Annotated in this window: 104 protein-coding genes, 1 other RNA gene and 1 other annotated feature (1 of these 106 only partly in view); of the genes, 15 read left to right on the top strand and 90 right to left on the bottom strand. The window is 46.3% G+C overall.

Features of this window, described 5'->3' with window-relative positions; all coding sequences use genetic code 11:
* Positions 1-34 precede the first annotated feature (34 nt).
* The 4 genes from AC58UW_RS04160 to AC58UW_RS04145 all read right to left on the bottom strand — a co-directional run bounded on the left by AC58UW_RS04160 (position 35) and on the right by AC58UW_RS04145 (position 4367).
* A complete protein-coding gene (locus AC58UW_RS04160) occupies positions 35-1633 on the bottom strand; it encodes an extracellular solute-binding protein (RefSeq protein WP_497419985.1) in 1599 nt (532 codons plus the stop codon).
* A gap of 62 nt (positions 1634-1695) precedes the next feature.
* Positions 1696-2592, bottom strand: a complete 897-nt coding sequence (locus AC58UW_RS04155; protein ID WP_497419452.1) for a carbohydrate ABC transporter permease — start codon at positions 2590-2592, stop codon at positions 1696-1698.
* Positions 2593-2595: 3 nt separating this feature from the next.
* Positions 2596-3573: an ABC transporter permease gene (locus AC58UW_RS04150; RefSeq protein WP_497419451.1), complete on the bottom strand. Its 978-nt coding sequence runs from the start codon at positions 3571-3573 to the stop codon at positions 2596-2598.
* Positions 3574-3821: 248 nt separating this feature from the next.
* A complete protein-coding gene (locus tag AC58UW_RS04145; protein WP_497419450.1) occupies positions 3822-4367 on the bottom strand; it encodes a GNAT family N-acetyltransferase in 546 nt (181 codons plus the stop codon).
* Between the two features lie 189 nt (positions 4368-4556).
* Between AC58UW_RS04145 and AC58UW_RS04140 the strand changes: the two genes are divergently transcribed.
* Both AC58UW_RS04140 and AC58UW_RS04135 read left to right on the top strand, forming a co-directional pair.
* Positions 4557-5939: a dipeptidase gene (locus tag AC58UW_RS04140; protein ID WP_497419449.1), complete on the top strand. Its 1383-nt coding sequence runs from the start codon at positions 4557-4559 to the stop codon at positions 5937-5939.
* 18 nt (positions 5940-5957) lie between these two features.
* Positions 5958-6464, top strand: coding sequence for a GNAT family N-acetyltransferase (locus tag AC58UW_RS04135; RefSeq protein ID WP_497419448.1), 507 nt, complete (start codon positions 5958-5960; stop codon positions 6462-6464).
* A gap of 105 nt (positions 6465-6569) precedes the next feature.
* Here the strand turns inward: AC58UW_RS04135 and AC58UW_RS04130 are convergent, their stop codons facing one another.
* Positions 6570-6959 (bottom strand): RidA family protein, encoded by a 390-nt coding sequence (locus tag AC58UW_RS04130; protein ID WP_497419447.1) that lies wholly within the window; start codon positions 6957-6959, stop codon positions 6570-6572.
* Between the two features lie 19 nt (positions 6960-6978).
* The gene (dapA, locus tag AC58UW_RS04125; RefSeq protein WP_497419446.1) at positions 6979-7854 is read right to left on the bottom strand and encodes a 4-hydroxy-tetrahydrodipicolinate synthase; all 876 of its coding nucleotides are present in this window, start codon (positions 7852-7854) and stop codon (positions 6979-6981) included.
* 122 nt (positions 7855-7976) lie between these two features.
* Here dapA and AC58UW_RS04120 point away from each other — a divergent pair, with 122 nt between their 5' ends.
* Positions 7977-8855, top strand: a complete 879-nt coding sequence (locus AC58UW_RS04120; protein WP_497419445.1) for a LysR family transcriptional regulator — start codon at positions 7977-7979, stop codon at positions 8853-8855.
* Positions 8856-8964: 109 nt separating this feature from the next.
* Here the strand turns inward: AC58UW_RS04120 and pyrE are convergent, their stop codons facing one another.
* The 7 genes from pyrE to pyrR form a co-directional block, all read right to left on the bottom strand.
* Entirely contained in the window at positions 8965-9606 is a 642-nt protein-coding gene (pyrE, locus tag AC58UW_RS04115; protein WP_497419444.1) for an orotate phosphoribosyltransferase, read from the bottom strand.
* A gap of 32 nt (positions 9607-9638) precedes the next feature.
* Positions 9639-10391 (bottom strand): orotidine-5'-phosphate decarboxylase, encoded by a 753-nt coding sequence (gene pyrF, locus AC58UW_RS04110; protein ID WP_497419443.1) that lies wholly within the window; start codon positions 10389-10391, stop codon positions 9639-9641.
* The gene (gene carB, locus AC58UW_RS04105; protein ID WP_497419442.1) at positions 10384-13593 is read right to left on the bottom strand and encodes a carbamoyl-phosphate synthase large subunit; all 3210 of its coding nucleotides are present in this window, start codon (positions 13591-13593) and stop codon (positions 10384-10386) included. The genes pyrF and carB overlap by 8 nt, the downstream gene beginning before the upstream one ends.
* Before the next feature lie 14 nt (positions 13594-13607).
* Positions 13608-14792 carry a carbamoyl phosphate synthase small subunit gene (locus AC58UW_RS04100; protein WP_161406025.1) on the bottom strand — a complete coding sequence of 395 codons (1185 nt, stop codon included), beginning with the start codon at positions 14790-14792 and terminating at the stop codon, positions 13608-13610.
* Between the two features lie 158 nt (positions 14793-14950).
* Complete coding sequence (pyrC, locus tag AC58UW_RS04095; protein WP_497419441.1) at positions 14951-16237, bottom strand: dihydroorotase; 1287 nt, start codon at positions 16235-16237, stop codon at positions 14951-14953.
* Between the two features lie 20 nt (positions 16238-16257).
* Positions 16258-17163: an aspartate carbamoyltransferase catalytic subunit gene (locus tag AC58UW_RS04090; protein WP_497419440.1), complete on the bottom strand. Its 906-nt coding sequence runs from the start codon at positions 17161-17163 to the stop codon at positions 16258-16260.
* Positions 17160-17678: a bifunctional pyr operon transcriptional regulator/uracil phosphoribosyltransferase PyrR gene (gene pyrR, locus AC58UW_RS04085; RefSeq protein WP_497419984.1), complete on the bottom strand. Its 519-nt coding sequence runs from the start codon at positions 17676-17678 to the stop codon at positions 17160-17162. Before pyrR ends, AC58UW_RS04090 begins: the two co-directional genes overlap by 4 nt.
* Positions 17679-18162: 484 nt before the next feature.
* Here pyrR and AC58UW_RS04080 point away from each other — a divergent pair, with 484 nt between their 5' ends.
* From AC58UW_RS04080 to AC58UW_RS04065, 4 genes are all read left to right on the top strand, one after another.
* Positions 18163-19887 (top strand): ABC transporter ATP-binding protein, encoded by a 1725-nt coding sequence (locus tag AC58UW_RS04080; protein ID WP_497419439.1) that lies wholly within the window; start codon positions 18163-18165, stop codon positions 19885-19887.
* Entirely contained in the window at positions 19884-21770 is a 1887-nt protein-coding gene (locus tag AC58UW_RS04075; RefSeq protein WP_497419438.1) for an ABC transporter ATP-binding protein, read from the top strand. Before AC58UW_RS04080 ends, AC58UW_RS04075 begins: the two co-directional genes overlap by 4 nt.
* Positions 21771-21877: 107 nt before the next feature.
* Complete coding sequence (gene dapD / locus AC58UW_RS04070) at positions 21878-22588, top strand: 2,3,4,5-tetrahydropyridine-2,6-dicarboxylate N-acetyltransferase (protein WP_161406031.1); 711 nt, start codon at positions 21878-21880, stop codon at positions 22586-22588.
* 20 nt (positions 22589-22608) lie between these two features.
* A complete protein-coding gene (locus AC58UW_RS04065; RefSeq protein ID WP_497419437.1) occupies positions 22609-23730 on the top strand; it encodes an N-acetyldiaminopimelate deacetylase in 1122 nt (373 codons plus the stop codon).
* Positions 23731-23784: 54 nt separating this feature from the next.
* Here AC58UW_RS04065 and AC58UW_RS04060 read toward each other — a convergent pair whose 3' ends face one another.
* Genes AC58UW_RS04060 through lspA form a run of 3 tightly spaced genes read right to left on the bottom strand, consistent with a single transcriptional unit; the run spans position 23785 to position 26414 of the window.
* Positions 23785-24939, bottom strand: a complete 1155-nt coding sequence (locus tag AC58UW_RS04060) for an aminotransferase A (RefSeq protein WP_497419436.1) — start codon at positions 24937-24939, stop codon at positions 23785-23787.
* Positions 24940-24970: 31 nt separating this feature from the next.
* Complete coding sequence (locus tag AC58UW_RS04055; RefSeq protein WP_497419435.1) at positions 24971-25921, bottom strand: RluA family pseudouridine synthase; 951 nt, start codon at positions 25919-25921, stop codon at positions 24971-24973.
* The gene (lspA, locus tag AC58UW_RS04050; protein ID WP_497419434.1) at positions 25896-26414 is read right to left on the bottom strand and encodes a signal peptidase II; all 519 of its coding nucleotides are present in this window, start codon (positions 26412-26414) and stop codon (positions 25896-25898) included. The genes AC58UW_RS04055 and lspA overlap by 26 nt, the downstream gene beginning before the upstream one ends.
* 171 nt (positions 26415-26585) lie before the next feature.
* On the opposite strand from lspA, the gene AC58UW_RS04045 reads away from it, so the two are divergent.
* The gene (locus AC58UW_RS04045) at positions 26586-27326 is read left to right on the top strand and encodes a TraR/DksA C4-type zinc finger protein (RefSeq protein WP_497419433.1); all 741 of its coding nucleotides are present in this window, start codon (positions 26586-26588) and stop codon (positions 27324-27326) included.
* Between the two features lie 56 nt (positions 27327-27382).
* Here AC58UW_RS04045 and ileS read toward each other — a convergent pair whose 3' ends face one another.
* The 38 genes from ileS to AC58UW_RS03855 form a co-directional block, all read right to left on the bottom strand.
* The gene (gene ileS / locus AC58UW_RS04040; RefSeq protein WP_497419983.1) at positions 27383-30151 is read right to left on the bottom strand and encodes an isoleucine--tRNA ligase; all 2769 of its coding nucleotides are present in this window, start codon (positions 30149-30151) and stop codon (positions 27383-27385) included.
* A 67-nt stretch (positions 30152-30218) separates the two neighbouring features.
* Positions 30219-30464 (bottom strand) — a binding site (T-box leader).
* Positions 30465-30537: 73 nt separating this feature from the next.
* On the bottom strand, positions 30538-31017 hold the full coding sequence (locus AC58UW_RS04035; protein WP_145656906.1) for a DivIVA domain-containing protein: 480 nt from the start codon (positions 31015-31017) through the stop codon (positions 30538-30540).
* 106 nt (positions 31018-31123) lie between these two features.
* Positions 31124-31906 (bottom strand): YlmH family RNA-binding protein, encoded by a 783-nt coding sequence (locus AC58UW_RS04030; protein ID WP_497419432.1) that lies wholly within the window; start codon positions 31904-31906, stop codon positions 31124-31126.
* Between the two features lie 2 nt (positions 31907-31908).
* Complete coding sequence (locus tag AC58UW_RS04025; protein ID WP_497419431.1) at positions 31909-32181, bottom strand: YggT family protein; 273 nt, start codon at positions 32179-32181, stop codon at positions 31909-31911.
* Positions 32182-32213: 32 nt separating this feature from the next.
* Positions 32214-32636, bottom strand: coding sequence for a cell division protein SepF (locus tag AC58UW_RS04020; RefSeq protein ID WP_315951381.1), 423 nt, complete (start codon positions 32634-32636; stop codon positions 32214-32216).
* A gap of 41 nt (positions 32637-32677) precedes the next feature.
* The gene (locus AC58UW_RS04015; RefSeq protein WP_497419430.1) at positions 32678-33364 is read right to left on the bottom strand and encodes a YggS family pyridoxal phosphate-dependent enzyme; all 687 of its coding nucleotides are present in this window, start codon (positions 33362-33364) and stop codon (positions 32678-32680) included.
* 44 nt (positions 33365-33408) lie between these two features.
* Positions 33409-34254 (bottom strand): peptidoglycan editing factor PgeF, encoded by an 846-nt coding sequence (gene pgeF, locus AC58UW_RS04010; RefSeq protein WP_497419429.1) that lies wholly within the window; start codon positions 34252-34254, stop codon positions 33409-33411.
* A 113-nt stretch (positions 34255-34367) separates the two neighbouring features.
* Positions 34368-34667 (bottom strand): YlmC/YmxH family sporulation protein, encoded by a 300-nt coding sequence (locus tag AC58UW_RS04005; RefSeq protein WP_497419428.1) that lies wholly within the window; start codon positions 34665-34667, stop codon positions 34368-34370.
* A gap of 135 nt (positions 34668-34802) precedes the next feature.
* Positions 34803-35585: an RNA polymerase sporulation sigma factor SigG gene (sigG, locus tag AC58UW_RS04000; protein WP_127451991.1), complete on the bottom strand. Its 783-nt coding sequence runs from the start codon at positions 35583-35585 to the stop codon at positions 34803-34805.
* Between the two features lie 215 nt (positions 35586-35800).
* Positions 35801-36523 carry an RNA polymerase sporulation sigma factor SigE gene (gene sigE, locus AC58UW_RS03995; RefSeq protein ID WP_090816111.1) on the bottom strand — a complete coding sequence of 241 codons (723 nt, stop codon included), beginning with the start codon at positions 36521-36523 and terminating at the stop codon, positions 35801-35803.
* A gap of 139 nt (positions 36524-36662) precedes the next feature.
* Positions 36663-37586: a sigma-E processing peptidase SpoIIGA gene (spoIIGA, locus tag AC58UW_RS03990; RefSeq protein WP_497419427.1), complete on the bottom strand. Its 924-nt coding sequence runs from the start codon at positions 37584-37586 to the stop codon at positions 36663-36665.
* A 234-nt stretch (positions 37587-37820) separates the two neighbouring features.
* Positions 37821-38957 (bottom strand): cell division protein FtsZ, encoded by a 1137-nt coding sequence (ftsZ, locus tag AC58UW_RS03985; RefSeq protein ID WP_497419426.1) that lies wholly within the window; start codon positions 38955-38957, stop codon positions 37821-37823.
* Positions 38958-38987: 30 nt separating this feature from the next.
* On the bottom strand, positions 38988-40235 hold the full coding sequence (ftsA, locus tag AC58UW_RS03980) for a cell division protein FtsA (RefSeq protein WP_497419425.1): 1248 nt from the start codon (positions 40233-40235) through the stop codon (positions 38988-38990).
* Between the two features lie 302 nt (positions 40236-40537).
* The gene (locus tag AC58UW_RS03975) at positions 40538-41428 is read right to left on the bottom strand and encodes a cell division protein FtsQ/DivIB (RefSeq protein ID WP_497419424.1); all 891 of its coding nucleotides are present in this window, start codon (positions 41426-41428) and stop codon (positions 40538-40540) included.
* A gap of 128 nt (positions 41429-41556) precedes the next feature.
* Positions 41557-42825: a UDP-N-acetylglucosamine 1-carboxyvinyltransferase gene (gene murA / locus AC58UW_RS03970; RefSeq protein ID WP_477503091.1), complete on the bottom strand. Its 1269-nt coding sequence runs from the start codon at positions 42823-42825 to the stop codon at positions 41557-41559.
* A 15-nt stretch (positions 42826-42840) separates the two neighbouring features.
* Positions 42841-43746 (bottom strand): UDP-N-acetylmuramate dehydrogenase, encoded by a 906-nt coding sequence (gene murB / locus AC58UW_RS03965; protein ID WP_497419423.1) that lies wholly within the window; start codon positions 43744-43746, stop codon positions 42841-42843.
* A gap of 200 nt (positions 43747-43946) precedes the next feature.
* Positions 43947-45017 (bottom strand): undecaprenyldiphospho-muramoylpentapeptide beta-N-acetylglucosaminyltransferase, encoded by a 1071-nt coding sequence (gene murG / locus AC58UW_RS03960; RefSeq protein WP_497419422.1) that lies wholly within the window; start codon positions 45015-45017, stop codon positions 43947-43949.
* A gap of 7 nt (positions 45018-45024) precedes the next feature.
* Positions 45025-46122, bottom strand: coding sequence for a stage V sporulation protein E (gene spoVE / locus AC58UW_RS03955; protein WP_497419421.1), 1098 nt, complete (start codon positions 46120-46122; stop codon positions 45025-45027).
* Between the two features lie 101 nt (positions 46123-46223).
* On the bottom strand, positions 46224-47618 hold the full coding sequence (gene murD / locus AC58UW_RS03950; protein ID WP_497419420.1) for a UDP-N-acetylmuramoyl-L-alanine--D-glutamate ligase: 1395 nt from the start codon (positions 47616-47618) through the stop codon (positions 46224-46226).
* Positions 47619-47621: 3 nt separating this feature from the next.
* Complete coding sequence (mraY, locus tag AC58UW_RS03945; protein ID WP_497419982.1) at positions 47622-48557, bottom strand: phospho-N-acetylmuramoyl-pentapeptide-transferase; 936 nt, start codon at positions 48555-48557, stop codon at positions 47622-47624.
* Between the two features lie 71 nt (positions 48558-48628).
* A complete protein-coding gene (locus AC58UW_RS03940; RefSeq protein ID WP_497419419.1) occupies positions 48629-50011 on the bottom strand; it encodes a UDP-N-acetylmuramoyl-tripeptide--D-alanyl-D-alanine ligase in 1383 nt (460 codons plus the stop codon).
* Positions 50008-51495 carry a UDP-N-acetylmuramoyl-L-alanyl-D-glutamate--2,6-diaminopimelate ligase gene (locus AC58UW_RS03935; RefSeq protein WP_497419418.1) on the bottom strand — a complete coding sequence of 496 codons (1488 nt, stop codon included), beginning with the start codon at positions 51493-51495 and terminating at the stop codon, positions 50008-50010. The genes AC58UW_RS03940 and AC58UW_RS03935 overlap by 4 nt, the downstream gene beginning before the upstream one ends.
* Before the next feature lie 110 nt (positions 51496-51605).
* Positions 51606-53534 carry a stage V sporulation protein D gene (locus AC58UW_RS03930; RefSeq protein WP_497419417.1) on the bottom strand — a complete coding sequence of 643 codons (1929 nt, stop codon included), beginning with the start codon at positions 53532-53534 and terminating at the stop codon, positions 51606-51608.
* Between the two features lie 88 nt (positions 53535-53622).
* Positions 53623-55836: a penicillin-binding transpeptidase domain-containing protein gene (locus AC58UW_RS03925; RefSeq protein WP_497419416.1), complete on the bottom strand. Its 2214-nt coding sequence runs from the start codon at positions 55834-55836 to the stop codon at positions 53623-53625.
* 15 nt (positions 55837-55851) lie between these two features.
* Positions 55852-56286 carry a cell division protein FtsL gene (gene ftsL / locus AC58UW_RS03920; protein WP_497419415.1) on the bottom strand — a complete coding sequence of 145 codons (435 nt, stop codon included), beginning with the start codon at positions 56284-56286 and terminating at the stop codon, positions 55852-55854.
* A gap of 20 nt (positions 56287-56306) precedes the next feature.
* Complete coding sequence (gene rsmH / locus AC58UW_RS03915; protein WP_497419414.1) at positions 56307-57257, bottom strand: 16S rRNA (cytosine(1402)-N(4))-methyltransferase RsmH; 951 nt, start codon at positions 57255-57257, stop codon at positions 56307-56309.
* 105 nt (positions 57258-57362) lie between these two features.
* Positions 57363-57800 carry a division/cell wall cluster transcriptional repressor MraZ gene (mraZ, locus tag AC58UW_RS03910; RefSeq protein WP_145656939.1) on the bottom strand — a complete coding sequence of 146 codons (438 nt, stop codon included), beginning with the start codon at positions 57798-57800 and terminating at the stop codon, positions 57363-57365.
* A 124-nt stretch (positions 57801-57924) separates the two neighbouring features.
* Positions 57925-59016, bottom strand: a complete 1092-nt coding sequence (locus AC58UW_RS03905) for a DUF4349 domain-containing protein (RefSeq protein ID WP_497419413.1) — start codon at positions 59014-59016, stop codon at positions 57925-57927.
* Between the two features lie 135 nt (positions 59017-59151).
* Positions 59152-60414, bottom strand: coding sequence for an adenosylhomocysteinase (locus AC58UW_RS03900; RefSeq protein WP_497419412.1), 1263 nt, complete (start codon positions 60412-60414; stop codon positions 59152-59154).
* Between the two features lie 12 nt (positions 60415-60426).
* Positions 60427-62055: a bacillithiol biosynthesis cysteine-adding enzyme BshC gene (gene bshC, locus AC58UW_RS03895; RefSeq protein ID WP_497419411.1), complete on the bottom strand. Its 1629-nt coding sequence runs from the start codon at positions 62053-62055 to the stop codon at positions 60427-60429.
* A 158-nt stretch (positions 62056-62213) separates the two neighbouring features.
* Complete coding sequence (locus AC58UW_RS03890) at positions 62214-63176, bottom strand: ABC transporter ATP-binding protein (protein ID WP_157321594.1); 963 nt, start codon at positions 63174-63176, stop codon at positions 62214-62216.
* Complete coding sequence (locus AC58UW_RS03885) at positions 63169-64203, bottom strand: ABC transporter ATP-binding protein (protein WP_497368734.1); 1035 nt, start codon at positions 64201-64203, stop codon at positions 63169-63171. Before AC58UW_RS03885 ends, AC58UW_RS03890 begins: the two co-directional genes overlap by 8 nt.
* 16 nt (positions 64204-64219) lie before the next feature.
* Positions 64220-65152 (bottom strand): ABC transporter permease, encoded by a 933-nt coding sequence (locus AC58UW_RS03880; RefSeq protein ID WP_497419410.1) that lies wholly within the window; start codon positions 65150-65152, stop codon positions 64220-64222.
* A gap of 3 nt (positions 65153-65155) precedes the next feature.
* Positions 65156-66088: an ABC transporter permease gene (locus AC58UW_RS03875; protein WP_497419409.1), complete on the bottom strand. Its 933-nt coding sequence runs from the start codon at positions 66086-66088 to the stop codon at positions 65156-65158.
* A gap of 106 nt (positions 66089-66194) precedes the next feature.
* The gene (locus AC58UW_RS03870) at positions 66195-67877 is read right to left on the bottom strand and encodes a peptide ABC transporter substrate-binding protein (protein WP_497419408.1); all 1683 of its coding nucleotides are present in this window, start codon (positions 67875-67877) and stop codon (positions 66195-66197) included.
* Between the two features lie 402 nt (positions 67878-68279).
* Positions 68280-68678, bottom strand: coding sequence for a DUF3397 domain-containing protein (locus tag AC58UW_RS03865; protein WP_497419407.1), 399 nt, complete (start codon positions 68676-68678; stop codon positions 68280-68282).
* Positions 68679-68695: 17 nt separating this feature from the next.
* On the bottom strand, positions 68696-69655 hold the full coding sequence (locus AC58UW_RS03860) for a ketopantoate reductase family protein (protein WP_497419406.1): 960 nt from the start codon (positions 69653-69655) through the stop codon (positions 68696-68698).
* 108 nt (positions 69656-69763) lie between these two features.
* The gene (locus AC58UW_RS03855) at positions 69764-70417 is read right to left on the bottom strand and encodes an RsfA family transcriptional regulator (RefSeq protein ID WP_497419405.1); all 654 of its coding nucleotides are present in this window, start codon (positions 70415-70417) and stop codon (positions 69764-69766) included.
* Between the two features lie 367 nt (positions 70418-70784).
* On the opposite strand from AC58UW_RS03855, the gene AC58UW_RS03850 reads away from it, so the two are divergent.
* Positions 70785-71015 (top strand): DUF2626 domain-containing protein, encoded by a 231-nt coding sequence (locus AC58UW_RS03850; RefSeq protein ID WP_029196536.1) that lies wholly within the window; start codon positions 70785-70787, stop codon positions 71013-71015.
* A 59-nt stretch (positions 71016-71074) separates the two neighbouring features.
* On the opposite strand, the gene AC58UW_RS03845 is transcribed toward AC58UW_RS03850, so the two are convergent.
* Complete coding sequence (locus AC58UW_RS03845) at positions 71075-72196, bottom strand: class I SAM-dependent methyltransferase (RefSeq protein WP_497419404.1); 1122 nt, start codon at positions 72194-72196, stop codon at positions 71075-71077.
* A gap of 89 nt (positions 72197-72285) precedes the next feature.
* Between AC58UW_RS03845 and AC58UW_RS03840 the strand changes: the two genes are divergently transcribed.
* From AC58UW_RS03840 to AC58UW_RS03830, 3 genes are all read left to right on the top strand, one after another.
* Positions 72286-73251, top strand: a complete 966-nt coding sequence (locus tag AC58UW_RS03840) for a hypothetical protein (protein WP_497419403.1) — start codon at positions 72286-72288, stop codon at positions 73249-73251.
* A gap of 123 nt (positions 73252-73374) precedes the next feature.
* Positions 73375-74448, top strand: a complete 1074-nt coding sequence (locus tag AC58UW_RS03835) for a coiled-coil domain-containing protein (protein WP_497419402.1) — start codon at positions 73375-73377, stop codon at positions 74446-74448.
* A gap of 37 nt (positions 74449-74485) precedes the next feature.
* Positions 74486-74974, top strand: a complete 489-nt coding sequence (locus AC58UW_RS03830; protein WP_497419401.1) for a hypothetical protein — start codon at positions 74486-74488, stop codon at positions 74972-74974.
* A 54-nt stretch (positions 74975-75028) separates the two neighbouring features.
* Here the strand turns inward: AC58UW_RS03830 and AC58UW_RS03825 are convergent, their stop codons facing one another.
* Positions 75029-76360 (bottom strand): PhoH family protein, encoded by a 1332-nt coding sequence (locus AC58UW_RS03825; RefSeq protein WP_497419400.1) that lies wholly within the window; start codon positions 76358-76360, stop codon positions 75029-75031.
* A 110-nt stretch (positions 76361-76470) separates the two neighbouring features.
* Here AC58UW_RS03825 and AC58UW_RS03820 point away from each other — a divergent pair, with 110 nt between their 5' ends.
* Positions 76471-77016 carry a YhcN/YlaJ family sporulation lipoprotein gene (locus AC58UW_RS03820; protein WP_497419399.1) on the top strand — a complete coding sequence of 182 codons (546 nt, stop codon included), beginning with the start codon at positions 76471-76473 and terminating at the stop codon, positions 77014-77016.
* Between the two features lie 42 nt (positions 77017-77058).
* Here the strand turns inward: AC58UW_RS03820 and AC58UW_RS03815 are convergent, their stop codons facing one another.
* The 8 genes from AC58UW_RS03815 to AC58UW_RS03780 all read right to left on the bottom strand — a co-directional run bounded on the left by AC58UW_RS03815 (position 77059) and on the right by AC58UW_RS03780 (position 85857).
* Positions 77059-77202, bottom strand: a complete 144-nt coding sequence (locus AC58UW_RS03815; RefSeq protein WP_497419398.1) for a hypothetical protein — start codon at positions 77200-77202, stop codon at positions 77059-77061.
* 178 nt (positions 77203-77380) lie between these two features.
* Positions 77381-77662 carry a hypothetical protein gene (locus AC58UW_RS03810; RefSeq protein WP_497419397.1) on the bottom strand — a complete coding sequence of 94 codons (282 nt, stop codon included), beginning with the start codon at positions 77660-77662 and terminating at the stop codon, positions 77381-77383.
* A gap of 1 nt (position 77663) precedes the next feature.
* Entirely contained in the window at positions 77664-78095 is a 432-nt protein-coding gene (locus AC58UW_RS03805; RefSeq protein ID WP_497419396.1) for a hypothetical protein, read from the bottom strand.
* The gene (locus AC58UW_RS03800; protein WP_497419981.1) at positions 78092-78370 is read right to left on the bottom strand and encodes a YlaH-like family protein; all 279 of its coding nucleotides are present in this window, start codon (positions 78368-78370) and stop codon (positions 78092-78094) included. The genes AC58UW_RS03805 and AC58UW_RS03800 overlap by 4 nt, the downstream gene beginning before the upstream one ends.
* A 135-nt stretch (positions 78371-78505) precedes the next feature.
* Positions 78506-80347 carry a translational GTPase TypA gene (gene typA / locus AC58UW_RS03795; RefSeq protein ID WP_497419395.1) on the bottom strand — a complete coding sequence of 614 codons (1842 nt, stop codon included), beginning with the start codon at positions 80345-80347 and terminating at the stop codon, positions 78506-78508.
* A 164-nt stretch (positions 80348-80511) separates the two neighbouring features.
* Positions 80512-80994, bottom strand: a complete 483-nt coding sequence (locus AC58UW_RS03790; RefSeq protein ID WP_497419394.1) for a LiaF transmembrane domain-containing protein — start codon at positions 80992-80994, stop codon at positions 80512-80514.
* A gap of 98 nt (positions 80995-81092) precedes the next feature.
* A complete protein-coding gene (locus AC58UW_RS03785; protein ID WP_497419393.1) occupies positions 81093-83942 on the bottom strand; it encodes a VWA domain-containing protein in 2850 nt (949 codons plus the stop codon).
* A complete protein-coding gene (locus AC58UW_RS03780) occupies positions 83926-85857 on the bottom strand; it encodes a vWA domain-containing protein (RefSeq protein WP_497419980.1) in 1932 nt (643 codons plus the stop codon). The genes AC58UW_RS03785 and AC58UW_RS03780 overlap by 17 nt, the downstream gene beginning before the upstream one ends.
* Before the next feature lie 170 nt (positions 85858-86027).
* Between AC58UW_RS03780 and AC58UW_RS03775 the strand changes: the two genes are divergently transcribed.
* Positions 86028-87236, top strand: a complete 1209-nt coding sequence (locus AC58UW_RS03775) for an MFS transporter (protein ID WP_497419392.1) — start codon at positions 86028-86030, stop codon at positions 87234-87236.
* 5 nt (positions 87237-87241) lie between these two features.
* Here the strand turns inward: AC58UW_RS03775 and AC58UW_RS03770 are convergent, their stop codons facing one another.
* The 15 genes from AC58UW_RS03770 to AC58UW_RS03700 all read right to left on the bottom strand — a co-directional run bounded on the left by AC58UW_RS03770 (position 87242) and on the right by AC58UW_RS03700 (position 103611).
* Complete coding sequence (locus AC58UW_RS03770; RefSeq protein WP_497419391.1) at positions 87242-88153, bottom strand: DUF58 domain-containing protein; 912 nt, start codon at positions 88151-88153, stop codon at positions 87242-87244.
* On the bottom strand, positions 88150-89139 hold the full coding sequence (locus AC58UW_RS03765; RefSeq protein ID WP_497419390.1) for an AAA family ATPase: 990 nt from the start codon (positions 89137-89139) through the stop codon (positions 88150-88152). Before AC58UW_RS03765 ends, AC58UW_RS03770 begins: the two co-directional genes overlap by 4 nt.
* A 34-nt stretch (positions 89140-89173) precedes the next feature.
* On the bottom strand, positions 89174-90856 hold the full coding sequence (locus AC58UW_RS03760) for a DUF8809 domain-containing protein (protein ID WP_497419389.1): 1683 nt from the start codon (positions 90854-90856) through the stop codon (positions 89174-89176).
* A gap of 27 nt (positions 90857-90883) precedes the next feature.
* Positions 90884-91717, bottom strand: a complete 834-nt coding sequence (locus tag AC58UW_RS03755; protein WP_497419388.1) for an ABC transporter permease — start codon at positions 91715-91717, stop codon at positions 90884-90886.
* Complete coding sequence (locus AC58UW_RS03750; protein ID WP_497419387.1) at positions 91692-92645, bottom strand: ABC transporter ATP-binding protein; 954 nt, start codon at positions 92643-92645, stop codon at positions 91692-91694. Before AC58UW_RS03750 ends, AC58UW_RS03755 begins: the two co-directional genes overlap by 26 nt.
* Positions 92642-95020 (bottom strand): DUF8725 domain-containing protein, encoded by a 2379-nt coding sequence (locus AC58UW_RS03745; protein WP_497419386.1) that lies wholly within the window; start codon positions 95018-95020, stop codon positions 92642-92644. The genes AC58UW_RS03750 and AC58UW_RS03745 overlap by 4 nt, the downstream gene beginning before the upstream one ends.
* Positions 95021-95195: 175 nt before the next feature.
* The gene (locus AC58UW_RS03740; protein WP_497419385.1) at positions 95196-95876 is read right to left on the bottom strand and encodes a TerC family protein; all 681 of its coding nucleotides are present in this window, start codon (positions 95874-95876) and stop codon (positions 95196-95198) included.
* Positions 95877-95958: 82 nt separating this feature from the next.
* Entirely contained in the window at positions 95959-97167 is a 1209-nt protein-coding gene (gene thiI, locus AC58UW_RS03735) for a tRNA uracil 4-sulfurtransferase ThiI (RefSeq protein WP_497419384.1), read from the bottom strand.
* A complete protein-coding gene (locus AC58UW_RS03730; protein WP_497419383.1) occupies positions 97164-98342 on the bottom strand; it encodes a cysteine desulfurase family protein in 1179 nt (392 codons plus the stop codon). Before AC58UW_RS03730 ends, thiI begins: the two co-directional genes overlap by 4 nt.
* 163 nt (positions 98343-98505) lie before the next feature.
* Complete coding sequence (locus AC58UW_RS03725; RefSeq protein WP_497419382.1) at positions 98506-99204, bottom strand: lytic transglycosylase domain-containing protein; 699 nt, start codon at positions 99202-99204, stop codon at positions 98506-98508.
* Positions 99205-99327: 123 nt separating this feature from the next.
* Entirely contained in the window at positions 99328-100620 is a 1293-nt protein-coding gene (locus AC58UW_RS03720; protein ID WP_477501548.1) for a hemolysin family protein, read from the bottom strand.
* 626 nt (positions 100621-101246) lie between these two features.
* A complete protein-coding gene (locus tag AC58UW_RS03715) occupies positions 101247-101672 on the bottom strand; it encodes a hypothetical protein (RefSeq protein WP_497419381.1) in 426 nt (141 codons plus the stop codon).
* Positions 101673-101674: 2 nt separating this feature from the next.
* A complete protein-coding gene (locus AC58UW_RS03710) occupies positions 101675-101890 on the bottom strand; it encodes a DUF1540 domain-containing protein (protein WP_497419380.1) in 216 nt (71 codons plus the stop codon).
* A gap of 47 nt (positions 101891-101937) precedes the next feature.
* Positions 101938-103032 carry a glycoside hydrolase family 15 protein gene (locus AC58UW_RS03705; protein ID WP_497419379.1) on the bottom strand — a complete coding sequence of 365 codons (1095 nt, stop codon included), beginning with the start codon at positions 103030-103032 and terminating at the stop codon, positions 101938-101940.
* Positions 103033-103110: 78 nt separating this feature from the next.
* A complete protein-coding gene (locus tag AC58UW_RS03700; protein ID WP_145656973.1) occupies positions 103111-103611 on the bottom strand; it encodes a YpuI family protein in 501 nt (166 codons plus the stop codon).
* Between the two features lie 173 nt (positions 103612-103784).
* On the opposite strand from AC58UW_RS03700, the gene AC58UW_RS03695 reads away from it, so the two are divergent.
* Positions 103785-105725, top strand: a complete 1941-nt coding sequence (locus AC58UW_RS03695) for a S8 family peptidase (RefSeq protein ID WP_497419378.1) — start codon at positions 103785-103787, stop codon at positions 105723-105725.
* A gap of 104 nt (positions 105726-105829) precedes the next feature.
* Here AC58UW_RS03695 and rnpB read toward each other — a convergent pair.
* From rnpB to era, 11 genes are all read right to left on the bottom strand, one after another.
* An RNA gene (rnpB, locus tag AC58UW_RS03690) (RNase P RNA component class A) lies at positions 105830-106247 on the bottom strand.
* Between the two features lie 78 nt (positions 106248-106325).
* Positions 106326-107435, bottom strand: coding sequence for a Nif3-like dinuclear metal center hexameric protein (locus AC58UW_RS03685; RefSeq protein ID WP_497419377.1), 1110 nt, complete (start codon positions 107433-107435; stop codon positions 106326-106328).
* Positions 107411-108178: a tRNA (adenine(22)-N(1))-methyltransferase gene (locus AC58UW_RS03680; RefSeq protein WP_497419376.1), complete on the bottom strand. Its 768-nt coding sequence runs from the start codon at positions 108176-108178 to the stop codon at positions 107411-107413. The genes AC58UW_RS03685 and AC58UW_RS03680 overlap by 25 nt, the downstream gene beginning before the upstream one ends.
* 3 nt (positions 108179-108181) lie before the next feature.
* Positions 108182-109012, bottom strand: coding sequence for a hypothetical protein (locus AC58UW_RS03675; protein WP_497419375.1), 831 nt, complete (start codon positions 109010-109012; stop codon positions 108182-108184).
* Positions 109013-109122: 110 nt separating this feature from the next.
* Positions 109123-110238, bottom strand: a complete 1116-nt coding sequence (gene rpoD, locus AC58UW_RS03670) for an RNA polymerase sigma factor RpoD (protein ID WP_028558036.1) — start codon at positions 110236-110238, stop codon at positions 109123-109125.
* 37 nt (positions 110239-110275) lie between these two features.
* Entirely contained in the window at positions 110276-112123 is a 1848-nt protein-coding gene (gene dnaG, locus AC58UW_RS03665) for a DNA primase (RefSeq protein ID WP_497419374.1), read from the bottom strand.
* 49 nt (positions 112124-112172) lie between these two features.
* Positions 112173-112637 carry a YaiI/YqxD family protein gene (locus AC58UW_RS03660; RefSeq protein ID WP_497419373.1) on the bottom strand — a complete coding sequence of 155 codons (465 nt, stop codon included), beginning with the start codon at positions 112635-112637 and terminating at the stop codon, positions 112173-112175.
* A 93-nt stretch (positions 112638-112730) separates the two neighbouring features.
* On the bottom strand, positions 112731-113546 hold the full coding sequence (locus AC58UW_RS03655; RefSeq protein ID WP_497419372.1) for a pyruvate, water dikinase regulatory protein: 816 nt from the start codon (positions 113544-113546) through the stop codon (positions 112731-112733).
* A 183-nt stretch (positions 113547-113729) separates the two neighbouring features.
* Positions 113730-114479 carry a DNA repair protein RecO gene (recO, locus tag AC58UW_RS03650; protein ID WP_497419371.1) on the bottom strand — a complete coding sequence of 250 codons (750 nt, stop codon included), beginning with the start codon at positions 114477-114479 and terminating at the stop codon, positions 113730-113732.
* A gap of 45 nt (positions 114480-114524) precedes the next feature.
* Complete coding sequence (locus tag AC58UW_RS03645; protein ID WP_127451872.1) at positions 114525-114677, bottom strand: YqzL family protein; 153 nt, start codon at positions 114675-114677, stop codon at positions 114525-114527.
* Between the two features lie 96 nt (positions 114678-114773).
* A protein-coding gene (era, locus tag AC58UW_RS03640) for a GTPase Era (protein WP_497419370.1) crosses the window boundary here: on the bottom strand, positions 114774-115343 show its 3' portion. 330 nt of this gene lie beyond the right edge of the window; only the last 570 of its 900 coding nucleotides appear in the window; the start codon falls outside the window, past its right edge; it ends in the stop codon at positions 114774-114776.

The raw sequence follows: 115343 nt of genomic DNA, 5'->3' as shown, positions 1-115343 counted from the left end.
CAGCCTTCCCTCCATTTCTTTTTTTACCCAACGATCATTTCAAAAATTCTTTATTCTTCTCATACCATTCTTGTGCCAGTTTCTCCACATTCTCCCCGCCTAATCGCTTCCACTCCTTCCGCACCTCGTCAATGGCAGATTCAGGTGTCGATGCGTTGCCGCCAGTTACTGCTTTCACCTCAATTTGTGTAGCAATGGGATGGAAGGTAGCAATTAATTGACTTACTTCTGGAATGTCCGGGCTAAAAGCGATATCTCTGCGGTATTTATTTTTAAGCGCGACATTAAGCGACTGCGTCTTTAGTTTGGCATATTCTTGGGAGACGGTGTCTTGAGCCGCCATGATCGGAAACCAATCTGCCGCTAAGCTAAAATCAGACACGATTGCGTACTCATAGGCATAGGATACTTCCTTCCGAGACTTATCCGCATTGATAACTTGAGGAATCTTCCCATCCTGCAGTTTGTAATGCACATTTTCCTCCCCATACTTGAGTGTCATATCCCCTTTTTCCATCGTCCAATCGAGGAACTTGATAGCTGCTTCAATTTTGTCTTCCTTCATCTTACTGTTAAAAGCAACTAGAATATTGGCCGGCAGCTCCTGATATAATCCATTTTTCCCGTATTTACTGGCTACCGGCTCTAACGGTACCATCTTGGCATCGGGTATATTCTTCTTCAGATCCATAAATTCATTTTGTATATTCCAAGAGCTCATATAAATTCCTGCTTTGCCGGTCGTCCACATTTGACGAGCACGCTGGAAGTTGCTATCCGTAATATACTCTTTATCGAGCAAGCCTTGATCAAATAACGACTTCTGATAAGCAATGGAATCCTTATAACGATCAAGCGTTCTTCCAAATTTCATTTTGCCGTCTTCCAAATACCATTGATTCTCATTCACAGAGAAGAAAGCTCTGAGAATTTGCACAGCATTACCATTGAACACAATAGGCACTGTATCTGCTTTTCCATTACCGTCGGGGTCCGCATCTTTAAACTTCTTAGCTACCTCAATAAGCTCATCTGTCGTGGTGGGCGTCTTCAAGCCCAGCTTATCCAACCAATCTTGGCGTATCCACATGGCATGGTTAGCAAGCCCTTCAATGCTGCGACTGCTGGTAATCGCATACATTTTGCCATTAATCGTCATAGCTGATTTAAGCTCCGGGTGCTCTTGCAAATATTTTTTTAACGTTGTGCTGTATTTCTCTATATAACCATCGATCGGTTGGATAGCGCCTTGATTAGCTAATTGCGCAATATAGTTCCGGTCATACTCCCAAATCAGATCTGGCGCGCTTCCGGATGCTACTAGAGTACTTAATTTCTGCTGAGCCTGCCCGCGTGGTATGGGCACCCAAGTTACTTTCGCTGGAGATTGTTCATTGATCCATTTTGTCCATCGGTTATTCTCATAACTGCCCTCTTCTGCAGCAATCGTTCCACGATCAAAGACAGAGATGCTGATTTCTTTCTTCGGTCCTGCCGATGTGGCCGATCCAGCAGCGCTGCCTTGCGGTGTTTCTGAACTGCTGCCTGTGTTCGTAGGATTAGAACTGCAAGCGGCCAGTACCGCTAAAGATAAGCTTGCTGTAAGAACTGGTTTCCAAGCACGTTTGATCATTTTCAATGGTTTCATCCCCCTATAGTTTGGTATCTATACCAAGGGCTATTTGCCCCATGATATCAGCCTTTAATCGATCCGATCAAGACACCTTTGACGAAATGCTTCTGAAGGAACGGATACACAATCAAGATCGGCATAACTGCAATGACAATGGCTGCCGCTTTAATCCCTTCGGGTGTTAGGACAACCTGTGCCACTCCTTCACTTCCTGAAGCATTGTCAAGAAGGCTTTGATCCACTTGCAAAATCATTTGATAGAGTTTGAGCGTCAGCGTTTGCATCGTCGTTTTGGTAACATAAAGCAAAACGTTGAAATAAGAATTCCACCACCCTACCGCATAAAAGAGAGATAGTGCCGCTAGTATTGGCTTGCATAGAGGAATAATAATCTGTACCAGAATACGCCAATCACCTGCACCATCGATAGCAGCAGACTCTTCAACTTCCTCCGGTAAACCTTCCATGAACGTTTTCATCACAAACATGTTATATGTACTAATTAATGAGGGCAGCCATAGTGCCCAATAGGTATCCATAAGCCCTAAAGATTTAACTAGAATAAAATTTGGGATTACGCCCGCAACAAACAACATGGTAAATGTGATAAACATGAGCAGTTCCTTGCGCCCCATCAATCTTCTTCTGGACAGCGGATACGCCGCCAATATCGTAAGGGCCATATTAAGTGCTGTTCCGACAATCGTTACAAGCACTGTATTTCGCAAGGCGATAAAAAGCTGCCCATCCTGAAGTAGCCGTTGATAGGCTTCTGTGTTGAATTCAACCGGCCAAAGCGAGACTTCCCCGGCTGTAATTGCTCTACTGCTGCTGAAAGAGGCTGCAACTTCATACCAAAACGGATATAAAGCAATAAGGGAGCAAATAGCTAGGATGCTGTAATTCACAGCAACTCCCATTCGAGCAAAGATAACATGATGTTTCGTATAAGTATTCATTGATTACCAAAGCCCCCGTTCTCCGAAAACTCGGGTTAACTTATTCACGCCAATCACTAGAATCAGTCCCACGGCAGATTGGAACAAGCCAAGTGCTGTGGTATAACTATAGTTCATGTTTTGCAAGCCTACACGATACACATAGGTGCTGATGACATCGGATACATCTAATACGGACATGTTTTGTAGTACCAACGTCTGCTCGAGACCCACATCCATCATATGCCCCATGCGCAGAACGAGCAGAATGGCAATCGTACTGCGGATACCAGGCAATGTAATATGCCAGATCTGGCGCAACTTGGTCGCACCATCCATCTTCGCTGCTTCATACAGTTGAGGATCGATCGATGCCATAGCGGCCAAGTATAAAATAGTTCCCCAACCAGCCTCTCGCCATATCCCGGATAACGTGTAAGCAACGGGCCACCATCCAGAGCTTGCCATGAAGTAGATAGGCTCAATGCCGAATAATTTCGTAAGCACTAAATTGACAACACCTGTACTCGGAGAAAGCATCGCTATAAAAATCCCGCCGAGAACAACCCAGGAAATAAAATGTGGCAGATAGAGCAGATTTTGGACCGTCCGTTTATACCACTCCTTCCGCACCTCATTCAAGAGAAGAGCAAGACATATCGGTACCGGAAATCCAAAGACAAGACTGTACACATTAAGAAGCAGTGTATTTCTGAGCACTTTCCAAAAATCTATACTTTGAAATAAGCTTGAGAAGTGCTTAAATCCAACCCAATTACTGCCGAATATACCATCAGCAAAGCGATAATCCTTAAAGGCAATGACCTCACCTGCCATCGGGGCGTATTTAAATAATAGATAAAACCCGATCACTGGCAATAACATCAAATATAAATGTCGATCCCGTATCCATCTGCTTCTGAATGTGGCATACTTCGGTTTGGTCCAAACTACCTTTTGCCGTCTCGTATCTGCTTGGATACCAGTCGCTCTTTCCTCCATGTCGTGTTCACCCTTTCGATATTGAGCCTGCTGTTACGCTGGCAGTTCGATCGTAACCTGCAGACATTCATTTGAAAATAGACATGATTTGCCGAGTTGACCTTTCTTGTAAAAACGAAGGTCACCATTCTTGCACAAGGTTCATTTTGTTAAGGTGGCTGTGTATATCCTCTCGATCTGCGCCATTTTCGTATTAAAAAGAAAACAGCCTCCCCAATAAAGGAGAGACTGTTATTGACTTTCAACTTCTATTCCATAGCCGTATTTCGCAGCACCATATGAATATGGTCTTCCCAAACACCATGGATTTTCAAATACTTGAGCGCTAAGCCCTCTTCATAAAAACCTAGCTTCTCCACAACCTTCAAAGAGGCGGTGTTGCGAGGCATGATGTTGGCTTCAATTCGGTGCAGCCCCATGACCTCAAAAGCGTAGTCAATCATCGCTTGTACACCCTCAGTCATAAATCCGCGATTGACGAGACTACCGTCCATTCGGTAGCCCAGATGACAGGATTGAAAGGCCCCTCTGACAATATTGCTTAGGGAAATTGATCCAATCACTCTGTCTTCATACAGCATCCATGCTTTCTGCAATAGACCTTCCTCGATCAACTTAGCTTCTTTCTCAAGTAAATCTGCTTGATACGGCTTCGTATAATACAGCTCATTGCGCTCGGGTTCCCATTCCGACAAAAAAGCACGATTGTGATTCACATAATCAAGCACTAGTTCAGCGGAAGTTGGATCTAAGCGAACCAAGGACATTCGTTCTGTTTTGCAAATCAACTGCATGTTTGCTCCTCCTTAACCGTTGCGGTTCCGTTTATTTGGCTTTTACAATAATACCCGCTTCTCTAAGCTGCATGCAACTCCCCTACAAAATGTGAATCCGCAGCATTTATTTGCAGGATTTTACCTCCCTTTGGGGAAGTTAAAGAAGACACTTATTTAGAATTGCTTACAAAGAAGGAGAATACCGACATGATTGAAACAATCAAAACCTACTTGGAAGAGCAAAGGGATCAACACATAGAGGAATTGATGCAGTTTCTGCGGATTCCAAGTATTAGTGCTGTTGCCGAACACCAACCTGATATGAAGCGCTGTGCAGAATGGGCGGCTGACTCCCTGAGAAAAGCTGGCCTGGAAAATATTGAAATTATGCCAACAGGCGGCCATCCTGTCGTTTATGCAGACTGGCTGCATGCGGAAGGTAAGCCTACGGTGCTTATCTATGGACACTATGACGTTCAACCCGCTGACCCTCTTGAACTATGGGATACCCCGCCTTTCGAGCCCGTCATCCGCGATGGGAAGCTTTTTGCACGAGGCAGTACAGACGATAAAGGCCAACTCCTGCTTTATGTGAAAGTGGTTGAAGCTTTCCTGCGCACACAGGGCAGTCTTCCCGTGAATGTGAAATTCTGCATTGAAGGCGAAGAAGAGATTGCAAGTAAAAACCTTCCTCCATTTGTAGAAAAGTACAAAGATAAATTACAGGCCGACGCGATTACTCTCTCGGATACTCAGATGCACGGACCTGGCAAACCTGCACTCATGTATGGCTTGCGTGGTCTTGCCGGTTTCGAGATAACGATCGATGGAGCGAGTAGTGACCTGCACTCCGGATTGTTTGGCGGGGCTGTGCAAAATCCGATTCACGCTTTAACGCAGCTGCTAAGCTCTTTTCATGATGCCGATGGCAAAGTAGCTGTCAAAGGCTTTTATGATCGCGTGATTGAGCTTTCAGATAAGGAACGTGAGGCATTTAAACAAGTTGAGCCTGATGAAAATAAGGTCCGTACAGATCTTAAAGTAGACAAGCTATATGGGGAAAAAGGTTTCTCGTTTTATGAACAAACAACGTCGAGACCCACTTTGGAAATCACTTCCGTGAGCGGCGGTTTTCAAGGAGAAGGCATCAAACCGATTATCCCTAACCGTGCTTCGGCCAAAATTGCCTGCCGTTTAGTGGCCGCGCAAGTGCCGGATGAAATTATGGAGGCCGTTGAAGCCCATATTCATGCCCAAGATTTGCCTGGCGTTAAAGTGACCCTCGACCGTCAATTGCGCGGCAATCCGTTCATTACGCCAATCGATGAGCCTGTGATGGTTGCAGCCGCTGAAGCCTATGAAGATACTTATGGCGCTTGGCCCGTGTACACACGAAGCGGCGGCTCCATTCCAATCGTGGAAGTATTAGGCCGCGTGCTTGATGCCCCTGTTGTTCTGCTGGGCTTTGGCTTGCCAGGTGAGAACCTTCATGCACCCAATGAGCATTTCCATCTGATCAATTGGGATAAAGGAACTGAGACCATCAGCCGTTTCTGGATGAAGCTTGCCGCACGAAATGAGAAAGCATGAGAGGAATGAAGAATCACCATGAGCACAACAAATCTATCTCTTCGCGATGCCAACTTGGAAGATCTCGCGGACATTGTACGCATATATAATTCAACTGTCGCAGGGCGAATGGTTACCGCAGATACGGAACCCGTTACGACTGCCAGTCGTGAAGGCTGGTTTCACGAACACTCCGCCGATTTCCGGCCCTTATGGGTGCTGGAGAATGGCAGCGGAATATGCGGTTGGCTTAGTTTTCAATCCTTTTATGGCCGGCCAGCCTATCATGCAACGGCAGAAGTCAGTATATACATAGACGAAGCATGCCGCGGTCAAGGAATCGGCCGATACCTCATGGAGCAGGCTTTAGAGGCTTGCCCAAAGCTAGGGCTTAAAACTTTGCTGGGCTTTATTTTTGGACATAATGAACCTAGTTTGCAGCTTTTCCGTAAGTTTGGTTTTGAAAATTGGGCGCATCTGCCTGGTATTGCCGAGCTGGATGGAATCGAACGAGACCTGATTATTCTTGGTAAACGGGTAGGTTAACAGTTAACTGTTTGCAATGCGAATAGCGCTTCTTCCTCTTGTCAGCGACATGATATCGACAACAAGATGGAAGAGCGCTATTTTTATCAAAGCCAGAATGCCCCGTTAACCTTCGGTCTTCAGCGCCTCGACTTCAATCTCAATCATTAACCTAGGATCAATTAATGCTTTCACCTCGACCATTGTTGCCACAGGCTGAACTTCTCGGAAATATTCCCCATGTGCACGGCCGAATTCTTCCCATAAGGAAATATCCGTCACAAACATGCGGGTACGTATAACATCAGACATAGCAGCTCCAAGCTCCAAGAGTGATTTCTCTATGGTCTCCAGCACATAACGCGCTTGTTCATAAGCATTGCCTTCCCCAACAACTTCCCCATCCTTCATCGCAGTTGTTCCAGCTACCTCGATGCGATTTCCTACTCTTATTGCCCGGCAATAGCCTACCGTTGGCTCCCAAGGTGAACCTGTAAATACTCTTGTTCGAGTCATAGCTCAATCAACGCTCCCTTTACAAATAAGTTGCAAGCTTCGTGCGCAGACCTTCCGTTACTGGCAAAAGTGGCAGCCGCAGCGTTCCGCTCTCAATAACAGCTTGCTGTTCAAGCAGCCATTTGAGGGGAGCTGGATTCGGCTCCTGGAAAAGAAGACGAATTAGCGGGAGCAATTCTTCAAAAAGCTCCTTGCTTTTCTCCTGCCGACCTGCCAGAAAATGACGGTAAAACGCTACGAACCGCTCTGTCTCCACATTCGCAGATGCGCTCATTACCCCTTTTGCTCCAGATTGAAGAGCGTCAAAAAGCAGCGTATCTTCTCCGCACAAAATCGGCTTTGAGCCTAGTCTAGTAAGCTCCGAAACTGCCTGCGTGTTAGGCGTACTGTCTTTCATCCCAATCACACCATCGAGTTCGAGAATGGCCCTAACTGTATCCAGCTCTAATGTCACCCCTGTACGGTGTGGAACTTCATATAAAATCACGGGCACACCAACACTAGCAACTCGGCGAAAATGCTCAATAATCCCTTGTTGGCTAGGTTTATTATAATATGGTACTACAACTAAAGCTCCGTCAGCACCAAGTTTCCCAGCTTCTTCTGTTTTACGCACCGTGGAACGCGTATCATTCGTACCCGTACCGACTACGAGTGGTACCTGCACATGCGCTGCATCTCGAGCAGCTTGAGCTGTTGCAAACATAACGCCAAGCTCATCACCTGTAATCGTTGGTGACTCCCCTGTCGTGCCGTTAACAACGAGTCCATCGATCCCATCTTGAAACAAATTGTAGGCATGATTATAAAAAGAGGCAGCATCCAATTCGCCTTCCTCATCAAAAGGCGTAATAATAGGAACATATACACCATGCAAGTCTTTTTCTTTTAACATATAAGCCATCTCCCCGTTAATTTGATGTTGTACATCCACTTTAGCATGGAAAATATCATCACAGTTAGCTATAATAAATGATACTACTCATCAATATTTTTGATAAAATTTTGGGGGCTGCCATGGACTTAACGTATTTCCGCACCTTTCGCGAGGTTGCCCGAAGAAAAAGCTTTACCAAAGCCGCCGAAGAATTAGGTTATGCACAGTCCAGCATTACCATGCAAATTCAGAAGCTTGAGCGTGAATACGGGGTGCCTCTTTTTGAAAGATATGGCCGGCAGCTGCGGTTAACCTCATCTGGTGAAAGCCTGCTGAAGCTGGCTGTACAGATGCTCGATCTCTACGATCAGTCCAAAGAAATGGTGGCAAGCCAGGTCACGGGTACTTTGACGATTGGCACGATTAACTCTCTTGCAGCCTATTATCTGCCTCCTTATTTGCAAGCTTTGAAACAGCTTTATCCCGGTCTTAACATTCAGTTATATCCTGACAGTGAAGCCTCGCTTATGACCAAAGTCAGAGAGGGCGATTATGATCTAGGTTTGCTATTGGACCGATATCCAGCTGAGCCCCTCCTGACTTGTACGAAAATAAAAGAAGAACCTTTATTGCTCGTTGCTCCATTGACTCATCCGCTCACACAGCTAGACCACATCGGGCTTACCGATTTGGAGCAAACTGAATTTATTGTGACAGAAGAAAGCTGCATTTATCGGGGCATGTTTGAAAAGTTGCTCAAAGATCACGCCATCCCGCTCCAAATCGGCTTCGAACTTGGTAATTTAGAAGCGATTAAACAATGCGTTATGAATGGGCTTGGCATCGCTCTGCTGCCTAGGATTGTCGTTCAGAGCGAGCTCGAACAAAAAAAGCTCGTTTCCCTCCCTTTTTCCCATGAAGAGTTGAAGTTAGATATCCAGCTGTTGCTCCATCCCAAAAAGTGGATCTCCCAGCCCTTGCAAACTTTTATCCAGTTATTAACCAATGACAAGGAATAAATACAAAAGAAGCCCTCCTTTTCGAAAAGGTAGGGCTTCTTCACATTTCACTTATATGCGGCGCCGCCGATGCGGTAACCAGCTGTATCTAACAATCTTTGAATCTCTTCTACACGCCAAACGCCGCAGGATTCTCTCTCCATGAACGAAGTAATGCCATATCCTCCGCTTTGATTGCGCCTTTCTCTAAGGCTACTTCAAGCAGCGTAGAGTAGTTGGAAAGCGTGTGAAGCGGCATCTCCGCAGCTTGGAAAGCATCTGTCGCCTTGTCCAATTGGTAGGAGAAAATGGCTAGTACGCCTAGTGGAACAGCTCCCGCTTCTTTGACAGCAATCGCTGCTTTCAAAGAGCTTCCGCCCGTTGAAATCAGGTCTTCGATAACGATGACCTTTTGGCCTGGCTTCACAGAACCTTCAATCAGATTCTCTTTGCCATGGCCTTTCGCTTTATCGCGAATGTAAATCATCGGGAGACCCAGCTTCTGAGCTACCCATGCAGCATGAGGGATGCCAGCAGTTGCTGTGCCGGCAACAACCTCAGCGTCCGGGAACTTCTCTTGCATCAAGCTGACGAAGCCGTCAGCAATTGCTTCGCGAATAGCCGGGTGTGACATTGTCAGACGGTTGTCGCAATAAATCGGGGATTTCAAGCCCGATGTCCATGTAAAAGGTTGTTGCGGCCGAAGAGCGACCGCTTCAATATCTAATAAGGAAGCCGCGACATGCTTCGCAATCGTTTCGAGTTGACTCATGTTTCTTCCACCGTTCCTTCCGTTGTTAGGTGCTACAGGATGGAATCAATAATTGATTCCAATGCAGCCCTTGGATCCGCCGCGCCTGTGATCGGTCTGCCGATCACAACGTAGTCCGTTGCTTGTGCGAACGCCTCTCTTGGCGTCATGATGCGCGACTGGTCGCCAACATCCGCTCCTGCTGGGCGGATGCCCGGCGTTACGGTGACGAAGCCGTCACCGCACGCCGCCTTAATCGCCGTCACCTCAAGCGGTGAGGCGACGACGCCTTGAAGCCCCGCGGCATGCGCCAAGCGGGCATAACGAATGACGGCTTGCTCAACCGTACCGGTCAAGCCGATCTCTTCGTTCAGCACCGCTTGCGAGGTGCTGGTCAGCTGCGTCACGCCGATGACGATCGGGCGTGCAGCGCCTGCGGCCAATCCCTTGTCGACACCCTCCAAGGCAGCTGCCATCATGTCCTTGCCTCCGGCAGCATGGACGTTGAACACATCCACCCCTAGGCGCGTTACGCTTTCCGCGCCGCCTTTGACCGTGTTCGGAATGTCATGCATCTTCACATCGAGGAACACCTTATAACCGCGATCTTTCAGACTCGCGACGAAGCCTGGACCTGCAGCATAGAACAGCTGCATGCCCACCTTCACGTAGCAAGGAATCCCTTCGAGCTGCTTCAGCAGCCCTTCGGCGCTTGCCGCATTTGCATAATCGAGTGCGACCATAATGCGTCCTGCAACATCCGTACGAGTTAACACTGACAAGTCCGTCACCTCTTTCTTAGACATGAACTGGCATTGCGCGTGAGGAGAAGTTGATCGCTTCGAGCATATTAACGAGTGCTCTCACCGTGTCGAGCGATGTCATACAAACCACACCGTTCTCAACGGCTTCACGGCGAATACGGAAACCGTCGCGCTCAGGCGTTTTACCTTTGGTCAGCGTGTTTACAACAAACTGCGCGTCCCCGCTGCGGATCAAGTCCAAAATGTTTGGTGAGCCTTCGCTCAATTTATGCACCGTTGTTACTGGAAGTCCAGCTTCTTCAATAGCTGTTGCCGTTCCGCCAGTCGCAATGATTTTATAGCCGAGACGGTAGAAGCCTTTCAAGATCTCAATTGCTTCTTCTTTGTCTTTGTCAGCAACCGTTACTACAACGGAACCAGCTGCTGGAATTTTCATACCTGCTCCGATTAAGCCTTTGTAGAGCGCCTTAGCAAAGTTCGTATCGCGGCCCATTACCTCACCTGTTGATTTCATCTCAGGTCCGAGTGTTGTATCTACACGGCGAAGTTTCGCAAAGGAGAATACCGGCACTTTCACGGAGACATAGCTATCTTCCGGCCATAGACCGCTTTGGTAACCCATGTCCGTCAGCTTTTGTCCCATAATAACACGTGTTGCTACGTTAGCCATCGGGATGTTCGTTACTTTGCTTAAGAATGGTACCGTTCTGGAAGAACGCGGGTTAACCTCGATCACATACACTTGATCGTTGTGGATAACGAATTGGATGTTAACCAAGCCAACTACGTTAAGTTCTAGACCAATTTTTGTCGTAATCTCGATAATTTGCGCCTTAATATCGTCAGAGAGCGATTGCGGCGGGTACACCGCGATGGAGTCGCCGGAGTGAACCCCAGCACGCTCAACATGTTCCATAATCCCAGGGATTAGAACTGTTTCTCTATCACAAATTGCGTCTACCTCTACCTCTTTCCCCAGCATATAGCGGTCGATCAGAACCGGATGCTCAGGGTTGATTTTCACGGCATATTCCATGTAGCTTAGCAATTCTTCATCGGAGTAGACAATCTCCATCGCACGTCCACCCAAGACATAGGAAGGTCGAACGATGACCGGATAGCCGAACTTCGCTGCTGTTCCAACCGCTTGATTCACCGAAGTTACGGTGCCGCCTGGAGGCTGAGCAATCGAAAGTTTGCTAAGCAGGGCTTCGAATTTTTTGCGATCTTCTGCCGTATCAATGCTTTCCAGATCGGAACCTAGAATGCGAACTCCTGCTTTGTGTAAAGGAGCTGCCAGGTTGATGGCTGTTTGACCGCCGAACTGTACGATAACACCGATTGGGTTCTCGCGTTCAATCACGTTCATAACATCTTCGAAGAACAATGGCTCGAAGTACAAGCGATCGGATGTGTTGAAGTCCGTGGAAACCGTCTCTGGGTTGTTATTGATAATAACAGCTTCGTAACCAGCAGCTTGAATCGCCCATACAGCGTGTACCGTGGAGTAGTCAAACTCGATCCCTTGACCGATACGGATTGGACCGGAGCCAAGTACAACGACTTTCTCTTTCGTTGTTTCCGTTACTTCATCTTCTTGCTCATAAGTTGAATAATAGTATGGCGTCGAAGCTTCAAACTCCGCTGCGCAAGTATCAACCATTTTGTAAACTGGTTTAATGTTGTGCTTCAAGCGATAAGTTCTTACATCCGCTTCGTTAATGAATGTTGTGCAGCCTGCAAGCGTACGAATTTCAGCAATTGCGCGATCTGTAAAGCCTTTACGCTTAATTTCAAAGATCAGCTCAGCCGTTAATTCACTCGCTGCGATTTCTTTCTCATACTTGATCAAACCTTCAAGCTTGTTCAAGAACCACCAGTCAATTTTCGTCAAATTTTGCAATTGCTCTACGGAATAGCCCCTGCGGTAAGCTTCTGCTAGTAAGAACAAGCGCTCATCATCAGGTTTTTGCAAACGGGATTCTAACGTTTCTTTGTCCAAAAGGTCTGTTTCCTTCAGGAACAACCGGTGTACGCCAATTTCCAACGAGCGAACCGCCTTGTGAATGGACTCTTCGAATGTACGGCCGATGGCCATAACTTCGCCAGTTGCTTTCATTTGTGTCCCTAACTTGCGGTTAGCAGCCGTAAATTTATCGAATGGCCAGCGCGGGATTTTGGACACGATGTAGTCAAGTGCAGGCTCGAAGCAGGCATAAGTTTGACCCGTTACTGGATTCACAAGCTCATCAAGTGTGTAGCCAATCGCAATTTTAGCAGCCATTTTGGCAATCGGATAGCCCGTTGCTTTGGATGCAAGCGCCGAAGAGCGGCTTACGCGCGGGTTAACTTCGATGACATAATATTGGAAGCTGTGTGGATCAAGCGCATATTGTACGTTACAACCGCCTTCGATGTTCAAAGCGCGAATGATTTTCAAGGAAGCGGAGCGAAGCATTTGATATTCGCGATCCGACAATGTTTGGCTTGGCGCTACTACAATGCTGTCTCCTGTATGTACGCCAACCGGATCAAAATTCTCCATGTTACATACAACGATACAGTTGTCGTTCGCGTCACGCATAACTTCATACTCGACTTCTTTCATGCCCGCGATGCTGCGTTCAACGAGACACTGACCGATTGGGCTGTAACGAATTCCGGAAGCTACGATCTCCGTCAGCTCTTCCATTGTGTTACAGATACCGCCGCCAGTACCGCCAAGTGTGTAAGCTGGGCGAACGATGATCGGGAAGCCGATTTCATTAGCAAAATCTACCGCTTGCGCGACTGTTGTTACGATAACGCTATCCGGCACAGGCTGCTCTAGTTCTCTCATCAAGTCTCTGAAAAGATCGCGATCTTCCGCTTTCTCAATCGCAGTAAGCTGAGTACCCAGAAGCTTTACATTCTCGCTCTCAAGAACTCCTGCGCGAGCAAGTTCTACAGCCATGTTCAGACCTGTTTGACCGCCTAGAGTTGGAAGCAAGCCGTCCGGACGCTCTTGACGAATGATTTGTGTAACAAATTCAAGGGTAATGGGCTCAATATATACTTTGTCTGCCATGTTCGTATCGGTCATGATCGTAGCCGGGTTGGAGTTGATCAGGATAACTTCCATGCCTTCTTCCTTCAATGCTTGGCAAGCTTGCGTTCCCGCGTAGTCGAATTCCGCAGCCTGACCGATAACGATCGGACCGGAACCGATAACGAGGATCTTTTTGAGTGTATTATTTTTAGGCATATTACCGTTCCTCCCTAGAGTTTTGCGTCAGCAAAACTTGCTTCGTAAGTTTTACTTACAGATGTCGATGCCGTGGACGCTTTCCACTGAGCAAGCATTTGCGCTTGGCGCGGCTGCTCTGGGTTATCAAGTTTGTGTTGACGAATCATCGAGATGAAGTCATCGAACAGATAGCTGGAGTCAAAAGGTCCAGGCGCGGCTTCCGGATGGTATTGAACCGAGAAAGCTGGGAATTTCTTATGTTTCAAACCTTCGATTGTACGGTCATTATTGTTAATGTGCGTCACTTCAAGATCAGTACCAGCGACGGACTCATCTTTAACGGTGTAGCCATGATTTTGCGATGTAATATAGCAGCGGCCAGAAGCCAGATCCTTAACAGGGTGATTACCTCCGCGGTGTCCGAACTTCAGTTTGTCAGTGTCAGCACCGCAAGCGAGTGCGAACAGTTGGTGACCCAAGCAAATTCCGAAAAGCGGGATATCGCCAAGCAAACCTTTGATCATTTCGACAGCGTGAGGAACGTCTTTGGGATCCCCAGGGCCGTTAGAGAGCAGGACGCCATCTGGTGCAAGGCGGCGGATTTGTTCTGCTGTTGCATCTTGAGGCACAACCACAACGTCACAGTCGCGTTTGCTCAGATCGCGGATAATCCCGCTTTTTGCCCCAAAGTCAACGAGCACGATACGCTCTTTGTGACCAGGCGCTCCGAACACACTTTTCGTAGAGACACGAGCAACTTGATCCGTCATGAGGGAAGTTCCTCGCAGGATTTCAGTCAACTCGGCAACGGATTTATTGGATGTTGTCAGCAAGCTTTTCATAACACCGTGGTGACGGATTTTACGCGTCAACATACGCGTATCGATACCGCTGATGCCTACGATGCCGTATTCCTTGAGCAAGCTGCCTAGCGTGTATTGGGCTCTCCAGTTGCTTGGGATTTCTTCATGTTCACGAACAACAAAGCCATGAATGAATGGGCGTACGGATTCAAAATCATCACGAATCACACCGTAGTTCCCCACCAATGGATAAGTCATCGTTACGATTTGACCGCAGTAAGAAGGGTCGGAAAGGACCTCCTGATACCCTGTCATCCCCGTGTTGAATACTACCTCACCGACGGACTCACCTTCACTACCGAACGATTTTCCTGTAAAAAGCGTGCCGTCTTCCAGCAACAATCTTGCCTGCATGTATGTTCAGCTCCTTCACTATTGTCAACGATTCTAACGAACCGCAGATGCCATGCTAATTGGTTACCATCAATCATGCGTAGACTTGCATAAAAAATGATCAGTTTGTATAAATATACACGAAATTCGCCTTGCCGTATAGACTTTTCATGTCAATTTTATGAATAAACGATTTTACCCGAAGCGATGGTAACAACCGGCCAACCCTTCAGTTTCCATCCGATAAACGGTGTGTTTTTGCTGCGTGAAACAATCTCTTCTTTGAGAACCTCACGCTCCGTTTCTAAATCTACAATAGTAATGTCTGCTACGCTTCCTACATTCAACGTTCCGTATGGAAGCCCGAATACGTCAGCAGGTTTCTTAGTCATTCGATCTACTAGGAAACCAAGCGTCCATTTGCCAGTCAGAACAAATTTCGTATACAGCAGGTTGAAGGCTGTCTCGAAACCAAGGATACCGAATGGCGCAAGCATCATGCCCTTCTCTTTCTCTTCTTCCGAATGCGGCGCATGGTCTGTAACGATAATGTCGATCGTGCCGTCTTCAAGACCTTCGATGACAGCTTGCACATCGCGCGGTGTACGCAGCGGCGGGTTCATCTTCCAGTTAGCGTCAAGCCCTGGAATGTCTTCATCCGACAGCACGAGGTGATGCGGGCATACCTCCGCGGTCACTTTAATTCCGAACTGCTTCGCATGACGGATCAAGCGAACCGATTGCTCTGTAGAAACGTGGCACACGTGGTAGTGAACACCCGTTGCTTCAGCCAGCAGCACGTCGCGCCCGACATGAATCGCTTCGGATTCGTTCGGGATGCCTTTCAGACCGTGCTTCTTCGCGAAAGAGCCTTCGCTGACTGGCGCTCCGACTACAAGCGTATCATCCTCGCAGTGAGCGATGATTGGCATTCCGATGGATGCGGCCAGCGCCATTGCATCCTTCATCATTTGCGCGCTTTGCACGCCTACACCGTCATCCGTGTAGCCGATGACACCCGCTTCTTTCAGCGCGGCAAAGTCCGTCAACTCGCGGCCAAGCTCGTTTTTCGTGATCGTGCCGTAGGGCAGGACGCGAATTACGCCTTCAGTAGCTGCTTTATCCAATATGTAGTTCACCGTCTCCGCAGTATCGATGACGGGTCTTGTATTCGGCATACAAGCAATCGTTGTGAAGCCGCCTCTTGCTGCGGAACGCGTTCCGGTCGCAATATTTTCTTTATGTTCAAACCCAGGCTCTCTCAAGTGAACATGCATATCGATAAAGCCAGGTGTTACCAATTTGCCTGCTGCGTCGATCACTTCATGCCCTTCTGTTTGCGGAGCTGCTGAACCGTCAACTGCGTCCAGAACCTGAGCAATTTTATCATTTTCAACTAAAATGTGTTTCTTCGCTTGTACATTATTTGCGTCAACTGTAAGTCCGTTTAGAATCCAAATGCCCATTGTGGTGAAATCCCCCTGTTTTATGATAAAGCTCGTTCGATGACGGCCATACGGATCGGCACACCGTGAGCAATTTGCGTGAAAATTTTTGATTTTTCATGTTCAACAAGTTCATCGTCCAGTTCCACGTTGCGGTTAACCGGAGCCGGGTGCATGATGATCGCGTGAGGAGCCATGCGGCTCGCGCGCTCTACGGTTAGACCGTACTGCTCGCGGTATTCCTCAGCGGAGCGAAGAAGCCCTGTGTCGTGGCGTTCCAGCTGCACACGCAGCATCATGACGACGTCTGCCTTCAGCGCTTCGTCGAAGGACACATACGGCGCGAACTCGGCGAGTTCTGGAGCCTGCATGCTGGCTGGCGCGCAGAATTGCACTTTCGCGCCCAGTGCGAGCAGTCCCCACAGATTCGAGCGTGCCACGCGGCTGTGCAGAATGTCTCCGACGATGGAGACGGTCAGCCCTTTGATGGCGCCGAACTGCTTGCGCATCGTGTAGAAGTCGAGCAGCGCTTGCGTCGGATGCTCGTTGTTGCCGTCTCCCGCGTTAATGAGCGGGATGTTGATTTTCTCCGCGAGCTCCTGGAGCACGCCGTTCGGCTTCAAGCGGATGACGCCTGCGTCGATGCCCATAGACTCTAATGTGCGGACTGTGTCGTAGATGGACTCGCCTTTTTGTACGCTGGACTCCGCTGCCGAGAAGTTAAGGACGTCCGCGCCTAGGCGCTTTTGCGCCAGCTCGAAGGAAAAGCGGGTTCTTGTGCTATTTTCAAAAAATAAATTGGAAACGAATTTGCCGTTAAATTGATTGGTCACTTTCGCAGGACTCTGCTCAAAGTAGGCCGCACGATCAAGGATGCTTGTGATCTCATCTGCGCTAACCCCTTTTAATCCCAGAAAATGTTTCGTTTGTGTACTCACTATGCTCACTCCTGTTTCCCCCTCTGTTGAAGTATAATGACGCCGTCTTTATCGTCGATTTCCGTTAGCAGCACTTCAATGCTTTCACTTTTGGAGGTAGGCACGTTCTTTCCTACATAATCCGGGCGAATCGGCAGTTCGCGATGCCCTCTGTCCACAAGCACGGCCAACTGTATCATTTGCGGCCTGCCCAGGTCGATTAAGGCGTCCATGGCTGCCCGCACGGTGCGTCCCGTAAACAGGACATCGTCGAACAGAATAATTTTCCGGTCTTGAATCTGGATGCGGCCGCCTTCCTGAACGTTCAGGGCGGATTTCACTTTGACCCGGTCGTCTCGATAAGAAGTGATATCAATCTCGCCAACAGGAACCGGTACGCCTTCGATTTCTAAGATTCTCTCAGCGACTCGCTTCGCTAAATAAATGCCTCGTGTCCGAATCCCAATTAGGGTACAATTTTCTACCCCTTTATTCTTTTCAAGTATCTCATGTGCAATCCGCGTAAGTGCACGGCGAATTCCCATTTCGTCTATAATCGTATGTTCGGCTGCTTCGTTCAATTGAATCGCCTCCTGAGAGTTTTGCTTTAGCAAAACTGGCATCGTAAGCATTGGCTGAGTTTTCCGTAGGAAAGCTTGCATCGTAAGCACTAGCAGAGTTTTGGCAGTGTCAAAACACACCAAAAAACTCCTTGCCCATGAAATGGCAAGGAGTTAGCGTGCATAAAGATACAGAGCGGGGCATAAGGATGCGCACATCCTCAAGCTTGTTCATAAACTGGATGCGCGATCCAGCCTATCCCGTCTTTTCTTATCGACTACCTTGCCAGCCTCTCTGGACTGTTTTTAAAGGTACATATGTAATTAAAAGAATTATGCCACTTTCGACACAATAAGTCAATATGAATACCGTTGATTTTTTGAACAGATATTTTATCATGTGTTATAATTTACATATCAATTTCATATGATCACACTTACTCACGATTCTTTAAGGAGGAAAACACATTTGTTCAAACTGTTTAGACTTTTGAACCCGTACAAAATTTCAGTAGCAGCAATCATCGCCTTAATGCTCCTTCAGTCATTGGCCCAATTGTATCTCCCTACTCTGCTCTCGGACATCGTCGATGTTGGCGTCTTGCATGGGGATGTTGCATATATTCTCCGTTTTGGGGCCTACATGCTTCTGGTAGCTATGGGCGCGATGGTTTGCGTTATGATCGCCAGCTACTTGCTGGCACGAACAGCTACTGGATTCGGCAGAGATTTGCGCCGCAAGCTTTTTAGCCATGTCGAAAGCTTTTCACTAAATGAATTTGATAAGGTTGGAACCTCTTCCCTCATTACACGAACCACAAATGACATCGCGCAAGTACAGCAAGTCATTGTTATGATGCGGATGTTCATCGGCGCGCCGACAATGCTTATTGGCGGTGTAATCATGGCAACCTACAAGGATGCCCATCTGGCAATTGTACTTATCTCCGTAATCCCGATTCTAGCACTGGCAATCATAGGAATCATGTTTAAAGGACTTCCTCTATTTAAAGTACTGCAAATCAAAATCGATGCTATCAATCTCGTACTTCGCGAGAATTTAACCGGTATCCGAGTCATTCGCGCTTTTAACCGTTCCGGTCATGAACAGCGGAAGTTTGAAAAAGCGAATCTGGATTACACCCAAACGGCCATCAAAGTAAACACAATCATGGCGACTATGATGCCTATCATGATGTTGGTCTTCAATTTGGGGATTGTCGTCATCCTTTGGTATGGCGGAATTCGCATTGATAGCAATCAAATGCAAATCGGCGATTTGATGGCTTTCATTCAATATGCGATGCAAATTATGTTTTCGATGTTCATGATGACGATGATTTTCATGATGATTCCAAGAGCTTCCGCATCTTCAGTGCGTATTAATGAAGTTCTGGCTATGAAATCAACGATTCATAATACCAAAGAGGCAATGATCCTTCCTTCCAATCAAGCAGCGATTGAATTTAAGCATGTAACTTTCAGCTATCCTGGAGCCGAGCAGCCTGCGATCCGAGATATTTCATTCCGCGCAGAGCCTGGAGAAGTAACAGCTATTATTGGAGGAACAGGTTCTGGCAAAACGACACTGATCAATTTGCTGCTGCGCTTTTATGATGTCAATGAAGGCAGCATTACAATTGACGGTCATCCCTTGCCTGCATTGAAACTAGATAGTCTTAGACAACAAATTGGTTATGTCCCTCAAAAGGCTGCGCTCTTCTCCGGTACAGTAGCTGACAATATCCGGTTTGGACGCGAGACGGCGACGGAGGAAGAGATTCAGCAAGCTGCGCAGACAGCGCAAGCCGCAGATTTCATTGCTGAACTGAAAGACGGCTATCAATCAGTCCTCGCTCAGGGAGGCACAAATTTATCCGGTGGTCAAAAGCAGCGGTTGGCTATTGCCCGAGCCCTTGCTCGCAAACCGGAAATCTACGTCTTCGATGACAGCTTCTCCGCGCTTGATTTCAAAACGGACGCTAGGCTTCGAGCAGCACTTAAAGCTGAAACCGCGCAAGCGACGAAAATCATCGTAGCTCAGCGTGTCAGCACCATCATGGATGCAAACCGCATTGTCGTGCTGGAAGACGGAGGTATTGCCGGGATCGGCACACATGCCGAGCTGATGAGCACCTGCGGCGTCTATCAAGAAATCGTAGCTTCCCAGTTGTCAGAGGAGGAAATAGCATGAGTGATCATCCGAAGAACCAACAGCGCCCTTCCTCCCAGGGTGTCAATCCAGCTCATTTTGGCCGAGGCGGCATGGGTGCAATGGGGATGCCTGTACAGAAAGCGAAGGACTTCAAGGGCACCTTGCGCCGGCTTACCAGCTACATGAAGCCTTTCCAGATATCTATCATTTCTGTTTTTATAGCTGCCGTACTCAGTACGGTTTTCAGCATCGTTAGTCCCAAGCTCATGGGAAATGCAACGACAAAGTTATACGAAGGTTCCATGGCTAAGCTGCATGGTGTGCCCGGCGCACACATAGATTTTGACGCGCTGCTTCAAATTGTTTTGATACTAGCTGCACTATATGTTTTCAGCTCTATATTAACTTTTATCCAGCAAAGGATCATGGTTGGTGTCACACAGAAAATTGTGTTTAATCTCCGCAAAGATATAAGCGACAAGCTGGCTCGAGTGCCTCTTTCTTTCTTTGATTCTCGCAGCCATGGAGATACGATGAGTCGCGCAACGAATGATGTGGATACGATCTCTTCGACCATGCAGCAGAGCTTAACACAGCTAATCACATCCATTGTTACTCTGCTCGGGATTATTATTATGATGCTTACGATTAGCCCCCTGTTGACTTTAGTAACCATCATCACGTTGCCTTTAAGTATTATGGGAACAAAAATGATTGCCTCCCGCTCGCAGAAATATTTCAAAGGGCAGCAAAAAACACTTGGCGAGCTCAATGGTCACGTAGAGGAAATGTACACCGGACATACCATTGTCAAAGCATTCGGGCGCGAACATCAATCTATTGAGAAATTCAATGATATCAATGATCGGTTGTACCATTCCGGTTGGAAGGCGCAATTTATTTCCGGAATGATTTTCCCCCTCATGTCATTTATCGGAAATATCGGATATGTGCTTGTCAGTGTCATTGGCGGTATCATGGTGACGCACAATGCGATTAAAATTGGTGATATTCTAGCATTCATTCAGTACTCCGGGCAATTCGGAATGCCCATCACGCAAGTTGCTAACATCGCGAACATTATTCAGTCCACAATCGCTGCCGCAGAACGTATCTTCGAGCTGTTGGATGAACCTGAAGAAGTGCTGGAGGAGGCTGTCAGTAAGTCTGTAACGCATGTGCGCGGACATGTGAAGTTCAACGAGGTCGCTTTTGCCTATAAAACGGATGAGCCGCTCATTGATCATATGAATATTGAAGTGGAGCCAGGTCAAACCGTGGCCATTGTTGGCCCGACTGGTGCCGGGAAAACAACGATCGTCAACCTGCTCATGCGCTTCTATGAATTGAAAGGCGGAACGATATCCATTGACGGCGTTGATTCCCGTAAAATGTCTCGCAGCCACCTTCGGGGATTGTTCGGCATGGTCCTTCAGGACACGTGGCTGTTCAACGGCACGATTCGCGAGAATATCGCTTACGGCCGAGACGGCGCATCCGAAGAAGAAATCGTGAATGCGGCTCGTGCGGCGTATGCCGATCACTTCATCCGAACGCTGCCGGACGGCTACAACACCATTTTAAATGAAGAAGCCTCCAATCTCTCTCATGGACAAAAGCAGCTGCTTACCATTGCTAGAGCGATATTAGCGGATCCAGCTATTCTGATTCTAGATGAAGCAACCAGCTCCGTTGATACTCGGACGGAAGTCTCCATTCAGAGGGCGATGAACAATCTGATGGAGAACCGTACGAGCTTCGTCATCGCACATCGTTTATCTACCATTCGTGATGCTGATCTCATTCTTGTCATGAATCACGGAACGGTTATTGAACAGGGAACACACGAGCAGCTTTTAGCGCAAAATGGCTTCTATGCCGACCTGTATAATAGTCAATTTGCCTCAAAAGCCATCTCCTAATTAGGGGCCGCGGATTCGAGTTGCTTCGACTCGATACGCGGTCCTTTTCACGTCGCCCCCTATCTGATAATATAGGAGAGTCAATTTAATTTTAAGGAGATGTCACCATGAGCGAAATGAATACGTTAGAAATCATCCAGTTTATTAAAGAAAGCAAGAAAAAAACTCCGGTTAAAGTATATGTAAAAGGAAACCTGGAAGGCATCGAATTCGGCGAAGGCAGCCAATCCTTCATTTCCGGCGGAAGCGGCGTCGTATTTGGCGAGTGGAGCGAAATCTCCCCAGTGCTTGAAGCCAACAAAGAACAAATCGTTGATTATGTGGTTGAAGCAGATCGCCGCAACTCCGCAATTCCTATGCTTGACCTGAAAGGGATCAACGCTCGTATCGAGCCAGGCGCGGTTATTCGCGATAAAGTACATATCGGTGACAACGCGGTTATCATGATGGGCGCGCTTATTAACATCGGTGCATCCGTAGGCGACGGCACAATGATCGACATGAACGCTGTTCTTGGCGGCAGAGCGCAAGTCGGCAAAATGTGTCACATCGGTGCAGGCGCAGTAGTTGCAGGCGTAATTGAGCCCCCTTCCGCACAACCTTGCGTAATCGAAGATGACGTGCTTGTGGGCGCGAATGCCGTTATCTTGGAAGGCGTTCGTATTGGAAAAGGTTCCGTAGTAGCCGCAGGCGCTATCGTTACACAAGATGTAGAAGAGTACACAGTTGTTGCAGGAGCTCCTGCTCGCGTTATTAAGAAAGTTGACGATAAAACAAAATCCAAAACAGAAATCTTACAAGATCTGCGTACCCTGTAAGATCCTCTGGAGGAACACCTATGTCTAGCCCTTTCATCGCATTGCGTCGTCAGCTTCACCAAATCCCAGAGCCGGGCTTTCAAGAGTTCAAGACCCAAAAGCTGCTCTTAGACCAACTTGCTAAGCTGCCTCAGGAGCGGATGAGCATCCGGACGTGGCGGACAGGCATTTTGGTTTATATCCAAGGAACAAATCCGACCAAACGCTTTGGCTATCGGGCGGATATGGACGGGCTGCCGATTACGGAAGAAACATCTCTTCCGTTTCCTTCGCAGCATCCGGGATACATGCATGCCTGCGGGCATGATTTCCACATGTCCATTGGAATGGGCGTTATCACCCATTTTGTACAGCAGCCTATGAGAGATGATCTTGTTGTCTTGTTCCAGCCGGCTGAGGAAGGTCCTGGGGGCGCATTACCAATGCTTGCTTCTGAAGAGCTGCAGGACTGGATGCCCGATCAAATGGTTGCCCTCCATGTCGCACCTGAATATCCGGTTGGCACCATTGCCACGCGGCCTGAGATTCTGTTCGCCAATACCTCTGAGCTGTTCATTGATCTCTTGGGCAAAGGCGGGCATGCGGCTTACCCGCATCAAGCGAATGATATGATTATCGCGGCTACGCAAATGGTTGGCCAACTGCAAACCATCGTTTCCCGTAATGTGAATCCATTGGATTCGGCCGTCGTGACCATCGGCAAAATGGAGGCTGGCACAAAACAGAACATCATTGCCGAAAAGGGACGCTTGGAAGGCACGATTCGCACTCTTTCCGCTGATTCGATGGACAAAATCAAAAAACGGATTGAAGCCATTGCAGCCGGCATCGAAAGCTCTTTTGAATGCAAAGTAACGATCGATTACGGCTCAAATTACCGTCAAGTATTTAATGATCCCGCTTTGACTGAGGAGTTCATGGCGTGGTTGCGAACTACCGATCAAGTTCAGCTAGTGGAATGTACAGAAGCTATGACCGGCGAAGATTTTGGCTATTTTTTGGAGCAAATTCCCGGTTTCATGTTCTGGTTAGGGGTAGACACTCCTCACGGTTTGCACAATAGCAAGCTTGACCCGGATGAGCGCGCGATTGAAGTCGCGATTAACACCATTACGGCTTACTTCAGTTTTAAATCTCAGTAAGCTTATATGCAAAAAAACCTCCAAAGGCTAAATCCCTTGGAGGTTTTTTGCATATTACAATTTGCTGATAAATCGTTCTACGCGATTCAGTGACTCTTCCAGTACTTCCTGCGAATAAGCGTAGGAAATGCGGATAAAGCCTTCCCCGTAGGAGGTAAAAGCATCTCCGGGCACAACCGCGACATGCTCATCTTGAAGCAGTCTCATTGTGAACTCCTGCGAGGATAATCCGAATTTGGCGATGGACGGGAACAAATAGAACGCCCCATCTGGCTTCTCAAGCTCAAAGCCCATAGCCACCAAACGGTTGTAGACGTAGTCTCGGCGCGCTTCATATTCTTGTCGCATCGGGAGTGCATCGTCGATCCCTGCTGTCAAAGCTTCCAAAGCAGCGTACTGGCTCACTGAGCTGGCACAGGTGACATTGTATTGGTGTACCTTGACCATATGCTCAGTAATGTTGGCTGGCGCCAAGGTAAAGCCAATCCGCCATCCTGTCATGGCATGCGATTTGGACAATCCATTAATGACAATCGTTTTTTCCCGCAGCTTGCCGATTGTCGCAATGGATTGATGGGTTCCCCCATATACAAGCTCACTGTATATTTCATCGGATAAAATGAACAATTCACGCTCTTCCAACAGCTGTGCCAAGTCGTTCAGTTCTTGTTTGGACAGCACTTGTCCTGTTGGATTCGACGGGTAGCACAAGATTACGCAGCGTGTCTTGTCCGTTAAATATGGCGCTAGCAGCTCGGCTGTTAATTTCAAGCCATTCTTCCTTGTGTCCACATATACGGGAACTCCGCCAGCTAGACGAATCAAAGGTTCATACCCTGGATAAATCGGTGCCGGCAAAATGACTTCCGCGCCCGGCGTAAGTATTGTCCGCAGCGTGATATCTACGGCTTGGCTGGCCCCTGCCGTTACAATAATTTCATCAGCAGCACGATACGTTTGACCGTATTTCACTTTCACAAAATGAGATACCGCTTCTCTAAGCTCCAGCAAGCCTGGATTTTGCGTATAAACGGTTTTATTTTCGTCCAGCGCCCTATGACCCGCTTCAATAATGTGCCGCGGCGTCGGGAAATCCGGTTGTCCGATCGTTAGCGTCAGCGCACCCGGAATGGTGCTGACCAGATTGGAGATTTTACGAATGCCCGAAATTTGAATATCTTTTACTTGTGGATTAATTAAATGCTCCATGTGATTCGCTCCTCTCCCCATCAGATGAACCCTAGGATGTTCGTATGGTTTGCAGTAAGTGCTCCATGTCCGATGGAATCGGGGCTTCGAACTGCAGCCATTCCCCTGTTCGAGGATGCTCGAAGCCTAGAATTGCGGCATGGAGCGCTTGTCCATCCATCAACATCCCTTTGCTCTTCCCGTACATCGGATCTCCGACTAAAGGATGTCCAATAAACTTCATGTGCACGCGGATTTGGTGTGTTCTCCCCGTTTCAAGCTTGAGCTCCACCAATGTGAAATCGCCAAAACGCTCCAACACGATGAAGTGTGTCACAGCATGTTTACTGTTTTTCTCCGTCACCGTGTACATCTTGCGATCATGCGAATCGCGTCCAATCGGCGCATCAATCGTCCCTTGATCATGCTGAAGATTCCCATGAACTAACGCGATATATTTGCGATTAACCGTATGGGCCTTCAATTGCTCCGCAAGACTGGCATGGGCCTTGTCATTCTTAGCTGACATGATCAAGCCGGATGTGTCCTTATCGATGCGGTGAACAATGCCAGGACGCAGCTCTCCGTTGATGCCGGAAAGATCCTTGCAATGATGCATCAAGGCATTAACTAACGTGCCTGAATAGTGCCCTGGCGCAGGATGTACAACGAGTCCCCGTTGTTTGTTGATCACGATAACATCTGCATCTTCATATACGACATTAAGCGGAATGTCTTCAGCAATCAGCTCGACGCCTTGCGGCTCAGGAATTTGCAGCAGAATGACATCATGTTCCGAAAGCTTATAATTTGGCTTGATCGTTTTCTCATTTACCTTAACATGCCCGTCTTTAACCCATTGCTGCACCAAGGTTCTGGACACATCTTCTTCCAAGGCTTCCGTGATGAATTTATCGATCCGTTCACCCGCATACGGTTTCTCAACTGTCCATTCCATTACATCTTGAGATGCGACTTCAGACGAGGTCTGATTTGTGTTCATGAGCGGCTCCTTTTTTCTCTTTTCTCCATGCAAGGATTGAATCTAAGAAAATGAGGATAACCCCGATCACGATGGCGGAATCAGCGATATTGAAAATAGGATAAATGTAATAAATGTCCTTACCAAAAAAGCTGAAATCAAAAGTAACCTGCAGGAAATCCACAACTTCGCCGAATAACGCGCGGTCTACAAAGTTTCCGATAGCTCCCCCTAGCAGCAAGCTAAGCGCGCATGTCAGCAATGTTTTACCTTCACGGCTTGTCCGACGCATGTACCATACGATACCAATCAACACAAAAGTCGTAATGATAATGAAAAACCATCGTTGGTTTTGTAAAATACCGAATGCCGCTCCCCGGTTTCGATGGGAAGTGATCATGAAAAACTCGCCGATTACAGACCTTTCTTCGCCGAGCGGAATCCTTTTTACGATGAACCATTTGGACACTTGATCCAAAATAAACACAATTAGCGCATAGAAATAATACTTCATGATCTTTTCCTCCTAGGAGCTTTGCCTCTGCAATAACCCACTTCATAAACATTCACATCTATCCATAAGCAAGAAAGGTACCTTATTTTCAAGGAATTACCTCACTAAAAAACGCGGCTGCTCGGCATTATAACGGTAAGGATCAGCTGTAAGAAGGGAGCTGTACGACCTATGAGCCATTTAACCGATGAGCAAACAAAACATTTATACTTGCAATTATTGGAGGAAAAGCTTGATCTCGAAAAACATTTTGCCACGAACGATCATTTTGGCCTGTCAAACTCTTTCAAAGACAGCACTGGTGAGCTATCCATGTACGATAATCATCCAGCTGACGTGGCCACCGAGATTTTCGAACGTGAAAAAGATATCTCGCTCAATGAGCATGCTGAATTTCATTTGAGGCAAGTTGATGAAGCCATAGCTCATATGGAAAAAGGAGATTATGGCCAGTGTGTCTTTTGCCATAGCCCGATTTCTTTTGAGCGTTTGCAAGCTATTCCAACCACTCTCTACTGTAAAGAGCATGTGCCTGATCCTGAGCAGTCCTTCAGAAGACCCGTTGAAGAGCAAGTTCTCTATCCGCCTTTTGGCCGGACAAGCTTTGATGAACGTGACGACGAAACCGAATTTGACGGTGAGGACGCTTGGCAAATCGTTGAAAGCTGGGGTACATCCAACACCCCTGCATTCGCAGAAAACCCTAACGTCGAGAGTTACGACGAAATGTACATTGAAGCTGATGAGAATGTCGGCTATGTTGAATCTTTCGAAAGCTTTGTAGCCACGGATTTATATGGCGAACATGTCTCCATTGTGCGCAGTAAAGCTTACCGGGATTATATGCACAGCGAGGAAGGCGACCCCTTTCTGGAGCCGGATAAACGTTCTCTTGATGACGAGCCTCTCTAAAATAAACAGGACAAACGAGCTTCGCTTCTTACAGCGCAAGCTCGTTTGCTCCTTTCTTACTCGTGGTAATGAGCAGTAACCACGTCATTACATCTGGCGCATAAGGTTGGATGTTCCTTACTTTGCCCAACCTCTGGAGTCACTATCCAGCAGCGCTCGCACTTCTCGCCGTCTGCAACGGCAATAGCAATAGCCAAATCCTTCGTCTGATGTGCCCCCTCAGGCGCACTCGTATCTGGCTGATGTACACTCACAGCGGACACAATGAACAGTTGATCCAACTGTTCAAGCTGGGAAAGCAAGCCATAAGTTGCTTCACTCGGATAAAGGTTCACAGCAGCCCCTAAAGAATTACCGATGACTTTCTCTTTACGCGCTTCTTCTAGTGCTTTCAGCACTTCATCGCGAACATCGAGGAAGCTATTCCATTTATTTTCCAATTCCTCATTGTACAAGCTCGAATCCACTTCCGGCAGTTCAGCCAACTGAACACTGCTTAAATCTACACCAGGAATGTACTTCCATACTTCGTCAGCCGTATGAGCCAAAACCGGCGAAATTAGCTTGGTCACAGCGACTAATGAAGCATACAACACCGTTTGTGAAGCTTTCCGAGCCGGGTCTTGCGGTGCATTCGCATATAAACGATCCTTGATGATATCCAAGTAGAAGGAGCTCATCTCAACCGCACAGAAATGATGAATCGTTTGATAAACAACGTTGAATTCATAGGCGTCGTAAGCTTTAATAACCTTTTCAATCATACGGTTCAAACGGATCAATGCATAGCGGTCAAGCTCAGACAAACTTTCAACAGCAACGCGATCTGTCTCGGGATTGAAATGGCTCAAGTTTCCGAGTAAGAAACGCATCGTGTTACGGATTTTGCGATAAACTTCCGTCGTTTGATTCAAAATATTGTCCGAAATCCGGTGATCTGATTGGTAATCCACGGAGGACACCCATAGACGCAGGATATCAGCGCCTAGCTTGCCGCAAACCACATTAGGATCAATCGTGTTCCCAATGGACTTGGACATCTTACGTCCTTCTCCGTCCAGTGTGAAACCGTGACTTAGAATGCCTTTGTAAGGTGATTGCTCTTTAGTCGCAACGCCAGTAATCAAGGAGGAGTTAAACCAACCACGGTATTGGTCAGAACCTTCTAGATACAGATCAGCGGGCCACTGAAGCTCAGGACGAGCCTCTAACACCGCCACATGGCTGGAACCGGAATCAAACCAAACATCCATGATGTCTGTTTCTTTGCGGAATTCGCCATGACCGCATTTCGAACAGCTAGTTCCAGCAGGAAGCAGGTCCTTCTCTTCTTTGATAAACCAAGCATTCGATCCTTCTTGCTCAAATAGCTGTGCAACATGCTCAATCGTTTGTTCATTCACGAGCGGTTCATTACAGCTGCGGCAGTAGAAAATAGGGATTGGCACACCCCATGAACGTTGTCTTGAAATACACCAGTCTCCGCGATCAGCGATCATGTTGTGCAGGCGGACTTCTCCCCACTCAGGCGTCCATTTCACTTTCTTGATTTCATCCAACATCTCTTGTCTGAACTTATCGATCGAAGCGAACCATTGCTCCGTAGCGCGGTATATAACAGGCTTCTTCGTGCGCCAATCGTGCGCATATTGATGCTGAATTTCCCCTGCTTTTAGCAATAGGCCTGATTCCTGCAGCTTCTCAATGATCAGCTTGCCGCCTTTTTCATAGAACATACCTTCGAATCCAGGTGCTTCCGCTGTAAAATGACCTTGGTCATCTACAGGACAAAGGACGCCGATGTTATAGCGCTGACCGATTGCAAAGTCATCTTCCCCGTGACCTGGAGCCGTATGTACACAACCTGTACCGGCTTCAAGCGTCACATGTTCGCCGACCATAACTAGGGATTCACGGTCGTAGAACGGATGATGGCAAGTAGCGTACTCCAGTTCTTTACCTTTCACTGTAGACAATACTTCATAATCGCTCCAGCCAATTTCTTTGGCTGCTGCTGCCAGCAAGCCTTGCGCAATTACGTACTTCTTCCCATTAGCTTGCACCACGGCATAATCAAATTCCGGATTCAGGGAGATGCCCAAATTGGCTGGAAGGGTCCAAGCTGTTGTCGTCCAGATGACGATTGCTGCGTCTTGTGGAAGCTTGCCTTTTCCGTCTTTAACCGGGAAAGCTACATAGATGGATGAGGACGTTTTTTCTTTGTACTCGATTTCCGCTTCAGCTAACGCACTTTCGGAAGACGGGGACCAGTAGACAGGTTTCAAACCTTTATAGACGTACCCCTTTTGTACCATTTTGCCGAAAACACGGATTTGTCCCGCTTCATATTCCGGCTGCAACGTAATATAAGGATTTTTCCAGTCGCCTCGAATACCTAGACGTTGAAATTGGCTCTTCTGCTTCTCAACCGATTGCAGTGCGTATTCTTTGCAATATTCACGGAACTCAGGGACCGTCATTTTCTTGCGATCGACTTTTCCGCTGTTCGTGATCACCTGCTCGATCGGCAAGCCGTGTGTATCCCAGCCTGGCACATAAGGAGCATCATACCCTTGCAGTGTTTTAAACCGAACAATCACATCTTTCAAAACTTTGTTAAGTGCATGTCCAATATGAATATCTCCATTCGCGTATGGAGGCCCATCATGCAAAATAAATTTTTTCCTGCCTTTGCGACTCTCCTGCACTTTGGCATAGATGTCTTCGGCATCCCAATGTTCTTGAATTTTAGGCTCCGCTTGAGGTAAATTCCCTCTCATCGGAAAATCGGTTTGTAATAAATTTAATGTTTTGCCATAATCCATTCCAACCACTCCATTCTTACCTTCACACATTTTGTCGTCCATAAAAACAAAAAAAGCCCCTCATCCCTAAAGGGACGAGAAACTCTGCTCGCGGTACCACCCTCGTTAATAAGCCGCCGAAAAGACGCGATAACCTCGCCACTTCCTCGCTCATTCACTCGATCATGTGTAACGGCATGACCCGGTTCTCTCTACTTCATTCAAGAGACGCTCCTGGGGGATATTCGGTACGCTGCAGAGATTAGGCTCACACCAATACCCTAATTCGCTGACACTGCTTAAACGTCCTACTCGTTCCAGTCATAGCTTTGCTGAGATACTTTTAACAGGAGTATAACGAATTCGCTAGACATAGTCAATATGACAGCCGCCTAGCAGCCGTCTTCCTACGCTTCTTCCTTTTGATCAAACTGCATACTCTGCCAGCCTTCATTGTTTAAAAGCTCTAGCTGAGCTTCCAGCAGTGTCCGGAAGCGTGTACGGTAAATCGACGCTTGTTTCTTCAATTCTTCAATCTCAAGAGCAACCTTGCGTGAGCGTGTCAAGGACTCGTTGATAATCCGGTCTGCGTTCTTCTCAGCTTCTTTCAAGATCAGCTGTGCTTCTTTCTTGGCGTTGCTTCTAACTTCATCCGCTGCTTCTTGGGCAACAATAATTGTTTTGCTTAACGAGTCTTCGATGTTCGTGAAATGATCCAGACGTTCCTGCAGGGCCACCGTTTGATTAGCTAAGTCTTTATTCTCACGAATCAATGCCTCGTAATCTTTAATGACTTGATCGAGGAATTCATTGACTTGATCTTCATCGTATCCGCGAAAAGAACGGGAAAATTCCTTATTATGTATATCTAACGGTGTTAATGGCATCAGTGCCCCTCCTTTGCGTTTTGCACAGCAATACGCACATCTATACTGAATCAGTTCGACAGAAAATTAGCAATTCCTGCATGGTTCGTGGATAATTTATCCACGTTCACGCAAACTTGCCGATCTTCACACGAATCCTACCTTTTTTCGTTACGCCTTCGACTTCAAGCACCTTGAATCTGCCGAAACCTTGCATAGAAATCATGTCGCCTTCCTTCAGCGGCTTACTCGGATCTTCTTCCGGCTTCCAATTGACGCGGCAGCGCCCAGCTTGAATAGGTATCAGTACTTTGGCTCGGCTAAGCCTAAATACATCGCTTACAATTCCGTCCATCCGCATGGAGGCAACGGATAACGTCAGTTCGTCCAGGTTCACACTGGCTAGCTCCAGTTTGTCCAGTGGCAACAGCTCTGTCTGGACATGCACTCTGTGAACTTGTGACAAGTTCAAATGCAAATAGTCCGCTGCATCGCGGGTCACTAGGCAGTGGCAGCCACCCTCTATAACATGAATATCGCCAACCTTGTCCCGCTTCATGCCGAGTCCAAGAATGGCGCCCATGTAATCCCCGTGTTCTAATGTTAGAAATTTACCGTCCCCGGATGAAACAGAGAGGACAGCCATCTCCATATCTTCCTCATCCAAAGTCCGGTAATCAGGGGCGATTAACGCCCTTCTGCGTTCCGCGTCTGAATAGCCGCCATCGAACCGGCAATGCACATCCGGATGCCGATTAACCAGCGAGGTTAGAATGAAAGCTTGTCTGGGATCCAGAAAATCAGTCAGCTTCACGGCATGGTTCTGTGCCGCACGCTCCACCCAATCCCAGGCTTTATCTACAAAGTAATGTTCGTCTGAATGAAAATGACTATAGAGTTCTCTAGACAATTTTAAAACATCCCTACAATGAAATCTAGAACAGCAACAATCCCCATAACCACAAAGCGCAAAGCGATAAGGGCAACGATTGGCGACAAGTCAATGAACCCGATGCTTGGAATTATTTTTCGGAAAGGACTTAAATACGGTTCAACTAATTTCCCCAGCAGTCCTCCGACAAAGCTGTCGCGTGCATTCGGGAACCAGGAAAGAATTAAGTAACCGATAATCATGAAATAATAAATTTCCATCAAAATACTAAGATAATAGTGAACGTAATCCACGTACGCATCCACCTCTGTGTTAGGATATGCGCCTATTCCTCACTCATCATCTCTGAGATGTGGCCATGAATATCAACTGTATCAGGTGTGCAAAGGAAGATATTCGGTCCCAGTTTGGATATAGACCCATTCAAAGCATATACTGTACCACTTAAAAAATCTACGATGCGTATGGCTAAATCGCCGCGAACCCGCTGAAGATTGACAACCACCGCTCTTCGTGAACGAAGATGATCCGCGATGTCTTGCGTTTCTTCATACGTTCTAGGCTCACTAAGCACGACACGCGCGTTCTTTTGTGAGTGAATGCTGACGACATTCGCTTTATTTTTATTACGTAATTCATAAGGATTGGTTTCAGGTTCTTCCGTTGTTTCCACGATTCGCTCACGCTCCACAACTTCTTCCTCTTCTTGTAATCCAAGAAAATTCATAAAACGGTTATAAACTCCCATTATAATTCCCTCCTATCCGCTTCTTCAATCCTTTATAACCTTTATGCTTCTTTTCCAACCAGAACAGTACCCAATCGCACCCATGTAGCTCCTTCTTCAATTGCCACTTCAAAATCCCCGGACATTCCCATAGATAACTCCTTAATGTCGTAGGAAAAGATGTGACGCTCGTTCAACCGGTCTCTCAGTTCTCTTAAACCGCGAAACACAGGTCTTGTTGCACCGGCTTCCATCTCATAAGGCGCCATTGTCATTAAACCGGAGATATGTATATGCTGCAGTTTGCTGACTTCTTCAGCAAATTCGAAGAAATGCTCGGGATTCATGCCATACTTCGATTCTTCTCCAGAAATGTTTACTTGCAGCAGACAGTTAACTTTCATACCCAGTGCCGCAGCCTGCTTGTCCAGTTCTTTGGCCAGCGACATCCGATCGAGCGAGTGAATGTAGGCGAATTTGCCAATGACATCCTTCACTTTGTTCGTCTGCAAATGACCTATGAAATGCCAAGTTCCCCGATCATGCAGAGCTTCCCACTTGGGCTTCACATCCTGCCAGCGGTTCTCACCGATATGCAGCAGTCCGGCATCTAGTACACTTCGGGTCGTCTCCAAGGAAACATATTTCGTCACAGCAATAATCTTGATCTCATTCTCATCTCGTCCTGACCGCTGACAAGCTGCAGCAACACGAGTTTCAACTTCTTCTTTGCGCGCTAGTAAACTCATATATGTAAACACCCTCAATTCCAAACGTTGCCTGCTCGTTCTCCTTACCGAAGACCAATCCAAGCAACCATTCTACCTGTTGAACCGCCCTCTTTGCGATGAGAAAAGAAGTCATCTAAGCGGCAACTCGTACATAACTGAGTTACTTCGATATGGGACGACAAAATTCCTGCTTGTGCCAACAATTTTCGGTTCAGTTCTTGCAAATTCAGCATATACCTGCCGTTTGCTTTGCCACTGATAACTGCAAGCTGTTCATCCTGCGCTGTATTCATCTCTTTTAGTACAGCATAAACACGTGTTGCTACGGTTTCATCCACTTCATAACAGCAAACACCAATGGAAGGTCCGATGGCTGCCCTTATATCCTTAGGCTGACTACCAAAAGTATGTGTCATTAAGGATATTGTAGCCATGGAAATGTTTAGCACGGTCCCTTTCCATCCAGCGTGGGAAAGACCCACGACATGCTGGACGGGATCGTAGAAAAACAGCGGCACACAATCGGCAAACTGCGCACAGAGCACAATCCCCTTCTCCTTCGTAATAAAGCCGTCCTTCGCTTGAATGGCTGACTCTCTCGAGGTTCTTCCTATCCCTCTCTCTTGAAGGGATACAACGGTCACCTCGTTGCCGTGTACCTGCTCGGCATAGGTAAAAGCATCAAACGGTTGACCAATAGCCTCAGCAAGCAGCTCACGGTTCCTAATTACGTGCTCGGGTCTATCCAGCACATGCAGACCGCAGTTCAGCGTTGAATAGGGTGCCTCGCTCACTCCGCCGTGCCGTGATGTAAATCCAGCCGTTAGTTCTTCATATTGGTCCATCCAGCTTTCTATCGTAAAGAGTGCAGGCTGCCCCTCTTTTACTTGTTTCACAAATGGTTCCACGTTACTTCCACTCCCTTGAATTCCTACTATCTCTACTTTAGCACAAAACAAAAAGACACACGATTGTCTCTTGGCTGTTTGTGGGAAATCAGCCTACATTCGTGTGTCACACGTTAGTTGCGGAACTGTCTGTTGAACTCATAGACACCTTCATTTTCATCGGTTTGACGGTACGGCCTGGCATCTTCGAGCTTCACGAGCACAACGTCTGCGCCGATTTTCACAATATGTTTCCATGGTATGATGACGTCTGTTCCCGTACCAAACAATCCGAAGAAACGGCTTTGGTTCGGCACGACAATCGATTCGATCCGTCCCTGCATCAGATCCAGTTCCAGATCACTGATTTGACCGAGCTTTTTGCCATCCACGATATTGATTACATCTTTCGTCTGGAAATCAGATATTTTCATGAGGCTTTTCACCACGAATCCATAGGATTTTAACTGATTTGTACTAGTATATGTGGGGTATGGGCAAAATGTCCTGAATATCAAAAAAAGACCGTCACAGCTTGTCACAGCTGCTCCGGTCTTTATGTATAGAAGTTACGATTTCACATGTTTCTGCATCTGGCAGATGGCAGATTTCTCAAGTCTTGAAACCTGTGCTTGGGAAATGCCAATCTCATCGGCTACCTCCATCTGTGTCTTTCCTTCAAAAAAGCGCATGGAGAGAATCATCTTCTCTCTCGCATTCAGCTTGCGCATCGCTTCACGAAGCGCAATTCCCTCAATCCAGGACATGTCCTTATTTCTTTCGTCGCTGATTTGATCCATGACATAAATCGGATCTCCGCCATCATGATAAATCGGTTCGAATAACGAAACCGGGTCCTGAATAGCATCGAGCGCAAATACGACATCTTCTTTGGGGACATTCAGCGCTTCGGAAATCTCATAAATCGTAGGTTCGCGTGAGTTCGCATTCGTCAGGCTGTCTCTGACTTGCAGCGCTTTGTAAGCAATATCTCTTAAGGAACGAGAAACGCGAATCGGGTTATTGTCACGTAAGTAGCGGCGTATCTCACCTATAATCATCGGTACAGCATAGGTTGAGAATTTGACATTCTGGCTTAAATCAAAGTTATCAATGGCTTTCATCAGACCGATACAGCCAACTTGGAAGAGATCGTCCACATACTCTCCGCGATTGTTGAACCTCTGGATCACACTTAGAACCAATCTGAGGTTCCCATTCACCAATTTCTCTCTTGCCGTTCGCTCCTGCTTGGTCTGCAAATCAGCGAACAGCTCGCGCATTTCAGCATTGGTCAGAACAGGCAGTTTGGCGGTATCAACACCACATATCTCAACTTTATTTCGGGTCACCGTGATTACCTCCCAAGGAGAAACATTAATGTTAATTATCCCCCTGAGTGAGTGATTTATTCCTGCTCCACCCCCATCTCCGCCACTTGACAAAAGGCCTCCGACTCGCTCCCCCCTGTGACACCTGAACAATTTCGACATCGCTAGCCAAAAAAAATTTTTCACAAAAAAAAGAGAAGTGGGATCACAACATCATCCCATGCTCTCTTTTCTCCTTATACCATCTTATTAAATTCCTTACGAAGCCTTTTAATGATTCGTTTTTCCAGCCTGGAGATGTATGACTGCGAAATACCAAGTAAATCTGCAACGTCTTTTTGCGTTTTTTCCTCGCCGTCCTGTAAACCGAAGCGCAGCTCCATGATAATTCGCTCACGCTCACTTAATTTATCCAGCGCTTTATGCAGCAGCTTGCGGTCAACTTGTTCTTCAATGTTGCGGTAAATTGTATCGTTTTCTGTTCCAAGCACATCCGACAATAGCAGCTCATTGCCATCCCAGTCGATATTCAGCGGCTCATCAAAAGATACCTCTGTACGTATTTTACTATTTCTCCGCAGGTACATTAGAATCTCGTTCTCGATACACCTCGATGCGTATGTAGCCAGTTTAATCTTCTTCTCCGGATCAAACGTGTTGACGGCTTTAATTAAGCCGATAGCGCCAATGGAAACCAAATCCTCGATGTTGATACCTGTATTTTCAAATTTCCTGGCTATATAAACAACCAATCGCAGGTTGCGTTCAATCAACATCGCTCGAATAGCGGCATCCCCGGACGGTAATTTTTCCAATAGGTATTCTTCTTCTTCTCTCGTTAGCGGCGGCGGTAAAGCCTCGCTTCCACCTATGTAATAGATTTCTTCTCCCTTAAGACCAAGGAGCATCAAAATTCGATAGTACGCTAGTTGAAAAAGCATTTTCCACTTCAAGAGCATGTTAGTTTCCTCCTAAGAGTTTTCCGTAGGAAAACTTGCATCGTAAGCATTCGCTGAGTTTTCCGTAGGAAAACTTGCATCGTAAGCATTCGCTGAGTTGTGCGTATGCAGAACAGACTACATATGCGCAATGAAAGCGCTAACCAGCCGAAATTAATGCTGGATGTATAATCGCTTGATAGGAGCCGTCACTGCAAAGCTTTCCTCCATCGAGTCCGATAAGTACCTTAGATGCTTCGATTTGCGTACTATTATGGGTAATCACCACCTTATCCGGTTTAATGGCCAGCATGAATTGGGTGTTCCGATTAACGCCTCGATAAGGCACTAGACGCAACCGGTCCTGCCATACGAACTCTTCTACACCCAAACCGCTTATGATTTGGTCAACATCAGCTGACCGAATCCGCTGCAGCCATTCTACAGGTAGTACATCGCCCCATTCCGACACTTCCATGACCATCACAGGGGTGCGAGTTAGTGGATCATACAATTGATTTCCAGTATCAATTAATCCTTTACAGGTGGCCGTGTAGTCACCTACATGAATCGTAACCTCCGCCACATATGCTGTCAGCACCTCACGTTGCTTCGTACTTTGCAGTACGGTTCTGAACCACCACAATAATGGAATAAGTAACAAAAGAACGAAGAGCACGCTGCCAATTTGAAATTGGAACATTGCCACACCGGATTGGGTGAATACAATACCTTTCATCACTTCAGAGGACGATGCAAGGACATAATGGATGCCAAACATCCCGCCAGCGACAGCAAAATTTACTAAGAGGAACGTTCCGAGGTTTCTCAATAAATTTTGTAAAGAACCGAACCCAAAAGCAGTCATAATCATCCCTATACAAAACATACATTTCACAGAAAATGTAAATAAAAACAACGGCACCGGCAAGAACATAATGACGACATAGGAGGCTCCTAAGAACGACGAACCTACGATTCTCCACCACTTGAACGGTATTTTCCGCGTTTTGGCCGTAACGACAAGCATGGCCGCATCCATCAGAAAGTTCAGAAGGAAAATGAGATCCGCGTAGACGATCACAATGTCCTCACCTCCATGATAGATGCTTTTTCAACCATTTTCCTGACGAAACTTTAAGGTTCTAAATCAGTATAGGGCAATCCTAGTTCAAAGTCTGTCTAAACTTGCTAGTAGGCTACTACTTTTTTTGTCAGTTGACGCGGCCTATTGCTAACTAGAAAAGCCCTCAAAACAACAAAAAACCGAAGCCGCTACATAATGTAGGACTTCGGTCTCTTTACAAGTTTCGTGTAATTATTTGTCGTTATTCCGCCCGCGATTGCGCAGGAACGTCGGAATATCTAATTGATCGTTTGAAGGCTGAGAGCCAAATGGTTTGAGGTTGTTCAGTCTGTCGGAAGAAACGGATGACGAGGATTGTGGTTGCTCTTGATGCCCGGTAACGGGACGCTTCGCTGGTTGTGACAGCGGTGATGCTCGATGTTCAAAACCAGTAGCAATTACCGTTACTAAAATTTCGTCTTTGAGCTTGTCATCAATGACGGCTCCGAAAATCATGTTTACTTCAATATCGGAAGCAGATGCTACGATATCCGCCGCTTCGTTGACTTCGTACAAGCTGAGGTTCACACCGCCTGTGATGTTCATCAGAACCCCGCGAGCGCCTTCGATCGACGTCTCGAGCAATGGCGAGGAAATCGCCTTTTTCGCTGCTTCAGCCGCTCGATTCTCTCCAGTTGCCACTCCGATTCCCATCAAGGCGGAGCCGCGTTCTGTCATGATTGTCTTCACATCGGCAAAGTCCAAGTTAATCAAACCAGGAACCGCGATCAAATCGGAGATCCCTTGAACACCTTGACGAAGTACGTTATCCGCTTCGCGGAAAGCTTCGAGCATAGGTGTCTTTTTGTCTACGATTTCCAAGAGACGGTCATTAGGAATAATAATAAGAGTGTCAACTTTCTCTTTCAATGCAGCAATCCCTTGCTCTGCTTGTAAAGAACGTTTGCGACCTTCAAATGTGAACGGACGAGTAACAACACCAACGGTTAATGCGCCCACTTCTTTTGCGATTTCAGCAATAACGGGAGCAGCTCCAGTTCCTGTACCGCCACCCATTCCTGCAGTTACGAATACCATGTCTGCGCCGCGAAGCGTGTTCAGAATCATCTCCCTTGACTCTTCTGCCGCTTTCTTCCCTACATCCGGGTTCGCGCCTGCGCCAAGACCACGCGTTAGCTTGTCCCCGATTTGTAATTTATGCACCGATTTCGAGAGATGTAAAGCTTGGGCATCCGTATTTACGGTAATAAACTCAACACCCTTAACGCCGTTCTCGATCATTCGATTTACTGCATTACTACCACCGCCACCAACACCGATGACTTTTATTTGAGCCAACTGCTCCATATCCATATCAAATTCAAACATGCGAGTCATATCCCCCTAACGTTGCGTTCACTATATAAATTCACTGAAAAAACTTTTTACACGTTCCAAAATACCAGGTTTCGTGCTCTCGGAGGATTTTTTTGTTACAGGTTTTGATGCCACTTTTTTGGAAAAACCGGAATTCCGGTTTTTCATGTACTTGGAAACGAATTGTATGATGCCAACACCGCTTGTGTAAGAAGGATCACGCACTCCAATGAAATCAGGAACAGCAATTCGAACTGACGTAGCGAGTTCAGCTTGTGCAATTGCAAGCACACCTGGCATACAAACGGTCCCGCCTGTGAGTACATACCCACCAGCTAAATCACCATATCCCAGACGGTGCACTTCTGCACGTATCATTTGGAAAATTTCTTCAACGCGGGGTTCAATAATATTCGCGAGATCAATTTGCGAAAACTCTTTTTCCACATTGCTTCCCATTCGCGTAACCTTAAACATTTGATCAGGGGCTGAGTCTTCTACCGATGCGCAACCGTATTTCAGCTTTATTTTCTCTGCGATTTCGAGCTGAGTACGAAGGCCTATCGAGATATCATTGCTGATATACTCACCGCCGATTTGAATCGTTGATGTGGCTGTCAGATTCCCTTGTTCAAACACAGCGATCGTCGCTGCACCTGCACCAACATCAACCAGTACTGTTCCAACTGATTTCTCATCCTTGGAAAGAGCTAACTGTCCGGATGCAAGCGACATTAAGATGAGACCTGCGACCTTCAGTTCGGATTTTTCCACAACACGGATTAGATTATGTATCCCCGTCTTCGCGCCTGTGATTATCGTGGCTTCCACTTCTAAGCGAACGCCGATCATGCCGCGAGGATCGTTAATGCCTTCTTGTCCATCAACTAAGTATTGCTTGGGTACGACTCCAATAATTTCACGCTCGGGAGGTAATGCGATGACTCTTGCCGCTTGAATAACACGATCAATATCCTCTTCCCCGATCTCTCGGTCTTCATTGGAAACAGCGACGACACCGTGACTGGATTGAAGAGCAATATGATTCCCTGAAATTCCTACGTAAACCTCGGAAATTTGTACGCCGACCATTCGTTCTGCATGATCGACAGCGCTCCGAATGGAGTTTACCGTTTGATCAATATCAACGATTGCGCCTTTACGAATACCCTCTGACTCGGCAGATCCCACACCTATTATATTAATGGTTCCATTAACAACTTCCCCAATAATAGCACGAACCTTGGATGTACCGATGTCTAAACTAACAATGATATCATTGTTGCTCAAGCCCCTGGCACCTCCTATAACTTGGATAATAATGTGTTTACATTACAATTACTTAAATACGTATTCCACACAACCGCCATATTCCCTCTTTTTTCAACATTTTTTTTACAGGTAAAGAAGTCGTTTTTTTAAACAGTTAATTTTCAATAGAATAGGGATAAATCTAGTCTAGTAATTGCTTGTACGCTTCAAATGGTTAATAGAATTGTAATTAACCATAAAACTAATTTTAACATTAATTTTCATGGTTGAGTAGTCCATTAAACCGTTTTTTTATCAGGAAGGACGCGCCGTTTCTGGGATTACGGTTTCGGAGTCGCTTTTGGAGTCGGCTTTGGCGAAGTCTTGTTCCCATCCTTGTTAGGATCGGGCGATGGACTTGCTGCTGCATTGCTTCCAGCCTTTTGACCCGAAGCATTGTTCGTATCATTCTTCGTGTCTTCATTAGGCTCAAAAGGCGCATGATATTCTACTTCTAGCATTTTGATAATGCCGCTAGTAATATGATCCTCTTGTAAGCTTGCTATATAAGCAGGCAGATTGTCAATTTTCTCAGGCAAGTAAGCTATCGTCGTGTACACTTCAAATTGGGATCTCGTGTACAACTTGATTTTGTCGGGATACGGTTCCGACGGATCCGGTTTAATTTCAGAAATATCCGAGAGTGCACTCTCTGGAATTTCACCAAGCACTTTGCATAGTGCTGCTTTATTCGGATCACCATCCGTCCACCCCGTCAAAATGGGCATATCCAGCGGAATACTGCTGCCAGCAGGTAATTCGACGACAGCGCCATCAGCAAGCACAGCTTGCTTTTTGCCATCTGCACCAATCTGGAAAGCAACCTTGGGATATTCCTGCACGGTAATGAGAACTTTGCCTGGAAAATGCTTCTTCACCGTAGCTGTCTTAATCATGGGTAGAGATGAAACACGTTGTGTGATCGACTGAGAGCTGAAAGCAAAGAACCGATCTCCGACGGCAATCTGGCTGGCTTGTCCAATAGCTTCCGACGACATGAGCACATTTCCTTCAACTTCAATGGCACTTACACGGCTTAGCGAAGACTGAAAAAACAATATGACTAAAATAATGATAAAAAAAATAAATAAGAAGATGAGCAGTTTTCTATTGGTACGGGCTCGTGGCTTTGGAACGGGCGGCAGAGCGGGCACATTGCGGTCGTCAGACAAGATGGGCACCACCTAATAGTTTCGTATGAAGGTTAAAATTTACAATCTTGTATGTAACCAGTCAAATGAAACCGTGAATCCCCGCCTGTGTCCAGGAAGGGATGCGCGGAAATCATTCAATTGTTCGCTTATTCACTTGGAACAGGGGATTGTCGGTGCACGGATGCACCCAATCTTGAAAGCATATGTTCAATTCTATCATAGCCTCTATCAATATGATGAATTTGCTCAACGATCGTCGTACCATGCGCAGCCAGACCGGCGATAACAAGTGCTGCGCCAGCACGCAAATCCGTCGCCTCCACTGTCGCCCCATACAACCTAGGAACGCCTCGAATAAAGGCTGAACTCATATCCACACGGATATCTGCACCCATACGGGACAATTCATCTACGTGTTTGAATCTACCTTCGAATATCGTTTCTTTCATTACGCTCATCCCGTCTGCTAAAGATAACAGCACCATGACCTGTGATTGCAAATCGGTTGGAAAAGATGGATGCGGCGAAGTCACGATACGTTCGACGGCCTTCGGTCTTGTCGGACAGCTTACATGTATTATATCACCGTCAGAGATGATTTGAACACCTGCACGCTTTAGGACATGAATCACAGAGGTCAAATGAGCAGGGTTAACCTTCTCCAAGGTAATGCTCCCTTTCGTTGCAGCAGCGGCCACCATAAAGGTCCCAGCCACAATACGGTCAGGGATAATGCGGTAGGTGCATGGTGACAGAGTTTCCACACCACGAATGGTGATGGTATCTGTTCCTGCTCCAATAATGTCGGCGCCCATTGCGTTCAGAAAGTTTTGCAAATCCTGAATCTCCGGTTCGCGAGCCGCATTATAAATCGTTGTGATGCCTTCCGCTTTCACAGCTGCCATCATGATATTTTCCGTAGCTCCGACACTCGGAAAATCAAGAACGATTTCACTGCCTTGAAGCGATTCGGCTGTGCAAACAATTTTGTTTGCGAATTCTTCGATGTTGGCTCCTAAAGCCTGCAGCCCTTTCAGGTGCAAATCGATTTTACGTTCGCCGATTGCGCAGCCTCCGGGTTGATACACGGTGACACTGCCAAATCTAGCGAGCAGCGGTCCCATTAGAAAGATGGAAGAACGCATCTGCCCCATCAATTCTTCTGGAATATGCGAGGAATTAGCTGTGGATGTTGTAATAGATACCGTATCCCCTTGCTGTTCGGCACGGCAGCCCAGCGCACGAAGAATGCGCAGCATGGTGTCGATATCCAGCAAATTAGGAACATTATGCAGAGTATGAGTGCCGCTAGCCAGGATGCAGGCTGCTAAGATTGGTAATGCGGCGTTTTTCGCGCCGTGTATCTGGATGGCTCCCGTGAGAGGTCTTCCACCTTCGATAACGAGCTTCTCCAAAGTTCCACCTCCGATTTACCTCTCACCCATCACCAAAACTTCCGGTACTAGCGATATGCCGTACTGTTTCTGTACGATTTGCTGTACTTCTGCGATGAGAGTGAGAACGTCCTCGGCTTTAGCATCTCCGGTGTTCACAATGAAATTGGCGTGTAGTAGGGAGATTTCCGCTCCACCGACACGTTTGCCTTTCAGGCCAGCCTCTTCGATGAGCTTTGCGGCGAATCCCCCTGCGGGGTTGCGGAAAACACTTCCAGCACAAGCTAATTGAAGCGGTTGTGTGCGAAGACGCCGATCCCGGTAAGCCGCCATGGCTCCCGCGATTTCTTTGCGTTCTCCAACCTGTAATTCAAAGACAGCTTCTGTTACTATGCCGGGTAGAGTGTGCAGAATAGAATGCCGATAGGCATACTGCAATTCCTCTGCCTGCATCGTGACCAATTCCCCTGTGTCCAGGATGACTTCAGCCTGCTTGAGTATGCGTGACACATCGGACCCGTGAGCCCCTGCATTCATGTAGACGGCGCCTCCCACAGAACCGGGAATGCCCGAAGCAAACTCCAGTCCGGTTAAACCTTCTTTGGCCGCTAGCACAGACAATTTAATGAACGAATAGGAACCGCCCGCATAAACTGTTGCACCTTCAAAGCGCAAAGTTTCAAGCGCAGAGCCAAGTTTGATAACTACCCCTCTAATTCCTTTGTCACTGACAAGCAAGTTAGAGCCACGACCGATAATCGTCCATGGTACTCCACGTTGATGCAGGAAACGGATGACTGAGGCAACCTGCTCCTTCGTGTTGGGGAGGATAAGGCAATCGGCCGGACCACCGATTTTCCAAGTCGTATAAGGGGCTAGTCGCTCATTCGTTCGAATCTCGCCAATATTTGCTGCCTTTAAGTCAGATATTAACTGCTGCATGGGAAAACCTCCTTCACAGAACATAGGGCGAAATTATCGAATAATCTGAAACTCCATAATTTCAAAAATACGGACCAAGTTGAAGATGGCCGGGCTTCAAACTTTGGCGCCATATCAAGCCTTAGGTGTCTGTCACGGTTATAGTATAGTTTATGTAAAATCGGATAGAGTGTGACAATCGCCTATTCGCTTTCGAAAAACTAACGCGATAAGCTGTAGGTTTCAATCAATTTAACGATCGCTGCAACAGCATCGTTGTCGTTGCGGGATTGCATAGCTGATTTATAAGTTTCTCTGTTCGCGTAGAGAGCCTCCAGGCGGATTTGCAGAGATTCAGGTGTAAGTTCTTCTTCCTGCATGACATCCGCATAACCAGCTTTCTGAAACGACTTGGCGTTCAGAATCTGATCGCCACGGCTCGCTTGCAAAGATAGCGGAATAAGCAGCATAGGTTTTTCCAAAGCCAAAAACTCATAGATAGATGTAGCTCCTGCCCTGGAAATCACAAGATCTGTGATTGCTAATACATCCGGGAGTTCGTCATTTAAATACTCGAACTGTTTATATCCGCGCGTCCCAGCAAACTCTGCTGCAACATTGCCTTTCCCGCACAAGTGAACAATTTGAAATTGCTCCAGCAAACGAGCCAGGTTCCCTCTGACTGCTTGGTTGATCACCTGCGAGCCCAGGCTGCCCCCCATGATCAGAATAACGGGTTTCTGTTTATGAAAATCACAAAGCTGGTAGCCTTTGGAGGCTTTCCCGCTCCGTATATGTTCGCGAATCGGTAATCCGGTAAGAACCGCTTTTTCTTTATTGACATGCTGCAAAGACTCTGGAAAGGTTACACAGACCTTCGTTGCCAAGGGAATCGATATTTTATTAGCCAGTCCTGGCGTCATATCGGACTCATGGATAATAACCGGTACTTTGTTCATACGGCTGCCCAAAACAACCGGCACGGAAACGAACCCGCCCTTCGAAAAGACGATGGCGGGCTTCAGACGACGGAGCAATCTATAAGATTCATACACACCTTTTATAACTCTAAAAGGGTCTTTGAAATTTTTCAGATCAAAATATCGACGCAATTTCCCAGATGATATCGGGTAAAAAGGAACACCTTCGCGCTCGATGATGTCTTTCTCGATGCCTGTTGCCGAGCCTATGTATTTAATTTCCCAACCTAACTCTTTCAGCCTATGCATAAGAGCAATGTTAGGCGTAACATGTCCTGCGGAGCCTCCTCCGGTAAAGACAATTGTTTTCATTCCCTTGTCACCTCGAATAACGGGATATATTGAGCAGGATGCCGACAGATGTCAACATAAGCGTCAATGACGAACCACCTGCACTTATGAATGGCAATGTAATACCAGTAACTGGAAACATTCCGATAACTACACCAATATTAATAATTACTTGTACCGCAATCATGCCGATAATGCCAACAGCAATTAAACTTGCAAAGGTATCCGGCGCTGTAATAGCTGCCCGCATTCCGCGCCATACTAGTATGGTAAATAATAAAAGCACCAAAGTGCCTCCAATAAAACCAAGTTCTTCTGCGATGATGGAGAAAATAAAATCAGTTTGCGGCTCAGGTAAATAACTGTATTTCTGACGGCTCATACCAAGTCCTAACCCTACTAAGCCACCTGGACCAATCGCATAGAGGGATTGAATTGATTGATAGCCTGCACCAAGCGGGTCCTGCCAAGGATCTAAAAATGCCGTAATCCGTTTCAACCGATAAGGAGCGGCAATGATGAGTCCAATAAAACCAGCAATCCCTATCATACCTAGATATGAAAGATGAAGCAATCGTGCGCCTGAGATAAAAATGATAAGCAGAGAGGCTCCGACCAGAACAGCGCCAGTTCCCAAGTCAGGCTGAAGCATAATCAAGCCGAAGGCTAGCCCCATAATCCCTAGCGGAGGCAATAACCCTTTGGTAAACTGGGTGATTTTGGATTGATGCTCGGACAACAATTTGGATAAATAAAGAATCATCCCCATCTTCATAAACTCCGACGGTTGAATACCGAAGGCGCCTATCCCGAGCCAGCTTCTAGCTCCGCCGCGAACAACCCCGATGCCCGGAATTAGCACAATAATAAGCATGAAGAAGCAAATGAATAGTGTAATTCGTGCTACCTTTTTCCAAACGAGATAGTCGACATTCATTGTAAAAAACATCGCAACTATCCCTAAAACAGCAAAAATCAGCTGTCGTTTCAGGTAATACAGGGAATCGCCGAATTCCCGAAAGGCAAGTACACTGCTCGCACTGTAAACCATAATAATGCCAATAGTCAAAAGCAGCAAGGTCGGAATAATAATCCAAATATCAGGAGCAGACCGTGATTTACCCATAACAGACACCTCTTTATGTGTTCTGGGCCACATCCAAAGGATGAATAGCCGAGCAGGAGACAATTGTCACCTGCCAGCAAACACATGTGGATAAGCCCTATTTAAAGGTTATGCACGGACTCCCTAAACATGCGTCCCCTGTCCTCAAAGGAGGGGAACATATCCCAACTTGCACAAGCCGGTGAAAGCAGGACGATGTCACCCGCTTCACACATCTGGTAAGCAAGCTGAACGGCTTGCGAAACTGCATCCGCTGCATCCTTAGCAGTATCGACGGTTTGAATGCGGCTAATCCCTGCCAGCTCAGCGATATGTGCAATTTTCTCTTTTGTTTGTCCGAGTGTGACAATACCTTTAATACGTTCACGGAACGTAGGAAGCAGCTCCATGTAATCAGAGCCGCGATCCAAGCCTCCCGCAATCAGAACAAGCTTCTGGTCAAAAACTTCAATCGACTTAATCGCTGCCGCAGCATTCGTCGCTTTGGAGTTATTGTAGAAAGTGACACCCTTCAGCTCTCTCACGAGCTCCAAGCGGTGTTCTACGCCTTTGAAGTTTCTAAGCACATCCGCGATAATTTGAGGCTTTACGCCCACTGTAAGGGCTGCTGCCGCTGCCGCCAAAGCGTTCTCCACGTTAAAGCTGCCCGGAATTCCCATTTCACGCGCTGGCATAATCGGCACGATCTCGCCTTGGCCATTCGCATAAACAAGGGTATCTGACGGTTGGTCATAATAAACACCGTAAGACAATGCTTCTCTCATTGAGAATGGGAAAAGCTTCGCTTTTAGCGTAGGAATAAGCGATTGGCATACCGGATGGTCCCAATTTAAGACAGCCGTATCTTCTTCTGTTTGATTTTCAAACAACTTCGCTTTTGAAGCCATATAATCATCCATCGAACCATGGTAGTCCAGATGAGTTTCGTACAAATTTAAAAACAGCGCAATTCGCGGACGGAACGAGGTTGTTCCTTTTAGTTGAAAGGAGCTAAGCTCTACAACCATCCAATTGTCTGCCGTAACTTCAGGCGCAGCTTCCGTAAGGGCACGCCCGATATTTCCCGCCACTACAGGCGACAAGCCTGCTGAATCCAGCATTAACCCAATCAATGTCGTCGTTGTTGTCTTTCCGTTTGAACCTGTAATCCCGATAATCGGCGCTTCACAGAACTGATAGGCGACCTCAACTTCCGTAACGACTTCAATGCCAAGCTCCAATGCTTTGCGGATCGGCTCTACCGAGTACGGTATGCCCGGGTTTTTCACAACGAGCGCAACACCCTCATGTACCAAGGACTCCGGATGAAACCCGCATACAACAGAAATACCCAGAGCCTCCAATTCGTCGGCTTCAGGGCATGCGCTCCGCTCTTTTTTGTCATTGACTGTGACCAGGGCTCCTTCTTGATGAAAAAGCTTAGCCGCAGCGACGCCGCTGCGAGCCAAGCCCAAAACAACCACTTCAAGTCCACGATATTCCCGCGGATGCATCATGTTCTACAACACCTCATTCATATATAATCCGAGTGCGGCAAGTACGAGACCGACGACCCAGAATGTGATAACGACACGCCATTCCGACCATCCGACTAATTCGAAGTGATGGTGGATCGGACTCATTTTGAAAACACGCTTGCCTCTTGTCTTGAAGGAAACGACTTGAATAACGACAGATAAAATTTCAATCAGGAACACGCCGCCGACAACTGCCAGCAGCAGCTCCGCTTTGGTCAAAATCGCAACAGCCACTAAGCCGCCGCCGATGCCAAGCGAGCCTGTGTCTCCCATAAACACTTTCGCTGGATGCGCATTGAAGACGAGAAAACCAAGCACGGCACCAACCATTGCCGCTGAGAAAATCGCCGCCTCCGGTTGCGTGTTGTTCATCGCAATTACTGTATACGCGCCAAATGCAATTGCACTTGTCCCTGCCAGCAAACCATCCAATCCATCGGTAAAATTCACCGCGTTAGATGCGCCCAACATGAGAATCGCCATCAATGGGAAATATAACCAACCAGGATTGAAGTGGAACTCCACAAATGGAATATATAAGTCCGTGCTATGTCCTTGCCTCACTAGCAGGTAGCAAACAATAGCCGAGATCAGCAGCTGTCCGAACAGCTTTTGTTTCGCTGTAAGGCCTAGCGAACGTTTGAAAATAATTTTGATATAATCGTCTAGAAAACCAACGAGGCCGTAGCCTAGTGAGGCAATTAGCAAGATTAGAAGATCTATATTTTTATCAGCAAAACGAAGGCTTGCCAACGCAAGGGCAATCAGAATAATGATGCCTCCCATGGTTGGTGTCCCTTGTTTTTTCAAGTGTCCCTGTGGGCCATCCTCACGGATTTGTTGGCCAAATTTCAAACGCCGCAAAATCGGAATACAAAGCGGCCCCATAATAAGCGCAAGCACAAATGCGACGCCCATCGTTAATAATATTGCGTTTTCCACGTTGGTTCCCCCTGCTCGTTTCCGTTATCTGAAAACGATCTACTGTTTCATAATAGTAAAGCATTCACGACTTGCTCAAGACGCATACCGCGCGAGCCCTTCACAAGCACAATATCCTCCGGCTGTGCCGCAGCGGCTAGTTCGCTCGCGAGCAGCTCTTTGTCCTCGAAGGCGCGCACGCGATCCTTCGGAAGTCGCGCCGCCGCTTCCTCTGCGATGAAGCGGCCCAAACGGCCGAACGTGAAGACGTAGTCTACACGTTCCGGCGATATCATCGCGCCAATTTCGCGATGGAACTGCTCTTCGTGCTCGCCAAGCTCCAGCATGTCGCCGAGCACGAGAAACTTCCGACCGAAGCCGCTCAGCTGCTCGGTCAGTGTAATGGCCGCCCGCATGGAGGCCGGGCTGGCATTATACGCATCGTTCAGCACGGTCAGCCCAGAGGCTGCCGTCAGTTTCTCGATGCGCATGCTTGTCATCTCCAGCGAGCGGAGCCCCGCTGCAATGGCTTCCGGCGGAACGCCGAAGGCTTCGCCGATGGCGATGGCCGCTAACGCGTTGATGACGTTATGCGTGCCGAGCAAAGGAATATACAATTCCGGATAGCCCGGTGAATTGATCTGGAAGTGCGCACCGTCCGCATCCATTCGGATCGCTGTCGGGTGTTTCGCATTGTCCTCGCGATGTCCGAAGCGGAGGCGGCGAAGATCCTCAGGCAGACTGCGTTCCGCGAGAGCCTGCTCAATTAATGGCTCGTCACCGTTGTACACAAGCAGGCTGCCACTTGGCATGCCGCTTACAATCTCCACTTTCGCCCGGGCAATTTCTTCCCTTGAACCCAGCTGAAGCATGTGGGATTCGCCAATCATCGTGATGATCGAGGCATCCGGCTCGGCCAAATCGCTTAACAGCTCGATCTCGCCCCGGCCGCTCATCCCCATTTCAACTACGGCAAACTCCGTCGTCTCCTCCAACTGCAGCAATGTAACCGGCAATCCGATATGATTATTTAAATTCCCTTTGGTTTTATGCACTTTATACGTACTACCCAAAACCGCTGCGACCAAATCTTTCGTCGTTGTTTTGCCGTTACTGCCCGTTATGCCTATGATACGTGCAGGCAGTTGCTTCCGATAGGCCTTAGCTAATTGCTGCAAGGCAGCCAGCGTATCTGCCACGGGGACATAGGGAACACCATTTGGTGCTTCTCCGTGGTCCTCCTGCCATAAAACAGCTGACGCCCCTTTATGATAAGCTTCCTCTGCGTAAGCATGCCCGTCAAACTTTTCTCCAATCAGCGGGACGAATAGACTGCCTGCCGGAATCGAGCGGGTATCGGTCGAGACGCCCGCAATGCTCACGGTAGCTTCTGTCCCTTGGACCTCACTCCCCAACATTTCTGCAATTTGCTCTAATGTACGCTGGATCATCGTTTTCTCCCCTTTATCGCAGCCTTAGCCACCAAACGATCATCGAAATCATGCTTGACCCCCATGATATCCTGATACGTTTCGTGGCCTTTTCCCGCTATCAATATTACATCTTTGGGGCCTGCCCCATCAATAGCCTTTTGTATCGCTTTTTTACGATCTGGAATCAATTCATATTTATTTTCGGGATAGTTGACCTCCATCAGACCAGGAACAATGTCTTGAAGTATCGCATCCGGATTCTCCGTGCGAGGATTATCGGAAGTCACATATAAATAATCGCTATAAGAAGCCGTAACCTTACCCATCAAAGGTCGTTTCGTTCTGTCGCGATCTCCTCCACAACCAAATACGGTGATGACTTTGCCCTCGGCAAATTCACTAACCGTAGAGAGTGCGTTCTCAAGTCCATCTGGCGTATGGGCATAGTCCACAAGAACCAAATAATCCTGACCCTCATCCACAACTTCCATCCTTCCATCAACGACAGCTATACTTTCTAAACTATTTCGAATCGCCTCGAGAGGAATTCCTTCCGCCAATGCTGCTGCGATTGATCCAAGAGCGTTATAGACGTTAAATTTGCCGACCAATTTCATTTGGAAGTACGCTTCTCCAGCAAAAGAGACTAATTTGAACGCCGTACCTTTGGCGGTAATGCGAATGTCAGTCGCCCGAACATCACATGGCTGCTCAATCCCGTATGTAATCACCTGTGCGGAAGTAAGTCTTTCGAAAATTTCTGCTGCGGCGTCATCCGCATTCAAGATCGCATATTGACGATCCTTGGGATCACCTGAAAAGCCGTTGCCCAATCTGGAGAACAATAGTCCTTTGGCCGCTGCATAGGCTTCCATTGTTATGTGATAATCCAAATGATCCTGGGACAGGTTCGTGAATATGCCTGAGCGGAAGTGAATCCCCTTCACACGGCCAAGCTCTAAAGCATGGCTTGAAACTTCCATGATGCAGTAATCCGTTCCTGCCTCGCACATGCGGCGGAAGCTTCGCTGAAGATCAACAGATTCTTGCGTTGTCCGCTCCATCTCGGTATATGTATCACCGATTTTCATTTGAATCGTGCCCATCAGACCCGTGGTAAAGCCCTGATCGCGCAATATTTTTTCCAGTAAATAGGTAGAAGTTGTTTTGCCGTTAGTCCCTGTAATTCCGATTAATTTCAATTGTTTGCTCGGATATCCGTAGAAATGAGCAGACAACGCTGCCATTGCATATCTCGCATCCTTGACCACCAACTGTGGAACGGGCAAATCCAGCACTCTTTCGGTGACAAGCGCAGAAGCCCCAAGCGCAATCGCTTTTGGGGCATAATCATGGCCGTCAACCGTCAGTCCAGGGATGCACAAAAACAAATCGCCTGGTTTTATTTTACGAGAGTCTGCTTCAATCCCCGTAATCTCTGTATCCGCATTTCCATGTATGTGGGTAATGAGCAGTGCGGAAGCTAGCTCCTGCAGTTTCATGAGCAACCCTCTCCTTAACATTTTTCCTATCTATTATGGACAATTTTATGCATGTGGAAAAGCTAAACATGTCTTACTTGCAAATCTTTTTTTAAATTGAAGAAAAATCCCTATTGCGGGGGCTCATTGTTCGATAAAAAGATACGAATCGTTGATCCTTGATCAACCCGTGTGCCTGCTTTCGGCGCTTGGCTGATCACATATTTGCCGTTGCCGGACTTTGCCAGCTTAAAATTCATGTTCAGATCTTCTAATATATCATCAACTGACGCTCCAACCAAGTCCGGCACCTCAACAACCGGCGTTTCCCCATATCGGTACTCTTTATCGAGCTGCTGTTTATTCGGCTCTACCTTCATATAGCGCAAAGCGTCAGCCATCATGTTCTTAACTAAAGGCGCTGCGATCAAGCCGCCAAATTGAATGCCTTTGGGGTCATCTACGGCCGCATAAATAACAATTTTGGGATTATCCGCCGGGGCAAATCCGATGAAAGACACGATATGCTCATCGGGGGAGTAACGACCATTGATAACCTTCTGAGCGGTTCCTGTTTTTCCTCCGACCCGATAGCCGTCGATAAAAGCATTGCGCCCTGTACCTAGCGCTACTACGCTCTCGAGCGCTTCACGGACCTGCTTCGAGGTTCCCTCGGAAATCACATTACGCACAAGTTCAGGCTCCGTGACATCAACGACTTCTCCCGTGTCCGGGTTCGAGAACGATTTGGCTACATAAGGCTTAAACAGCTTACCACCGTTGATAGCCGCAGATACAGCTGTTATTTGTTGAATTGGCGTTACTGAAACCCCTTGACCGAACGCAGTTGTCGCAAGTTCCACGGGCCCGACCTGAGAAGGCTTGAACATAATCCCGTTCTCTTCACCGCCAAGGTCAATGCCTGTCTTTTTCCCAAAGCCAAATTTGGAAATATAGTCAAAGAGCTTCTCTTTGCCTAACCGCTGCCCCATGACGACAAAGCCCGGATTACAAGAATTTTGAACGACCTGGAGCATCGTTTCGCTGCCATGACCGCCACGTTTCCAGCAACGCAGTCTAGCTCCTCCAACCTCGATAAAACCAGGATCATAGAAAGGTTCGTTCTTTAGATCTACCTTCTTTTCTTCCAGAGCCGCTGCAAGCGTAATGATTTTAAAGGTCGAACCTGGCTCGTACGTTTTCCAAATCGGCAAGTTCCTGTTGTATGTTTCTGCCGGATAATTTTTATAATTGCCTGGCTCATAGGTCGGTCTGCTGCCCATGGCCAAAATCTCTCCATTGTTCGGGTCCATCATAATCGCGACGACATTTTGCGCTTGATACTGGACCATGGCCTGGTCCAATTCTCTTTCCATCACAGACTGCAAATGACTGTCGATAGTCAGCTTTACGTTGAGACCATCTTTTGGACTAGTATACTTATCCGTTGTTCCTGCTAGAGGCCTGCCTGCTGCATCCGTCATATATGAAATGTTGCCGGGAATGCCAGTCAATTCCTTATCGTATTTCGCTTCAATCCCTGTAAGACCTTTATCTATGCCAGCAAAGCCTAGGATGTGTGCCGCCAAGTTGCTGAAAGGATAATATCGTTTATTATCTTCTGCGACTACAATCCCTGGAAGGTGCAGATTGCGGACTTCCTGCGCTTTCTCAATCGTTATTTTTCGGCCGGACGGCTTGATGTCGACTTGGGACGTTTTCTTCGTAATTTGCTTATAGATATCATCAGCATTTCCTTGGAGCACTTCCGCCAGCTTAGCTGCCGTACTTTGAGGATCTTGAATTTGAACTGGAATCGCCACGATCGTTGGCGTGCTCATGCTATAAGTCAAAGTGATCCCATTGCGATCCTGAATTTCTCCTCTTTTCGGCGCAAACTCAATCTGTCTCCTCCAGCTATCCTCCGCTTTATTCGCCAAGTCTTGTCCAATCCATAGCTGAACATAGGCCAAGCGGAGAATAAGAGCAGTGAAAATGATCGTGCCAATGATGAGCGCAGTAAACAATCTGCGGCGAACAGTAACGTTAGAAGCACGCATGAACGTTCAATCTCCCTTCCCAAATAAGTCAGTCTCATTCCTAACATGACTATTCGGGACAAACAGGGGTTAGAACAAGCCTATCGCTTTAAGGCTGCTTTGTACCTGCTACTGCTGATTTATCGCTTAACGGCTTAAGCTGCAGCGTTACACTGCGCCCTTCACCCTCTCCTGCACTCGTTTGATCCGAGACATAGCCTTCCCCTGAGGTTTGGCAGTCCACTTTAAAGAATGAACATGCTTCTACAGCATCGCGCAAGGATCGACCTACTAAGTTAGGGAGGGGCATTTCGCTAACGTTTTGCATGGCCACATATATTCGTTGCGTTGATAAGATTTCAGTACCCGGTTTCGGGAATTGATCGACAACTTTTTCTCCCTTACCGAAAACTTCCAAAGATAAGCCGCTCTCCTTCGCCGCATCTTTTGCACTCACCGACGTCATATCCATGAACTTAGGCACCGTTAGCTTGTTCGCTTCCTTGGCAACCATTTGCGTTTGCTTGCTCGATTTGACCCCCATATATTGCAGGGATTCACCAACAATATCTTTAAATGCTGGCGCTAGAACTTGTCCGCCCAGATGGTAATTGCCGTCAAGATCTGGCTGATCTGCAATCAAGGTGACGAGGATTTTGGGATTTTCAACGGGCGCATAACCAATAAAAGAGATGACCCACTTATTCGTCGAATACGTCTTTTCACCAGGAAGTACCAAGTTCGCTGTACCTGTTTTTCCCGCTACGCGATAACCTTCCATGAAGGCCAGTTTACCTGTTCCAATATCTTGGTCGGAAACGACTTGCTCCAAGTAGCCGCTAACCGTAGCGGCCGTCTTCTCACTAACGACTTGACGCACAACTTGCGGCGCAAAGGATTGAATCGTTTTTCCTGTTTTGGGATCTACAATATCTTTCACAATATGCGGCCACATGAGCTTGCCGCCGTTCGCCATCGCTGCATAGGCTGCTGTCTGTTGAATCGCCGTAACAACGACTTTCCCTTGCCCGTACGTTGCAGTTGCGTATTCAGAGGGATATTGCATATCGATGAGGCCCGATACTTCATTCGGCATATCGATATTCGTTTTGTCAGCAAACCCGAATTTCTCAATATAGCTTTTCAATTTAGGTTGTGTGAGTTTCTCAATACCTAGTTTGACGAAAGCTACGTTACTAGAACGCTTAAGTCCATCGAGATAAGAAATTTTGCCCCAACCAACGCGGTTATGGTCATGCAGCTCTCTATCCTGCACACGGATCATACCTGACTGGTACATCTCATTGGGATTAAATAACCCCTCTTCTACCGTACCGGCTAAAGTGACAATTTTGAATGTAGAGCCAGGTTCATAACGGGATGCAACCGCATTATTTTTAAAATCGCTTTGATCATTGATGGTCCAGTACTTATTCGGATTAAAAGTCGGCGTATTCGCCATACCCAAAATTTCCATCGTTTGGGGATCGACCGCGATAGCCGTTAAACTTTTGGGATGCCACTTCTCATTTACTTTAGCCAGCGCGCTCTCCAAATAGAATTGAATGTTCTTATCTATGGTAAGACGCACATTATTGCCGTCTTCCGCCGGTTTAAAATCAACTTTTGCATCCGGCAGCTCCACGCCTTTGCCGTCTTTTTCATAGCTCAGCATGCCAGGAACACCCTTAAGCGTATCGTCTAACTTCAGTTCTAAACCAAGTGCAGCTTTACCTTCTTTATTCGTATAGCCTAGAATATGGGAAGCTAGCGTTTCACCCGGATAATACCGTTTCTTTTCTTCAATGATACCGATTCCGATGTTCGCTTTTGTCGATTTATTCAGTCGCGTTTGCAGCGTTGCAATGAAATCACGAACTTGATCTGCCTTTTCCTTGTCAATTTTCCAGCCTTCGTTGCGAATTTCGACATTGACTGCGAAATCACTGCCATCCGGTTTCTTTCTCGTGGCAAGTTCCCGGATCTTATCTTCAAGCTTCGCTTTGGTCGTATCCGACTCTTTCAAAATATCCGCCAACCCTCTGGCAATATCATCTGCCGCATGCAAACTATCGATCATTTTGGGATTCAGCGTAACCGTGTAGGCGGTTCCTTCTTCTGCGAGCACTTTATTATTCCGATCCAAGATGGTCCCTCGAACAGGCGCAATAATTCGGTCCGTCTCCCATTTTTCTTCGGCTTGTTCTAGCAACCAAGATGCATCTACCACTTGAATCCAATAGACTTTAGCAATAAGGACAACAAAAAGAAGGGTGAAGAACCCTCCAATGAGTAAAGAACGCAGCTTAATTTTTTTTGTCATATAGATACCTGCCCGTTACGGTTTAGAAGCAACTTTAGTATTTTTACTGCTGTTTGTGTTTGTCTTCGGTTTGGCCGGAGTCACTAAACTTACCTTCTTGTCATCATCTAAATTAAACCCGAGGCGGACGGCTTCCTCTTTGAGACGATCAGGGCTTTGCAATTTCTCAACTTCCTGTTTCAAAGCGCTGTTCTGAGCTTGAATCTCGCGAATTTCCCCTTGCATTTTCAATATGCTTGCATTCATTTGATAGATGGACGCGTAACGCCAAATGATCACACCTGCGACAAGTACACAGAGGAGAACAGTAAATAGATACAACATTTTTTCTTGGGTCGGTAGAGATTTATTGCGATAAACAACCTTGGTTGTCTCCTTAATCTTAACCTTAGCTGCTGGAACAGTTCGTTTCTGATCAAGAGCTAAATTCCCCTGGATGTAAGATGGCATATCAACTTCCTCCTTTTGTGTCAAAGCTTTTCTGCAATACGTAATTTGGCGGATCTTGCTCTTTGGTTCACCTCAAGTTCATGCTCACTTGGAATGATCGGTTTACGTGTTACTAATTTAAGATCGCCGGATTTATCGCAAACACACATCGGAAACGCCGGCGGACACGTACATTTCTCCACATTTTTAACGAAAAACTGCTTGCAGATGCGATCTTCCAAAGAATGGAACGTGATAACCGCTACTCTTCCCTCTGGAGCCAAGCATCTCACAGATTGCTCCAAAGCCTCTTCGAAAGCGCCTAACTCATCGTTAACAGCTATGCGCAGCGCTTGAAAGCTTCTCTTAGCAGGATGGCCGCCTGTTCTTCTCGCAGCTGCAGGAATTCCTTCCTTAATCAGCTCAACAAGTTCACCTGTCGTTTCAATAGGTCCCTTGGTACGAGCTTCAGCAATAACACCTGCGATGCGGCGCGAGAATTTCTCTTCCCCGTATTCAAACAAAATTTTCGCAATTCGCTCAGGAGCCCATTCATTAACGATCGTTTTGGCGGTTAATTCCGTCGTCCGATCCATTCTCATATCGAGCTCTGCATCTTGGTGATAGGAGAAGCCTCTCTCTCCATCATCCAACTGCGGGGAGGATACACCAAGATCGAACAGAATCCCATCAACCTGCGGTTTCCCGTCGCGTAGTGCTCTCGGCTCATCCATGAGCACCTGCTCTAAATCTCTAAAGTTGCTTTTCACGATTTTCACACGATCTAAGTAAGGAGCTAACACAGTTTGAGCATTAGCTAGAGCAACATCGTCCTGGTCAAGAGCTATCAGTAACCCACTAGGACCTAATTTAGAAGCTATCAGGGAACTATGCCCTGCCCCCCCCATCGTACAATCCACGTATACGCCATCAGGCTTTATATGTAAACCTTGAACTGATTCTTCTTTAAGTACCGTCACATGATGAAACAACTTGGTGTCCTCCTAAGAGCTTTGCTTTAGCAAAGCTTTCTTCGTAAGCATAGTCTTTGTTTTGCCTTGGCAAAACTGTCTTCGTAAGCGTAATCTCTAAAACATCTATAAATCAAAATTAAAGTCGACGAGTTTCTCAGCAATTTCATTGAACGACTGTTCCGATTCATTGGCATAGCTTTCCCAAATTTGTTTACTCCAAATCTCTACTCGGTTGGAAACACCGATTACGACGCAATCTTTTTCAAGCTTGGCATGATCGACGAGATTGCCTGGAATATTAGCCCGACCTTGTTTATCAAGGTCGCACTCCGTTGCACCGGAGAAGAAAAAGCGAGTGAACGCACGTGCATCTGATTTCATCAGCGGCAATGCCTTCAGCTTTTGCTCAAGCACGGCCCATTCGGAGCGTGGGTACACGAACAAGCACTGATCTAGACCGCGAGTGATAACGAAGGATTCGCCAAGGGCTTCTCGAAACTTGGCCGGGATGATCATACGGCCCTTTTCGTCTATGCTATGTTGATATTCCCCCATGAACATAGCATGGCGCCCCCTTTCCCTCCACTTCGTACCACTTTTCACCACTTTTTAATGTTAATTCGCCAATAACGCAACAAATCCTGCTTCTTGAGCAGGATTTGTGAAAAAATTTTCATTTTTAGGTCTATTCTGCGTCTTTTGCTCCTTGTTTCTCTTCTTCAAGTGAGTTCAAAGAAGCATTTTGCTCTTTGAGCTGTTTTCGCGTAGCTTCCAAATGCTTGTGTCTTTTGCGTCTGTATACCCATATCGGTATACCAATCAACAGTACAATGACAATGATCGGGAATGCTGCTGCCAGGAAGACAAGTATACCTTGCAGCACCGCTACTAGTACATTTAGGCTAGAGTTCCAAGCTTTTTGGATGCGCTCATCTAAGCTAAGTTTACTTGGATCCGAAAGGAGGGGCTTCTTATCTGTTTGTTGATACATCCTGATTTCAATCGTGGAGTAAGCTACATTTTGATCCAAATACCTCATACGACCTTTGATCTGTTCGATCGCTTCTTGCACTTTAGAGAGCTCATTCGAGAAAGCCAGCAAATCATCTGTTTTTGAAGCCTTCTCCATAAAGCCGAGCAATCTCGTTTCAACCAACTGTTTGGCTTTCAAACGTGAACTGAGATCAACGTATTCTTCGGTGACATCCTGTCCCTGAACATTCCTTTGCAAAGAAGGACTTATCTTCTCTAAGCCATCCAACAAAGAAACAAAGCCATTGGCAGCCACTTTTATGGTATACGTGCCGCCTCTCTCTCCTGTATTGGCATTCTCCGAAAACTGCAGGATGTAGGCCCCACTCAAAGTCACAAGGTCTCTGAGCGCCGTTTGAGCCTTCCCGTAATCATCTACCGGCATAACCAAATTAGCCCGGTAGATCAGCTTGCGGTTAAAGCCCGCTGCTTCATCGCTGCCAGTTGCCGGCATGACAGTCATCGTAGCATCTTTGCCATCAGGTGGCGATTGAGCCGTCGCAGAGTCTGCAACTTTCCCGTTGAGATCATTCGCAACCTGTGCCTGAACGGCAGGAGCAGCAGCACTTTCGGCACGCGGCGCATCCATCTTCAACGCCCCACTGCCAGAACTCACTTTTTGCTCTGAAGACGTTGTTGCTTCATCTTTGGATGATGATGTGCCGCATCCTGCCAAAAGACCGCCAAACAGCATACATACAGCAAGCAGCAACGAAACCTTTTGACCCCACTTATTGACCCCCATTTTGCCATCCCCTCGCTACCAAATATAGGTTATACACCCTATAAACGGATGCCGCGCTTAGAATGTTGCAAAATTTTTACAAATAAAAAAACCTCTCAGACCACCCTAAAGCGGTCCGAAAGGCTCTCTTAATTCTTAATGCTCTGCCCAACTGTCCAGATACAGCTTTTGCTCATCCGTTAAGGAATCAATGCTTGTGCCAAGCGATTCCAATTTGAATCTTGCCACTTGCTCATCCAATACGTAAGGCACATTAACAACTGTTTTGCCTAATTTCTTATACTCGTCATTCACATATTTTAGAGACATGGCTTGCAATGCAAACGTCATATCCATAATTTCAGCCGGATGTCCATCACCTGCCGCCAAGTTTACAAGACGACCTTCAGCAAGCACATAAATTTTACGACCATCCGTCAGTTGATACTCTTCAATGTTACGACGAACTGTGCGTTTGGAGACCGATTGCGCTTCAAGTTCTGGTTTGTTGACTTCCACATCGAAATGGCCCGCATTCGAAAGAATAGCGCCATCCTTCATCACTTTATAGTGCTCGCCGCGAATAACATCACGGTTGCCCGTTACGGTTACGAAGAAATCACCTAATTTCGCCGCTTCAACCATCGGCATAACCGCAAAACCATCCATGTAAGCTTCAACGCCTTTGATAGCGTCAATCTCAGTTACGATAACATTTGCGCCTAGCCCTTTAGCCCGCATCGCAACACCTTTACCACACCAGCCGTAGCCAACAACAACAACTGTTTTACCCGCAACTACTAAGTTCGTTGTACGGTTAATACCATCCCAAACGGATTGGCCTGTGCCGTAACGGTTGTCAAACAAGTATTTACAGAAGGCATCGTTAACAGCAACCATTGGGAATTCAAGCTTCCCTTCTTTTTCCATCGCTTTCAAACGAAGAATACCAGTTGTTGTCTCCTCAGCACCGCCGCGAACTTGAGCAGCAAGATCTTTACGCTCGGAGTGAAGAATGGATACCAAGTCCCCACCATCGTCAATGATCAGATCAGGCTTAGTTTCCAGCGCTTTAATCAACAATTCCTTGTACTCTTCTGGACTAGGGTTGTATTTCGCGAATACCGTAATGCCGTCTTCAACAAGCGCAGCACATACATCATCTTGTGTAGACAGCGGATTACTGCCAGTAATGGTAACTTCCGCCCCGCCTGCTTTCACCACTTTAGCCAAGTAAGCCGTTTTCGCCTCCAAATGTAAGGAAATGGTTACTTTTAATCCTTTAAAAGGCTGTTCTTTTTCAAATTGTTCACGGATACGGTTCAAAACAGGCATATGAGCCTGAACCCAATCAATTTTCAAATGTCCTTCAGGTGCCAGCGTAATATCGGCAACAATACTTTTTTCAACAGTTGTCATGTATACTTCCTCCTACAAATAATAAACACGGTGCAAACCGTCCACAGGAATCGGCGTCTCGATAAGTGCACGCAGCCAATCATTCCCATATCGATTCATATAAACACATCCATTATACACTCTTTCTTGCGGCTTTGCTAACGGTATTATGGTGAGTCGAATGCGCTCTAATTGTCTTAACGTCGCATCAAACTGCGTTTTGTAAGCATCCGAAGCTTTATTTTGCAGGAATTCTATCTGTTCTAAAATTTTCGTCAGGTTCGTATCTCCGAGCTTTTTAATGCCTGGATTGATCACGGCTAATGATTCAACAAGAGGCGCATAACTGGTCTCAAACTCACTTTTCACCTTATCAAAACGTTCACCTAGCCGCAATGTATCTTGCGCATCAAGCCAATCCTGCTTCTTTTGCTCAAAACGATACAGGACATCCTCAAACGTAAAATCATACTTGTGCATTTGCTTCTGAACGGTACCTTCAATCATAGTAAACTCCAAACGCGGCACAACAATCGGCATTTTCATACCAAACTGTTCAAAAGCCTGCTTCGTGAGCGCCCAGTAAGCAATCTCACCGGCACCTAACACACTGGCCAGCACAGGGAACAAAAACTCCTGCATAAGCGGCCTGGACATGACATTGTTGCTTAACTGCTCAGGGCTTGTTACTGCCAGATCATGCAACTGCTCTTTGGTGAAGCGATATTCCTTTTTCTTATCTGTAAAATACTCGCCTTCACGGTGCAGAAGCAAACGGTGTCCTCCCGCGTAAATAAAAAGATTAGCCCCATCATTCGCTATTTCCGCTTGACTGTTATACCCTGCTCGCTGAACGTCGTCTTGACTCTTCATTAGGGAGGCTGCGAAAGCTTCATTTTGCAATACAAGCTGTTCGAACATCTCTGTTTCAATTGCACGAAGGGCAGGTTCATCTGAATCAATCAGAATAAGTCCGTATTCACCAAACAAGACAGCCATCCAGCGGGCAAAAGCATCGGAAAGTGTTGCGCTGCCTTCCGTAGTGTTTTCTAATTTCGCCATCAGAGAAGCTTTGAACTCTGTATCCATCAAAGATTGATTGAGTGCCTCCAAGGCTTCCTTCCACGCTTCCGGCTGAAGCGGCAACTTGCTGACAGACGTGCGCTGACCAGTTGGGTGGTCCACCTTCATTTTGTCAATCTGCTGCGCATTCGACAGGACGTGCATATGATTTACTTCGTCAAAATCATGGTCTTCGCCAGCGATCCAGAAAATCGGAACGACCGGACGATTTAATTTGGCGCTCCATTCACGAGCAAGCTGAATAATCGTTATCGCTTTGTACAAAACGAGCAGCGAACCGCCGAACAATCCTGCTTGCTGTCCTCCAACAATGGCAAGCGCTTCTTGGCTAGCCAGTGCAGTAATCTGATCCAAGGCAGCCCCGGTATTACCAATTCTCTCGTTGTATGTTTTCAGCGCTTCCGCCAAGCGTCCGCGATCAGCCTTCCATGCGGAATGCCCTTCATCTAGCCACTTAACGCGAGTTTGCCAATCTTCTTGATTTCCAAAATAATATGGAAATAATGGTGCAGCTTCTGCTGACTGTTGAATATAATCCTCAGCTAGTTTCTGACTCTTTTTCCAATGAAAAGTTTCCATTTGCATATGCGACTAGTGTCCCCTCTTCATACCAAATAAAACAACTATCCTTTGATTGTACACGGTAGGCTTGCAATCGTCAAAACTGTATTTCAATTAATTACAATTGAATAGTCGAATGCCAAAAAGCCGCCCCTCTCGGGACGGCTGATGAAAGCTTAGTACAAATGACAAGCTACGAAGTGATTCGGTTCCACTTCTTTGCTAGGCGGCATCGATTCCGCACATTGCGGCATCGCCTGCGGACAACGCGTACGGAACGGACAACCGCTTGGCGGATTGAGCGGGCTCGGTACGTCGCCTTGCAGAATGATGCGCTCGCGCGTACGCTCGATTTCCGGATCTGGAATCGGAATCGCCGAAAGCAGCGACTGCGTATACGGGTGCAGCGGTTTCGCGTAAAGATCATCGGAAGTTGTAACTTCAACTAGGTTACCAAGGTACATTACCCCGATACGGTCAGAAATGTGCTTAACCATCGCCAAATCATGCGCGATAAATAAGTAAGTCAAGCCCATTTCCTTCTGTAATCTCTTAAACAAGTTTACAACTTGAGCTTGAACGGAAACGTCCAATGCCGAGATCGGCTCGTCTGCAATAATGAATTTCGGCTCAATCGCAAGCGCGCGGGCAATCCCGATACGCTGACGCTGACCTCCGGAAAACTCATGCGGGAAACGGTTCGCATGCTCATCGTTTAGACCAACAGCGCGAAGCAGCTCCATAACGCGTTCTTTACGTTTAGCGCCGCTGTATAATCCATGAATATCAATACCTTCAGCGATGATATTCCCAACAGTCATACGCGGATTCAATGATGCGTAAGGATCTTGGAATACCATTTGCATATTCCGGTTAAATTCTTTCAGCTTTTTGCCCTTTAATTTATGGACATCTTCGCCGTCGAAAATAACTTCGCCTTCTGTCGCATCATAAAGCTTAATAATCGTTCTACCTGCCGTGGATTTCCCACACCCGGATTCCCCTACGAGACCGAATGTTTCACCGCGGTTGATTTCGATCGAAAAATTGTCAACGGCTTTCAACACTTTCCCGTTGCCAAGATTAAAATGCTTCTTCATATTACGAATTTGCAGAATTGGTTTATTGGCATTAGACATGTTGATGACCTCCCACTCCTACAGGACGTTCAACTTTCGGCGCATCAGGATGCAACAGCCAGCAAGCAGAACTATGCGTCTCGGAGAGCGTAGTGTGTTCCGGATCTACTTCCAAGCATTGGTTCATTGCATAGGGACATCTAGCTGCAAATGCACAACCTTTTGGAGGCGCAAATAGATCTGGCGGTGTACCAGGAATCGGTACAAGTTCTTCATTCGCATTTGTGTCCAAGCGCGGTACGGAACGAAGCAAACCCCATGTATAAGGATGCTGCGGATTGTAGAAAATCTCATCTACAGTTCCTTGCTCGATGATTTTACCTGCGTACATAACCACGACACGCTGCGCCATATCGGCTACAACACCGAGGTCATGCGTAATTAAAATAATAGATGAGTCCGTCTTCACGGAAATTGTTTTCATCAAATCAATGATTTGAGCTTGAATCGTAACATCTAGAGCTGTTGTTGGCTCATCCGCAATAAGAAGCTTAGGAGAACAAGCAAGCGCAATCGCGATCATAACACGTTGACGCATACCACCAGAGAGCTCATGCGGATATTGATGGATACGGCCTTCAGGCGAGTTGATACCGACAAGCTTTAGAATTTCAATTGCTTTCTCGGTTGCTGCCTTCTTGCTTAATCCTTCATGCTTGATAAGACCTTCTGTAATTTGATCGCCGATTTTCATCGTCGGATTAAGTGAGGTCATCGGATCTTGGAAAATCATACCGATTTCGGATCCGCGAATTTTTTCCATTTGTTTGTTGGAAAGTTTAGTAATATCCGTTTTTCCGTCAAACATGATAGAGCCGCTTTTTATATAACTAGGCGGAGTAGGAATTAAACGCATGAGCGTTTGTGCCGTTACGGATTTACCGCAACCGGATTCACCTACAATCGCCAACACTTCACCTTTTTTCAAAGAAAAAGATACGCCGCGAACAGCTTGAACTTCCCCCGCATACGTACGGAAAGAAACTCGCAGATCTTTTACTTCAAGCAAATTGTTATTGGTGCTCATCATTATTCACCCCTTCTTACTTGCGCATTTTTGGATCAAGCGCATCACGAAGCCCATCGCCGAGCAAATTGAAGCTTAACAAGATTAAGCTGAAAATGATTGTCGGGAAAATGAGGCGATGCGGATATAACCGAATATAGTTGGCGCCGTCAGACAACAAGTTACCAAGCGATGCCAGCGGCGGCTTTACACCTAGACCGATAAAGCTTAAGAATGCTTCGGTAAAAATCGCAGATGGAACTACGAATGTAATTTGTACGATGATGATCCCAAGCGCATTCGGAATCAAGCTGCGCATAATGATTCTCATTGGCGATGCGCCAAGTGTACGAGAAGCAAGTACGAATTCTTGTTCTTTGAGCGTGAGCATTTGACCACGTACCAAACGAGCCATTGGAACCCAACCCGTTATGGCCATAGCCAAAATAATAGAAGGAATACCAGATCCAATAACCATGATGAGTAGGATCGCGATCAACAAGAAAGGAATCGCATAAACGATTTCAATAGCACGTTGCATCACTTCATCCACTTTTCCGCCGTAATAAGCAGAAATACCACCATAGATAACACCAACAACTAAGTCAATTAACGCGGCTACAATCCCGATGAATAACGAGATACGAGTTCCCCACCATACACGTGTCCAGACATCACGACCAAAGTCATCTGTCCCGAACCAATGTTGGGCGTTAGGAGATATATTTTTTATTTTAAGATCCTGCGTCTGATAATCGTAGCTTGAAACAAATGGAACGATAATCGCTAGTACGATTAAAGCAACCAATATAATTAAGCCAGCCATAGCCAGTCTATTTTTCTTAAGTCGTCTCCAAGCGTCCTGCCAATAATTAAGCGAAGGTCTTACGATTCTTTCGCCAGTTAATGTTTCTTTTGCAACGGGAGCAAACTTGTAGCTAGTCTCTGTTGCGTTATTCGGAGTTTGCATGAATTATTTCCCGCCTTTCCCAAGACGAATTCTAGGGTCTACAAAACCATACACAATGTCTGTGATAAAGATTACCAAAATAAGAATGGCCGAATAGAAAATCGTCAATCCAGAAATCATGGTGTAATCGTTCGAATAAACCGATGAAACGAAATGTTTACCCAAACCTGGCACTGAGAAAATTTGTTCAACGACAAGGGTACCTGTAATAACGTTTACAAATATTGGGCCGATAATGGTGATAACCGGTAAGATCGCATTTCGAATTGTATGTTTCACAACAACCGTAATGTTGGATAAACCTTTGGATTTAGCCGTTTTAATGTAATCTTGATTCAGAACATCTAACATCGATGTACGCATCAAGCGAGCCAAAATGGCAATGGTTCCGAAAGAGAGTGCGATGGCCGGTAAAACACGATAGCTTGGCCCTTTCCACAAACCTGCTGGAAGAATACCCCATTTAACACCAACATAGTACGAAAGCAATGGACCTAGAACGAATGATGGGATGGAAACACCCAAAATTGCGATAAACATAGCGGTGTAGTCGCCTGCTTTGTTATGTTTAAGCGCCGCAATAATCCCTAAAGTTAGACCAGCAATAATCGCAATTGCGATTGAGATCAAACCAAGCTCCAAGGAAGATGGGAAGGCTTGTCTGATAATATCTGTAACCTTGTGGGCAGGGAATTGAAAGGAAGCTCCTAGATCGCCATGGATGATATTGTTCATGAATGTCAAATACTGTTCCCATAACGGCTTATCTAATCCGTATTGCTTCAGCAGCATATCTCTCGTAGCTTTAGGAATCTTTTCAGCGCCTTCTCCTAGTGGATTCCCTGGTAAGTTTTTCATCAATACGAATGTAAATGATGCGATCAGCCATAACGTGATAAGCGCGTATAAGAAACGGCGAAGAATGAACTTGACCATATTGCTCCTCCTTTAATAATTTAAAGCTCTAAGAAATTTAGAAGAGGCCGCTCCCACGAGGTGCGAACGGCCCCTTCCTTAGATTCAAAACTTTATATTTCAATAATTACTTAACAGAAGCCCATTTCAATTCCCACTCTTGACCGAAGGAAGGAAGAATCAATCCATCGATACTTGGCTTTTTCAAATAAGCGCGAGTACGGAAGTAAAGTGGAGCTACACCTTGATCATCCATCAGGATTTTCTCAGCTTCAACCAATGACTTCGCACGTTTGGAAGGATCAACTTCCGCTTGAGCAGCTTTAACTAGTTTGTCATACTCTGGGTTGCTGTAATCACCTTCGTCAAACTCTCCACCAGTTACCCACATATCCAAGAATGTCATTGGATCGTTGTAATCAGCGCCCCATAGGGAAAGAACGATATCGAAGTCATGTTTGGAAGACAATTCGATGCGCAGTGCGTGTGGTACTGGGTTCGCTTCTGCTTCGTATCCAAGATTTTGTTTCCATTGTGCAAGGATGAACTCAAGTGATTTTTTCGCAGTTTCAGTATCATCTGCATTCACTTTCATTTTTGGAAGAGCTGTCAAGCCAGCTTCTTTCAAACCTTCAGCAAGCAATTGTTTTGCTTTAGCTGCATCGAATTTCGGTTGAGTGTCGCCAGCAGATTTACGGAAGTCGCCGCCTGCACCGTCAGAAGTACCACCAGGTACTAGACCTGTTGAAGGCACGGAACCGTTAGCAAGAACTGTATCTACGTAAGCTTGACGATCGATTGCCATACCTAGTGCTTGACGGATTTTCTTGTTAGCCAAGGCTGGAACTTTTTTCGTTTGGTACATCAAGTAGGAGTTAGTCAACTCTGGTTTAGGCAGATTGTCTGGCTTACCAGCGTAAAGTTTCAATTGATCGCGGTTGATTTCAGTCAAATCAGCAGCGTCAGTTTCATACAGGTTAAGACCTGTGTTGGAATCTTTTACAATGTTAATTGTTGCTTTCGTGATTTTCACGTTAGCAGCATCCCAGTATTTATCATTTTTAACAAGCTCAAGTGTTTGGCCGTGATCCCATTTGCTAAGGATGAATGGACCTGCACCGATAACTTTGTCAGCTTCTGCGCCGTATTTATCGCCAGCTTTTGTTACGAAATCTTCACGTTGTGGCAAGAAAGTTCCGAACGCAAGCATTTGTGTAAAGAAAGTAACTGGTTTCTCAAGAGTGATTTGAAGTTGCTTGTCGCTAATTGCTTTTACTCCAAGAGCATCTTGAGCTTTTTTAACTTCTTCAGGAGTTTTAGCTTTAGTAACAGCTTCTCCACCTTTAATCCAAGCTACTACGAAACTATATTGCCCTTTTGTAGCAGGATCTAATGTACGTTTGAAAGAATAAACGAAATCTTGCGCTTTAACCGGTTGACCATCAGACCAGTTCGCGTTATCACGAATGTCGATTGTGTAAGTCAAACCATCCGAAGAGATTTTCGGCATATCTTTAGCAAGACCAGCAACTGCTTTGCCGTCTTTGTCTGTACGATAAAGACCTTCGTTAAATGCGCTAATGAATGTAAAAGCAGCATTTGCTGTTGCTTTGGAGCTATCCATTACCGGCGGCTCTGCAGTAAAGTTAATTTTAATTTCTTGCGGTTTGTTGGAAGCTGGTGCCGTAGTACCTTTTGTATCTCCGGATGGGGATGCAGAAGGAGTTTCCTCACTTTTCGCGCAACCAATTGCTACACTACCCATAAGCGTTAATGCTACTGCTGTTGTAACCCACTTTGTCGCTTTCATAAAACGCCTCCTCTAAAATTATGTATGTCTAGAATATCTATGGTTAGGTGTATTTTGATAGTTTTCTTAACATCAATCTCACACCATGCACCCGAAAATAAATGAAACCGCTTCAGACATGTCATAATATCTTACGTGAACCTCTGGTAAAAAAAATTACTAGACTCTACGCAAGGAATTATAACATATAACCACGCTTTGTCCAGACTTAATTTACCTTTGTAAGAATAAAAGTTAGAAACAACGGAATTTATAGTGTCTTCCGGATTCTAATTATACAACCATCGGTCAATAAAATCTACACGATTTTCATTGTTATTTTCTACAAATCTCAAATAAATATTACAATGACAAGCAGAAAAGTCTCTTTTTTCGTGTAATTTCAACAAAAGAGACTTTATTTTATGTCGAAAATATATAATTTTTGCCAATATGAACGAAAAAAAGCAAAATGTAAAGCGTCGAAAGCCCTAAAAAGCTAAGCCTCCATACCACTCTGCTTACTCTTAACAAATCCGTTTTACCTTTCAAATGCGTTTGATAACCGCCAATAATTCCAAAAGCGATAAGTAACACAAGGGTGATCATCCAGAACCCAAAGTTTGTATGAAATAATTGATTCCACATCAATGAAACTGAACCAAGGAGAAAAAAGGTCGTAACATCCATTGTCAGTCTAGTCGTCATCTTCTTATCGCGAAGAAAGAAAAACACTAGAAACCATAATAAAACAAAAGTTATAAACGGTGCAACTGCCAGGACTGCATAAAGTGTGGAAATCCAATTCATCAATACATCCATCATCTTCAACCACCTAATTATTCTAGTGCTTTCACTAATCGGTACACAGTGCGATGTGTAGGAAGATCGAGTCTCAGTGCTTCGGCCATCTGTAATAAGCTTCCGTTTATTCGGTCTATTTCAGTGGTCCTGGACTGTTCGATGTCTTGGAGCATAGATGAATGATTCCTACTTGTAGCTTCACAAACAGTTACAATGGTTTGCCACAACTCATCTGGCAGCTTGATGTCTTTGGCCTCAGCCACTGAACAAGCCTCCCGGTAAAGGTCTAGCATCAGTTCTTTCGTCCAAGCTGATACCAGCAGTTCTCCATTTTTCACACGCAAAATAGCTGTAAGCGGATTAATCACAGCATTAATAATCAATTTACTCCAAATTCTTACCTCCATGTTCTTCGACATCATTGTCTGAAATCCTGCCTTCTCCAGCAAGTTTACTAACAAAAAGTGCGTAGAATTTTTATGATCAAGATTTGCAAGCTCAGATGCACCTATGTAAGTTACCCCATGACCCGTGTGAGAGACCTCCGTGAGGCTTTCTCGTCTAGCTCCTTCTGTCGTCACAGCAAGTAACAGCTTATTCTCTCTGTGCCCTTCATTTAAGACAGCCTCATGTCCAATTCCATTTTGGAAGCTAACTATATAAGTGCTCTTTGAACATCGAGAATCTATATATTGCGCAAGTTCTTTCGTAATAGCAGGCTGCTTAACCATAAGAAATATATAATCTAAAGGCTGCTCAGAACTAGTCCCACTGTTCAAAGACTCCTTGTCTTCTCGGTAATAGCTAAATTCTATGAAACCACCGCGAGTTGTCCTATGACGCTTGGTCGTACCACCTAGCATTATGCCTTCCTGAGCAAGTTGTTCGGCTTGTTCTTTCGTTCTTGCAATTACGGTCATATGTTCACAAAAAGAGGACAGCTTTGCAGCAAATAAAAGCCCCAAAGAGCCTGCTCCGATTATCATGATTCGCATTCTAGTACCTCCGCTCATAGCTTTCGTCATCATTATACAACAAAAAAGCCTCAGTCCAAGGATCCTCCTTGATCTGAAGCTTTTCTTTCATTGGAGCAGAAGGCTAGTTCACTCTACTCTTTCTAAATTCCCATTCGCATCCATCTTGAAACGCGGCTTCTCTTCTTCCTCTTCTTCCACCAGAAAGGCCATCTTCCGCGCACGGTCCATAATTTGAATTAGCGCTTTGTAATCATCATTAACAACCCGATAATCCGTTTCAACTTCGTTCACTTGTTTATTCAGCTTATGATTTTCTCTGCCCAGTCTATCTAGTTCGTCTTCTTTGTCCTGCAGTTCTTTTTCCAAGTTTTTGATATGACGATTCATGTCTTGGTACGTGTTTCTCCATTGTCTCAAGAACCTGATCACTGCATCAATAGATAACGTTTCTTCTGTAAATGCTTCCGTTTTACCCGTTGACAATTCCGGAGCATCCAACAGACCAATGGAAGATGATCCTGAGATGGATACAGCAGCATGTTTCTTAAGCTGCGTTCTTTTTTGGCGCTGCGCTTTCGCAATTTGGATGGCTGCCTCATATTTTTTCCTCACAAAGCTGTTCCATCGAAATCCACACGCAGCAGCCGTACGTCCAATGCGTTCCCCGACTTCTTCAAACGCAGATAATTGCGTGCTTCCCTCTCTAATGTGACGCAAAGTCACTTCCGCTAAGATTAAATCGTCTTCATCGCTCCAAGCATCTTGTCTTATAGCCGACATAAGGTTAAACCTCCTAACATAATGTACAGATGCAACGAACTGAAAGAGGTGAACCCCTGATTCGATGGGCCATCTTTCAGTATGAATAAAGAAGAATCAATTCGTGAGTACCCGTGTATAAATTGATTCGTGCCATTATTACTATTTCTATGCCCGTACTAGAGTTCATAGAATCTATTTGATACTAAATGGTATTGCCAAATTTTTTGACACTCATACATGGGAATCCGATAAAAAGGCATACTACATCTATATGATGAAATGTTTGCAATTTCGTCACCGTTTGACGGTTTACACTACTCAGTTCAAAAGGTATAATGTGTTGTAGTTAAAGTGCAACGTGGTACGAGAGGGGGATGTAACGAGAATGGATCGCATGTTTCGGGTTCTAGGTTTTTGGACACTTGTTATCGCACTGATGAGTTTAGCCGGCGATATGATACCTATGTCTCTGATTTTCTTTTTCCAAACAGCTGTATTCGTCATTCTAGGCTATATGCGCTTGTCAGAACGAACTTACATATTGTTGTTCTGGGGATATATGATTATTTCCTTCAGTGGTTTTACGTACTGGTCATTTTTCAAAATGTCTGTTTAGTACCGAGACAAACAACAAACAAAAAGGTGAGCCAATGGTATCCATTGGTTCACCTTTTTTCATTTCCTCGCAATAAGCACCTTGAACAGTTCACTCATTTGGTCGCTAAGGAGCAGTTGCCTTATAGCCCTATTGCGCTTAGAAACATCGCTAAAGGGATTGGGATCGTAATGACTTTGTAATTTGTCCAAAATACCACAGTCCACAAGAAACTCCCTTTGTGTTTGTAGCCGGCAACCTGCAAAACCATTTTGCCTCGCGGCTGCTTCCAGCGCAGTAAAGTTTACATGGGACGTCAGATCTTGCTCTCCTTGATAAATCCATGGATTATCGTGCGCCTGATGCTTACGATAGCACATCAATGTGCCCAAGTGTCTATGGGCGGCGTACAATTCTTGTTCAACATCACCATAGTCAATAATCAGGCAACTCCCACTCGTCATCCGCTTAGATACTCGAGAAATCCACGCCTCACTTTCAAGATTTAGCTCTCCGATTTGACCATCTAGCCATTGAACCTTTAACCGGTTTATGGTGTCTAATAGAGGCTTGGACCTGATAGGCAGCCAAATTTCACTAAACATCCGATCTTGTTCCTGCCGTGTAACATAAGATTCTTGGTAAGCCCCGTCTATATAGCGAACTCGATGAACCGGAAAAGCATCCAACAGCTCATTCGCAAAAATAAACATATGCTCTTGAGGTTCCTCATCCAACCATTCCTGTTCACTTGTAAACCGAAGAAGCTGTTCGTGCTCTTTCAGAGCAGTACGCTGAAGTCCGCGATGAAAAGCGCTAGTTTCAATTATCGTATAGGTTACACGATCGTAAAGTGCCGGGATATTTATTTTTAATTCATCCAGGAGGTGCATGGCCATTCGACCATTCCCCCCGCCCCACTCAACGAGATGTAGCGATTCTAATGCAAGAAGTTCCCGCCTCTGAAGCTCATCTCCGATTAAGGATGCTATCATTTCACCCATGACAGATCCGATGGAAGAACTGGTATAGAAATCGCCTTCTTTCCCGATCTTAAGGCTCTCATTTCGATAGTAGCCATAAGGCTCGCTATAAAGACATAATTCCATATAGTCGCGGAACGAAATCGCTTTTTTTTCTGCGGAATGAATGGCTTGAATGATGGTTGAAACCACTTCCGGATGTCCGAGTTTAAAATCCAATTGAAACCATCTCCATTTCTTTACTTAAAGACAAAGCAGCAGGAAACCATTATAATGAAAAGGATCATGGAAGGAGAGACAAAACGCGCATGTCAAAGAAGTGGATAACCCTTACAGCGGTAACAGCAATCAGCCTGCTATCGTTGACAGCCTGTACAGACAACACTAAAGTAAAAGAAGCCTTAGAACAATCTCTCAGTAAACAGAAGGAAATGAAGTCTTACACATTTGAGGGAAGCACAACGCTCGCCATCAGTGAAGGCTTATTGAAAACATCAAACCCTTTAACGAATGGCCTTTTAACTTTGGTCAAAGACAGTACGATTGATTGGAAAGGTATCAGCAATGTAGAACCGCTCCAATTCCAAACAGATTTGAAAGTAACCCCTAAGGGCTCTACGACCTCTTTCGAGATTCCAATTCTCATTAAAGATAGCAAAATGTATTTTAATATGCCAGCATTAAATAAGACTCCAGACGAGTACTACGCGATTGATTTGCAGCAAATAAGCCAAACGGGCAAGAGTCCTTTAACGTTGGATACGTTGAAAAACACTTCCCAGCTTTCCACCTCACTAGGCAATCTAGTATTTAGCGGCATTGATCCAAAATGGTACAAAGAAGCCAAGGAGCCTGTCAAACTGAAAGACGGATCATCGGCCAAATCCATTAGTGTTGAGCTTACAAGCAAAAATGAGAAAGACATCAATACTGTATTTCAAACGAAGTTACCTGAGTTTATCGGAACTCTTCAAAATAACGGCTTCTTAACCGCCGACAAAGCAGATCAGCTAAAAAAATCGCAGCCTGCTGCTATTCAGCTGAAAGCTCCAAGCAAAATGGTCGTCGCAATTGACAACAGCGGCTTTATTCGAGACCAATCCATCGATGTCGTTTTTCTAATGACCGTCGATGGCAAGCCTCAAGAGAATCATATCGTCCTTCACCAAACGTATGACGCTATCAATCAAGCGACTGCTTTGACGAAGGAAGTACCGAAGAATGTCAAAAGCTTTGATGATATCCTGAAGCTTATAGCACCTGCCAAAAAATAAGACACGATAGGAAATACTTACTTCGTCCCCGGAGGTAAGTATTTTTTTGTGCTCCAATTAATAGAAATATGATAATCTGTTCATAGGGGGAGAATGCGTTCAATGACATATAAATTGTTAACTATGATAATGTCCATGCTGCTGATGATACAACTTACGCTTCCGCTCCAAACTGTGCTAGCCGAAGAGAATAAGCCAGGAGTCGACGAAGCCAAGGAACTCGTCCAGAAAGGACTTACCATTTTTGAAATCGATAAAGAAGTAAGCCGACTTAATGAGCAAGACGCCAAGATCGTCCTGCAAATCAAGCAAAATGAACAAGATATCACGAAGCAAAACAGTCATGTTGACAGTACACGAAAACACGCCGGTAATGTGATGAGGGCTTATTATACAGGAGACAGAGATTCAATTTGGATGCTGCTGTTTTCCGTTAGTTCTTTTGCCGATGCTTTACGGATGTTCGAGTACTTGCAAATGATCATTTCCAACGATCATCGCGCGTTAGCAGCTTTTACAGAATCGTTTAACAAATTGAAAAGCTTAAAAAGTGAATTGGAAACATCACGTGTCGAGTTGCAAAAGACGAAAGATAAATATCTTGAACAGCGGGAAAGACTCGTAAAGCTCCAAGAAGAGTTGGACAAACAACTCGCTGTCAGCGCTCAAGCCTCGGTCATCGAAACACAAATTAAGAGTTTGAATGATCAGTGGAAATCAGAGGGCATCCCTTTATTCCGTGAGTATTTGAAAAACTTGTCCGCGGCGTTCCGGGAGCTTCCGCAATATGTAACGCAAGAAAGTAAATTCATGGACCTATCTTCCATTAAAAATCCCGTTATTACGATCAGTGATACAGATTTCAACGCCTATCTGCATGGCAAAAATGAGTCGCTGCAAAATTTGAATTTTCAATTCACTGACGGTTCCATCATCGCCAAGGGTCAAAAGGATCAAATACAGATCACGATCGAAGGTCGGTTCTTGTTGAAGGAAAATCCCGACATGAATGAGGTTCGTTTTGCCGTGGATAAGCTTGAATTCAATGGCTTCCAGCTGCCCGATACGACGATTGAAGATTTTACAAAGGAGTTCCAACTCGGCTTTGTACCGAAAAAAATCGTCAGTTACCTGGATGTCGTCAGCGTAGAAACGAAAAACGGCATCGCAGTTGTGAAACTCAAATTATCCCTGTAAACTAGCTATGGATCAATAAATAAAGCGAGGATGTACAATGGAAGCAAAAATTGGACTTTTAATGGATGTACCTGATGGCAAGTTAGGCGGTTTTTATGCCCAGATTGAAAAAGCACTGGCAGGCAAAGCAAACATATTCGATCAAGACAACGAAATGTTAATTGTCAGCTCGGAGGCTGAGAAATTTGCCGTTATTGAGGTTATGGCGGGACTTAACGTGAATACGGATCAAATGGCATTGCTATTGCTGCCATTAGACGCCGAGTTAACAGATCTTTTCAGTGATTATGGATTTACGAGCGAAGGTGAAAATAACTACTTGTACGAGAAACTCGTTGTCTCCTTCCGATTCACGGAGGATAGCAAGCAAACAGAAGTTGATCAAGCATCGCTTCAAATTGAAGAACATCTTCTCGCGCTATACAAGGATCATGGGCGTGATGTTTATGTTGTCGATCGCCAGCTCGAAGAGCTTATGCAAGGTATTGCCAAGGCTTATCGGTGCCGCATTGAAGTATTAGCCTAGAACAAGTAAAAACCCCTCTTCCCAGGATATCCGGGAGAAGGGGTTTTACTTGTTTTAGAGCAAATCGGCCGCTAACTGGGCCAAATGTGAACGTTCGCCACGCTCCAGCGTAATATGACCGCTGATGCCCTCTTGCTTAAATCGTTCGACCACATAGGTTAAACCGTTGCTTGAAGCATCCAGGTAAGGATGATCAATTTGGTCAGGGTCACCTAGTAAAACAATTTTACTGCCTTCGCCTACACGGGATACGATCGTTTTGATCTCGTGCTTGGATAAGTTTTGAGCTTCATCGATTATGATGAATTGTCCAGGGATGGAACGTCCACGGATGTAAGTAAGAGCTTCGACTTGAATGCTGCCGAGACCAGCCAGTACCTTCTCAATATCTCCCGGTTTCTTCGTATCGAATAAATACTCGAGATTATCATAGATCGGCTGCATCCATGGACGCAGCTTCTCCTCTTTTTCACCAGGCAAATAACCAATATCCTTGCCCATCGGAACAACTGGTCGAGCAATCAGCAGCTTCTTGTATTTGCGGTCATCTTCAATTTTCATAAGTCCCGCAGCTAGCGTTAATAGCGTCTTACCCGTACCCGCTTTCCCTGTGAGGGTGACGAGCGGGATATCGTCATTGAGCAAAAGCTCAAGAGCCATGCGCTGCTGCGCATTTCGCGCGGCAATTCCCCAGATGGGATCGTTACTCATAAAGAGCGGCTCAAGTTTTTTGGCATCCGTCGTTACTTTCAGCAGAGCTGATTTAGAAGAACCCAGCTCATCCCGTAAAATAACGAACTCATGCGGATGAAGCATATAACTCAAATTCAATGATGTCACGGTTAAAAACCGGTATGAGTAAAATTCATCAATCACAGACGGATGAACATATAAGGTGATGCAGCCAGTGTACATATCAGTCTGAGCTACTATGCGATCGGTTAAATAGTCCTGCGCAGGAATGCCAAGCACATCGGCTTTTATCCGCACCAGCGTATCTTTACTAACGATAACAACAGGTCTCGGAACATCATTGGCCTGCTCTTCCAAATGATAATTGAGCGCGACGGCAAGTATTCGGTTATCATTGGTTAACTCTGAGAAAGTATCTTGTAGTTTCGCAAAGCTTCGATGGTTAAGCTCTACTTTAATACTACCGCCTCGTTCAAGGCTAATGCCGTCAGATAAGGTACCCTTCGTCCTTAACCCATCGAGTAATCGGGAGACATGTCTCGCATTTCGGCCTATTTCATCCGCATTTCGTTTCTTAGAATCGATTTCCTCCAACACCACGGCGGGTATGACTACTTCATTATCTTCGAACGCGAATAATGCATTAGGGTCCTGAAGCAGTACATTGGTATCTAACACGTAAATTTTTTTCATTGGTGTGTCCCCTCCCAGATTTGGCGTCAGATCATTGGTTATATTTCGTACATACAACCTAGCTGTGCAGGACAAACTAAACGCGAGATTCAAGGAAAGGATCGATTCAAGTGAGACTATTGTGCGTATTATCGTTGGTACTGACCCTCGCGGTTGGCTGTAGTCAAGCGCCGAAAAGCGGTGCCCCCTCTCAAGATACAAATCAAAAACAAGTAAAGGTGCAACAAATTGCTCCGCAAAAGCAAGAAATAAAAGATTCTAAAGCTGTTGCGGATCGTTTGGAAAGCCTAGCCACCAGTATCCCACAGGTTGAAAGTGCGCATTGTGTTGTATTCGGCAATACCGCTGTCGTTGGCATCAACCTCAGAAAAGATATGGATCGCTCGAGAGTCGGCACCGTCAAATATTCAGTAGCAGAAGCACTCAAGAAAGATCCGTACGGTGTGAATGCCATCGTAACAGCAGATCTTGATCTAGATCAACGGCTGCGCAACATTCGGGATAACGTAAAAGCAGGAAGGCCGATTACCGGGTTCGCTGAGCAAATGGCGGATATCATGGGCCGGGCTATGCCTCAGCTGCCGCGTGATATACGCAATCCCCAAGACAATACAGGACCTAATGACGCGAACCAGGCCGGGAATCCAAATCCATAATTCGCGGAAAGATAACAAAAAGCCTGACTGCACATAGCAGATCTAGGCTTTTTTTATCGCATCAAAAACTTGGCCGGGTGGCTTGACGGATACTCGGCATGCAAAAGTTTTCTCATATTTAACTGTTGTCATCATTGGGGCGCGTTCAATCAATTGCTCCGGTAAAGCTGTGATGGGTTCAGCCATATCGCTTGCGCCTCCTACTAGGTGGTTGAAAACGCTACTTACACTAACAGTATAGCATAGCTGGTGGCAAGCGTTCCACCTTTATGCATCTATTTTCAGGTCATGCGAACACTCCTTTTTAACCCAGATATACCTTATTGTACGTCGGATTAAAAAAGTTATGTCGCCAAAATTCCTGCTATTGATTATTGTAAATGGGATTAGCACTAATATCATCCAACAACTTCTCAGCGGATTCGCGATCGAAGCTCTGCCTGCTCTTGATCCCCTCGCGTTCATAAGAAATGTGAATTTTCATTGGATCTGTTACATCTAACAGTTCAATATGACTGACTCCATGGTCTTCATGCAGCATCATTGCGAAGAAATCAAGTGTTTCCTTGGCAGCCTCATCGCTAGGTCTAGCTTCACTGACAATGTGCATCTGCAGCCAATTGAAAAACGTATCTTGGAGATTCATCTTAATGCCCATCCTCTCTAAGTAATATAACGTCATAACCTAACTCCAACCAACGGAGCCATTGATTTCTCCAACTGCTATGCTCATGAACTAAATCACATTCATGCAAAGAGGAGACCAACTCCATAGCTTCCTTTCGCGTAAGCAGACGATCAAGAAAGGCTTCTGCACAATGCGACAGATGAAAGGGCTTACCATCAAAGCTGATTACCTCAGGCTGTTCTAAATCCAAATCTATAAGTTCTGAACCACATAGCTCTTCGTCGTCGCTTAACAGCAGGCTGGATTTAAACATCGCAAGCAATCTGGGATGCCTCCCGTTAGCCAACTCTCGAAACGACTCCAAAGTTATCAGCGGCGTACAATTTAGACGGTCAGCACCAAGCACTAATGGCGAGTAATTCACAATCGGAGTTAGCCAGTATCTCGTCATTCCGGACTACTGCTTCCGCTTCTTTTTTCGATAAAATAACGCACCCGAACTAGAAACATGAGAGCTATCGCTACAGTCAAGCAAAGCACAATCGGCAGTCCTACCAACTGGAAACCAAGCAGCATAATTGAACCGATCGCCATAAGCAAGTAAACAACGGCCGTCTTAAGGACTGGTAATTTGCGAGTGCGAAAAACTTTGTTATACACATAAGACATGAATATAAAGATCAACAAATAAGTGATGTAAATGTGATTTCCAAACCATTCGTTCAAAGCTGTCAACACCATACACTCCATTTCGCTAAAAAAAGTAAAGTCAACTTATTCATTATCGCTCAAATGCGCAAATAAATAAAGGGAAATGCAGCCGGACGGCTGACATTTCCCCTATTAAGAACACTTTGTGAACTAGACGTTAGCTTCAGCTGTTTTACGTTGTTTCTCAGCACGCTCACGTTCGCTTTTGTTCAAGATCTTTTTACGAATACGAACGGATTTTGGCGTAATTTCGCAATACTCATCATCGTTCAAATACTCAAGAGCTTGCTCCAAAGAGTAAACGCGAGGAGTTTTCATTTTCACTGTTTCTTCTTTGTTGGCGGAACGGATGTTGTTTACCGCTTTTTCTTTACAGATGTTCACGATGATGTCGTTATCACGCGTATGCTCACCAACGATCATGCCTTCATAAACTTCTGTTTGTGGGTGAACGAAAAGGATACCGCGATCTTCTACGGAAAGAATACCGTACAGCGTGGAAACGCCAGTTTCGCTGGAAACAAGCACGCCTTCATGACGTCCGCCAACGTTTGCTCCTTGGTATGGACCATAGCTATCGAAAGCATGGTTCATAATCCCATAACCGCGAGTTAGCGTTAAGAAGTTCGTTCTGTAACCAATCAAACCACGCGCTGGAATCAAGAACTCAAGACGAACGTTGCCGCTGCCGTTGTTGATCATATTAACCATTTCCGCTTTACGTGAACCTAAGCTCTCCATAACGGAACCCATGCTATCTTCTGGAACGTCGATGATCAAACGCTCAATCGGCTCCATTTTTTGACCGTCAACTTGACGGATGATAACTTCTGGTTTGGAAACTTGCAATTCAAAGCCTTCACGGCGCATGTTTTCAATCAAAATACCTAAGTGAAGCTCACCGCGGCCAGATACGACGAAAGCATCAGGGCTGTCAGTATCTTCAACGCGCAAACTTACGTCTGTTTCAAGTTCTTTGTACAAACGCTCACGAATTTTACGGGAAGTCACCCATTTACCTTCGCGACCTGCGAAAGGTGAGTTGTTCACGACAAATGTCATTTGAAGTGTAGGCTCATCGATTTTCAATACTGGCAAAGCTTCCGGATTCGCTGGATCAGCTACCGTTTCACCAATGTTGATATCTTTGATACCGGCAATTGCAATGATGTCCCCTGCAGCTGCTTCTTCAATCTCAATACGTTTCAAGCCTGTGAAACCGAAAAGCTTCTCGATTCTTGCTTGCTTTTGTCCGCCTTCGCGTGTCATAACGGCAACCGTTTGGCCTTGACGAATTTTACCGCGGTTCACACGGCCTACGCCGATACGACCCAAGTATTCGTTATAATCCATCAGTGTAACGAGGAATTGCAGCGGTTGATCCACATCTTCTGTTGGAGCAGGAATATGCTGAACGATCGTTTCATAGATAGCTTCCATGTTCTGATCTTGCTTATCAGCCTCAAGACTGGAAGTCCCTTGTAACGCGGAAGCGTAAACCACGTGGAAATCAAGCTGTTCATCAGTTGCACCAAGTTCAATGAACAAGTCGAGAACTTCATCCACAACTTCAGTTGGACGAGCATTCGGACGGTCAATTTTGTTAACGACAACAACGGGCTTAAGATTGCTTTCAAGGGCTTTACGAAGAACGAACTTTGTTTGCGGCATTGTACCTTCGAAGGCATCAACAACGAGCAAAACGCCGTCAACCATCTTCATGATACGCTCTACTTCACCGCCAAAGTCGGCATGTCCAGGAGTATCTACGATATTAATCAGGTAATCTTTATAATTAATAGCTGTATTTTTTGCAAGAATGGTAATACCGCGTTCTCTTTCGAGATCGTTTGAGTCCATCGCTCTTTCTTGGATTGCTTCATTGTCACGGAATGTACCGGATTGTTGAAGCAATTTATCTACGAGTGTTGTTTTGCCGTGGTCAACGTGAGCGATAATTGCAATATTGCGGATCTTTTCTCTTGCTTGCATGAATGTCAAACCCTCTCTACCCTATAATTTTCGTCTCTGTTCATAAAACAAGCGTCGGACAAAAGCGCCGACGCTTGACATTTATGTTTATTATACGCAGTTTCTCGACATTATGCAAGGTAATTGACAAGCAACATCAAACTTTTACATAAAACACATATGGATTACCACACATTTTTCCTGCGAAAAATCATAAGAAGCCCAGCTGCAACAAGGATCAAAGCGATTACATATATCCCTAATTTGACAAGCAGCGTGATCCCGAAAAGAACGATTGAAATAATACCAAGCACTAGTGCGCCAATCCAAACCCCTCTGTCGCTTCCCCGATCGAATAGATGGAGTTCATACAATCCAATGGCTACGCCGAGAATAAACCCAGGCCAGAGATAGCTCATAGACCCCCAACCAAATATATTGCAGAAAAAAAACATCAAGCCATACGTCGTCAAAATACCTCCAGGAACAAGTACACCTGCCGGCCATGTGCGGTTAAAGTACAAGATGTGAAAAAGCAGTCCGGGTGCAAGCAAAACAAGAGGCCAGAAGAAGGAAAAAATAAAGTGAATAACGCCTAATTTCCCAAGAAGCAATAATACGGCCAGGCCAATTAACAGGATACCGATGGAGTAGCTATTTCTAGCCATAAGAATTCCCTCCTATTTCACTTGTCAATTCAATGTCGTTTTCGACACCATTCAACAAGTAGTTTATCGTACCTTGCTCAAAATTACTAGCCTGCAAGCTATTTGCGGCCACCGCCGCGCCGTTTGGCCTCCAGCAAACGGCTCATGCTGTCCGGCGGCGCTCCGCCAGCCGCCGGAGCCTCCGGAGCCGCAACAGGCTGCTCCGGCACGGGCCGCGGAGCGGCCGGTGGAGCGTCGCCTGCGGCCCGGCGCTCCGAACCGCGCTGCAGCTTATGCTCCGCAAGCTGCTTGCGTTCACGGAGACGCGCCAGCGGCGTCTCCGCCGAGGGCGGGCCCGCAGGAGCGGCCCGCCGTAGAAGCGCCCGGGCCCACAAGCCGGGCGGCAGTGCAAGGCGGCGCGCTGCGATGTCCATCAGCAGCAGCGCAAGCGCAGCCATCAGCAGGTACTCGCTGATGGCGATGTATCGCTTCTGCGATGCAGAAGCGAAGGCGAAGGCATCTTCCGGATGCTCTAGCGAGAGCATCCGTCCGCCTGTAAGCTCAGCCAGCTGCTGAAGCTTGCTGAGCCCAGAGCCGTCCGTGATCCGGTATTCTGGAGAATACGGGATCACGATGCCGGTCGTCGAGCTGCCAATGACGCGACTTGGCGCCTCCCCCTCGCTGCCTCGGGCGAGGAGCTCGGTTTTGGCTAGATATACGCCAGACTTATCCACAGATAGCTGTGCTGAATAATCGCCAGGAGCTGTAGACGTGAAAGTTAACTCCTTCGTGCCTAGATTTTCATCTGTCACGGTAGCTCGAAGCTCTCCCTGCCCGCTTGAACTATCAAGTTCGGAGTTGCCGACCTTGGCCTGGAGCGTCAACTCATCGCCCGATAAATGGCCGTTCAATTCCAGTGGCGAGGATTGAAATTGCGGAAAAGTCCATTTGATTATGCTGGTAAGCATCGGCGCAAAAGATGACCATGTGACCCAGGATGAGGACCACGCACCGGTAACATCGCTAGTCCAGGCTACGGACCTTCCTGAGCCATACTGCCACCTTGCCAAAACGGGATCAGGCTCGGGACTGGACAGCACCACTTCAGCTGCCTCCTTCGGTGTTGCAGCGATGTAGCCTTGGAGCTGCGGCAGACCTCCGCCCCACAAGCTTCCCCAATCTGAACCGCCGGTTACAGCAGGCACGAAAGGCTGATTAACTACATAAGTTCGGGATATAAGAACAGCTTCGCGGCTAAAAATAGCCGGAATCGTCGTTTGATCCACCGCCGCGTAATATCTGCCCTTGGACAGCTCGGCAAGTTTACTTAACAAAGCTTGATCCGCATCTGTTCCAATCGCTACCGTCGACATCGTGATGTTTTCCTTTTGCATCTCAGAGGTTAATGCTTCATAACTTTGTGTCGTTGCAGATTGACCGTCTGTGAGCAAAATGATATGCTTCCGCTGGGCATCCACCTTCGATAATTTGGCAAAAGCTTCTACCACTGCGGTATAAATTTCAGTTCCCCCGTCTGCAGGGATCGAATTGATTTTCTGAATGACCTCCGACTTCGCATTCAACTTTTGAGGCTCTACATACCAATTTGGTGAAGAATCGAAGCCTAGCACCCCAAGGGTATCTTTTTCCCTTAAAAGATCAACCGTTCGTGAGGCGGCTTCTTGTGCTAGCTTTATTTTCTCTCCGGACATACTGCCTGATTTGTCCATGACTAACACAATACCCAGTGACGGAATTTCCCGCTTCCCTCGCAAATCCATGTATACCGGCAGCGCTCGCTCAATTGGCGTTTTGAAATACCCGCCTAAGCCGTAGCTGTTATCTCCTCCAAGCATGACAAGGCCAACACCGTAATCGCGGACCGCACCTTCGATCATTTCCATTTTGAGCTGAGGGATTTGAGTCGCCGCAGTATTATTGAGAATAATGCTTTCATAACCGGTATAAGTCACAAAATCATTGGATAAAAGCTCTGGTTGTATGGTTTCATAAGGTATCAGAGCAGCTTGCAGCGCTCCCTCCACATTTTGTGAAATGCCAGCTTTCCCCTCTACAATAAGCACTTTCGGAGGCCCTTGCACCTTGCTGAAAGCGTAGTGCGTGTTATTGGCTGAAAGCTCATCACCTTCCATATACACTTCAGCACGATAGCGATGAAAGCCTGATTCTTTGGCAAGTGACTGAAGGGCAAACCGATTCTCTCCCTTAGTAAGCTCAAGAGACTGTACAGACATTTCTCGATTGTCCTCATATATCCGCAATTGAGCAGGCCCTGAGCTCGTGGAACGAATAACGACCTCTATCGTATAGGCTTCAGCTTGATAGAGTTTTTCTGGAACGCGAACCGCTTCTACTGCTGCATCTTTATGCTCCTTGCCAGCCAGAGGAACAACGTCTACCTGAATCCCACGATCTCGGAGCAGCTTTCCTTGACGAAGCATATCTCCCACATTCTCTTCACCGTCCGACATGACGATGACACGCCCTGCATTCCCTTTCGTAAGGAGGCTTGATGCTAGTTGTAAACCTGAAGCTACATTAGAGAATTGAGGGTTCGAATGGGTTGTAAATTGAAAACCTTCCATACCTCTTGTGTCAAGCGGCTTCTCAATCGAAGCTTGCAGGGCTAATGAAACGACACCGGCTTCGTCTTGAGCGGATCCGCGAGCTTTTGCCGCGTCCCGTATCCACTGCGCTTCTTTGGCTTCTTCCTTTACGCTGTCTGAGCGGTCAACCGTGAATACAACGCTTTTGTTATTGAAGCTAGTAAACAGTTGAGCTCCCGCCAACGCCATTATCAAAAGGAGCAGCACAGCGGCACGCAGCGTAATAACGACCTTTTTTCTTGCCCCTTGCAGCCGGTGGAGGGTTCGCCAAATCCACCACAAGTAAGCTGGCAGCAGCAAAAGCAAGAGTAGGACGAGGGAGTGTTTAAACTGAATGCCCACGCCGGTACACCTCCCATTCCATCACAAGCAGCAAAAGTAAAATCATCACAACCCAAGGAACTAACGAAGTCAAACCTAAGCTAGGATCATTTTCTTTATTTATTAAAGCTTGCTGATCAGTTTCTGGTTTCATGCTGAGCTTATTGTCCGTTACAGCGTTCACGTTGGATTCTCTAGCATCCATTACCACTTCGATTAAGCGCGCACTCACCTCATGTTCCGCCTCGTCAAATTCTTTAAACGTGTACAATCCCGGGAGCTTCGGCACGGATTGCCTTGAAGCCAATACTTTTCCATTAAGATCTGCTGCCTGCTCTTTAGCTCCCGCTTCTCCTTCGGCTGTCCATACCGCTTGAACTGCCTGGGGATGCAAGCTGACATCAATCCGCTCCCCTGCTATGACGCGGCCAAGATTACCTCCCTGATGCTCAGTTAACCAAGCAAGGGCATTTTGCACAAGAATAGGGAATTCAGACCTAAGAGCCATATCTGATTGTTCAAGTGGAAAATTAAACGATACTCTTGCAGCGCCTTCTTCCACACCTGCCAAGATTAATGGAATGCCATCTGTGGATACGATTACTTTCTCCCATGGCAGAATCGCTCGGCTCTGTGCTTGTGCAACATTCACATCCTGAAGACGAATATAGCGCATGATAGGGTGATCTTCGATTGAAAAAGGAGATTTGCGCGCTATAGCCGTCCGTGACGCTCCAGATGATGCAAACCGCCATATGGGTTTAGAAGCTAGAAGCTCTTGCCATTTGCTTGTCTTCAAGGCAGATTCATCCACACCATCTATGATGATGAGATCCGGTTTCAAACCTATTGGAGGCGGGTAAGTACCGTCCTCGCTTTTTTGAACGTGAAGGACATCAGCCTTAGCCAAAAGGAGCGCTTTTTGCAAGAAAAGATTCCCTTCCCCTACATAGGCGATTTGCGTTCGCCCTGTCCCCTCTGGAAAAGCATAGCTACTATTGTCAGCTTCCAAGGAATCCTTTGTTTCTAATTGAAACTTGTACACATTGGCGTGAGACAGCTTTTCCATAAATAGCGACTTTTGCTCGCCAGCCTTCAGCTGCAACTTATCGGTCCGTACTGCCTGTGAATCCGCAAATAGTTTTGTTTCCACCTCGGTGCTCACGGTCCCCCAATTTTTCAGCACGGCGACAGCGCTGACTTCCGTCTCCCTGTTTTTGACTCCGAATTGGGAAATTGACACATTAACGACAGCCTCCTCTTCGGAGGGTAGAGTAGTTTCAATACTCTCCTGGGCACTGACGATCTGAACGGGTACCGAAAATGCGATATCCTCCACTTTCTCTGGCCACTGCCTGTCCGTATAGATGCGTACTTCCCCATCGGATTCTTCACGCGTTAGTGCGGAAACCAAAGACAACGATTCCTGAATATTCGTTTTTCCATAAAAAGGGGATATCTTATCCAAGGCATCTCGAAGCGCCGAAGCGTTCGATTCCTTTTGCAAAATCAGCTCAGGCTGGTCCTTAATGACCAAAAGAGAATACGTACGGTTCTTAGCTTCCTCTTGTACATAGGATAGGATGCTATGTTTAGCTTGCTCCAATCTTGTTGAGCCTTCGTTCGTTAGTGCCGCCATACTTGCTGACGTGTCAACTACAAAAAAGACATGCGATTTCACCGATTGCTGCCCCCGAATCACAGGCTGCATCAAAGCTAAAACAAGAAAGATGGCTGCTAGCAGCTGAAGCAGAAGCAGTAATTGGCGTCGGAGACGCTGCCACGGTTGGTTAGCTTCTTGCTCGCGGAGTATGCGCCGCCAAAGCAGGTGGCTGGATATCTCTGTGTCGATATATCGGCGTTTCAACATATACAACAGCACAATGAAGGGTATAGACAAAGAGAACCACAGCCCGCTTACAGTTGCGAATTGCATAAGTGTCACCTTTCCGAAACGATTATTAGTCTAAAACATACTCTTCGGTGGATTACGTTACCTCCTACTTCATGTTGCGTTCAATTACCTTCCTCTGGGCATACTGAAAGGCGTGCTGCCTGATTTCCCTCTATCTAACAGGTTTGCCTACGTTCAACACGGGAGGTCACATGAAATCTTTATCTGAACATGAAAAGAAAATACGGAAACCGCTCTGGACAAAAGCCTTTCTCGTCACATCACTGTCCAATTTACTGCTTTTTTTTAGTTTTCAAATGCTAATCCCAACCATTCCTACGCATATATCGCAGTTAGGAGGGAATGACCTGCAGGTCGGGCTCGTCATCGGTATTTTTACCATTTCATCACTACTAACCCGCCCCTTTGCCGGGCGAGCGCTTGACCTTCTTGGGAGAAAACACGTATTGCTTGTCGGGTTAGCTATTTGCGCGCTGACGATAGCCGGCTATTCGTATATGGCTGTTATTACACTCATTCTTGCCGCCCGGTTCGTTCACGGGATCGGTTGGGGCATATCTACAACATCCTTAGGAACAGTAATCGCTGATATCATTCCACCCGAACGCCGCGGGGAAGGTATGGGATATTACGGATTGTCCAATACATTTGCCATGGCGCTTGCTCCGCTTACCGGATTATGGATCATGCAAACGTACGGATTCCATCGCGTTCTTTTGATTTCGACGCTGCTGGCAGTGCTTTCCTTATTTAGTTCACTTTTTATCTCCTATGCCAAACCTTTACCTGTCAAAAATTCGGCACAACGGCCGAAGCTCATTGACCGTTTATGGGAACGCTCGGCTTTGCTCCCTTCAATTTTGCTGCTATGCACAGCCATTTGTTATGGAGGGATTGTGACTTTCATTACTTTATTCGGTCATGAAGCCGGTATTTCGAATGTAGGTTGGTTTTTTCTATGCAATGCCTCAATGGTGCTTATTGTCCGGCCTATTACAGGTGTGCTTTTTGATCGCAGAGGTCCTGAATGGGTACTGCTGCCTGGCGGTCTTTTCACGTTAACTGGGCTGCTCCTGCTTTCATATGCTCACACTGAGCTCAGCTTGGCCATTGCGGCATTATGCTACGGGATCGGCTTTGGTTCGATACAGCCCGCTTTGCAGGCATGGACGATTGCTCGCGCTGCCCCTAATCGGCGCGGTGCGGCGAATGGAACCTTTTTCTCAGCCAACGACTTAGGCATAGGACTTGGAGCCATGGTTCTTGGCGCCTTAGCGAACTTAAGTGGAAGCTATGCGCTCATGTACCGCTTCTCAACCGTACTTATTATTGTGTTTCTGCTTATTTATGGATGGAGCTTTTGGCACGTTTGGCGCAGGGTACAGCTTCCGCAGCGATAAGAAACTTACCGCACCAAGCCGCTGCGCCGAAGTTCTCCAAGCAGGAAATCTCCTGGCGAAACATCCGTAACTGCAAGCAAATAGGTGATTCCGCGTTCATGACAAAAAGCCCTCACCATTTGCGTATACTCCATCGCGGCTGCCCTGTACTCCTGAAGCACTTTGTTGCTCATCGCCACTTCCCTCGCTGCTCCTGACTCGCTGTCGATAAGCCGCAGCTCACCGGCTAGTTTGGGATCAAGCTCCTCAGGAGCAAGCACTTGCACCGCGACGACTTCCTGCTTGGCCGCTTGGATATATTTCAAGGCGTCTTCAACGCCCTCCTCATATAAAAAATCAGAAAAAATCCAAGTCATCCCAGATTGACGAGGTAAAATAGCTGGATTTCGAAAAACCGCTCCTATATCACCTGTCCCCGCAGGGTCGCAATTCCCCAGAAATTCGAATAGCCGATGCGAGCTTCCTTTGCCGCGGAGAAGCTTCATCTGCTTTGTCATTTGTGTCGTAAAAACAGCCGCGCTGACGCGGTCATAGCGATTCAAGGACAAATACCCGATTCCTGCAGCCAGTTGTCTGGCGTACTCCCATTTCGAAAGACGAACAGAATCGGCTCCCTCTTTCTTCCCGAAATTCATTGAAGCGGACGCATCTAACCATAAGTTAACCTGAAGCTCCTGTTCATCCATAAATAGCTTAATAAAAGGCTTACCCGTCCTGCCGTAGGCATGCCAATCCAATTGACGCGTATCGTCTCCTGGTGAGTACAAGCGATAATCTGCAAATTCAAGAGAAGCGCCTAAGTCTTTGGAGCGTCTTCTCCCCTGCATGGTTCCTCTAATCCGGCTTTTTGCGGCAATGCTCAATTGATCTAACCTGCGCATCAGCACAGGATCTAGCAAATGCCCCCCGCTGCTCATCGACTTTGCTCCATGGAACTGATAATCGCAGCGATGATGTTGTCAGGTGATATGCCCATAGCTTGTCCCTCGAAATTCAGGAACAGACGATGCCTTAAAGCTGGTACGGCTACCGCATGCAAATCTTGCTTGGAGATGTGGAAACGACCTGCAAGAAATGCACGCACCTTTGCTACCGCGATTATCGCCTGCACCCCGCGTGGCCCGGAACCGAAACGCACATATTGCTTGACCGCCTCTGGCGCTGTCTGCTCTTCAGGATGTGTATTCATCAAAATCTGAACGGCATAATCCAGCATATCGTCAGTAACTAATATTTCTTTCAAGCCCTTTTGGATATCTTGAATCAAGCTGCCATCCGCCACTTTCTCCGCTTGAAGATGAAGTGCAGAGGTCGTGCGCAGCACAATTTGTTTCAGTTCATTTTTACTCGGATAAGTGACATGAACTTTGAGTAGAAAACGGTCCAGCTGCGCTTCTGGAAGAGGGTATGTCCCTTCTTGCTCTAACGGATTTTGCGTTGCTAGCACAAAAAATGGAGAAGGCAGCATGTACGTCTCTGAGCCAACTGTTACTGTCTTCTCTTGCATCGCTTCTAACAATGCACTCTGAGTCTTCGGTGTTGCCCGATTGATTTCGTCGGCTAGCACGACATGTCCAAATAGGGGACCTTTTTGAAATTTATACGTCGTCTCGCCTTGCGTCCCGAATTGGATAACATTTGTCCCTGTAATATCCGCCGGCATTAAATCAGGCGTGAACTGAATACGTGTGAAGCTGAGATCTACCGTATCTGAGATCGTTTTCACGAGCATCGTTTTACCGAGTCCCGGAATTCCTTCTAGCAGAGCATGTCCTCCGGCAAATATGCACCAAAGCAGCTGCTCAACCACCTCTTCCTGTCCAACAATGACACGGCCAATTTGCTCTTTCATCCGGGAGACAACTTCTCCCCATGCTTCTAATTGCCCCTTCGACTCGACCATCTGCTCCTGCTCCCCTCCCGAATGCCCAGCTTACTTATCTTTGAGGCTGTATTTCAAGAAAATAATCTCGCACCAAATTTTGCATGTGCTGCGGCAACTCAGAGCGGTTCAACGCGCTCGAGGCTTCCGCTGCGTAATCGGCATAGACATCCTCGTACGGGCGCGAAGCACCGTCCATCGCTGGAGCCGAGCCGCCTTGGCTTACTTCGCCTCCGCTGCCGCTGGTAGGACCGCCGTCGGCGTATGTCCCGCCTGTGCCAGAGCGCTCGCGCGGCGTCGCCACAAACCCTCGCGAGCCAGCACCGGTGCCGCCCTGCGTGCCGCCAGCTCCGCTGCCTGCGCCCGTGCCTCCACCGCCGCTGCTGCCCGTGCCAGTACCCGTGCCGCCTTGCGCACCGCTGCCGGCACCGCTGCCTGCGCTGGCACTGCCCGGGCTCGTGCCTGCAGAAGCGCCGCCCTGGCCCTGGCCTTGGCCAGCCGCTTCCGGCGCCGTGCTTCCGCCGCTGGCCGCAGCGAGCTGCTCCGCACGGCCGCCTGGCGCCCACGCTTGCCCGGGCTGCGCCCCGCTCGCGGCAAGTTCACGCGCCTGCGGCAGCGCACCGGCGGCAAGGCTCGCAGCCGCCTCCGCGGCTTGCGCTTGCTGCTGCGCCAAGGCTTGCTGCGCGGCGCTGGCAGCCGTCAGCCCTGCCTGCAGCTGGCTCAGCTGCGCTGCAGCATTTTCGCCGCTGCGCAGCGCGCCTGCGGCCTGCTGGAGCTGCTCCCGAAGGAGCTGCTCCTGTTCCGGCGTCGCAGCTGCAGCAGATGCTGCGAGGCGCTCTAGCTCGCTGGCGAGGAGCTGCTTCTGCTCAAGCGGCAGCTTCTGCACTTGCTCGCTCAGCTTCGCCGTCTCACGCTGAATGTTCTCTGGGCTATTCTGCTCAAGCGCCTTGCCGAGCTCTCGAAGCGCTTGTGTCCGCTGCATCGACTCCGACCATTGTTCCGATCGCATCTTCTGCTTCTCCAACTCGCCAATACCCGCTTCCATTTTTTTTAACGCTTTTTCTAATTCATCCAAAGCTTTCGCTGACGTAGGGGTTTGCCCCAGTCTGCGCTCCAGCTCATTTAAATCTTCCGTCATTTGCTTTATCACAGGGTGCGGAGAAGGTTTAGTTTGCAATTGATTATGAAGCTCATCTGCATGTTCCTTCTGTTCTTGCACCCATGCTTTATCTTTGGCGGACTGCTGCAATATCGCATCTTTGGGATTGGGCAAAAACAGCAAGAGAGCACATACTGCGACAAGGCTTGCACCAGCCACCCACATCTTTCTAGCGACACGCAGCGATACGACTTGCTTTAACTTGCTTTCTACGAAAAAAGCACCCTTTTCAAGCGCATCCCGCCTTTGCAGCTCAGCTATCAAAGATGTTTGCTCTTTATAACGAATCGCTGTTATCATTCTATCTTCCAAGCCATTGTCATCAAGCAATTTTGCAGCGTCAACCATATTCGGCCGGCGAACGAATAACCATATTCCTCCTGCCGCAAGAACTGTCGCCATACTCAGCAAAGCACTAACCCGGTAACCGCTTATCAGAAAAATTCGTCCCAGCGCCATCCACAAGCAAGCCATGCCTAGTCCAATGATCAAGCTTCGCAGGAAAAAGTGAAGTCCTTTAACTTTTAACATCCGCAATTTGACTGGGAACAGCAGCTCGTCCAGCGATGTGAATTTCATCGTGGGGCATCTCCTTTCTGAACCTCATCATTTCTTTTTTTTCATAATGGGGCGTAAATATCTCACACTTAATCCAATCAGAACAATAGAAAGCAGCGTGTAGAAACTAACAAAAATATGCCACATCTGCAGATTAGTATGCCCTTTGAACACTTGTTTGGAAAAATCAGGAATCATCAGAGAAACTAGAACAGCCATTGGATTAAAACTCAGAAAATAACCAAGAACTTCATCGTTCGTTCCAGTTCTTCCAATGTTACTGAAAAATAAACCTGCGAGCGCTGTAAAACCAAATACAAAAAGCACAAACCCATAAGTTGCAATGACGGAAATAACGGTTTTCTTCAGAAGGGTAGAAAAGAAAATCCCTACTGCCCCCAATAACACCATCACAAAAATGTAAAAAACAAATACCGCTAACACTTGCTTTGGCGAAACTCCCCCGTATAGGAAAACAATGCTGTAAAGCGGCATCGTAGCAACAACGGTTAACAACATAAAACTAAGTGAGGCAAAAAGCTTACTGAGAATAATGGTTCCTGAGCTTTGCTGCGTCGTCAACAACATATTTAAGGTTTGCTTCTCACGCTCGCCGCTTACTACCCCTGCTGTTAATCCAGGCGTCATAAACGCGATCAGTACTAATTGCGTTCCGCTGAGAAAGTAAAAAAGTTCGCTGCTTCTTGCCGTACTCAGCACTCCAGCCTGCTGATGGCTCATGTTAATATAAGCGAATCCAAGCGCAATCAAACCGATGGCCAGAAGATACACAAGGATCGATAACGGAGAGCGGATTGTCCTCATGCGTAAACGGAACTCTTTTTCCATAACCGGGTTAATCCAATTTAACTTGCTGTTCATCGTGTGCGCCGCCTCCTTTTGTAATTTCCAGGAACACATCTTCCAGATTCGTCAATGCTTCACTGAACGATAGGAGCGGAAACCCTTTTCCCACTAAGCGAGCAAGCAGCCCAGATTGATCTTCATCCGTCCCTCCAAAATGAACACGCAATCCCTTTTCATCCTGCAGCACCATTGTTACATGAGGCTGATCCTGCAGGAACTTCAAGGCCTCTTCCGTTCTGCTCACCATGCGGATTTGGAGAACTCGATTGGCTTTCATTCGATTTTGAATATCTGATACTTTTCCTTTCGCAATCAGCTTTCCGTACTCAATAACCCCTATTTCATCCACCATTTCGGCGAGCTCAGGTAAAATATGAGAGGAAATAATGATTGTTTTGCCCATAGCCTTAAGCTCTTTCAATATTTCTCTCATTTCGATACGCGCTCGCGGGTCCAGTCCCGATGCCGGTTCATCCAGTATCAGTACTTCCGGCTCATGAACCAAACATCTAGCCAAGCATAGCCGCTGCTTCATGCCTCTAGATAGCGAATCCACATAGAAGTCGGCTTTTTCCGATAAATTAACAAGGTCCAGCAGCTGCGGAATTAGCTTCAGCCTCTCAGCCCTCGGAATCCCATAACTCGCTCCGTAAAAGTCCAAGTATTCGGTTGTTTTGAAAGTATCATAAACTCCGAAAAAGTCAGGCATATACCCAATCAGCTTACGCACTTCTTTCGGTTTATCGGTCACGTCATAACCACCAACCTTGGCTGTGCCGGAAGTTGGATTTAATAACGTAGCTAGGATGGACATTGTCGTCGATTTTCCCGCCCCATTCGGACCAACAAAACCAAAAACGGTTCCTTTATCAATCTCCATGGTCAGGGCATCGAGCGCTGTAAAGCCCCCGTATTTCTTCGTTAATTCTGTAATGGAAATCATCGTTGTACAGCCCCTTCCAGAGAAACGGCCGGGATTCGAAACATGATGTTATTCTGAACCGTCGTTATTTTCATGCGTATGGATTTCCCCTCGAAGATGTAAGGCTGCAGTTTTTCTCCCTCCCAGGATTGGTACGATTTTAAGGTGACTTCTTCCCATGCTTTGGTCTCCGAATTCCATAACTCTGCCTTTACATCCGGATTAGAATCCCCCGTCATTTCCATGGTTTGATACTTGGCTCCTGCTAACGTCGGAAGTTGATAATCAAGTGTCACATCACCGCTTCCCATTTGCATGAAAGGGCCGTTTTGGAATTGAATTGAGCTCATTCTCAAATGATTATCGATTAACGCCGGCACAATCGCTGTACTAGGTATTACGATTTTACCCTCGGATGTCACATAGTTGATTTTCATGTCTTGCGTTACTAGTGTCAGCTGCTCCGTTGGAATACTGCCTCCCGATGCGAGCGTGATGGAAGTCTGATCTTTCATCCATCCAACAATCATTGGCGTTACTCCCCCTGAGAACTTCGCCTTACGATTCAAATAGCTGCTGAGCAATGAGCGCTGATGTAAACCAGCATCGATTCCGTTGTTATTCGGATATGGAAATGCAATCTGTGCAATATCAAGCCCGTTCATCACGGTTATGCCACTCGCCGTATCGAAATTCGCTGAAGCTCCAGCTGGAATCGCGCCAATTTTGACATATAACTGATTGATAAGGACGGCAACATCGGTTAGATCTTTGGTTGTGTTATTCGTAACCTCACCTTTTGCGCCTTTGGCGGTTAAATCTGAAATACGATAGTCCAGTTTACCAAGGGGAATTAATTGATCTTCCTCAACGGATAACTTAGAGATGGACGAGTAAGGAATATCCTGCAGCCGCACGTTGGCTGCTTCAGCTTCTTGCCGGATGACAAGCTCATTTTGCTCATGGAGCGGCAGAGACGGGTAAATTTCGGATTGCAAAAGCGGTGAAATAGCCGATTTTCCGGTCAATTTCAGTTCTAAATCCCCCCCTTTTGGGAGAAAGACAGAGACAGCGGATTGTTTAATGCCTGATCCTGTTCCGTTCAATGTAACAGTAGACAACGACTGAGCCATCAAACTGCCTCGATTCGTTGCACCAATCTGAAAAACACCAATGCTGGTCACAATTGCAACTATAGGAATCACGAACCAAGCCCACTCTCTGCGGTCTAGTCGTGTCAAAACCATATATAACAATGGTCCTACGACAATGGCATAAAGAAGCAAGACAAGCGCCAGCATCGGAAGCTTAGGAGGTTGCAAGGAAGGAAAATATTCCAAAGCATGATCCAATTCCCTATAAGAATCATTGCCATATCTCATTTGATTCATATTGTAAGCATTTGCAGTCGCAATCGGCCCGGAAAGAATTTGCTCCCATAACCGCTGATTCCCATTCCAAGAGGCAAGTGGATTCAGAGATAAATCGTACGCCGCATAGGTAACGAAACCGCTTCCGTATGCAGTCCGGGCGAATAAGGGCACATTCCCAACTGACAGAATAGACTCTGCTCCGTTAGCCAGTTTTGCTTGTGATAACGTGAAAGGCTGCGATAAAATAAGCTCTTTCCCACCGGCTTTTTCAATCACAGGAAGCTCATTAACCGCCGTAGTCCCTTCATATGTAACGGGAGCTGCTTTAGCAAAGGGTGCTGCTGACTTGGGATAGCCCGCACCCCCTGAGAGTAGCAGTGTGCCCCCTCTTTGTGTCCATAGCTGAATAGCTTGTACTTGCTGCGCCGTTAACGTATCCGCTGCGAAGTCATTGATCGCAAGAACGTCCAGACTATCTAGCCCCAATGAATCCTTCGGAATTTCTTCCTGTTTAAGATGAAGAACATTCAATTTGCTGCCAGATTGATTGAGCAGTGTTAAGAAGTTAAGCGTATCTACATCTCTAGCTAAGACGCCTACCTGCAGCGTTTCTTTCGGTAAACTGAACGCTTCCAAATACGCCCTGCCATCTAACGCTATTTTCTTACCGTTTTTTTGCGATTTTTCATAAAAAGAGATTGTATTATTACTTTTCGAGTAAGAATACCCGGGTAAGAGCATCGTAACGACTTTCGTGCTGCCTTTGGGAAGTTCAACATGCTGCACATAATTAAAATCCTTGCTTTGATTCGGATTGGCCACCTGTACAACTAAATCACCTGCTAAGTCAGCCCCCTGATTACGAAGCTCCATCGTAGCAACATGCCATTTCCCTTGTTTCACATTTGAAGCTCCAAATCCAATTTGCGTTTCAATTTCAATCATTGCTGCGTCCGTTGCAGCAGCTTCTTGCAAGAATGGCGCGCAAACCTGCAAGCATAAGCCAAGGAGGATACTACTCATAATAAAATAAATTCGAAATCTGGGTTTGTTATTGAAACTTGGTCTCACTCGCGTAGCTCCCTTCATTTCATACCTATCTCATAACTAGACGACAAAATTGGAAAAAAGTTTCAATTATTGGCATAAAATAAAACCGCCTAGCTGAGTAAGACCAGCTTGGCGGTTTCCCTATTCCCTATTCGTTTCTTATTTTTAATTGCAGTACTCTCAGCCACTTCATAGATACTCCAATCACTATAACAAGCGCGGATGCTACAATCGGGATCCAGACATGTAGAAACTCGTAATCGTGAAGGAACCAATCGATCATTTTCTCGTCTTTTACAAACATTTCACCTGCCGTATAGCCGAGAATCCCTGCCCCTAGTAGAACAAGAACCGGATATTTGTGCAGCAAATTCATAACAAGTGTGCTTCCCCAAATAATGATAGGGATACTGAGTCCAATCCCCAATATGATTACTGTATTATTACCATTGCCTTTGGCTGCAATCGCTAGCACGTTGTCAAGACTCATCACGAAATCCGCAACGATAATTGTCCAGATCGCTTTGCCAAGCGTCGAAGCCTCTTTCACATTCGCATGACTGTCATCATCGGTCAGTAATTTGATTGCAATCCAGAATAATAAGATCGATCCGCCCGCTTGAATATAGGGAATATCGAGGAGGCTTACAGCCACCAACGTCAGCACCAGTCTCAACGCTATGGCTCCGAAAGCCCCCCACCACACGGCCAGCTTACGCTGTTCAACGGGAAGATTTTTACTCGCCAGCGCAATAACAACCGCATTATCGCCGCTAAGCACAATATTGATCAACATAATTTGTAAAAACAAAATGAGCGCATCAATCATGCTTTATTTCCTCCCGGGATACATGGCGAGCCTGCTGAAGAGTGGTGATGAAATCACCTACTGCCCGGCGCCGGAAAAGCATTTAGAAGAAATGCTGATCGGGCACCTTCTTCATTTGACCATGTACAATTTCAATTGTTTCTGTTTGTTCCACGGCCTTCTGGATTAATTCCGGCAAAAAGTCCATGCTGTTCTCGATTCGCTCTACCATTTGCAGGTTCGGATTGGTGCTCGGAGAGGGAGGAAGAAATAAGGAGCAGCAATCTTCATAAGGTAAAATGGAAATCGGGAACGTGCCGATGCTTTCGGCAATTCGTATAATTTCTTGCTTGTCCATCATCATCAGCGGCTGCAAAATCGGCAAGGTGACCACGCGTCCAATCACATTCAGGCTTGGCAGCGTTTGACTAGCTACCTGTCCTAAGCTTTCTCCGGTCACTAACGCGCTTAGACCTTCACGATCAGCAATTTGCTCCGCTATGCGATACATGGCCCTTCGGATCAGCGTGACTAATAAATTATCCTTATATTCACGGTGTATGGACGTCTGCACTTCCGTAAAAGGCACGAGGTGCAGCCTGATAGAATCCGTGTACCCTGCGAGCTGATGAGCCAGATCTATCACTTTATCCTTTGCCCGCTCGCTTGTATAAGGATAACTATGAAAGTGTATCGCTTCGAGGGTAAGCCCTTTTCGCATCCCTAACCACCCTGCGACAGGACTGTCAATCCCTCCAGAAAGCATCAGCAGCGCCTTTCCGCTCGTATCTGCCGGGAATCCTCCCGCTCCCTCAATAACTTCTGCATACAAAAGTACTTGATCTTCACGAATTTCCACACGAAGCTCAACTTCTGGATCACGAACATCCACTTGCAGTCCAGGGATTGCTTCAAGAATATAGCCACCGACGAGATAATTCATTTGCTGGGAGTCTAGCGGAAAAGATTTATTGACCCTGCGGACATTCACCTTAAAGGTACTTGGAGGTTTAGGCAAATTTTGCATGATGCGCAGTGCAGCTTCTTTAATGGCCTCTGACTCCATTGGAGCATGGTAGGCCGGACTGAATGATGCCAGTCCAAATACACGCTGCAATGCTTCCGAAGCCTCTTCATACGCTGCTCCCCCTAGCTCCACATATACGCGTCCGTACTCTGGAATATACCTCAAATCAGGAAATGCCCCTAAAACTTTACGAATTTGTGTGATGACGCTGCGCTCAAAACGCTTACGATTCCTGCCTTTCAGTGTTAATTCACCAAAACGCAAGATTAAACAATCCGGTTTCATTTTTGCTGCCCCTTTCTGGCTGTTGATTTGCTTAACATGGGAGAAAGTTCGTTCACAACATCCCTAAGTGCTAGCAAAAATTGTTCCATATCTTCTATTTGATGCTCATCCGAGAAGCTGATTCTAAGCCCGCTGACCGCTTGTTCACGCGTACACCCTAACGCCAGCATGACATCGCTGGGATCAGATGCGTCCGAAGCACAAGCGGATTTCGTAGAAATATAGATTTGTCTTTGCTCTAACGCATGAACGACGACTTCCGCTTTCATCCCGGTAAAAGCAAAGTGGACAATGTGCGGAGCCATCTCCTCATGACGCTCAGAGCCCATTAATGTGAGCTCTGGAATTGTCAGGATGCCGTCTACAAGATGGCGTCTTAAGCGATATTTATGCTCAAGCTTCGCTGGCGAGTTTTGCATGGATAGGCGCAGAGCTTTGGCCATACCAACGATGAGCGGAACGTTCTCCGTGCCTGAGCGAAGGCCGTCTTCTTGCCCTCCGCCAACGAGTTGCGGCTTCAGCTGTACACCTTCTCTGCGGAACAAAAAGCCTACCCCTTTGGGTCCACGAAATTTATGCGCAGAAACGCTGCATAAATCTACGCCCCATTCCTTTATTGAAAGAGGAATCTTGGCGATGCCCTGCACAGCGTCAACATGAAACACAACTTTCGGATACTTGGCAAGTAACTGCCCGATTGCTTGAATCGGCTGAATTGTACCTACTTCATTGTTGACATACATCACGCTGACCAAAATTGTATCTTCTCTAAGGGCTTCGCGAAGCGTCTCCACTTCTAGACAGCCGTTCCGATTAACAGGCAAATAGGTTACGCGAAATTCCTCGCGCTCCAAACTAAGAAATACTTCCTTCACAGAAGGATGCTCAATTTGAGTTGTAATGAGATGCTTGCCCCGATTCTGATACTGATAGGCAGCACCTCGTATTGCTAGATTATTGCTCTCCGTTCCTCCGGACGTGCAGATAATACTAGCTGGCATCACACCTAAAGCTCCCGCTATCACTTCTTTGGCGCTCTGCAGCAGCTTCTCAGCTTGGACACCTAATCCATGAATGGATGATGGATTTCCATAGTGCACTTTCATAACTTCTGCTATCGTATCAATGACTTCATTATATGGCGGCGTGGTTGCCGCGTTATCCAAATATAGCATGTTCTTGCTGATTCCCCTTTTTCCATGCCCTGCAGTTGCGCAATCATAATCATTTCCTTCCCTCATTAAAGCCTAAAATAGCGCATAACTCAAGCATGCACTTGAACACAAAAAGCTGATCTCCGCATGATTCATGCGAAAATCAGCTTCTTGAAATTGCCGCTTACAGTGAAAATTTCATCTTATGACCTAAAACCTGAGAGACATACGCTTGCGTTTCTTTCGGTAATTGGTGCAATTTATTAGATAAGTCCTGGTCATTCTTGATGCCCAAGCGATCCACACGCCCTGGACCCGCATTGTAAGCAGCAAGAGCAACCCCTTCGTTCCCATTGTACTTCTGGATCAGATTGCTCAGGAAATGCGTGCCCGCATCCACATTCTGCTTAGGATCAAATGGATTCGTCACGCCATAGCCACGTCCCGTGCCATCCATAAGCTGCATTAAGCCTTTGGCACCAGCCGGGGAGACAGCCTGATGGTTGAAATCGGATTCCTGCTGAATAACCGCCTTCACCAGTGACTCATCGACGCCATATTTGGCGCTAGCCTCTTGAATTAAAGAGTCAAACTGAGAAGTTGAAGTAGATTGACTCCAACTTTGGAGCGGAGTATAGGCTTTATTCAAAGCGCCCAAAGAACTTGGTACGTTATTTGCTGTCATAGGATTGAGCAAGGATTGATCGTCAAGCCCAGAACCGGAGGCTTGTCCCATTAACGTATTCAGCAGCGTGCTGAAGTCACTGGAATCGTCCGTACTGGATGCGTCGCTATCCCCGGATAACAAACTAATTCTCCCCATCAGCTGAAGCTGCAGCAGTTCCTTCAGAACTCTTGGATCAATGCTGTTCGTGCTGTTCATCCGTCAGACCTCGTTTCTTATCTTCATTCGTTGTTTTTATTGTACACGTTTTGTGCCTTCACGACTATCCTAAAATTTCCGAAAATAAAAAAAGGACAGTCATTAGACTGTCCCTCTATCTTTTCAAGAGATGTTCTGTTGTAGATATTCATCTTGTTCCGTCATTTTTCTAACAATCAATCTAGAGATTCGCAAGTGATCCGTTTCTTCCACGATGAACAAGAACTCATCGTTATACGTCACTTGTTGATTCTTGCTAGGCGGAATCTCTGTCTGCGAGTAGATCCAGCCGCCAATTGTATCATAGTCGTCGGACTCGATATCAAGTCCGAAATAATCATTTACTTCATCGATCAAGAGCAGACCGTCAATGGAAAACGTGTGCTCATCTTTGATCTCGATCGTTGGACGTTCCTCATCAAACTCATCCTGAATCTCACCAACGATTTCTTCCATGATGTCTTCCAGAGTCACAAGTCCTGATGTTCCGCCATATTCATCGATAAGCAGCGCCATCTGGCTCTTTCTTTTTTGCATCATTTTCAGCAAATCACTGATATGAATGGAATCCGGCACCGTCGTAATCGGACGGATAATTTTCTTGATTCCTTTCAAATTCGCATCCGGCTTGAGCAAATCCTTGATGTGGACGAAACCAATGATATTGTCTTTGTCCGGATCACATACCGGGTAGCGCGTGCGCATTTCCTTAATCGCTATGGCTAGATTCTCCGAATATGAAAGTCCTGCATACAAACATTCCATCTCGGTTCTTGGAATCATAATTTCTCTGGCTGTTGTCTCGGCGAATCCGAATATATTATCAACAAGCGTAAGCTCTGTATTATCTATAAGTCCATTTTTGTGGCTTTCTTTCATGAGGACACGGATTTCATCCTCCGTATGCGCCGATTCATGTTCCGTTGTCGGTTCAATGCCAGCGCGGCGAAGCATCCAGTTGGAGATCCCGTTCAGCAACCAAATAAACGGATACATGATTTTGTAAAATAAGACCATCGGTCCCGCGGAAAGCAACGTGATCTGCTCAGCTTTACGAATCGCATATGTTTTGGGGAATTGCTCACCCAGCGTAATATGCAAAGTAGTCATCAATGAAAAGGCAATAATAAAGGTAATCGTGTGGAACACCGAATCTGGTAAATTCAGCGGAGCGAATAGTGGTTCCAAAATTTTTGCAAAGGTCGGCTCCCCGACATAACCAAGTCCCAACGAAGTAAGTGTAATCCCGAGCTGACATGCACCTAAGTACGCATCGAGATTATTCATAATTCCTTGCGCGAATTTCGCATTACGGCGACCTTCATCTACAAGTGAATCAATTCGACTACCTCTTACTTTCACCATCGCGAATTCAGCTGCGACAAAAAAACCATTCAGTAGCACCAGTCCAAACATTAATAGAAAGCTAATTAACGTTTCGGGCAAAGGATCTTCCAATACCTTACCTATCCCCTGTCAAGCGCGGTTTCCGCACCAAGGAGAGTAGGTACACCTCCCTTAATTTTAATTTAAAGTTGAATTATCACTTTTCATTATATAATAATACTGTAATCATTCAAAGGTGCGAATATGACTCTTGAAGCCAAATAGTACGAGCAAACGGGAGTATAGGGTTTAAAATGATGCCATAATGAGTCTTAACCCGCTAATTATCCCTCTAAAACACGAATATACCCGAATTTCTTCTGAAAAAGAAAAGGGGCTGTCCTGAAAATCATTTAATGACCGAGAGACAGCCTATTCGAATTTTGGGATCGCTTCTTCAGATGAACGGGAAATACTACCGCTAAATTATTGAATAACACAGCTACAGACATGAATAAATGGATTTTCTCCTGTTAATGCGGACGAATGAGCTTGTAAATAGGATTAAAGAGATAATTAACGGGATTTTCCCAGTTATTAGGTTTATACAACAAGGACTTGCTTGAATTAAATGTAGTTTTTCCCTCTATTCGATTCGGCTCCATAAAAAAAGAGGCTATTCCCAGTTATCTAAAGGGACAGCCTCTTCTCCAACATTAAGAATAAAATGGAAACAGTAAAAAATAGGCAGCAACAGCAATAAAACCAAGCACGACCGACCATGTCCCGATTCCCTTATTTCCCATAAGGAATGCAATAACCCCTAACACAATGCCCGATACGCCAAGCAGTACAGGCCATACAAAGAGGGAAGCCAATGCAACGAACAAAGCGATGTATCCTACCGCCTTATTTCGCGTAACAGCTTCAACTAGGTCATCGATCTCCTCATCAGAAACATCCGACTTCTGAACCTCTGCATGTTTTGCTTGATACGGCTCGGCATAATGAATTCTCCGCGAGGGCGCTGTAATCTCGGCTGCATATTCTTCCTTGCTGCTCAGACCGCTTTCAGTCCGAAGCTGATCCAGCTGGAATCGCTCCTTGGTGCTTTTATCCAAATTGCCTCCATGCTGGCGCATGATTACTGCTTCTTCTTTGCTTGAAAGGTGTGGCAGCAAGTGTTCGCGGCTTTGCTCGCTGCATCATGATGATCGGTATCGAATGATTCCCCTGCAAATTCTTCATTGTAATGAGCGTTGGCATGTTGATCTACTTCAATCATAATGGTTCCTGCGTTGCAGTTGTTACCTTGCGTCCAATATTCGCAGTTGGCAACTGAACATTTTACATCTGGCATAGTCATCACCCCACTAACAATTTACCCGCTATTGGGGCGAGCTATGCTCAGGCAAGACTGTCAGATAGCACCAAGAACATCGCGTGAGACCAAAGCAGCGGCAGCGCGGGTTCACCCCATTTGGCCAACCACTCCGAATAAGCAGAAGGCTCTCTAAGTTGATCGGGGACTTGTTCGGGAAGGCGCCCCAGATGATCAGCCTTGCTTAGGATCCATGTCAGGCAACGCTGTGCCTCCTCGCGGTTTCCGAGCTCATTCTGATACCATCCATACCAAGCCGTTAACAGAAGCCACTCCCCGCCGCCAAAGTAACGGTCTTCTACATAGCGCTGAATACCCTCATGTTTCAGTTCATTTTCAATCATTACTACAGTCTTGCGCATAATAGGATCGTCCACTTCACACACGCCAAAAGGAACTGCAAGCCAAAGCAGACTTGCGTCTACACCTGTTAACGCTGGTTTCCATATCTCGTCCAAGCAGTGGACAGACTTCACGAAGCGGCCTTCGTAGACGCAATGGCTTAGGATGAAGTCCTTAACCATTGACGCCTTCTCCAGCAGCTGAGAACGCTGCTCTAGTTCTCCTAGCGCCTTCAAACCACCATATACACAGGCTAGCGTTGCAGGATGAACATAATCAGGGAACTCTTCCCAGCAATCAAAGTTCGGATAATGCCAAAACGTCATCAAATAATCAACAGTAATCTCGATACTATCCCGGAGTTCTTCCAACAACTCGTTATTTCCAGTCGTTTTCACGTGCTCAGTGAGTCCCCAAAGCCAAGCTCCATAACCATCCAATTGAAAATGGCCCCATTCGGATACATCGTCTCGGCCATCCAAGTGATAACGTGTTCCCAAAAACTCAGAACGATCGATCCACGCTTTGTTTTCGTGCTTATGTATGAGCGCATCCACACGGTTACGTTTGTTCCTCAAGACACCGGCAACCCATCTGTGGAAAAGAGCTGAGCTGTCCGTCTCACCCACACGATCCATTGCATTTGCTATAAACGTTCCGTCTCGCAGCCAACTGTATGCGTAAGGTGGGAAAAGCGGAGATGCTATGTAACCTCCGCGAGGATGCTGATTGCATTTAATAATCGAGATTGAGTGGTTGATTAATTGTTCACGTTGCATGCATCATGTCCCCTTTTAAAAGAAAAGAGATGCGCTGAATGCCGCATCCCTTATATCTTTTGTAATTTCGCATTACAATTATACTTTTTCACCTTGCATACGGCGCTGCGTGATGTAATCTGTCTCATAATAAGCCAGATCTTCGCGAAGCTCTTCGAATACTTTGGACAATTCAATCGTTAAATCGCGCACTTCTCGGGAAGGCTTTTTACGGAAACGGATTGCATCTTGTCCTGTATAAGCATAACGTCCATCCTCGGAATAGCATTCATTCTTAGGATAGAAAAATGTATTCACACAAGTATGATATACCTCATACAAAACTTTCTCCGAAAAATCAACGTTAAAAGTTGGACGTCTCAAGCTTACGCCCAATTTCTCATAGGCCACTTCACAGAAAACTAGTAGATGACGCGTATCTTGAAGATACCCACGATAAAATTCATCCATAGCAGGATCATTCTCTACATTAAGTTGTGAAAGCGAATGTTGATTCAGAAACAGCTCCATTTTGGCGGTTGTTTCTTTTAGCTTCGTACGCGTTGAATCACAGACATTTTTTACATTAAAAACAGCCATTTATGAAGACCTCCTCTAATTGCGCTATTCCTATCCTACCATAAATTAACCTGAAAAGGTATATGTAAAACTCCCGATTCCATGCATAAAAGAAACCTCCAAACCTCACTCTAAACAAAGATACTGCGTTTGCTGACAGAAGCGGAGAAACGAGTTAAGAAGGAGGACTATCGATGTGGCGTTATTTATCTTCTATTAGTCTAGTTCTTGGTTTAGGTATCGTTCTATTTCCCCACCACTCTAATAATGAGAATACACCCGGACCTGAAGTCTACAGCGCAAAGTACGAGACAGATCAAAAGCTGTCCTTACTGCAGCAGGATGTTAAGCTAACTGATGATTTATGCCGATCCCAATGCTCAATTGATTACTCAAAAATGATTTCTCAAATTGAATCAGGTGAGCCCGCGGCCAAAGTTCTTGGCGATATGAAGACGCAGCATGAAAAAATGGATGTTCTGATATGGTCAAACAATAAACAGGCATTAGATCAAGGAATAAAAGTCGGAGAAATCCCCGCTTCTTATAAGGAGCAAGCAAGCACCTATTTAGCAGAAGCAAAGGCAGCTACGGAATCCGGCAAGCATTATCAGTCACCCAAATTTGGTGCTGCACAGCAGGTATTTTTTGTCCAGGGGACTCCATCTACTGACGGTAACTCTTCCCTAATTGGTGTTATTCATCAGGATATTCTTCATCAAGTAACAGACCATCAGATGAAAAATTTGCGTCTCGAGCCTTATCCGAACGAAAATCGTTGGAAAGTCGAATCAGTCGATACAGATACCTTAAAAGACAAAGTGGTCGATCACCCGGAAGATAATCAAGGCACAAGCCACTACCATCAAAATGAAGTTGTCGTTAAGTTCAAGAAAGACCCTACTGAAGCTCAGCTATCTCAAATAAAATCAGAGATCAAAGCGAATTCAATGCAAAAACTGGGCTATACGTATGTTTTCCGTACGGAAGGTATGGAAGCTAAGGCTTTAATGGCCTATTTTAAAAAATGGGATGTTGCCTATGTTGAGCCTCATTTCTTATATTTGACCAATGATTACTACGATGATCAAGAGGATTCCGACACCGATGATTCAAGTGACTATACAGACAGCACAGATCGTACAACAAGCCCTGACGAAACAACGAGCATTGCACCGAATTTCAAGCCAAATGATAATTTGTACAGCCGGTATCAATGGAATTTGCCGCTGATTGAAACTGAACAAGGTTGGCAAATAAACAGAGGAACCAAAGATGTGATTGTGGCTGTTGTAGATACTGGCGTGGACTTACAACATCCAGATCTAAAAGACAAGCTGCTATCTGGTTATAATGTGATCAGCGGTGATGACAAGCCGCAGGATGATGTTGGGCACGGAACTCACGTGACAGGAGTCATCGCTGCTCTGGTTAATAATAATTTGGGCGTAGCTGGAATTAGCTGGTATAACAAAGTACTGCCAGTTAAAGTATTGGATCAAACCGGAGCAGGCAGCACCTATTCCGTTGCTCAAGGCATTATCTGGGCTGCTGATCATGGCGCCAAAGTAATGAATTTAAGTTTAGGCAACTATGCAGATTCCGGATTTTTGCATGATGCTATCAAATATGCGTACGATAAAGATGTGGCATTGATCGCGGCGAGCGGAAACGACAACACGGAGCGTCCGGGCTTCCCAGCCGCTTATCCCGAGGTGTTCGCTGTCGCCGCCAGCGATTCTGAGAACAATAAGGCTCCTTTTTCCAACTACGGTGATTATATCGATGTAACGGCTCCGGGTGTGAGTATTGCCAGCACATATCCAAATAATCAATATGCCGCTTTGTCAGGCACTTCTATGGCAAGCCCGCATGTGACGGCTTTAGCTGCCCTGATCCGTTCTACAAATCCTAATTTGAAAAATACTGAAGTATATCAAATTATGAGGGATACTGCGCAAGATATTGGCACCAAGGGTTTTGACAAATATTTCGGGTATGGTCTGATTGATGTCGTTAAAGCTGTTCAAAAGGCAGAAGAACATCCAAGCATCGGCTTCGACTGGCCGTCACATTGGTTTCGTCAGATGAATCTTGTTTCCAAGAAATATGCAGGTATTGAAATGAATAAATAAAAAAAGGCTGCCCTTTGGTGTCGTTACGATACCTAGGGTGGCCTTTTTAGTTGTCTGAAAATTGAAATACCCGCCAAGCCGAAGCCTTGCGGGTAACCGACAGTATGGAAAGTTTGCCGTAAGCCGGGTTCTGTACTTCCGGTGGTCATAACGGGCGTCTGTCCCCTGCCACCATTGAAGCGACAATCATCTATCTAGGCCATACATTGCTGCACAGCTCAAGCGACCAACCCGAACGCGTCTCAGGCGAAGACTGCTGTCTCGAAAACAGCTAGCGTTCCTCTAGGTCTTGCTCCAAGTGGGGTTTACCAGGATCTATGTCACCATAGAACCTCGTGGTCTCTTACACCACGGTTCCACCCTTGCCTGATCTCATCCAAAGATGAGCCATCGGCGGTCCATTTCTGTGGCCCTATCCTTCAACTCGCGCTGACTGGACGTTATCCAGCACCCTGCCATATGGAGCCCGGACTTTCCTCTCGCTGTGGCTTACCCACAGCCAGCGATTGTCTGTCAAACTTTCCGATGCATTTGATAGTATACTAGGAATGCTTCCGAAATACAACTGTTGTTCGTTTCCTTGGCATCTATCTGCCAGACCTACAGGAATCGGAAAGGTTCCGTATTCACTTCGGATGCCAACACTTGCGTATCCGTTTTGGTTAATTGCCCGGTCAGATAATCTGCCACGCCGCGCTTCATGATCTTCTCAACGTTATGCCCAACGTCGATCAAAGTAAGCCCCGCCGCAAGCGCATCGTGTGCGGTATGGTAGTCAATGTCACCGGTGACCAGCACATCGGCACCGGCAAATATGGCGTGCCGCACGTAGCGGCCGCCGGAACCCCCAAGCACGGCCACCTTGCGGATTGGCCGTGATAGATCACCAACGACGCGCACCATCGGCACGTCGAACGCCGTCTTCGCGAGCTCTGTCAGCTCGCGGAGCGTCATCGGCGCGGGCAGCTTGCCCACGCGCCCAAGACCGAACACTCTACCCTTGAGATCCATCGGGTAGAGGTCATAGGCCACCTCCTCGTAGGGGTGGGCCTTCAACATCGCCTGTACCGCCTTGCGCTGGACGCTGGCGGTTACGATCGTCTCAACGCGCACTTCCTGTACGCGTTCAAGCTTTCCTGCTTCCCCGATATACGGGTGAGTCCCTTCCTGCGGAAGGAACGTCCCCGTTCCGGGGATGTTGAAGCTGCAGTGGCTGTACTGCCCGATCCACCCCGCTCCCGCGGTGAAGAGGGCATCCAGCACAGCCTGGTGATGCGTCTCAGGCACGAAGACGACTAGCTTCTGAAGCTTCTCTGTATGTACATCCTCCAGATGGGTGAGCTCCTTGAGGCCAAGTTTATCTGCCATCATGTCATTGACGCCGCCTTCCGCCACATCCAAATTCGTATGTGAGATATAGACGGCAATGTCATTTTTGATTAATTTTTCATAGAGTCGGCCTGCTGGTGTATCTGTCTGTAGATGTGCAAGCGGCCTGAAAATGATCGCATGATGAGCAATAATAAGATTAGCCCCTAAGCGAATCGTTTCATCCACCACATCATCATTGACATCGAGTGCAACTAGTACCTTCTGGATCTCCTTCTGCAAGGAGCCTAGCTGCAAGCCTATTTTGTCATCAGGCATCGCATAATGCTTGGGTGCCAGCTGTTCAAACAGCTGAATTACGGTTTGACCTTTTGCAAACAAGCGAGTACCTCCTTCATTTCCTTGATCTCTTGGGCAATTTGCTCTGCTTTTGCCGCGGATGCTTCCGCTGACGATAGCTTTAATTGGCCTTCAATCATCGCCAATTTCTTCAATTCGCTATCCCACTTGCTGAACCAAACCTCAGTAGCTTCCTCTAATAAATAAGGCCCCATTTGGAGCAAACGCTCTTTGCTTACAACAATTCCGCCAGACAGTGTACGTTCGGCATAAAGGGCTTCCTGCGAGTTCTTGTCATGAGCAGCACTTCCTGCAGTTGCCGTCAAAATCTCATAAATCTTCCCATCTTCCTCAAGTATCGCTTCCGCATCCAAGTTCCAGCCCTCTGCAAGCAGCCACCTGCGCACCTGATCTTCTCCTACATTTGGTTGTAAAATCAGATGCGTGACACCCACGAGCTTCTGTTTCCCAGCTTCTAAAATGCTCGCCATCAAACTGCCGCCCATACCGGCAATCGTGATCACATTCACTTCACCTGGTTCAATGACCGCCAAACCGTCGCCAGATCTTACACTTATCTTTTTGGATAAACCACACTCAAGCACTTGACGTCTTGCCGCCTCGAAAGGGCCAGGATTGACTTCACCTGCTACGGCAAACACAATCATACCTTGCTGCGCCAAATAAGTCGGCAGCAAAGCATGATCGGAACCAATGTCCGCAACCTTTGATCCTACAGGCACACGATCTGCTATCATTTGCAATCTTTTCGATAATTTTACCATCTCTTAAACGACCCACTCTACCCATTTTTTACGCAGCAAGAAAAATGCCGCGCCCGCAGAAACTAATTTTCCTGTAAACGATAATTGAATGACGCGGGAACTCATATCAACATCAGTTAGAAATGTCATCGCTTCAGGAATAAACCAAACCAGAACGCCGACAACTAATAGGACACTTGCTGATTGCTTATTGGTATGATGCGCAAGCCAAGCAATCCATATAAGTACAATACTAACCGGAATCCAACTAATTTCAAGAGAGAACCAACCTGGATTACTCAGTTTTTGCAAGAGCAGCCAACCATAAGTTCCAACAAGCCCTAACCAGCCGCAGAATTGGAAAATCCCCATTTTTCCTATTACGCCGTTAATCAACCAGACCACACTACAAAAAGCTAAATAGCCTGTATACGTATAAGGAGAACTCATTTTATACATATCCATTAAGTACAGTCCAAGCAGCAGCAAAGCTATAGATGAAACACCGCAAAGAAGATAAGAAATCACCGGGGATTTAATAAATTGACGATACGCAAACACATAACAAACGATGACAAAAAGTGCGGAAATTCCAATTTGCATTGGCATTCCAAAAGAGTTAAAATTAAGAGCAGATAAGGCCAGAGCGGCTATGACCGCCATAACGCCTAACCATATTTTCCAAGAACTGTTTGCAATTGAAGTGGCAGAAACCCCCATAATTGATGCAGGTTTTGGTGTTGTTTCATCCATATACAAATTCATCAAAAAATCACAGTAGTGTTCAGGAAGCAATTTGCTTCTGCGCCAGTGATCGATTTCTCTGACTATTACTTTTCTTTTCTCGGTATCCATATCATCGCTCACCTTCCTACTACTTTATCGGTGATTTCATGCTTAGGTTTTAGTAGTACTTTTCAAAAAAAAAGACCCCGCCGAAACTGGCAGGGCCCTCTCACAGCGATTTATTCTAGGAAATCCTTCAGACGTTTGCTACGGCTAGGATGTCTCAATTTACGCAAAGCTTTTGCTTCAATTTGACGAATCCGTTCACGAGTAACGCCGAATACTTTACCTACTTCTTCTAGCGTGCGTGTACGACCATCATCAAGACCGAAACGTAAGCGAAGCACATTCTCTTCTCTCTCAGTCAACGTATCTAATACGTCCTCTAGTTGTTCTTTCAGAAGTTCATAAGCAGCAGCATCTGCCGGCGCTAGCGCTTCTTGGTCTTCAATGAAATCTCCCAAATGCGAGTCATCTTCTTCACCGATTGGCGTTTCCAATGATACAGGCTCTTGTGCGATTTTCATGATTTCACGTACTTTATCCGTACTTAAATCCATCTCTTTTGCAATTTCTTCAGGCGTAGGTTCGCGCCCAAGCTCTTGCAGCAATTGACGGGAAACACGTATCAGTTTGTTGATGGTTTCGACCATATGTACAGGGATACGAATCGTTCTCGCTTGGTCTGCAATCGCCCGGGTAATGGCTTGACGAATCCACCAAGTTGCATACGTAGAGAACTTGTAACCTTTCGTGTGGTCAAACTTCTCAACCGCTTTTATAAGCCCCATATTCCCTTCTTGGATCAAGTCCAAGAACAACATGCCACGTCCTACATATCTTTTGGCGATACTTACAACGAGTCTTAGGTTCGCTTCTGCCAGGCGTCGCTTCGCTTCTTCGTCCCCGTTCTCAATCCGTTTGGCTAACCCCACTTCATCTTCCGCAGAAAGAAGAGGCACACGACCAATTTCTTTCAAATACATCCGAACTGGATCATTAATCTTAATCCCCGGCGGCAGTGCCAGATCATCATCGAAGTTAAATTCATCGCGCTCATTTTCTTCAGGATTCATGGAATCCTCATCCGATTCATTCCCTACATCGATACCTTGCTCCGATAGCTGCTCAAAAAACTCATCGATTTGCTCAGGATCCTGATCGAAGGGAGCTAATTTCTCCATAATATCCTTGTAAGTTAGTGAAGACCGCTTTTTCCCTTGCTCAATAAGCTGGTCTTTCACCTGGTCCAAGGTCAACTCTGTCTCTAGTTCTGTACGCTGATCATTCGCCATAGTACGGACTCCCTCCTCCCTAGTCAATTCAGTAGCTCTACGTTGACTTCAATCGTTTTTCTAGGGCGATAATTTCAATTGCAATTTGTGCTGCTCGAAGATGGTCGCCCGCGCGCTCGGCGCGAACACGTTCTTCTTTCTTGCGTTCAATTTCTTCTTGCATTGGAACTTTACGAATTTGGCGAATATAGTCGTCAATCACTTGTTCGTTCATTCCATGACCCGCTCCCATCATAACGATGGAGCTGGCCAAGCTCTCCAGCTGTTCGTCTTGCAGCATGGCAATGTATCGGCTTGCATCCGGCTCAGCATTCTGAGCGTAGTAAGCATATAAATAAGCAGCTAAGACTGCGTGAGCTTCAACGTTGAATTGATCTCCTAGCTGTTCTTCCACATGTGCGCAAACATCGCGATCATGCATCATAACGGCCAAAATCAATCGTTCAGCATTGTGATAAGCTGGCAAAAGCGAAGGCGTTTTCTTGCGTGTTCGTTCCGCTGTTCTCCCATTATTCATAACATTATTCCACAGAATTGGTTTATTATCCCCATCCGGTCGGTTTTTTTCCGATTGCAGCAAGATTTCGTGAAGGTCTAACTTCATCGCTTCATAAGAGGAATCAGGGAATTCAGAAGCCAACTGCTTCAAGTAATGTTCTCGTTCCATCGGAGAGTGTAGTTCGCTAATTAACTTCACAGCGGATTGCAGATAACGAAGTCGGTCACCGTCCTCATGCAACTTAAAATTTTTGCGAATGTACAAAAGCTTATATTTCATCGATGGTACGGCAGGTTCAATAATCTCCCGCACGAATCGGTCAAAACCATATTGTTTTACGTAATCATCAGGGTCCTTGCCATCCGGCAGCATCGCTACGGTAACTCGGCTTCCTGTCTCTTCTAAGATCGGAATGCTTTTGTAAGCAGCCGATTGTCCTGCATGATCGCCATCGTAACATACGACGATTTGGTCGGCGTTGCGGTTCAGCAGCGCCGCGTGTTCTTTGGTCAGTGCAGTCCCCATCGTGGCGACCCCGTTGTTAATCCCTGCTTCCCAAGCCTTAATGACGTCTACGTAGCCTTCAAAAAGGACCGCTTGCTGCAGCTTTCGCATATTAGGTCTAGCCAAGTGAAGATTGTACATGGTCCTGCTTTTATTAAAAAGAGTAGTCTCGGGACTATTTAGATACTTCGGCTGAGCATCACCCATTGACCTCCCGCCAAACGCAATCACCTTGCCGGCAGCATCGCAAATGGGGAACATAATGCGCTCCCTGAATTTATCTACGTAGCCATTTCCTTCGTGTTTGGCCGAAATTAATCCGCCTTTTTCCATCAGTACAAGATCGAATTCACGTTTCACAAGTTGCTGGACTAGCGTATCCCACATCGCAGGAGCATAACCGATTTGAAATGTATCGATCAATTTATCTGAGATACCCCTTGAAGCCAAATACCCTTTTGCCGCTTTGCCTTGCTCTGTATTACCTAAAATATAATGATAAAGTTTAGCGGCAAAGTCATAAGCTTTCAGCAGGGTTGCTTTCTCTTGCTGCTGCTCGTTCTGCTCCTCGGAGGCTTCTTCCCAAGTAATTGGGATATCCGCTTCTTCCGCTAACTTAGTTATGGCTTCTGAGAAACTTAGGCCTTCTATTTCCATGACGAAACGAATTAAATTCCCGCCTACATTGCACCCGAAACAACGATATATTTGTTTTTCCGGCGTGACAGTGAATGAAGGGCTTTTTTCTGAATGGAAAGGACATAGCCCTTTCATATAATGCCCTTGTTTACTCAAATGTACGTGCCTGCCAATCACATCAACGATGTCATGGCGCTTCAGTACAGCCTCAATGACCTCTTCAGGTATGCGTCCGTACCTCATGTTATTTCCACCCACAATTCAGGTCGCTTTTCCGACTAAGTACTATTCGCTACTCATTTTCGATTTCCTGCAATTTTTTTAAAAGTTTTGTCAAACCATGTAGAAAATATTTACGATCCTCGTCCGTAAAGGGTTTGGGACCCTTCGAATGTTTGCCCGCTCTTCGCATTTTTGCTGAAGTATGACGACGATCCAACAAGAAATCAATCGAGCTGTCCGTATATTCCTGCCCCCGATTCGTCAAACAATATGAGCCTTTCGCTAACCCAAGCGCTGCGAGACCGAAATCCTGCGTCACCAAAATATCACCAGACTTAATTTGATTGGCGATGTACAGATCAACTGATTGATCAGAGCGATCCACTTGCACGACCCTAACACCCGGGTTCGTCTTCATCCTATGATCAAACGAAGCAACTAGAACAACTTGTACACCGAACTGCCTGCCTGCTTCTTCTATTTCGGTTTTAACGGGACAAGCATCGGCATCAACGATTATACTTCTCGCACCCATACGGTTCAGCCCACGCCCTTTTTTGACGAAATCTCACCGTACTATTATATACGATGAACTTCTAAAAAATCCTGCAAGTAGAAACATAAAACCTTACTGGACCCGTTCAATATGATCCATAACCAGACTTGCCGTTTCTTCTACGGCGCGATTTGAGACATCGAAGATTACACAACCGATTTTGCTCATAATTTTGTCAGCAAAAGCCAGTTCTATTTTAATACGTTCCACATTCGCGTAGGTTGCATTTTCTGCAAGTCCGAGAGTTCGAAGCCGTTCTTGGCGGATAACATTCAACTTATCCGGGTCAATTCGAAGGCCGATGATTTTATCCTTTGAAACGGTATAGATAGCAGCAGGAGGCTGCATTTCTGGCACTAAGGGCACATTAGCCACTTTAAACCTTTTGTGGGCTAAATACATGGATAAAGGAGTTTTGGAGGTGCGTGACACGCCAAGAAGGATGATGTCTGCTTTCTGGATACCGCTAAAATCCCGGCCATCGTCATATTTGACGGCAAACTCGACCGCTTCAACCTTTTTAAAATAGTCCTCATCGAGCGGATGAATCATACCTGGCTGTCTACGCGGCTCTTGGCGCAGCGCCTGCCCTAAGGTGTTCACCACGGGTCCAAGAAGATCAATATGGGGGATGCCGTGCTCTATTGCTTTGGCGATAAGATCGTCTCGCAATTCCGGTATGACCAAGGTAAAGACAACGATACCGCCGTGTATACGTATCGCATTAATCACTTTGTCGATGCCTTCGATATCATGGATAAAAGGCGCTCTTACAATCTCCACAGGAACCGGATGAAATTGCATGGCAGCAGCGCGTACAACAGACTCCCCTGTTTCCCCAACAGAGTCAGAAACAACATAAACCCGAGTAGGTAATGGATGATCCATTTTCCTATTGCCCCTTTCAACCATATCAGCAGGGACTAGGCCCTACATTAGCATTTGTATGTAAAGTAGATTTGAACAGAACGTAAGCATAAAAAAACTCACCGATATGCGGACAGCACAAAGGCGAGGTGTTTTCCACCACATCATATCAAAGCGAACAACACATGTCAAATTAGACCAAGTTTATATATTGTATTTTTCCATTTGTTCGATAAAGTCCCTTGATTTCCATTTTACTCCGATATGTATATCCATATAAGTCCTCATACATGTCTTAAGCTGTGTCTTCGTTTCGTCCTTGACCTGAACAGCGCCAAGTCTGCGCATATCCATACGCGGGAATAATTTAAGCAGCTTGAGCGTGCCTTCCCCAACACGAATTGCGACAGTATCCTTATAACGACACCTGCTGCACAATGTTCCACCCATGGAAGGGCTGAAGTGAGTAATGTCCGAGGTTTCACCACAAGAAACGCAAGCATCAGTGACAGGCAAGTAACCAGCCAATTCAAACATTTTCATTTCGTAGAGGTGAACAACGATTTGCATATCCTTGCCCTCTTCGATCGCCATTAAACCCGCCTTCAGTTGTTCAAACAGATACGTGCTGCCTTCTTCATCACCAAGCATGCGGTCCGTCATTTCAGCCAAATAAGAAGCATGAGCAGACATATGCAAATCTTCTCGCAAAGCGTGATGAGCTTCAATGATCTCCGCAGAATTCAAAGATCCCATTTGTCCGCGCGTTTTAAAAAAAACAAAATCGCCGTACGTAAAAAGCTGCGTAACGGCGGCATGTCTACTTTTCACTTTCTTCGCACCCCGAGCCATGACTCCAACCTTACCGAGCTCGGGGGTGAACAGACTTATGATCTTGTTCCCCTCTCCATAGTCCATACTACGGAGTACGATCCCCTGTACACTACGCAGCAAATGATTTCCCCCATGTGCGCCGCTCTGAGTTTACGAATAGCTCACTTACAAATTCAGACCTTCGAGCGGCTCTTCATTACTTTGATCCTCTTCCTGTACATCCGTGTCCATGCCGGGTTGCCCGGTAACTTGTTTGTACAAAAGGTAGGCATCTACATCACCGGTCTTTGAAAAATACGTCCACGAAAAGTCTTTCATGTTCAGCATCCTCCCCATCGAACGTGATGTTCATAGGATGTGCAGAGAAAGCTTCTCTATGCGGACAAATTACTGGAACACTTAGGTAATCACCAATTAATCGTGACGGAAGCCCAGATCCTTCAGCACTCTGTCTTGGTTTCTCCAGTCTTTTTTGACCTTCACCCAAAGCTCTAAAAAGGTTTTGGAGCCAAGCAGCGTCTCGATATCTCTTCGGGCCTGCCTGCCGATTTCTTTGAGCAAACTTCCTTGCTTGCCAATTACAATCCCTTTTTGCGAATCGCGTTCGACAAAAATAACCGCTGAAATATGGACAACACCATTGGGTTCAACTCGCATATCCTCAATTTGGACAGCAATGGAATGCGGGATTTCTTCGCGGGTCAAGTGCAGTATTTTCTCGCGAACAAGCTCTGCGCAGACGAACTGTTCTGGATGATCCGTAATCTGATCGGCTGGATAGTACTGGGGTCCTTCAGGCAAATATTTAATAATTTGCTCTAAGAGCGTCGTGACATTATTGCCTTTGAGCGCCGAAACCGGCACAATTTCTGCAAAGTTATATAGATCTTTGTACTGTGTAATAATGCCAAGCAGCACTTCTGGTTGTACAAGGTCAATTTTGTTCAATACCAGAATAACCGGTGTTTCCACGTGCTTTAGTTG

Source organism: Paenibacillus sp. J22R160 (genome assembly GCF_059692135.1).
Note: the sequence above shows the minus strand (reverse complement) of the source record. Positions and strands in the feature narration are given on the sequence as shown.

Bases quoted from the DNA above. Each gene is read 5' to 3' on its own strand.
- AC58UW_RS04160 (WP_497419985.1), bottom strand. From the start codon at position 1,633: ATGATCAAACGTGCTTGGAAACCAGTTCTTACAGCAAGCTTATCTTTA.
- AC58UW_RS04155 (WP_497419452.1), bottom strand. From the start codon at position 2,592: ATGAATACTTATACGAAACATCATGTTATCTTTGCTCGAATGGGAGTT.
- AC58UW_RS04150 (WP_497419451.1), bottom strand. From the start codon at position 3,573: ATGGAGGAAAGAGCGACTGGTATCCAAGCAGATACGAGACGGCAAAAG.
- AC58UW_RS04145 (WP_497419450.1), bottom strand. From the start codon at position 4,367: ATGCAGTTGATTTGCAAAACAGAACGAATGTCCTTGGTTCGCTTAGAT.
- AC58UW_RS04140 (WP_497419449.1), top strand. From the start codon at position 4,557: ATGATTGAAACAATCAAAACCTACTTGGAAGAGCAAAGGGATCAACAC.
- AC58UW_RS04135 (WP_497419448.1), top strand. From the start codon at position 5,958: ATGAGCACAACAAATCTATCTCTTCGCGATGCCAACTTGGAAGATCTC.
- AC58UW_RS04130 (WP_497419447.1), bottom strand. From the start codon at position 6,959: ATGACTCGAACAAGAGTATTTACAGGTTCACCTTGGGAGCCAACGGTA.
- dapA (WP_497419446.1), bottom strand. From the start codon at position 7,854: ATGTTAAAAGAAAAAGACTTGCATGGTGTATATGTTCCTATTATTACG.
- AC58UW_RS04120 (WP_497419445.1), top strand. From the start codon at position 7,977: ATGGACTTAACGTATTTCCGCACCTTTCGCGAGGTTGCCCGAAGAAAA.
- pyrE (WP_497419444.1), bottom strand. From the start codon at position 9,606: ATGAGTCAACTCGAAACGATTGCGAAGCATGTCGCGGCTTCCTTATTA.
- pyrF (WP_497419443.1), bottom strand. From the start codon at position 10,391: ATGTCTAAGAAAGAGGTGACGGACTTGTCAGTGTTAACTCGTACGGAT.
- carB (WP_497419442.1), bottom strand. From the start codon at position 13,593: ATGCCTAAAAATAATACACTCAAAAAGATCCTCGTTATCGGTTCCGGT.
- AC58UW_RS04100 (WP_161406025.1), bottom strand. From the start codon at position 14,792: ATGCAGGCAAGATTGTTGCTGGAAGACGGCACGCTTTTTACAGGAAAA.
- pyrC (WP_497419441.1), bottom strand. From the start codon at position 16,237: ATGGGCATTTGGATTCTAAACGGACTTACAGTTGACGCAAATAATGTA.
- pyrR (WP_497419984.1), bottom strand. From the start codon at position 17,678: ATGGGAATTCGCCGTGCACTTACGCGGATTGCACATGAGATACTTGAA.
- AC58UW_RS04075 (WP_497419438.1), top strand. From the start codon at position 19,884: ATGAGTGATCATCCGAAGAACCAACAGCGCCCTTCCTCCCAGGGTGTC.
- dapD (WP_161406031.1), top strand. From the start codon at position 21,878: ATGAGCGAAATGAATACGTTAGAAATCATCCAGTTTATTAAAGAAAGC.
- AC58UW_RS04065 (WP_497419437.1), top strand. From the start codon at position 22,609: ATGTCTAGCCCTTTCATCGCATTGCGTCGTCAGCTTCACCAAATCCCA.
- AC58UW_RS04060 (WP_497419436.1), bottom strand. From the start codon at position 24,939: ATGGAGCATTTAATTAATCCACAAGTAAAAGATATTCAAATTTCGGGC.
- AC58UW_RS04055 (WP_497419435.1), bottom strand. From the start codon at position 25,921: ATGAACACAAATCAGACCTCGTCTGAAGTCGCATCTCAAGATGTAATG.
- lspA (WP_497419434.1), bottom strand. From the start codon at position 26,414: ATGAAGTATTATTTCTATGCGCTAATTGTGTTTATTTTGGATCAAGTG.
- AC58UW_RS04045 (WP_497419433.1), top strand. From the start codon at position 26,586: ATGAGCCATTTAACCGATGAGCAAACAAAACATTTATACTTGCAATTA.
- ileS (WP_497419983.1), bottom strand. From the start codon at position 30,151: ATGGATTATGGCAAAACATTAAATTTATTACAAACCGATTTTCCGATG.
- AC58UW_RS04035 (WP_145656906.1), bottom strand. From the start codon at position 31,017: ATGCCATTAACACCGTTAGATATACATAATAAGGAATTTTCCCGTTCT.
- AC58UW_RS04020 (WP_315951381.1), bottom strand. From the start codon at position 32,636: ATGGGAGTTTATAACCGTTTTATGAATTTTCTTGGATTACAAGAAGAG.
- AC58UW_RS04015 (WP_497419430.1), bottom strand. From the start codon at position 33,364: ATGAGTTTACTAGCGCGCAAAGAAGAAGTTGAAACTCGTGTTGCTGCA.
- AC58UW_RS04005 (WP_497419428.1), bottom strand. From the start codon at position 34,667: ATGAAAATATCTGATTTCCAGACGAAAGATGTAATCAATATCGTGGAT.
- sigE (WP_090816111.1), bottom strand. From the start codon at position 36,523: ATGCTCTTGAAGTGGAAAATGCTTTTTCAACTAGCGTACTATCGAATT.
- ftsZ (WP_497419426.1), bottom strand. From the start codon at position 38,957: ATGTTTGAATTTGATATGGATATGGAGCAGTTGGCTCAAATAAAAGTC.
- murB (WP_497419423.1), bottom strand. From the start codon at position 43,746: ATGCAGCAGTTAATATCTGACTTAAAGGCAGCAAATATTGGCGAGATT.
- murG (WP_497419422.1), bottom strand. From the start codon at position 45,017: ATGAAAACAATTGTCTTTACCGGAGGAGGCTCCGCAGGACATGTTACG.
- spoVE (WP_497419421.1), bottom strand. From the start codon at position 46,122: ATGGGTAAATCACGGTCTGCTCCTGATATTTGGATTATTATTCCGACC.
- murD (WP_497419420.1), bottom strand. From the start codon at position 47,618: ATGATGCATCCGCGGGAATATCGTGGACTTGAAGTGGTTGTTTTGGGC.
- mraY (WP_497419982.1), bottom strand. From the start codon at position 48,557: ATGGGCGTCGCATTTGTGCTTGCGCTTATTATGGGGCCGCTTTGTATT.
- AC58UW_RS03940 (WP_497419419.1), bottom strand. From the start codon at position 50,011: ATGATCCAGCGTACATTAGAGCAAATTGCAGAAATGTTGGGGAGTGAG.
- AC58UW_RS03935 (WP_497419418.1), bottom strand. From the start codon at position 51,495: ATGAAACTGCAGGAGCTAGCTTCCGCACTGCTCATTACCCACATACAT.
- AC58UW_RS03930 (WP_497419417.1), bottom strand. From the start codon at position 53,534: ATGCGTGCTTCTAACGTTACTGTTCGCCGCAGATTGTTTACTGCGCTC.
- AC58UW_RS03925 (WP_497419416.1), bottom strand. From the start codon at position 55,836: ATGACAAAAAAAATTAAGCTGCGTTCTTTACTCATTGGAGGGTTCTTC.
- ftsL (WP_497419415.1), bottom strand. From the start codon at position 56,286: ATGCCATCTTACATCCAGGGGAATTTAGCTCTTGATCAGAAACGAACT.
- mraZ (WP_145656939.1), bottom strand. From the start codon at position 57,800: ATGTTCATGGGGGAATATCAACATAGCATAGACGAAAAGGGCCGTATG.
- AC58UW_RS03905 (WP_497419413.1), bottom strand. From the start codon at position 59,016: ATGGGGGTCAATAAGTGGGGTCAAAAGGTTTCGTTGCTGCTTGCTGTA.
- AC58UW_RS03900 (WP_497419412.1), bottom strand. From the start codon at position 60,414: ATGACAACTGTTGAAAAAAGTATTGTTGCCGATATTACGCTGGCACCT.
- bshC (WP_497419411.1), bottom strand. From the start codon at position 62,055: ATGGAAACTTTTCATTGGAAAAAGAGTCAGAAACTAGCTGAGGATTAT.
- AC58UW_RS03890 (WP_157321594.1), bottom strand. From the start codon at position 63,176: ATGTCTAATGCCAATAAACCAATTCTGCAAATTCGTAATATGAAGAAG.
- AC58UW_RS03885 (WP_497368734.1), bottom strand. From the start codon at position 64,203: ATGAGCACCAATAACAATTTGCTTGAAGTAAAAGATCTGCGAGTTTCT.
- AC58UW_RS03880 (WP_497419410.1), bottom strand. From the start codon at position 65,152: ATGCAAACTCCGAATAACGCAACAGAGACTAGCTACAAGTTTGCTCCC.
- AC58UW_RS03875 (WP_497419409.1), bottom strand. From the start codon at position 66,088: ATGGTCAAGTTCATTCTTCGCCGTTTCTTATACGCGCTTATCACGTTA.
- AC58UW_RS03870 (WP_497419408.1), bottom strand. From the start codon at position 67,877: ATGAAAGCGACAAAGTGGGTTACAACAGCAGTAGCATTAACGCTTATG.
- AC58UW_RS03865 (WP_497419407.1), bottom strand. From the start codon at position 68,678: ATGGATGTATTGATGAATTGGATTTCCACACTTTATGCAGTCCTGGCA.
- AC58UW_RS03860 (WP_497419406.1), bottom strand. From the start codon at position 69,655: ATGCGAATCATGATAATCGGAGCAGGCTCTTTGGGGCTTTTATTTGCT.
- AC58UW_RS03855 (WP_497419405.1), bottom strand. From the start codon at position 70,417: ATGTCGGCTATAAGACAAGATGCTTGGAGCGATGAAGACGATTTAATC.
- AC58UW_RS03850 (WP_029196536.1), top strand. From the start codon at position 70,785: ATGGATCGCATGTTTCGGGTTCTAGGTTTTTGGACACTTGTTATCGCA.
- AC58UW_RS03840 (WP_497419403.1), top strand. From the start codon at position 72,286: ATGTCAAAGAAGTGGATAACCCTTACAGCGGTAACAGCAATCAGCCTG.
- AC58UW_RS03835 (WP_497419402.1), top strand. From the start codon at position 73,375: ATGATAATGTCCATGCTGCTGATGATACAACTTACGCTTCCGCTCCAA.
- AC58UW_RS03830 (WP_497419401.1), top strand. From the start codon at position 74,486: ATGGAAGCAAAAATTGGACTTTTAATGGATGTACCTGATGGCAAGTTA.
- AC58UW_RS03825 (WP_497419400.1), bottom strand. From the start codon at position 76,360: ATGAAAAAAATTTACGTGTTAGATACCAATGTACTGCTTCAGGACCCT.
- AC58UW_RS03815 (WP_497419398.1), bottom strand. From the start codon at position 77,202: ATGGCTGAACCCATCACAGCTTTACCGGAGCAATTGATTGAACGCGCC.
- AC58UW_RS03810 (WP_497419397.1), bottom strand. From the start codon at position 77,662: ATGAATCTCCAAGATACGTTTTTCAATTGGCTGCAGATGCACATTGTC.
- AC58UW_RS03805 (WP_497419396.1), bottom strand. From the start codon at position 78,095: ATGACGAGATACTGGCTAACTCCGATTGTGAATTACTCGCCATTAGTG.
- typA (WP_497419395.1), bottom strand. From the start codon at position 80,347: ATGCAAGCAAGAGAAAAGATCCGCAATATTGCAATTATCGCTCACGTT.
- AC58UW_RS03790 (WP_497419394.1), bottom strand. From the start codon at position 80,994: ATGGCTAGAAATAGCTACTCCATCGGTATCCTGTTAATTGGCCTGGCC.
- AC58UW_RS03780 (WP_497419980.1), bottom strand. From the start codon at position 85,857: ATGCAATTCGCAACTGTAAGCGGGCTGTGGTTCTCTTTGTCTATACCC.
- AC58UW_RS03775 (WP_497419392.1), top strand. From the start codon at position 86,028: ATGAAATCTTTATCTGAACATGAAAAGAAAATACGGAAACCGCTCTGG.
- AC58UW_RS03770 (WP_497419391.1), bottom strand. From the start codon at position 88,153: ATGAGCAGCGGGGGGCATTTGCTAGATCCTGTGCTGATGCGCAGGTTA.
- AC58UW_RS03765 (WP_497419390.1), bottom strand. From the start codon at position 89,139: ATGGTCGAGTCGAAGGGGCAATTAGAAGCATGGGGAGAAGTTGTCTCC.
- AC58UW_RS03760 (WP_497419389.1), bottom strand. From the start codon at position 90,856: ATGAAATTCACATCGCTGGACGAGCTGCTGTTCCCAGTCAAATTGCGG.
- AC58UW_RS03755 (WP_497419388.1), bottom strand. From the start codon at position 91,717: ATGAACAGCAAGTTAAATTGGATTAACCCGGTTATGGAAAAAGAGTTC.
- AC58UW_RS03750 (WP_497419387.1), bottom strand. From the start codon at position 92,645: ATGATTTCCATTACAGAATTAACGAAGAAATACGGGGGCTTTACAGCG.
- AC58UW_RS03745 (WP_497419386.1), bottom strand. From the start codon at position 95,020: ATGAGTAGTATCCTCCTTGGCTTATGCTTGCAGGTTTGCGCGCCATTC.
- AC58UW_RS03740 (WP_497419385.1), bottom strand. From the start codon at position 95,876: ATGATTGATGCGCTCATTTTGTTTTTACAAATTATGTTGATCAATATT.
- thiI (WP_497419384.1), bottom strand. From the start codon at position 97,167: ATGAAACCGGATTGTTTAATCTTGCGTTTTGGTGAATTAACACTGAAA.
- AC58UW_RS03730 (WP_497419383.1), bottom strand. From the start codon at position 98,342: ATGCTATATTTGGATAACGCGGCAACCACGCCGCCATATAATGAAGTC.
- AC58UW_RS03725 (WP_497419382.1), bottom strand. From the start codon at position 99,204: ATGAACAGCACGAACAGCATTGATCCAAGAGTTCTGAAGGAACTGCTG.
- AC58UW_RS03720 (WP_477501548.1), bottom strand. From the start codon at position 100,620: ATGTTTGGACTGGTGCTACTGAATGGTTTTTTTGTCGCAGCTGAATTC.
- AC58UW_RS03715 (WP_497419381.1), bottom strand. From the start codon at position 101,672: ATGCGCCAGCATGGAGGCAATTTGGATAAAAGCACCAAGGAGCGATTC.
- AC58UW_RS03710 (WP_497419380.1), bottom strand. From the start codon at position 101,890: ATGCCAGATGTAAAATGTTCAGTTGCCAACTGCGAATATTGGACGCAA.
- AC58UW_RS03705 (WP_497419379.1), bottom strand. From the start codon at position 103,032: ATGCAACGTGAACAATTAATCAACCACTCAATCTCGATTATTAAATGC.
- AC58UW_RS03700 (WP_145656973.1), bottom strand. From the start codon at position 103,611: ATGGCTGTTTTTAATGTAAAAAATGTCTGTGATTCAACGCGTACGAAG.
- AC58UW_RS03695 (WP_497419378.1), top strand. From the start codon at position 103,785: ATGTGGCGTTATTTATCTTCTATTAGTCTAGTTCTTGGTTTAGGTATC.
- AC58UW_RS03680 (WP_497419376.1), bottom strand. From the start codon at position 108,178: ATGGTAAAATTATCGAAAAGATTGCAAATGATAGCAGATCGTGTGCCT.
- AC58UW_RS03675 (WP_497419375.1), bottom strand. From the start codon at position 109,012: ATGGATACCGAGAAAAGAAAAGTAATAGTCAGAGAAATCGATCACTGG.
- rpoD (WP_028558036.1), bottom strand. From the start codon at position 110,238: ATGGCGAATGATCAGCGTACAGAACTAGAGACAGAGTTGACCTTGGAC.
- dnaG (WP_497419374.1), bottom strand. From the start codon at position 112,123: ATGAGGTACGGACGCATACCTGAAGAGGTCATTGAGGCTGTACTGAAG.
- AC58UW_RS03660 (WP_497419373.1), bottom strand. From the start codon at position 112,637: ATGGGTGCGAGAAGTATAATCGTTGATGCCGATGCTTGTCCCGTTAAA.
- AC58UW_RS03655 (WP_497419372.1), bottom strand. From the start codon at position 113,546: ATGGATCATCCATTACCTACTCGGGTTTATGTTGTTTCTGACTCTGTT.
- AC58UW_RS03645 (WP_127451872.1), bottom strand. From the start codon at position 114,677: ATGAAAGACTTTTCGTGGACGTATTTTTCAAAGACCGGTGATGTAGAT.